The organism is Pseudomonas sp. HP_14 (assembly GCF_055283875.1).
This window is the reverse complement of sequence record NZ_JBTOQI010000003.1, coordinates 54832-170174: the sequence shown is the minus strand read 5'-3', so window position 1 is coordinate 170174 and position 115343 is coordinate 54832. Positions and strand designations below refer to the sequence as shown.

General features: G+C 57.1%; 96 protein-coding genes, 3 tRNA genes and 1 pseudogene (1 of these 100 running past the window's edge). 56 read left to right on the top strand and 44 right to left on the bottom strand.

Annotated elements, in window-relative coordinates:
• Positions 1–492: the 5' portion of a helix-turn-helix domain-containing protein gene (locus ACYASS_RS03945; protein WP_463585166.1), read on the bottom strand. The gene continues 72 nt to the left of window position 1, outside the view; the window shows 492 of its 564 coding nt (coding positions 1–492); the start codon lies at positions 490–492; its stop codon lies off the left edge, out of view.
• Between the two features lie 94 nt (positions 493–586).
• Between ACYASS_RS03945 and ACYASS_RS03940 the strand changes: the two genes are divergently transcribed.
• The 7 genes from ACYASS_RS03940 (at position 587) to ACYASS_RS03910 (ending at position 7753) form a co-directional block, all read left to right on the top strand.
• Positions 587–1510 (top strand): DMT family transporter, encoded by a 924-nt coding sequence (locus ACYASS_RS03940; RefSeq protein ID WP_463585165.1) that lies wholly within the window; start codon positions 587–589, stop codon positions 1508–1510.
• 140 nt (positions 1511–1650) lie between these two features.
• Positions 1651–4593, top strand: coding sequence for a monovalent cation/H+ antiporter subunit A (locus ACYASS_RS03935; RefSeq protein WP_463585164.1), 2943 nt, complete (start codon positions 1651–1653; stop codon positions 4591–4593).
• Positions 4593–4937: a Na+/H+ antiporter subunit C gene (locus ACYASS_RS03930; protein WP_463585163.1), complete on the top strand. Its 345-nt coding sequence runs from the start codon at positions 4593–4595 to the stop codon at positions 4935–4937. The genes ACYASS_RS03935 and ACYASS_RS03930 overlap by 1 nt, the downstream gene beginning before the upstream one ends.
• Positions 4934–6619, top strand: a complete 1686-nt coding sequence (locus ACYASS_RS03925) for a monovalent cation/H+ antiporter subunit D (RefSeq protein ID WP_463585162.1) — start codon at positions 4934–4936, stop codon at positions 6617–6619. The genes ACYASS_RS03930 and ACYASS_RS03925 overlap by 4 nt, the downstream gene beginning before the upstream one ends.
• Positions 6616–7104, top strand: coding sequence for a Na+/H+ antiporter subunit E (locus ACYASS_RS03920; RefSeq protein WP_463585161.1), 489 nt, complete (start codon positions 6616–6618; stop codon positions 7102–7104). The genes ACYASS_RS03925 and ACYASS_RS03920 overlap by 4 nt, the downstream gene beginning before the upstream one ends.
• A complete protein-coding gene (locus ACYASS_RS03915) occupies positions 7101–7379 on the top strand; it encodes a K+/H+ antiporter subunit F (RefSeq protein WP_122666357.1) in 279 nt (92 codons plus the stop codon). The genes ACYASS_RS03920 and ACYASS_RS03915 overlap by 4 nt, the downstream gene beginning before the upstream one ends.
• On the top strand, positions 7376–7753 hold the full coding sequence (locus tag ACYASS_RS03910) for a Na+/H+ antiporter subunit G (protein WP_463585160.1): 378 nt from the start codon (positions 7376–7378) through the stop codon (positions 7751–7753). Before ACYASS_RS03915 ends, ACYASS_RS03910 begins: the two co-directional genes overlap by 4 nt.
• 15 nt (positions 7754–7768) lie before the next feature.
• Here the strand turns inward: ACYASS_RS03910 and ACYASS_RS03905 are convergent, their stop codons facing one another.
• Positions 7769–8236, bottom strand: coding sequence for a hypothetical protein (locus ACYASS_RS03905; RefSeq protein ID WP_243245818.1), 468 nt, complete (start codon positions 8234–8236; stop codon positions 7769–7771).
• Positions 8237–8724: 488 nt separating this feature from the next.
• Between ACYASS_RS03905 and ACYASS_RS03900 the strand changes: the two genes are divergently transcribed.
• Positions 8725–8955, top strand: a complete 231-nt coding sequence (locus tag ACYASS_RS03900) for a hypothetical protein (RefSeq protein ID WP_243245820.1) — start codon at positions 8725–8727, stop codon at positions 8953–8955.
• A gap of 100 nt (positions 8956–9055) precedes the next feature.
• A complete protein-coding gene (locus ACYASS_RS03895; protein WP_463585159.1) occupies positions 9056–9295 on the top strand; it encodes a DUF2789 family protein in 240 nt (79 codons plus the stop codon).
• A 63-nt stretch (positions 9296–9358) separates the two neighbouring features.
• On the opposite strand, the gene ACYASS_RS03890 is transcribed toward ACYASS_RS03895, so the two are convergent.
• From ACYASS_RS03890 to ACYASS_RS03875, 4 genes are all read right to left on the bottom strand, one after another.
• Positions 9359–10831 carry a T6SS phospholipase effector Tle1-like catalytic domain-containing protein gene (locus tag ACYASS_RS03890; RefSeq protein ID WP_463585158.1) on the bottom strand — a complete coding sequence of 491 codons (1473 nt, stop codon included), beginning with the start codon at positions 10829–10831 and terminating at the stop codon, positions 9359–9361.
• A 246-nt stretch (positions 10832–11077) separates the two neighbouring features.
• Positions 11078–12694 carry a methyl-accepting chemotaxis protein gene (locus ACYASS_RS03885; protein ID WP_463585157.1) on the bottom strand — a complete coding sequence of 539 codons (1617 nt, stop codon included), beginning with the start codon at positions 12692–12694 and terminating at the stop codon, positions 11078–11080.
• 286 nt (positions 12695–12980) lie between these two features.
• Positions 12981–13385: a TraR/DksA family transcriptional regulator gene (locus ACYASS_RS03880; protein WP_122666351.1), complete on the bottom strand. Its 405-nt coding sequence runs from the start codon at positions 13383–13385 to the stop codon at positions 12981–12983.
• A 387-nt stretch (positions 13386–13772) separates the two neighbouring features.
• Positions 13773–14792, bottom strand: a complete 1020-nt coding sequence (locus ACYASS_RS03875) for a Gfo/Idh/MocA family protein (protein WP_463585156.1) — start codon at positions 14790–14792, stop codon at positions 13773–13775.
• A gap of 224 nt (positions 14793–15016) precedes the next feature.
• Here ACYASS_RS03875 and ACYASS_RS03870 point away from each other — a divergent pair.
• A pseudogene (locus ACYASS_RS03870) lies at positions 15017–15790 on the top strand (PAS domain-containing protein); the annotation flags it as partial.
• A 51-nt stretch (positions 15791–15841) separates the two neighbouring features.
• A complete protein-coding gene (locus ACYASS_RS03865) occupies positions 15842–16333 on the top strand; it encodes a methyl-accepting chemotaxis protein (RefSeq protein WP_463585199.1) in 492 nt (163 codons plus the stop codon).
• Positions 16334–16491: 158 nt separating this feature from the next.
• On the opposite strand, the gene ACYASS_RS03860 is transcribed toward ACYASS_RS03865, so the two are convergent.
• The 9 genes from ACYASS_RS03860 to ACYASS_RS03820 form a co-directional block, all read right to left on the bottom strand.
• Positions 16492–18363 (bottom strand): SurA N-terminal domain-containing protein, encoded by a 1872-nt coding sequence (locus ACYASS_RS03860; RefSeq protein ID WP_463585155.1) that lies wholly within the window; start codon positions 18361–18363, stop codon positions 16492–16494.
• A 222-nt stretch (positions 18364–18585) separates the two neighbouring features.
• Entirely contained in the window at positions 18586–18858 is a 273-nt protein-coding gene (locus ACYASS_RS03855) for an HU family DNA-binding protein (protein ID WP_002552737.1), read from the bottom strand.
• A gap of 140 nt (positions 18859–18998) precedes the next feature.
• Positions 18999–21395 (bottom strand): endopeptidase La, encoded by a 2397-nt coding sequence (lon, locus tag ACYASS_RS03850; RefSeq protein WP_087266288.1) that lies wholly within the window; start codon positions 21393–21395, stop codon positions 18999–19001.
• Positions 21396–21556: 161 nt separating this feature from the next.
• Positions 21557–22840, bottom strand: coding sequence for an ATP-dependent Clp protease ATP-binding subunit ClpX (clpX, locus tag ACYASS_RS03845; protein ID WP_243245835.1), 1284 nt, complete (start codon positions 22838–22840; stop codon positions 21557–21559).
• A gap of 111 nt (positions 22841–22951) precedes the next feature.
• A complete protein-coding gene (gene clpP, locus ACYASS_RS03840) occupies positions 22952–23587 on the bottom strand; it encodes an ATP-dependent Clp endopeptidase proteolytic subunit ClpP (RefSeq protein ID WP_027897813.1) in 636 nt (211 codons plus the stop codon).
• A 91-nt stretch (positions 23588–23678) separates the two neighbouring features.
• Entirely contained in the window at positions 23679–24989 is a 1311-nt protein-coding gene (tig, locus tag ACYASS_RS03835) for a trigger factor (RefSeq protein WP_463585154.1), read from the bottom strand.
• A 375-nt stretch (positions 24990–25364) separates the two neighbouring features.
• Positions 25365–25449: transfer RNA gene (locus ACYASS_RS03830), tRNA-Leu, on the bottom strand.
• A 55-nt stretch (positions 25450–25504) separates the two neighbouring features.
• A tRNA-His gene (locus ACYASS_RS03825) sits at positions 25505–25580 on the bottom strand.
• A gap of 53 nt (positions 25581–25633) precedes the next feature.
• A tRNA-Arg gene (locus ACYASS_RS03820) sits at positions 25634–25710 on the bottom strand.
• Between the two features lie 325 nt (positions 25711–26035).
• Here ACYASS_RS03820 and folD point away from each other — a divergent pair.
• Complete coding sequence (gene folD / locus ACYASS_RS03815; RefSeq protein WP_463585153.1) at positions 26036–26890, top strand: bifunctional methylenetetrahydrofolate dehydrogenase/methenyltetrahydrofolate cyclohydrolase FolD; 855 nt, start codon at positions 26036–26038, stop codon at positions 26888–26890.
• 67 nt (positions 26891–26957) lie between these two features.
• On the opposite strand, the gene ACYASS_RS03810 is transcribed toward folD, so the two are convergent.
• From ACYASS_RS03810 to ACYASS_RS03785, 6 genes are all read right to left on the bottom strand, one after another.
• Positions 26958–28730, bottom strand: coding sequence for an ABC transporter substrate-binding protein (locus ACYASS_RS03810; protein ID WP_463585152.1), 1773 nt, complete (start codon positions 28728–28730; stop codon positions 26958–26960).
• Between the two features lie 84 nt (positions 28731–28814).
• Positions 28815–29087, bottom strand: coding sequence for a DUF2160 domain-containing protein (locus ACYASS_RS03805; RefSeq protein ID WP_463585151.1), 273 nt, complete (start codon positions 29085–29087; stop codon positions 28815–28817).
• An 11-nt stretch (positions 29088–29098) separates the two neighbouring features.
• A complete protein-coding gene (locus tag ACYASS_RS03800; RefSeq protein WP_122666342.1) occupies positions 29099–29899 on the bottom strand; it encodes a carbohydrate ABC transporter permease in 801 nt (266 codons plus the stop codon).
• A 10-nt stretch (positions 29900–29909) separates the two neighbouring features.
• The gene (locus ACYASS_RS03795) at positions 29910–30776 is read right to left on the bottom strand and encodes a carbohydrate ABC transporter permease (RefSeq protein WP_463585150.1); all 867 of its coding nucleotides are present in this window, start codon (positions 30774–30776) and stop codon (positions 29910–29912) included.
• Positions 30769–31869 carry an ABC transporter ATP-binding protein gene (locus ACYASS_RS03790; RefSeq protein ID WP_463585149.1) on the bottom strand — a complete coding sequence of 367 codons (1101 nt, stop codon included), beginning with the start codon at positions 31867–31869 and terminating at the stop codon, positions 30769–30771. The genes ACYASS_RS03795 and ACYASS_RS03790 overlap by 8 nt, the downstream gene beginning before the upstream one ends.
• Positions 31869–32963, bottom strand: coding sequence for an ABC transporter ATP-binding protein (locus tag ACYASS_RS03785; protein WP_087266302.1), 1095 nt, complete (start codon positions 32961–32963; stop codon positions 31869–31871). The genes ACYASS_RS03790 and ACYASS_RS03785 overlap by 1 nt, the downstream gene beginning before the upstream one ends.
• A 292-nt stretch (positions 32964–33255) precedes the next feature.
• On the opposite strand from ACYASS_RS03785, the gene ACYASS_RS03780 reads away from it, so the two are divergent.
• A complete protein-coding gene (locus ACYASS_RS03780; RefSeq protein ID WP_463585148.1) occupies positions 33256–35100 on the top strand; it encodes a sigma-54-dependent Fis family transcriptional regulator in 1845 nt (614 codons plus the stop codon).
• Between the two features lie 188 nt (positions 35101–35288).
• Here the strand turns inward: ACYASS_RS03780 and cysS are convergent, their stop codons facing one another.
• Both cysS and ACYASS_RS03770 read right to left on the bottom strand, forming a co-directional pair.
• Positions 35289–36671, bottom strand: coding sequence for a cysteine--tRNA ligase (cysS, locus tag ACYASS_RS03775; RefSeq protein WP_463585147.1), 1383 nt, complete (start codon positions 36669–36671; stop codon positions 35289–35291).
• Between the two features lie 9 nt (positions 36672–36680).
• Positions 36681–38375, bottom strand: a complete 1695-nt coding sequence (locus ACYASS_RS03770; RefSeq protein ID WP_087266308.1) for a glutamine--tRNA ligase/YqeY domain fusion protein — start codon at positions 38373–38375, stop codon at positions 36681–36683.
• A 208-nt stretch (positions 38376–38583) separates the two neighbouring features.
• Here ACYASS_RS03770 and ACYASS_RS03765 point away from each other — a divergent pair, with 208 nt between their 5' ends.
• Complete coding sequence (locus tag ACYASS_RS03765; protein ID WP_027902101.1) at positions 38584–39087, top strand: peptidylprolyl isomerase; 504 nt, start codon at positions 38584–38586, stop codon at positions 39085–39087.
• Positions 39084–39842 carry a UDP-2,3-diacylglucosamine diphosphatase gene (lpxH, locus tag ACYASS_RS03760; RefSeq protein ID WP_463585146.1) on the top strand — a complete coding sequence of 253 codons (759 nt, stop codon included), beginning with the start codon at positions 39084–39086 and terminating at the stop codon, positions 39840–39842. The genes ACYASS_RS03765 and lpxH overlap by 4 nt, the downstream gene beginning before the upstream one ends.
• A 299-nt stretch (positions 39843–40141) precedes the next feature.
• On the opposite strand, the gene ACYASS_RS03755 is transcribed toward lpxH, so the two are convergent.
• From ACYASS_RS03755 to ACYASS_RS03735, 5 genes are all read right to left on the bottom strand, one after another.
• A complete protein-coding gene (locus ACYASS_RS03755) occupies positions 40142–41680 on the bottom strand; it encodes a DHA2 family efflux MFS transporter permease subunit (RefSeq protein ID WP_463585145.1) in 1539 nt (512 codons plus the stop codon).
• Positions 41681–41745: 65 nt separating this feature from the next.
• Positions 41746–42960: an HlyD family secretion protein gene (locus ACYASS_RS03750; RefSeq protein ID WP_463585144.1), complete on the bottom strand. Its 1215-nt coding sequence runs from the start codon at positions 42958–42960 to the stop codon at positions 41746–41748.
• Positions 42961–42965: 5 nt separating this feature from the next.
• Positions 42966–44441: an efflux transporter outer membrane subunit gene (locus ACYASS_RS03745; RefSeq protein ID WP_463585143.1), complete on the bottom strand. Its 1476-nt coding sequence runs from the start codon at positions 44439–44441 to the stop codon at positions 42966–42968.
• Positions 44438–44926: a MarR family winged helix-turn-helix transcriptional regulator gene (locus ACYASS_RS03740; RefSeq protein ID WP_463585142.1), complete on the bottom strand. Its 489-nt coding sequence runs from the start codon at positions 44924–44926 to the stop codon at positions 44438–44440. The genes ACYASS_RS03745 and ACYASS_RS03740 overlap by 4 nt, the downstream gene beginning before the upstream one ends.
• A gap of 403 nt (positions 44927–45329) precedes the next feature.
• A complete protein-coding gene (locus tag ACYASS_RS03735; RefSeq protein ID WP_463585141.1) occupies positions 45330–45941 on the bottom strand; it encodes a MiaE family protein in 612 nt (203 codons plus the stop codon).
• A 156-nt stretch (positions 45942–46097) separates the two neighbouring features.
• On the opposite strand from ACYASS_RS03735, the gene ACYASS_RS03730 reads away from it, so the two are divergent.
• On the top strand, positions 46098–46958 hold the full coding sequence (locus ACYASS_RS03730) for a universal stress protein (RefSeq protein ID WP_463585140.1): 861 nt from the start codon (positions 46098–46100) through the stop codon (positions 46956–46958).
• Between the two features lie 115 nt (positions 46959–47073).
• On the opposite strand, the gene rlmM is transcribed toward ACYASS_RS03730, so the two are convergent.
• Positions 47074–48141: a 23S rRNA (cytidine(2498)-2'-O)-methyltransferase RlmM gene (gene rlmM, locus ACYASS_RS03725; protein WP_463585139.1), complete on the bottom strand. Its 1068-nt coding sequence runs from the start codon at positions 48139–48141 to the stop codon at positions 47074–47076.
• A gap of 218 nt (positions 48142–48359) precedes the next feature.
• Here rlmM and acnA point away from each other — a divergent pair, with 218 nt between their 5' ends.
• Positions 48360–51104 (top strand): aconitate hydratase AcnA, encoded by a 2745-nt coding sequence (acnA, locus tag ACYASS_RS03720; protein WP_463585138.1) that lies wholly within the window; start codon positions 48360–48362, stop codon positions 51102–51104.
• A gap of 289 nt (positions 51105–51393) precedes the next feature.
• Positions 51394–52254, top strand: a complete 861-nt coding sequence (locus ACYASS_RS03715) for a shikimate dehydrogenase (protein WP_463585137.1) — start codon at positions 51394–51396, stop codon at positions 52252–52254.
• A 105-nt stretch (positions 52255–52359) separates the two neighbouring features.
• Here ACYASS_RS03715 and ACYASS_RS03710 read toward each other — a convergent pair whose 3' ends face one another.
• The gene (locus tag ACYASS_RS03710; protein WP_122666328.1) at positions 52360–53031 is read right to left on the bottom strand and encodes a TetR/AcrR family transcriptional regulator; all 672 of its coding nucleotides are present in this window, start codon (positions 53029–53031) and stop codon (positions 52360–52362) included.
• A 94-nt stretch (positions 53032–53125) separates the two neighbouring features.
• Entirely contained in the window at positions 53126–55033 is a 1908-nt protein-coding gene (gene quiC, locus ACYASS_RS03705; protein ID WP_463585136.1) for a 3-dehydroshikimate dehydratase QuiC, read from the bottom strand.
• Between the two features lie 577 nt (positions 55034–55610).
• On the opposite strand from quiC, the gene ACYASS_RS03700 reads away from it, so the two are divergent.
• The 5 genes from ACYASS_RS03700 to ACYASS_RS03680 all read left to right on the top strand — a co-directional run bounded on the left by ACYASS_RS03700 (position 55611) and on the right by ACYASS_RS03680 (position 61449).
• Complete coding sequence (locus tag ACYASS_RS03700; RefSeq protein WP_162873873.1) at positions 55611–56948, top strand: MFS transporter; 1338 nt, start codon at positions 55611–55613, stop codon at positions 56946–56948.
• Positions 56949–57148: 200 nt separating this feature from the next.
• The gene (locus ACYASS_RS03695) at positions 57149–57940 is read left to right on the top strand and encodes a lysostaphin resistance A-like protein (RefSeq protein WP_463585135.1); all 792 of its coding nucleotides are present in this window, start codon (positions 57149–57151) and stop codon (positions 57938–57940) included.
• A 104-nt stretch (positions 57941–58044) separates the two neighbouring features.
• Positions 58045–59610, top strand: a complete 1566-nt coding sequence (locus ACYASS_RS03690; protein WP_243245878.1) for a methyl-accepting chemotaxis protein — start codon at positions 58045–58047, stop codon at positions 59608–59610.
• A 325-nt stretch (positions 59611–59935) separates the two neighbouring features.
• Complete coding sequence (locus tag ACYASS_RS03685) at positions 59936–60601, top strand: ADP-ribosylation factor GTPase-activating family protein (RefSeq protein WP_463585134.1); 666 nt, start codon at positions 59936–59938, stop codon at positions 60599–60601.
• 425 nt (positions 60602–61026) lie between these two features.
• Complete coding sequence (locus ACYASS_RS03680; RefSeq protein WP_463585133.1) at positions 61027–61449, top strand: hypothetical protein; 423 nt, start codon at positions 61027–61029, stop codon at positions 61447–61449.
• Positions 61450–61562: 113 nt separating this feature from the next.
• Here ACYASS_RS03680 and ACYASS_RS03675 read toward each other — a convergent pair whose 3' ends face one another.
• Positions 61563–63020, bottom strand: a complete 1458-nt coding sequence (locus tag ACYASS_RS03675; protein WP_463585132.1) for an autotransporter outer membrane beta-barrel domain-containing protein — start codon at positions 63018–63020, stop codon at positions 61563–61565.
• Positions 63021–64135: 1115 nt separating this feature from the next.
• Between ACYASS_RS03675 and ACYASS_RS03670 the strand changes: the two genes are divergently transcribed.
• The 3 genes from ACYASS_RS03670 (at position 64136) to ACYASS_RS03660 (ending at position 69562) form a co-directional block, all read left to right on the top strand.
• The gene (locus ACYASS_RS03670; protein WP_463585131.1) at positions 64136–65971 is read left to right on the top strand and encodes a hypothetical protein; all 1836 of its coding nucleotides are present in this window, start codon (positions 64136–64138) and stop codon (positions 65969–65971) included.
• A gap of 68 nt (positions 65972–66039) precedes the next feature.
• Positions 66040–68988: a hypothetical protein gene (locus ACYASS_RS03665; protein ID WP_463585130.1), complete on the top strand. Its 2949-nt coding sequence runs from the start codon at positions 66040–66042 to the stop codon at positions 68986–68988.
• Positions 68989–69097: 109 nt separating this feature from the next.
• Positions 69098–69562 carry a hypothetical protein gene (locus ACYASS_RS03660; RefSeq protein ID WP_463585129.1) on the top strand — a complete coding sequence of 155 codons (465 nt, stop codon included), beginning with the start codon at positions 69098–69100 and terminating at the stop codon, positions 69560–69562.
• Here ACYASS_RS03660 and ACYASS_RS03655 read toward each other — a convergent pair.
• Positions 69559–70248, bottom strand: coding sequence for an alpha/beta family hydrolase (locus tag ACYASS_RS03655; protein WP_463585128.1), 690 nt, complete (start codon positions 70246–70248; stop codon positions 69559–69561). The genes ACYASS_RS03660 and ACYASS_RS03655 overlap by 4 nt on opposite strands.
• Positions 70249–70337: 89 nt before the next feature.
• Between ACYASS_RS03655 and ccoN (ACYASS_RS03650) the strand changes: the two genes are divergently transcribed.
• The 14 genes from ccoN (ACYASS_RS03650) to hemN all read left to right on the top strand — a co-directional run bounded on the left by ccoN (ACYASS_RS03650) (position 70338) and on the right by hemN (position 84697).
• Entirely contained in the window at positions 70338–71762 is a 1425-nt protein-coding gene (gene ccoN, locus ACYASS_RS03650) for a cytochrome-c oxidase, cbb3-type subunit I (RefSeq protein ID WP_463585127.1), read from the top strand.
• Positions 71763–71772: 10 nt separating this feature from the next.
• Positions 71773–72381 carry a cytochrome-c oxidase, cbb3-type subunit II gene (ccoO, locus tag ACYASS_RS03645; RefSeq protein ID WP_122666322.1) on the top strand — a complete coding sequence of 203 codons (609 nt, stop codon included), beginning with the start codon at positions 71773–71775 and terminating at the stop codon, positions 72379–72381.
• Positions 72382–72384: 3 nt separating this feature from the next.
• Positions 72385–72588, top strand: coding sequence for a cbb3-type cytochrome oxidase subunit 3 (locus tag ACYASS_RS03640; protein WP_243245890.1), 204 nt, complete (start codon positions 72385–72387; stop codon positions 72586–72588).
• Positions 72585–73535 carry a cytochrome-c oxidase, cbb3-type subunit III gene (gene ccoP, locus ACYASS_RS03635; protein ID WP_463585126.1) on the top strand — a complete coding sequence of 317 codons (951 nt, stop codon included), beginning with the start codon at positions 72585–72587 and terminating at the stop codon, positions 73533–73535. The genes ACYASS_RS03640 and ccoP (ACYASS_RS03635) overlap by 4 nt, the downstream gene beginning before the upstream one ends.
• Before the next feature lie 568 nt (positions 73536–74103).
• Positions 74104–75546: a cytochrome-c oxidase, cbb3-type subunit I gene (gene ccoN / locus ACYASS_RS03630; protein ID WP_243245893.1), complete on the top strand. Its 1443-nt coding sequence runs from the start codon at positions 74104–74106 to the stop codon at positions 75544–75546.
• Positions 75546–76154 carry a cytochrome-c oxidase, cbb3-type subunit II gene (ccoO, locus tag ACYASS_RS03625; RefSeq protein ID WP_463585125.1) on the top strand — a complete coding sequence of 203 codons (609 nt, stop codon included), beginning with the start codon at positions 75546–75548 and terminating at the stop codon, positions 76152–76154. The genes ccoN (ACYASS_RS03630) and ccoO (ACYASS_RS03625) overlap by 1 nt, the downstream gene beginning before the upstream one ends.
• Positions 76155–76159: 5 nt before the next feature.
• A complete protein-coding gene (locus ACYASS_RS03620; protein ID WP_463585124.1) occupies positions 76160–76348 on the top strand; it encodes a cbb3-type cytochrome oxidase subunit 3 in 189 nt (62 codons plus the stop codon).
• Positions 76345–77313: a cytochrome-c oxidase, cbb3-type subunit III gene (gene ccoP / locus ACYASS_RS03615; protein ID WP_463585123.1), complete on the top strand. Its 969-nt coding sequence runs from the start codon at positions 76345–76347 to the stop codon at positions 77311–77313. The genes ACYASS_RS03620 and ccoP (ACYASS_RS03615) overlap by 4 nt, the downstream gene beginning before the upstream one ends.
• A 358-nt stretch (positions 77314–77671) precedes the next feature.
• A complete protein-coding gene (ccoG, locus tag ACYASS_RS03610; protein WP_463585122.1) occupies positions 77672–79084 on the top strand; it encodes a cytochrome c oxidase accessory protein CcoG in 1413 nt (470 codons plus the stop codon).
• Positions 79085–79096: 12 nt separating this feature from the next.
• Positions 79097–79636, top strand: a complete 540-nt coding sequence (locus ACYASS_RS03605) for a FixH family protein (RefSeq protein WP_463585121.1) — start codon at positions 79097–79099, stop codon at positions 79634–79636.
• Between the two features lie 121 nt (positions 79637–79757).
• Positions 79758–82220: a heavy metal translocating P-type ATPase gene (locus tag ACYASS_RS03600; protein WP_463585120.1), complete on the top strand. Its 2463-nt coding sequence runs from the start codon at positions 79758–79760 to the stop codon at positions 82218–82220.
• Entirely contained in the window at positions 82199–82402 is a 204-nt protein-coding gene (ccoS, locus tag ACYASS_RS03595; RefSeq protein WP_243245902.1) for a cbb3-type cytochrome oxidase assembly protein CcoS, read from the top strand. Before ACYASS_RS03600 ends, ccoS begins: the two co-directional genes overlap by 22 nt.
• 155 nt (positions 82403–82557) lie before the next feature.
• Positions 82558–83241 carry a sulfite exporter TauE/SafE family protein gene (locus tag ACYASS_RS03590; protein ID WP_463585119.1) on the top strand — a complete coding sequence of 228 codons (684 nt, stop codon included), beginning with the start codon at positions 82558–82560 and terminating at the stop codon, positions 83239–83241.
• Between the two features lie 73 nt (positions 83242–83314).
• Positions 83315–84697, top strand: a complete 1383-nt coding sequence (hemN, locus tag ACYASS_RS03585; RefSeq protein ID WP_463585118.1) for an oxygen-independent coproporphyrinogen III oxidase — start codon at positions 83315–83317, stop codon at positions 84695–84697.
• A gap of 27 nt (positions 84698–84724) precedes the next feature.
• Here hemN and ACYASS_RS03580 read toward each other — a convergent pair whose 3' ends face one another.
• Complete coding sequence (locus tag ACYASS_RS03580; protein WP_463585117.1) at positions 84725–85201, bottom strand: chemotaxis protein; 477 nt, start codon at positions 85199–85201, stop codon at positions 84725–84727.
• 154 nt (positions 85202–85355) lie between these two features.
• Between ACYASS_RS03580 and fnr the strand changes: the two genes are divergently transcribed.
• Together fnr and ACYASS_RS03570 are read left to right on the top strand one after the other, a co-directional pair.
• The gene (gene fnr, locus ACYASS_RS03575) at positions 85356–86090 is read left to right on the top strand and encodes a fumarate/nitrate reduction transcriptional regulator Fnr (RefSeq protein WP_087266374.1); all 735 of its coding nucleotides are present in this window, start codon (positions 85356–85358) and stop codon (positions 86088–86090) included.
• A 68-nt stretch (positions 86091–86158) separates the two neighbouring features.
• Positions 86159–86704, top strand: a complete 546-nt coding sequence (locus tag ACYASS_RS03570; protein WP_027900957.1) for an adenine phosphoribosyltransferase — start codon at positions 86159–86161, stop codon at positions 86702–86704.
• A 260-nt stretch (positions 86705–86964) separates the two neighbouring features.
• Here ACYASS_RS03570 and recR read toward each other — a convergent pair whose 3' ends face one another.
• The 4 genes from recR to dnaX all read right to left on the bottom strand — a co-directional run bounded on the left by recR (position 86965) and on the right by dnaX (position 91727).
• Positions 86965–87567: a recombination mediator RecR gene (gene recR / locus ACYASS_RS03565; RefSeq protein WP_243245911.1), complete on the bottom strand. Its 603-nt coding sequence runs from the start codon at positions 87565–87567 to the stop codon at positions 86965–86967.
• Between the two features lie 74 nt (positions 87568–87641).
• Positions 87642–88676: an NADP-dependent oxidoreductase gene (locus ACYASS_RS03560; protein ID WP_243245912.1), complete on the bottom strand. Its 1035-nt coding sequence runs from the start codon at positions 88674–88676 to the stop codon at positions 87642–87644.
• A 367-nt stretch (positions 88677–89043) separates the two neighbouring features.
• Positions 89044–89370, bottom strand: coding sequence for a YbaB/EbfC family nucleoid-associated protein (locus ACYASS_RS03555; protein WP_027900954.1), 327 nt, complete (start codon positions 89368–89370; stop codon positions 89044–89046).
• Between the two features lie 212 nt (positions 89371–89582).
• Complete coding sequence (gene dnaX / locus ACYASS_RS03550; RefSeq protein ID WP_463585116.1) at positions 89583–91727, bottom strand: DNA polymerase III subunit gamma/tau; 2145 nt, start codon at positions 91725–91727, stop codon at positions 89583–89585.
• Positions 91728–91898: 171 nt separating this feature from the next.
• Between dnaX and ACYASS_RS03545 the strand changes: the two genes are divergently transcribed.
• Together ACYASS_RS03545 and acpA are read left to right on the top strand one after the other, a co-directional pair.
• On the top strand, positions 91899–92648 hold the full coding sequence (locus ACYASS_RS03545; protein ID WP_243245916.1) for a substrate-binding periplasmic protein: 750 nt from the start codon (positions 91899–91901) through the stop codon (positions 92646–92648).
• A gap of 106 nt (positions 92649–92754) precedes the next feature.
• Entirely contained in the window at positions 92755–94428 is a 1674-nt protein-coding gene (gene acpA / locus ACYASS_RS03540; RefSeq protein ID WP_463585115.1) for an acid phosphatase, read from the top strand.
• A gap of 436 nt (positions 94429–94864) precedes the next feature.
• Here acpA and ACYASS_RS03535 read toward each other — a convergent pair whose 3' ends face one another.
• From ACYASS_RS03535 to ACYASS_RS03525, 3 genes are all read right to left on the bottom strand, one after another.
• The gene (locus tag ACYASS_RS03535) at positions 94865–95911 is read right to left on the bottom strand and encodes a diguanylate cyclase domain-containing protein (RefSeq protein WP_463585114.1); all 1047 of its coding nucleotides are present in this window, start codon (positions 95909–95911) and stop codon (positions 94865–94867) included.
• A gap of 377 nt (positions 95912–96288) precedes the next feature.
• Positions 96289–96906, bottom strand: coding sequence for a hypothetical protein (locus ACYASS_RS03530; protein ID WP_463585113.1), 618 nt, complete (start codon positions 96904–96906; stop codon positions 96289–96291).
• Positions 96907–97039: 133 nt separating this feature from the next.
• Positions 97040–97576, bottom strand: coding sequence for a DinB family protein (locus ACYASS_RS03525; RefSeq protein ID WP_463585112.1), 537 nt, complete (start codon positions 97574–97576; stop codon positions 97040–97042).
• Positions 97577–97775: 199 nt separating this feature from the next.
• On the opposite strand from ACYASS_RS03525, the gene ACYASS_RS03520 reads away from it, so the two are divergent.
• From ACYASS_RS03520 to ACYASS_RS03510, 3 genes are all read left to right on the top strand, one after another.
• The gene (locus tag ACYASS_RS03520) at positions 97776–98654 is read left to right on the top strand and encodes an EthD domain-containing protein (protein ID WP_463585111.1); all 879 of its coding nucleotides are present in this window, start codon (positions 97776–97778) and stop codon (positions 98652–98654) included.
• A 112-nt stretch (positions 98655–98766) separates the two neighbouring features.
• The gene (locus ACYASS_RS03515) at positions 98767–99945 is read left to right on the top strand and encodes an MFS transporter (RefSeq protein ID WP_463585110.1); all 1179 of its coding nucleotides are present in this window, start codon (positions 98767–98769) and stop codon (positions 99943–99945) included.
• A gap of 99 nt (positions 99946–100044) precedes the next feature.
• A complete protein-coding gene (locus ACYASS_RS03510) occupies positions 100045–100719 on the top strand; it encodes an NADPH-dependent F420 reductase (RefSeq protein WP_463585109.1) in 675 nt (224 codons plus the stop codon).
• Positions 100720–100838: 119 nt separating this feature from the next.
• Here the strand turns inward: ACYASS_RS03510 and ACYASS_RS03505 are convergent, their stop codons facing one another.
• Positions 100839–101048 carry a hypervirulence associated TUDOR domain-containing protein gene (locus ACYASS_RS03505; protein WP_243245930.1) on the bottom strand — a complete coding sequence of 70 codons (210 nt, stop codon included), beginning with the start codon at positions 101046–101048 and terminating at the stop codon, positions 100839–100841.
• A gap of 220 nt (positions 101049–101268) precedes the next feature.
• On the opposite strand from ACYASS_RS03505, the gene ACYASS_RS03500 reads away from it, so the two are divergent.
• The 6 genes from ACYASS_RS03500 (at position 101269) to ACYASS_RS03475 (ending at position 110615) form a co-directional block, all read left to right on the top strand.
• Positions 101269–102447, top strand: a complete 1179-nt coding sequence (locus ACYASS_RS03500) for a GGDEF domain-containing protein (protein ID WP_463585108.1) — start codon at positions 101269–101271, stop codon at positions 102445–102447.
• A 157-nt stretch (positions 102448–102604) separates the two neighbouring features.
• The gene (locus ACYASS_RS03495; protein WP_122664785.1) at positions 102605–102940 is read left to right on the top strand and encodes a hypothetical protein; all 336 of its coding nucleotides are present in this window, start codon (positions 102605–102607) and stop codon (positions 102938–102940) included.
• A 373-nt stretch (positions 102941–103313) separates the two neighbouring features.
• The gene (locus ACYASS_RS03490; RefSeq protein WP_463585107.1) at positions 103314–106277 is read left to right on the top strand and encodes a PAS domain-containing hybrid sensor histidine kinase/response regulator; all 2964 of its coding nucleotides are present in this window, start codon (positions 103314–103316) and stop codon (positions 106275–106277) included.
• A gap of 100 nt (positions 106278–106377) precedes the next feature.
• Positions 106378–106875 carry an RNA polymerase sigma factor gene (locus ACYASS_RS03485; protein WP_463585106.1) on the top strand — a complete coding sequence of 166 codons (498 nt, stop codon included), beginning with the start codon at positions 106378–106380 and terminating at the stop codon, positions 106873–106875.
• A gap of 112 nt (positions 106876–106987) precedes the next feature.
• The gene (locus tag ACYASS_RS03480; protein ID WP_463585105.1) at positions 106988–107953 is read left to right on the top strand and encodes a FecR family protein; all 966 of its coding nucleotides are present in this window, start codon (positions 106988–106990) and stop codon (positions 107951–107953) included.
• A gap of 241 nt (positions 107954–108194) precedes the next feature.
• The gene (locus ACYASS_RS03475; protein WP_463585104.1) at positions 108195–110615 is read left to right on the top strand and encodes a TonB-dependent siderophore receptor; all 2421 of its coding nucleotides are present in this window, start codon (positions 108195–108197) and stop codon (positions 110613–110615) included.
• 263 nt (positions 110616–110878) lie between these two features.
• Here the strand turns inward: ACYASS_RS03475 and ACYASS_RS03470 are convergent, their stop codons facing one another.
• Positions 110879–112171, bottom strand: a complete 1293-nt coding sequence (locus ACYASS_RS03470) for a PQQ-dependent sugar dehydrogenase (RefSeq protein WP_463585103.1) — start codon at positions 112169–112171, stop codon at positions 110879–110881.
• Positions 112168–112596, bottom strand: a complete 429-nt coding sequence (locus ACYASS_RS03465; RefSeq protein ID WP_243245940.1) for a DUF2231 domain-containing protein — start codon at positions 112594–112596, stop codon at positions 112168–112170. The genes ACYASS_RS03470 and ACYASS_RS03465 overlap by 4 nt, the downstream gene beginning before the upstream one ends.
• Positions 112597–112982: 386 nt before the next feature.
• Between ACYASS_RS03465 and ACYASS_RS03460 the strand changes: the two genes are divergently transcribed.
• From ACYASS_RS03460 to ACYASS_RS03450, 3 genes are all read left to right on the top strand, one after another.
• The gene (locus tag ACYASS_RS03460; protein ID WP_243245943.1) at positions 112983–113675 is read left to right on the top strand and encodes a hypothetical protein; all 693 of its coding nucleotides are present in this window, start codon (positions 112983–112985) and stop codon (positions 113673–113675) included.
• Positions 113675–114580 carry a hypothetical protein gene (locus ACYASS_RS03455; protein ID WP_463585102.1) on the top strand — a complete coding sequence of 302 codons (906 nt, stop codon included), beginning with the start codon at positions 113675–113677 and terminating at the stop codon, positions 114578–114580. Before ACYASS_RS03460 ends, ACYASS_RS03455 begins: the two co-directional genes overlap by 1 nt.
• Positions 114581–114694: 114 nt before the next feature.
• Complete coding sequence (locus ACYASS_RS03450; protein ID WP_463585101.1) at positions 114695–115243, top strand: GNAT family N-acetyltransferase; 549 nt, start codon at positions 114695–114697, stop codon at positions 115241–115243.
• The last annotated feature ends 100 nt before the right edge of the window (positions 115244–115343 follow it).

Sequence of the window (115343 nt, the reverse complement as noted above, 5' to 3'; positions counted from 1 at the left end):
GGCAAACATGAAAAACTCGCCCGGCCCTACTGCTTGATTGTGTTCAAGCAGGCTGACCATTAGCTGGCCCTCAACAACATAAACCTGTTCGCTCCAGCCATCGGGATCGGCTTCAGACTGATAAGCCTCCCCCGGCTCCAGGCAAAACTCCCAGAGTTCCACCTCGCGCCTGGCGGTGGCCTTGGCCAACAGGATGGCCCGGCTACCGGGGATCGAACCCGCCCAGGCCACTTCGTTGATACGGCTGGGGTCACGGTGCTCAGGGGCCTGAATCAAATCGCTGAACGCCACATCCAACGCCTCCGCGACGCGATCCAGCGTCGCAAGGCTGACGTTTTTCTCGCCAGCCTCAATGGCCACCAGCATGCGGCGGCTGACCCCGGACTTCTCGGCCAGCGCGCTCTGACTCATATCCTGCCCCGTACGCAGCCGTCGAACGTTCTGGCTGACGTGCTGCAAGACGGGTGCACGTTGCGAATTATCGTTGCTCAATATTTTATTCTCTCGAAAGCATTGCGCAGTATACTGCCCAACTTTAAAGCTCAGGTCGATGTATCAAACAAGCCTGTCAACGCCAGTGAGAAGCATGAAGTCTACCTCCATCACGCCGCGCATCAGCAAAGCAGAAATCGTGCTGATCCTGATCACCCTGCTATGGGGCGGCACGTTTCTGATCGTACAGCACGCCATGACCGTCAGTGGCCCGATGTTTTTTGTGGGGCTGCGCTTTGCAGCTGCCGCGATCATCGTGGCGTTATTTTCATTAAACGTATTGCGCGGCCTGACCCTGCTTGAAGTAAAAGCAGGGGTCGCTATCGGCGCGGCGATCATGCTTGGCTATGGGTTGCAGACTATCGGTCTGCAAACCATTCCCAGCAGCCAGTCAGCTTTTATCACCGCGCTTTATGTACCTTTCGTACCGCTGTTGCAATGGTTAGTGCTGGGGCGTCGGCCGGGATTGATGCCCAGCGTAGGCATTGTGCTGGCATTTACTGGCCTGGTGCTTTTGTCCGGCCCCTCTGGCGCAACACTGCAATTCAGCCCGGGAGAAATTGCGACAATTATTTGCGCTATCGCCGTAGCCGCTGAGATCATCATGATCAGCGCTTACGGTGGCAAGGTTGATGTACGCCGTGTCACGGTCGTGCAACTGGCAACCGCCTCTCTGCTGTCGTTTCTGATGATCGTGCCGACTGGCGAAGTCTTGCCTGACTTCTCCTGGATGCTGATCATCAGCGCTGTGGGCCTGGGGGCGATGAGCGCGGTCATTCAGGTGGCGATGAATTGGGCACAGAAAACTGTTTCCCCCACCCGTGCCACTGTGATCTACGCCGGTGAGCCGGTGTGGGCCGGGATTTTCGGCCGTCTGGCCGGTGAGCGCCTGCCGGGTATCGCCCTGCTTGGCGCAGCCCTGATCGTTGCGGCCGTGATCGTCAGCGAAATGAAACGCCGAAATAAACCTGAGGAAGAGCAACAAGAGACCGCGCAGGTGTTTAAAGAAACAGATTGAACACCCGGCAAACCCGTCTATAAATAAAGCGAACTCAGCTTCTGCCTACAAGGTCTGTAGGATTCTGCGACACCTTGGCGTTTGGTGTTACACAGTCCAGCACGTATGATCCTTGACATTTCCCTGCAGATTAGAAGCCTATGTCCCTGATAGTTCTACTGCTTCTGCCTTTCATTGGCAGCTGTCTGGCGGCGCTTTTGCCGCATAACGCGCGTAACGCTGAATCCATTCTCGCCGGCCTTGTGGCCATTACCGGTGCGATTCAGGTTGCCTTGTGGTACCCGCAGATCGTCGACGGCGGGGTGATACGCGAAGAATATTTCTGGTTACCCAGCCTGGGATTGAATTTCGTCCTGCGTATGGACGGCTTCGCCTGGATGTTCTCGATGCTGGTCCTTGGCATTGGTACCCTGGTTTCCCTGTACGCCCGTTACTACATGTCACCGGATGATCCGGTACCGCGCTTTTTCGCGTTCTTCCTGGCCTTCATGGGCGCGATGCTCGGCCTGGTGATTTCCGGCAATCTCATTCAGATCGTATTTTTCTGGGAACTGACCAGCCTCTTCTCATTCCTGTTGATTGGTTACTGGCACCACCGGGCAGACGCGCGACGCGGTGCCTATATGGCATTGATGGTTACTGGCGCAGGCGGACTGGCTTTGCTGGTAGGCGTCATGCTGCTCGGCCACGTGGTCGGCAGTTATGATCTGGACCGAGTGCTGGCCTCCGGCGACGCCATTCGTGCCCACGCGCTGTATCCGGTGCTGCTCACGCTGATCCTGATTGGCGCGCTGAGCAAAAGTGCGCAGTTTCCGTTCCACTTCTGGTTACCCCACGCAATGGCCGCGCCGACGCCGGTCTCCGCTTACCTGCACTCGGCAACCATGGTCAAAGCCGGAGTATTTTTGCTGGCACGTTTCTGGCCCGCCCTTTCGGGGAGCGAGCAGTGGTTCTGGATAGTCAGCGGCGCTGGCGCGTGCACCTTGATCATTGGCGCCTACTCGGCAATTTTCCAGAATGACCTCAAAGGCCTGCTGGCGTATTCCACTATCAGCCATCTCGGGCTGATCACTCTGTTGCTGGGCCTTAACAGTCCTCTGGCGGCAGTTGCAGCGGTCTTCCATATCCTCAACCACGCCACGTTCAAAGCCTCGCTGTTCATGGCCGCAGGCATCATCGACCACGAAAGCGGTACGCGGGACATCCGCAAGCTGAGTGGCCTGATCACCCTGATTCCCTACACCGCCACGCTGGCGATGGTAGCCAGTGCCTCCATGGCAGGCGTACCGCTGCTGAACGGCTTCCTGTCCAAGGAAATGTTTTTCGCTGAAACGGTATTCGTCAGTTCCTCCGCCTGGGTGGAGATGGCCTTGCCGGTGATTGCAACCATCGCGGGGGCCTTCAGCGTCGCCTATTCACTACGCTTCACCGTGGATGTGTTCTTCGGCCCCAAAGCCACCGACCTGCCCCACACCCCCCATGAGCCACCCCGCTGGATGCGTGCGCCTGTAGAGTTTCTGGTAATCGCCTGCGTGATCGTCGGGATCTTCCCCGCTCAATCCGTAGCGCCATTACTGGCTGCCGCCGCAGAACCGGTGGTGGGCGGTACGCTGCCTGAGTACAGCCTGGCCATCTGGCACGGCTGGAACGCGCCGATGATCATGAGTCTGATCGCCATGGCTGGCGGCGTGCTCCTGTACCTGCTGCTGCGCAAGCCGTTCAAACAGAACCGATTCACCGGGCCGCCGCTCGTGCAACGCATGAACGGCAAGCGCTTCTTCGAGCGTTCGCTGGTGATCATGACCCGCTGGGCTCGGCGGTTCGAAAGCCGTATCAGCACACGCCGCCTGCAGCCTCAGCTGTTTCTGGTGGTACTTGCGGCGTTGATCGGTGGCTTTATCCCGATGTATTTCAGCGGTTTGACCTGGGGTGACCGACCGAAGATTCCCGGCTCAGGCGTCTTTGTCACGCTCTGGCTTATCGCGATTGCCTGTGCACTGGGCGCAGCCTGGCAAGGTAAATATCACCGTCTTGCAGCGGTCATCATGGTCAGCGTCTGCGGGCTGATGACCTGTGTCACCTTCGTCTGGTTCTCGGCTCCGGATCTGGCCCTGACCCAATTGGTAGTTGAAGTGGTCACGTCTGTGCTGATCCTGCTGGGCCTGCGCTGGCTGCCACGACGCAACGAAAACGTTGCACCGTCGGTCAGCAGCCGCGTCCGTGCACGGACACGTCGGGTTCGCGACCTGATTTTGTCGGTCCTGGTCGGCGGCGGCATGGCCTTGTTGTCTTACGCCATGTTGACCCGTGCAACGCCCAACACCATTTCCTCGTTTTACCTGAGCCGCGCCATTCCCGAGGGCGGCGGTAGTAACGTCGTCAACGTCATGCTGGTGGACTTCCGCGGCTTCGATACCTTCGGCGAAATTACCGTTCTGGCAGCGGTCGCGTTGACCGTATTTGCCTTGCTGCGGCGCTTCCGCCCCCCCAAGGAAAGTATTCCGCTACCTGCTCAGCAACGTTTGCTGGCGCCAGACGTGGCGACTGATCTGGTCAACCCGCGCAGTGCCAGTGATACCGCGCTAGGCTTCATGATGGTGCCAGCGGTGCTCGTACGCCTGCTGCTGCCGATTGCGGTATTGGTATCGATGTACCTGTTCATGAGAGGGCACAATCAGCCGGGCGGTGGTTTTGTCGCAGGGCTGGTGATGTCGGTGGCGTTCATCCTCCAATACATGGTCGCCGGTACACAGTGGGTCGAGGCGCAGATGAGCCTGCGTCCGTTACGCTGGATGGGCACCGGGCTGTTGTTCGCGATCTGCACCGGGCTGGGGTCGATGTTCTTCGGCTACCCGTTCATGACGACCCACACCGCGCATCTGGACCTGCCGTTGCTGGGCGACATCCACGTCGCCAGCGCGCTGTTTTTCGATGTCGGGGTCTACGCGGTCGTCGTCGGTTCGACCCTGCTGATTCTCACTGCACTGGCGCACCAATCGGTGCGTAGTCATCGTCCAACCTCATTGCCGAAACCTGTGCCAACCCCCATCGCCGATATCGTGGCTACACAAGGAGCGTCCTGATGGAAGAAGTCATCGCAGTTGCCATTGGTGTGCTGGCCGCCTCGGGCGTCTGGCTGATCCTGCGCCCGCGGACTTTTCAGGTCGTCATGGGCCTTTGCCTGCTGTCCTATGGCGTCAACCTGTTCATCTTCAGCATGGGCAGCCTGTTCATCGGGCGTGAGCCCATCATCAAGGATGGCGTGCCTCAGGACCTGCTGCATTACACCGACCCGCTGCCACAGGCACTGGTGCTCACTGCCATCGTGATCAGCTTCGCAATGACTGCTCTGTTCCTGGTGCTGTTGCTGGCGTCCAGAGGTTTGACCGGCACCGACCATGTAGACGGCCGGGAGCCCAAAGAATGACGTTGATGAATCAACTGATCGTTGCACCGATTCTGCTGCCCTTGCTGACTGCCGCGATCATGCTCTGGCTTGGCGAGAAGCACCACCCGCTCAAGGCACGTATCAATCTGTTTTCGAGCATGTTGGGCCTGGCCATTTCTGTAACCTTGTTCATGTGGGTACAGAAAACCGGCACCACAGGCTCCATTGGCGTCTATCTGCCCGGTAACTGGGAAGTGCCGTTCGGCATTGTGCTGGTAGTCGATCACCTGTCCGCAATGATGCTGGTACTGACCGGGATTGTCGGGGTTTGCGCCCTGCTCTTCGCCCTTGCGCGCTGGGATCGCGCAGGTGCCAGCTTCCACGCCCTGTTCCAGATTCAATTGATGGGCCTATACGGCGCGTTCCTCACCGCCGACCTGTTCAATCTCTTCGTGTTCTTTGAAGTCATGCTGGCGGCCTCCTACGGCTTGATGCTGCACGGCTCGGGCCGCGCCCGTGTCTCAGCAGGCCTGCACTACATCGCGATCAATCTGCTCGCCTCTTCGCTGTTCCTGATTGGCGCTGCATTGATCTATGGCGTCACCGGCACGCTGAACATGGCCGACCTGGCCATCAAGATCCCTCAGGTGCCAGAAGCCGATCTAGGGCTGCTGCACGCGGGTGCGGCGATTCTCGCGGTGGCGTTCCTGACCAAGGCAGGCATGTGGCCGCTGAACTTCTGGCTGGTGCCCGCCTACTCCTCCGCCAGCGCTCCCGTGGCGGCGATCTTCGCGATCATGACCAAAGTGGGCATTTACACACTGTTGCGGCTCTGGACCTTACTGTTTTCGGTGCAGGCGGGGCCTTCTGCATTCTTTGGCGGCGACTGGCTGATTTATGGCGGCATGGCGACGATCCTTACTGCAGCCGTTGCGATTATTGCCGCACAACGTCTTGAGCGCATGGCCGCACTGAGCATTCTCGTGTCGGCTGGAATTCTGCTGTCAGCCATTGGCTTCGCTCAACCCAGCCTGACCGCGGGTGCGCTGTTCTATATGGTCAGCTCGACCCTGGCACTGAGCGCGATGTTCCTGCTCGCTGAACTCATCGAACGCTCGCGCTCAGCCAATGAGCTGCCGCTGGAAGACGATGCCGATCAGCTGCCGCGCACCGTGGAGTCGTTGAACCCACCGCCTGGCACCAACCTTGATGACCAGCAAAAAGCCGTGGTCGGTCAGGTTATTCCAATGACCGTAGCCTTTATCGGTTTGAGTTTCATTGCGTGCGCTTTGCTAGTCATCGGCATGCCACCGCTTTCGGGGTTCATCGGTAAACTCACCCTGCTCAGCGCGCTGCTCAACCCTCTGGGGCTGGATGTCGCACAGGACGAGACAATCTCGAATCAAGGCTGGCTGCTAGTCAGCTTGCTGATTTTCTCTGGCCTTGCTTCGCTGTTGGCCTTTTCCCGGGTTGGCATTCAGCGCTTCTGGACACCTCAGGAGCGCCCGTCGCCACTGCTGCGCCGTTATGAGTGCCTGCCTATCGTGATCTTGCTGGGCTTGTGCATCACGCTGACCTTCCAGGCCGAACCGCTGCTGCGCTACACACAGGACACAGCAGCGGCGCTGCACGAGCCCAAGCAGTACATTCAATCGGTAATGGCCACGCGGCCGTTGCCAGGCCCCGTCAGCGATACCGGAATATCGGCGGTGCAGCCATGAAGCGCTACTTCCCTGCCCCGTGGTTTTCCCTGGCGCTGGCTATCCTGTGGCTGGTAATGAACTTGTCGATCAGCCCCGGCAATCTCATTCTCGCAGTGGTGCTGGGTTTCCTCGCGCCCTTGCTGATGTCCCCGCTTCGCCCGCTGCCGGTGAGCATCAAGCGGCCGGGCACTATCTTTAAGCTGTTTCTCTTGGTGGGACGCGATGTCATTGTCTCCAACCTCGCGGTCGGCTGGACCGTCTGGAATGCCCGTCGAAACCCACCACGCTCAGCCTTCGTAAAAGTCCCACTGGACCTGCATGACGCCAACGGGCTGGCCGCACTGGCCATGATCACCACTGTGGTCCCAGGGACAGTCTGGTCTGAACTCGCTCTGGATCGCAGTGTACTGCTCATGCATGTGTTCGATCTGGAGGATGAAGCGCAGTTTATCGAACACTTCAAAACCACTTACGAGCGCCCGTTGATGGAGATTTTCCAATGAGTGCCCTGCTCGGCAACGCCATTCTGGTGAGTTTGTTCATCTTTGCCCTGGCCATGGTCCTGACGCTCCTGCGCCTGTTCAAGGGCCCTTCGGCCCAGGACCGGGTGCTGGCGCTGGATTACCTGTACATCATTGCCATGTTGATGATGCTGGTGCTAGGCATTCGTTATGCCAGTGACACTTACTTCGAGGCCGCACTGCTGATTGCGCTGTTTGGCTTCGTCGGCTCGTTTGCCCTGGCCAAATTCCTGCTGCGTGGAGAAGTCATCGAATGAACTCGACAGTGGTATTGCCCTTCTGGGTCGAGATTCTTACCGCTCTGCTACTGATTGCCAGCAGCCTGTTCGCGCTGACCGGAGCAATGGGGTTGCTTCGCATGAAGGACTTCTTCCAGCGCATGCATCCCCCTGCGCTGGCTTCAACACTGGGCGCCTGGTGCGTAGCACTGGCCTCGATCGTGTACTTCTCGGCACTCAAATCAGAGCCGGTCATCCACGCCTGGCTGATCCCCGTGCTGCTGGCAATTACCGTTCCGGTCACCACCCTGCTGCTCGCCCGCACCGGCCTTTTTCGCAAGCGAATGGCAGGGGACGACGTGCCTCCGGAAGTCAGCAGCGGTGGTCGACACGGTGACTCCAGCGGCAGCTGAACAGCTGCCGGAGCTTTACTCGCTCGCTTTGAACGTCAGTTCGCCTTTACGCCACTTAGCGGCTTTGGTGGTTGCGGTCTTCAGCGTTTTGGTCAGACCACCCTGCAGCTGCTCATGGGCTGCAAAAACCATCATGACGCCCTGACCTTCCTTGAACACGATGCCGTGTCCTTCAGGGATATCGACATAGGCATACTCGCCCAGACCGTAGACCGTCATTTTGATTTCGCGGAACTTGATTTCCAACTTGCCGCCTTCGCGGCTGGGCAATACCGCTGCGCGAAAATGATCGCCGACTTTGAGTTCCAGACGAGGTTTGTCGTCAACCACCAATGCCGTCTCAGTATCGATTTCAGCAATGTAAATGCCTTCAGCCGACTGCTCACAGACATACACGAAACGGGACTGGAACTGTTTTACCAACTTCGCCCGCAGATCACCAAGCACGAACAGCGCGTGTGTCTCCAGATTGCTTACTGCCAAAGTTAAAACCCCCAACGTGGAAATGATTCCGCCCGGACATGCCCGGACGGTCAGAAAAAGCTACCGCTAGCTGTTTACAGCGCATCAGACGGGCAGTTCCCTTGCGTTCTCATGTGGCAATGGCAGCCACATTACACCGCCAACCCGAGGCGCGGGGTGCTTGTGCAGAGAACGTCGACGATACCGAAAGCGCAATCAGCGCCGGCAATGGAGTGATTCTACCGGGTGCTGACGCCTGCCGCCTATATCCGTTTTGTACATATCGGCATATGTAGTCAATTCAGACAACATGAGTCGCACGATATACCGTACGGACAACACCATTTCCTACTCTTGTCTTCTCGCCAGCTGACACTGGTCTCCCACTCCCCGCGACTAAATGCCGCCCGTGAGCGTCAACAAATGCCATACTCGGCCACATCAAGACATCTGGCCCGACATCTATGTGTCCAGTCAGAAGCGAGTCGTCATCCACGGGAAGGTAATAAGTGACTGAATTTGATATTGGCGAGTTTTTCATCTGGGGCGAATCCAGAGAAGTAGAAGGTGAGTTTCAAGCTGTGATTGTCATGCGTGCCAAGCAGGCTTCGAACGTTATCTCTTACCACCAGGTGGAAAAAGACCGCTGGTTCAAAACTGCAGACCTCGCGGCGACGGCAGCTCAAGAATCAGCCCAAGAGCTGAAAAACGCAGTCGATGCAGGCGCATTGAACGCCTAGCGCTATTAGTTCGAACTCTTGGGTCATGGAAGCGCTCAGATGCTTTACGCAGCATCAAGCGTGCAACCGTAGATCGGGTCAAGCCCGCCGAGGAGATGACATGGAACTGGATATACCTACGCTAGCCACCCTGTTTGAACAACTGGGACTGGATTCGGACCAGGAAAGCATCGACGCCTTTGTTGATGAGCATGGCCCACTGCCTGATGACGTAAAGGTGTCTGAAGCAGAGTTCTGGACACCTCAGCAAGGCAAGTTCCTCAAGGAAATATTGTTGCTGGATGACGATTGGGCTCCGATTGTGGATGAGCTGAACGCCCTGCTTCACACCGCTAAATAGCTTCCAGAACAGCAGCTCCGGGGATCCGGAGCCGCTGCACAAGCGAGGCTTTAATTCCTGTGACTAGCCTCGTCCCTCCTGATTTGGATAACGCACTCGACCACCGCTTTGGGGCGCATGCACGAAAAGCGCATCGTTGAACTTGTGACGGCTATCGATCAACGCATCCCAATGCGCAGAACGATGTATGTAGCGATGGCGCAACATTTGCTCCTCACTGGCATCAAGCGAATAAGCAGCCCCGCGCGCGTAAGCGATCAGCTTGTGTGCAATGCCTTGCAGCTCGGGAAGGATCATGAAATCCAGAGAAGCCGGAACCGGATTGAAGGGAACACCGTAATCGCAGGCCAGAGCATGCATGACACGCAGATGAACCCTGGCAAGATGTCCGAAAACCTGACGCTGCAAGCACACCGCGGCCATTACCGCTTTGCCTCCACCTTTGTTGTATCCGGCTTTGGTCAGCCGCTCCTTGCAGGTTATCGACAGCCCAGCCTCAGGGTCGCGGGGGTCGACCAATACAGCTTGATCCATACCTTTCATGTCTGCGTGCGCCTGCTGCCAGGCCTGAGTCGACTCCTTTGGAATGTCGCTACCAACGAAACTCCAGAGTGGACGTGTCAGCAGCACCCGCTCAAGCATTTGCGGATGATACCCCCCGCCAACATCCGAATGGGCACCCGGCAGCACAATTTCCATCGGCCAATCAGGCATGACGCTGTTAAGCGCAAAGTTACGCCTTTCTTCGTCGCGAGCCACCAGATGCAGTACCTGCTCGGCACAGCCAGGCGGTAGATAGAGGTTCACTTTGTCGTTACTTGCATCCGCCAGATTCCCCATATCCCGAATGCCGCCCACGGCGGCAACCGTGTCAAACAGCCCGATCATCTTTATTTTGATGCTACCGTTTTGCCAGGAAAAGCAAGGCGCCAACGGCACGCTACGACGCTTGAGCATCGGCTCCAGCGTACCTTTTTCCTGCTTGAGCACTTCGTTGGCAAAATGCCGGGCTGCGGCAGCCCCCCGACTGAAACCAAAAACATCCAGCTCCAGCCCGCTGATGGAGCAGCCGGGATTATGCTGCGAGAATGACGCCAAAAGCGCACCCAGCTTCTCCACACCTCGCTCCACTTTGGCAATAACGCCGGTCCTGCCGCGCCCAAAACTCTGACCTGGCCAAACCGAATCACGCCCGCCTGACAAGGTGCCTATACCACTTATATAAATCGGCCAATACACTTTCAAGCCGTCCCCTAGATTGCTCGCCACAGGACGACTGCTATAAAGGTCAGCCAACTTGGCAATGTTACTTAAATCATTACTGTAGCTACTGGCCGGATCACTGTGCCGTCCGCCGCATTCGGCAATATGTTTGCCCCCCGTGACTTCAGCCATTGATCGACAATCGGCGCCGATCTGGCTATTGCTTCGATTATTGCCCGTGCCGTCAAAGAACAGCCCGACACGCACCGTCACGCCTAATGTCGAGACACTGGACGCATCCTGCGCAGTTAATACATTCCTTGTATTTTTCATTCCCTATCCACCTGTTGGCGCAGCCAATACTCAAGCTGCGTTTAAATCAATTGAACAACTTGATATAAACAGCTTGCGCGCAGATAGAGCTTAGTCAACTCAGTTACATAACTTTCAGAAAAGCCCTACATCATTTAAGGCAGAAAACAATAAACCCTTACAATAATTCCTGAATCCGCATCCGATAGAGACTTCTTGTTCTTATCGGCCCGAGGACTTGGCTCTTCTTTATCAGGCACGCGTGGATCACACACCTTGCGGTTTGTATCCCAAACGCAGTCCACCCCAGTGACGGCCCTTGACCATGACCGGTACCGACAGATCATGCATCAGCTCGCCAGTGTCACGGGTGTAGGTCTGCAACAACACCGCCTGCTGGTGGCTGCCACAGCGGATGCCTGTGCGATCATCGAATTTGCGCTTACTGCGGCTGTGCACCGTGTCCACCAGTACATCACCGGTCATCGGCTGGCTGAAGGCCTTGTTATGAGTAGGCACGTAGCCCTGAGGCGTACAGGCGATGACAAATACCAGACCATCATGGCGGGCCAGTATGGGCTCCTGGATGCCAGGCAGAACCTGATCGGTGTACCGGTCGAAACGTGTTTGAAATTTCGCAGGCCGAGTATTGGGAACCGGTTGATAAGTGCGGTCGAACAAATCTTCCAGCGTGATCCGGTTTTCGTCGATATCAGCCTCGAACCTAGCCGCGATCTGACTCGCCCCCTCACGGGCCAGGTCATAGACACGCTGGTGATAATCATCCAGACCGACCTCAGCCAGCCTCTCACTGATAGTCTCGGCCTGCCCTTCCATCTGCACCGCTGCATCAGCCAGTTTTCGCGTCTGCTCGTCACTCACCGCCAGATCGCTACGCATCTGCTGCACCGCAACGAACAGGGCGGACAATTGCTGCTGATTGGTTTCTGCGCCCTGAGCAATCTCGCCCACCTGAGACTCGACTCCGGCGGCCAGCCGGGCGATGTTCTCCAGATGCTGCCCGGTGAGCTCGACCTGATCGACTCCGTCGTCCAGGTCAGATGACAACTGGCGAATCTGCTCAACGACCTGATCTGTACGCTGCTGAATATCGGCCACCATTTGCCCGACCTCCTCGGTCGCGCTCGCGGTTCGCCCGGCCAGCCCACGTACTTCATCAGCAACTACGGCGAACCCGCGGCCGTGCTCACCAGCCCGGGCCGCCTCAATGGCGGCGTTAAGCGCGAGCAGATTGGTCTGGCTGGCGATTGACTGAATAACCAGCGTAACGCGCTGAATGTCCTCACTGCGCTGGCTGAGTTCCTCGATCAACTGGCGGCTGCCCACCGCTCGCTTGCTGAGCGAGTGCATACGCGTAATGGAATCGCCCAGCACGCTTCGGCCAGCGTCGCTGCTCTGCCGGGTCTCAACGGACGCAGCAAGCGCCAACTGGCTGAGTTGAGCTGTCTGCTGTTCGGTCGCAATCATGACATCAGCGCTGGAAACAATCTTTTCCGCAGCGCCCAACTGTGACTGCAGCTTGCTGGCCAGTTGCTTGACAGAGAACGCAACGCCAGCGGCCGACAGCGCGTTATGACTGGTCGAGCGCGACAAATCACGAGTCAGACGGTTGATTTCAGCACGCGGGTCTTGCTCGACATCAGCCACAGAGACGCCGGAGAAAAAGCGCGGTAGCCAAATAAACACCAGGGCGAGAGGGACCGCCAGGTATACGGAAATCTCTACAAAACCCATGGCAATCAACAGGCATGCCAACGCAACACTCTGCAAGACAGGCACCCACCACGCAGATCGTGAGACGGCCTTCGCTTTCCCGGGCGGGATCTCACGCGTTGTAGTGACCACAGCTCCATTTGCGACCATGTGCGATACCCCGTCATGCTTATCATTATTTTGTTTGCATTAGACGCCAGATAAAGGCTTTTCGCCATGAATCGTTAGTTGTAATGCAACAGGAAAGCAGATGGCTATATCTCGGGGCCGGAGCAATCAAGACGGAGCATCAAACGGCTGCGAACAAAAGTGAACTGGCGAGACAGGGTTTAACGCAATGGATCCTGTGATTCCATGGCTGGCCAGGGAGGCCGTGAATCAGAGGAGGAGAAACAGGCGGCGGGACCCGATGTATGGTCCCGCCTGCCCTGTTTGATCAGGCTTGACGCTGATGCTTGTCGATCTGCTCGTGGCGCTCTTGCGCTTCGATGCAATACTTGGTGGTCGGGCTGATCAACAGACGCTTGAGACCGATAGGCTCACCGCTGTCGTCACACCAGCCAAAGCTGTCGTCGGCAATGCGCGTCAACGCCATTTCCAACTGAGGGAGCATACGTTGATCACGATCGATCACATTCACCAGCCAGTGACGCTCTTCTTCAACTGAAGCGGCATCGGCGGGATCGGCAGGCGTATCCAGGCTCTCGATAGCAATGCGGCTCTGCTCGATACGCTCGTGGATTTCAACCTTCATACCCTGCAACAGCTCGACGAAGAAAGCATGCTGTTCGGCATTCATGTAGTCATCGGCCGGCATGGCCAGCAACTTTTCCTTTGTCATTGATTTCTCTATAAAAAAAACGTGCATTAAGGCGAATTAAGGAGCGGCTCTGCGTTGCCGTAAAAGCGCCATAGTCTCCAAGCGCCACCTGGCACTCAATTTACGAGGGGCGGCAGTCTAAGGCCGCCTTGGGCAGTCGGCAACTCATTTGCTAAACAAGCGCCAATTAGCCGACAAATAAACGTCAGCGGTCACCGCCCATCATTAATCCGGCACAGCAAAAAGGGCCCGGATTGGCCCTTTGGCAGCGATTCGACAGCGTCGTACCCAGCTCGTGCGAACGGCGGCCACCGGAATGGAGGCCACTGCCCAGAAGATTTCCGAATATAAGCGCCAACGCCCCCAAAGGTAAAGCCATTCGCCATTAAGCAGGCATCAAGCTGAGAACTATAGCACCACGACCTGCCCCTCAAGGGCACTTAGGCGTGCAGCGTCAAGTACCCTCGCCGAATCAATCGCATCATGCGGGTTGACCGGATTATCGCCGTCACCCGCCAAGGCGGCCTGCAACTGGCGGTAAAACTCCGGCCAGTACCCACGCTCAGTGGGCACCTGCTGACGCAGCTCCCCCTGTGCCAACCAACCCCAGCGGTGCTTTTCCTCCACGCCCCACTGCTCGCCTTCCGACCTCGGCGTCAGCCCCGCAAGCGCGGCGTCCTCCTGACAATCCAGCCCTTTAACCGTATAACAACCCTTGGAGCCACTGACCCGGAACCGAGGCCCCGCAGCGTTCTGCAGACAACTGCCCCACAGATGCGAAACGACGCCATTTTCATGCGTCAAAGAAACAAAAAACTGATGATCGAAAGGCTGATCCGGGGCTGAAAAACTCAACTCGGCATAGACCCTTGCCACCGGCCCGAACAGCACCAGAGCCTGATCCACCAGATGACTGCCCAGGTCACGCAACATGCCTCCACCCGCAGCCTTGCCCACAGATTTAGGCGAATAGCGTTCAACGCGGGACTCGAAGCGGGAAACCTCGCCCAACACCCCGTCGCCGATTAACTTTCGCACCGTCAGGAAATCCGAATCCCAACGCCGGTTCTGATAAACGCTGAGCATGACCCCCTTGCGCTCCGCAGCCTCGACCAGGGCACAAGCCTGTGCAGCATCGGCGGCGAAGGGCTTGTCGCTGACCACCGCCACGCCCAACTCGATAGCCTCCCGAATCAGCGCAGGCCTGGAAGCCATGGGCGTAGAAATCGCCACCGCGTCGACACCCGCGGCGACCATATCGGCCAACGTGTCAAAGGCCTGCGCGTCGGGGTGATCCTGAGCGAGCTCTTGTCGACGCTCGGGGGAACGAGTGACGACACCCACGAAGGTTGCATCCGGCAGACTGGCGATAAACGGTGCATGAAAGTAACGGCCGCCCTTGCCATAACCCACCAAACCGATACGCATAAGACTCTCCTTCCAATTCCAGTGTGACCACACTAAAGGAATGAACTCCATGGTCAACCCGGGAAAATACCTATACAAGAATAATTTTTCGTACAATTTTTTGTACAAATATACTGAATGCCATTTATGATGATGCCGACGCAAATGGATAAGCACGATGGCACCGCCCTCTCCTGACCACGGATAAGGATCACCTATAGATTGTCCTTACCGAGACCGCTTCCATGCTATTCAATGCTGCCAAGAAAGATTTGTTAGCCCTTCAGCAAATCGTTGACCGCCAGGCAAGCCTGCTCAAGGCAATAGATCGCTCAATGGCAGTGATTGAATTTGATACCCATGGCGTGGTGCTGAGCGCCAACCCCAACTTTCTGAAGGCCATGCGCTGCAGAGCCGAAGATGCCATCGGTAAAGAACACAAACGGTTCTGTACTCCCGCCTACGCCCGCAGCGCTGAATACCATCAGTTATGGTCGCGCCTGCGCGCCGGTGAGTATGTCTCGGGCACGTTCCTGCGCTTGACGGGTGACGACCAGCAAGTCTGGCTGGAGGCCAGCTACAACCCGATCAAGGACGAAGCGGGCAACGTGATCAAAGTCGTTAAATACGCAATGGATGTCACTGCCAAAGTCGAGGCGGACAGTGAAGCAAGAAGCAAACTTGCGGCTCTGGACCGAGCCATGGCAGTGATCGAATTCGACCTCAACGGTCAGATCCTGTGTGCCAACGACAACCTGACGCGACTGCTGGGTTACGCAGAGGCCGATCTCATCGGTAAAAACCACCGCATTCTGTGCCCGCCTGAGCTGATCAATAGCAGTGAATACCGCGATTTCTGGCAGCAATTGAACCGGGGGGAGTTTTTCAACGGACAATTCAAACGGATGGGCCGCCAAGGCAATGTCATTTGGCTGGAGGCCAGCTATAACCCGGTCTATGACGCCAATGGCAAGCTCTTCAAAGTGGTCAAGTTTGCTTCAGACATTACCTCACGCGTTGAACAGCATGAGCGTGACGCCAGCAGCGCGGCGCAGGCGTACCACATCTCGGTGGAGACACAGACAGTCGCTGAACAAGGCACTCAAGTCATTCATCAGGCTGCCAGCGAAATGCGCCAGATATCATCAAGCATAGAAGCCTCCTCGCACATCATTTCCCAACTGGGAGAGCGCTCCGAGCAGATCACGACCATCGTTAATACGATCCGCAGCATTGCCGAGCAAACCAATCTGCTGGCGCTCAACGCAGCCATTGAGGCCGCTCGTGCCGGCGATCAGGGGCGCGGCTTCGCCGTGGTGGCAGATGAGGTCCGGCAACTTGCAGGACGCACCAGCCGCTCCACCACCGAGATTTCAGAAATGATCGGCATGATTCAAAGCGAAACCCGGCAGGCTATTACCAGCATGGACCACACCCGCAACAACGCGATCAAAGGTGTCGATCTGGCGAATCAGGCCGGCACGGTAATCGTCAAGATCAGTGAAGGCACCAGCAATGCGGTGGATGCGGTGAGGGCTTTTGCGCAGGATCCCAAGCGTTGATATCCCACTCCTCACAGTTAATAAGCGACAGCCCATATTTGATGCGCGTGAGCGCTGCATCAGGTAGCAAAGGCGATCTCATATAGAAATGCACCGTCGACAGGCAAATAAAAAAGGCCGCTCAATGAGCGGCCTTTTATTAGCACACGATCAAACCATCAGAAGCGTTCGATCTTGGCCTTGCTCTCCAGCTGTGCACGGTACGCAGCAAAGTCCTGCTGACCGGCACGAGAGGCCAGGAAGCGACGGTACTGGGATTTCTCCGCATCCGTCGCCGGAGTGGCCTCGTTGACGCCGTTGAGGCGCACAATCACGAAACTGCCATCTGCCAGCGAAAGGCTGGTGAACTCCGGCTTGTCCTTGCCTTGGGGCTTGGGCATGCGGAACAACGCTTGCAGCACGGTAGGATCAACCCCTTCCTGACCACGAGTGACTGCTTCCATCACTTTCCAGCTGTGACCATCCTGCTTGGCAGCCACAGGAGTCTTGCCGTCGCGCAGGCCAGCCAGAAGCGCTTCGCCTTTGGCCTTGACTGCTTCAGCGGCATGATCCCGGACCAGCTTGGCGCGGATCGCAGTTGCAACAGCTTCAAGAGGCAGTTGCTCTGGCATGCGATGCTCTTTGGAGCGAACCACCAGCACGGTTTCAGGATCCAGCTCCAGCGCGTTGCTGTTAGAGCCCTCTTCAAGCACCTCAGGACTGAAAGCCGCCTGAATCACTGCACGGTTGGCAGTCAGACCTTCACCGCCTTCACGACCAAATGGCGCAGTCGTCTGCACTTTCAGACCCAGATCCTGCGCTGGCTGAGCCAGATCGGAGGCTTCGAACGCCGAATCCTCGAGCTGCTTGGTAGCCTCGACGAAACGCTGCTCGACCTGCTGAGATTTCAGATCGTTGGTCAGCTTGCCCTTGAGACTGGCGAAGCTCGGCACCGAAGGAGCTTCAACACCCAGCAGCTTGATCAAATGCCAACCGAAATCACTGCGAACCGGTGCCGACACCTGGTCTTTGTTCAACGCATACAGCGCGTCTTCAAAAGCCGGGTCGTAGACGCCCTTGCCGGCATAACCCAGATCACCACCTTTGGATGCCGAACCCGGGTCCTGCGAGAACTCCTTGGCCAGCGCGGCGAAGTCCTCGCCTTTGGCCAGACGTTGTTGAATTTCTTCAATCTTCGCCTTGGCCTGCTCGTCGGTCATCTTGTCGTTCACATCAATAAGGATGTGCGCGCCACGACGCTGCTCGGCGAGATTGGCAATTTCTTTCTGATAAGCCGCCTGCAAATCTTCGTCCTTGACCTGCACCTTGTCGAAGAAGTCAGACTTCTTCAGCTCGATGTAATCAAGTACCACTTGCTCTGGGCTCATGAACTCTTTGGCGTGCTCGTCGTAGTGCGCCTTGACTTCGTCGTCAGTCACTTTGACAGCCGAGGTATCAGCAGTCAGCGTGATCGAAGCAAAATCACGGGTCTGTTTTTCAAGACGGGCGAATGCGTCAACCTGAGCATCGGTCACAAATGCACTACCGGCAACACCGGCACGCACCTGACCAATCAGCATTTCCTGGGCCAGCATCTGGCGGAACTGCAACCGGGTGAAGCCCAGCTGACGAATGACCTGGTCAAAACGGTCAGCGTTGAACTTGCCGTCGACCTGAAATTCAGGCGTCTGCAAAATCTGTTGATCCAGCGCAGCTTCCGAAAAAGAGAACTTCGCCTTGTCGGCACCTTGAAGCAACAGCTTGCGATCAACCAGACCTTTCAATGCCGAGTCATGAAGCATTTTATCGTCCAGCAGAGCAGGATCGAAATCCTTGCCCAATTGCTGTATCAACTGGCGACGTTGCATATCGATCGCCTGACTCAACTCAGTCTTGGTGATCTCGTCACCATTGACCTTTGCAGCGTCCTGAGCAGTGCTGGTTGCGGTAAAAATCGCATCGAATCCGGTCAACGCCATCAATGCGATGATGATTCCGATGATGGTCTTGGCAATCCAGCCTTGTGAATTGTCCCTGATGTTCTGCAGCATGCGTCCCCCAAAACGGTTGTACTGACTAACCAACCGCGGAGCGTGGGTAGAAAGCGGATAGAAGAAAGGCGCATCCGAGGATGCGCCTTCTCGTAACTGGCGAAGCGGACGGGGCTGAAACCCACGACCCGGGTGTGTCAGGCCGGATTCAGACCAGCCGCACTACCGCTTCGCTGCCGATACAGAGTGAATCCTGATCGGTTGGGCAAAGGCTTTGAGAACTTAGTTGACAGCTTCTTTCAGTGCTTTACCGGCTTTGAAACCTGGTTTTTTAGCAGCAGCGATTTCAAGCGTCTTACCCGTCTGAGGGTTACGACCGATACGTGCTGGACGATCAGTAACGGAGAAAGTGCCGAAACCAACCAGTACAACGGAGTCGCCAGCCTTCAGAGCGCCAGTGACGGATTCGATTACTGCGTCCAGCGCACGGCCAGCAGCAGCTTTCGGGATATCAGCGGATGCGGCGATAGCATCAATCAGTTCCGACTTGTTCACTCTAAGTCCCCTTATCTCTATTGAGTATGTTTCTAAGTTTTTTTGGTGTAGCAAAAACGAGCGCTGAATGGCCTACAGACGCTTAGAAGAGCCGCTTTATAACAAGGGCTCTAAAAAGCTGTCAAGAAAGGCCGCCCAGACTAATGCGTGCTAATTCTTTCCTTAGAGTCAGACTCGCGCTTTTCATCCTTCGCGACCATCTCCGGAGCCACATCCGGCAAGGGCTCCGGCGCGTATTGCAGCGCAATTTGCAGGACTTCGTCAATCCATTTAACCGGCTTGATTTGCAGGTCCTGCTTGATGTTGTCCGGAATCTCTTTCAGATCACGCACATTTTCCTCTGGAATGATCACCGTTTTGATCCCGCCACGGTGCGCAGCCAGCAGTTTTTCCTTGAGACCACCAATGGCCAGAACCTGCCCACGAAGGGTAATTTCACCGGTCATTGCCACATCAGCACGGACCGGAATCTGTGTCAGGGCTGAAACAAGGGCCGTGCACATACCTACGCCCGCGCTAGGGCCATCTTTAGGGGTGGCCCCTTCGGGCATGTGGATGTGCGTGTCACGCTTCTCGTGGAAGTCCAGAGGGATTCCCAGACTTTTCGCACGACTGCGTACAACCGTCAGCGCAGCGGTGATGGATTCGACCATCACATCGCCCAGCGAACCGGTTTTGATCAACTGCCCTTTACCTGGCACGACCGCCGCTTCGATAGTGAGCAACTCACCACCTACCTGGGTCCACGCCAGACCGGTCACCTGACCAATTTGATCCTGCTGTTCAGCCAGGCCGTAGCGGAATTTGCGCACACCCAGGAAATGCTCAAGCATGTCGGCAGTGACGCGGACTGCAAAACGCTTCTCCTGCGCGTGCTCTTTGACCGCCTTGCGGCAAACCTTGGCGATCTGTCGCTCAAGGCTACGCACGCCCGCTTCACGGGTGTAGTAACGCACGATGTCGCGAATCGCTTCCTCGTCGAACTCCACTTCGCCTTTCTTCAAGCCGTTGGCCTGCAGCTGTTTTGGCGAGAGATATTTAACGGCGATGTTGATTTTTTCGTCTTCGGTGTAACCAGGCAGGCGAATGACTTCCATACGGTCCAGCAACGCCGCAGGGATGTTCATCGAGTTGGCGGTACACAGGAACATTACGTCAGAAAGGTCGTAATCGACTTCCAGGTAATGGTCGTTGAAGTTGTGGTTTTGCTCCGGATCCAGCACTTCAAGCAATGCCGACGCCGGATCGCCACGCATATCACTGCCCATCTTGTCGATTTCATCGAGCAAGAACAGCGGATTGCGGACACCCACCTTTGTCATCTTTTGAATCAATCTTCCTGGCATCGAGCCGATGTAAGTCCGGCGGTGACCACGAATTTCAGCTTCATCACGCACACCACCCAAGGCCATGCGGACAAATTTACGGTTCGTCGCGCTGGCGATCGACTCGGCAAGGGAGGTTTTACCCACGCCAGGCGGTCCAACAAGGCAAAGAACCGGGCCGCGAATTTTCTTCACGCGCTTTTGCACGGCGAGATATTCGAGAATGCGTTCTTTAACTTCATCCAGGCCATAGTGGTCGGCATCAAGAATGTCTTCAGCGCGAGCCAGATCCAGACGAACCTTGCTCTGCGCTTTCCATGGCACCTGAACCAGCCAGTCGATGTAGGAACGAACGACGGTCGCTTCAGCAGACATCGGCGACATCTGTTTCAGCTTGTTCAGCTCAGCGGTGGCCTTGGCCAGAGCGTCTTTAGGCAGACCAGCAGCATCGATGCGCTTTTTCAGCTCTTCGATTTCGTTGTGGCCTTCTTCGCTGTCGCCGAGTTCTTTCTGAATAGCCTTCATCTGCTCATTCAGGTAGTACTCGCGCTGACTGCGCTCCATCTGCTTTTTGACGCGACCGCGAATACGCTTCTCAACCTGCAACAGGTCGATTTCTGCATCCAGCAATGCGAGCACATGCTCAACACGGGCAGGCAGATCGATAATTTCGAGGATTTCCTGCTTTTGCTCGATTTTCAGCGCCATGTGCGCGGCCATGGTGTCGACCAGACGACCAGGCTCATCAATGCTGTTGAGAGAAGACAGGACTTCAGCAGGGACTTTCTTGCCCAGCTGGACGTATTGCTCGAACTGAGCCAGAAGGCTGCGAACGAACACTTCAGACTCACGATCAGGCGCATCGACCTCATCGATCAGGGTAACTTCGGCCCGGCAATGGCCATCAACTTCGATAAAGCGATCAACCGAACCGCGCTGCTCGCCCTCGACCAGCACTTTAACGGTGCCATCAGGCAGCTTGAGCAATTGCAATACGGTTGCAATGGTGCCGACGTTATAAAGAGCCTCTTCACCAGGATCATCGTCAGCAGGATTTCTTTGTGCAAGCAGCAGGATCTGCTTGTCGCCTGTCATCGCAGCTTCAAGGGCCTCGATAGACTTCTCGCGCCCCACGAACAGCGGGATAACCATGTGCGGATAAACCACAACATCGCGCAATGGCAAGAGAGGCAATTCAATGGTCGTTTTCATGATTTCGCCTCTACGGCGGCCATGTGGCCGTGGACTGGAATGAGCTTGAGTCCAAGATGGGGGTAGACACCTGAAAAAACAAGCCTTGAAGCAGGAAATGCAAAAGGGGCCCGAAGGCCCCTCTCTATTTGTGCAGCATTTTATTCATGCAGCAGTATTACTCACGCGTCAGGTGCTGCCTTGGCAGGCGGCTCGCTGTTTTCGTAAATCAACAGCGGCTTGGACGTGCCTTCGATTACGCTTTCGTCGATCACCACCTTGCTCACCTCGGTCTGCGAGGGGATTTCGTACATGGTGTCGAGCAGGACGCCCTCGAGAATGGAACGCAACCCACGAGCACCAGTCTTGCGCTCCAGCGCGCGACGAGCGACAGACTTCAGTGCGTCGGTACGGAACTCGAGGTCCACACCTTCCATTTCAAACAGCTTGGCGTACTGCTTGGTCAGCGCATTCTTGGGCTCGGTGAGAATCTGCATCAATGCAGCCTCATCCAGCTCGTCCAGCGTTGCCAGAACCGGCAGACGGCCTACGAATTCCGGGATCAAACCGAACTTGACCAGATCGTCAGGCTCGACTTCACGCAGAGATTCGCCAACCTTCTTGCCTTCTTCCTTGCTGCGTACTTCTGCGTTGAAACCAATGCCGCCTTTGGTGGAACGGTTTTGAATAACCTTTTCCAGGCCAGAGAACGCACCGCCGCAGATGAACAGGATGTTGCGCGTGTCAACCTGAAGGAATTCCTGCTGCGGATGCTTACGACCACCTTGAGGCGGAACGGAAGCGACCGTGCCTTCGATCAACTTGAGCAGAGCCTGCTGTACGCCCTCACCGGAAACGTCCCGAGTGATGGAAGGGTTATCAGACTTGCGCGAGATCTTGTCGATCTCATCGATATAGACGATGCCCATCTGGGCTTTTTCTACATCGTAATCGCACTTCTGCAGCAATTTCTGAATGATGTTCTCGACATCCTCACCCACGTAACCCGCCTCTGTGAGGGTGGTTGCGTCAGCAATGGTGAACGGAACGTTCAGCAAGCGAGCCAGTGTCTCGGCAAGCAGGGTTTTACCCGAGCCTGTCGGACCGATCAGCAAGATGTTGCTCTTGCCGAGCTCGACGTCGTCATTCTTTTTGTCACGCTGGTTCAGGCGCTTGTAGTGGTTGTACACCGCTACGGCCAAAACCTTTTTGGCACGCTCCTGACCAATAACGTACTGGTCAAGGATGCCGCTGATTTCTTTAGGCGAAGGCAATTTATGCGCGCTGCTTTCGGCCTGAGCTTCTTGCACCTCCTCACGGATGATGTCGTTGCACAGGTCGACGCACTCGTCGCAGATAAAGACCGAGGGACCGGCAATCAATTTGCGTACTTCATGCTGGCTTTTGCCACAGAAGGAGCAATAGAGCAGCTTGCCGTTGTCCTCGCCGTTGCGGGTGTCAGTCATTCGTTCGATCCAAATCCGATAGGCTTGCAACACAAGATGAAGGCTATTGCGGGCTTTTTCAAGCCCGCAGCTGATTAGAGCAACCAACCAACCCTATTTTGAGCTGCTTATTTAAGCGGGACGCTGACTGATGACTTCGTCGATCAAGCCGTACTCACGAGCAGCTTCTGCACTCATGAAGTTATCGCGATTGGTATCACGCTCGATCTCTTCCAGAGTGTGCCCGCTGTGCTTGGCCATCAGCGTGTTGAGACGCTCACGAATAAAGAGGATTTCCTTGGCGTGGATTTCGATATCCGAAGCCTGACCCTGGAAACCACCCAATGGCTGGTGAATCATCACGCGGGAGTTCGGCAGGCAGAAACGCTTGCCAGGAGCACCCGCGGTCAACAGGAATGCGCCCATGCTGCACGCCTGACCGATACAGGTAGTCGACACATTAGGCTTGATGAACTGCATGGTGTCGTAGATCGACATACCAGCCGTCACCGAACCGCCCGGTGAGTTGATGTAAAGATGGATATCCTTGTCCGGGTTTTCCGCTTCAAGGAACAGCAGTTGCGCGCAAATCAGGTTGGCCATGTAGTCTTCTACCGGACCAACCAGAAAGATCACTCGCTCCTTGAGAAGGCGCGAATAGATGTCATAGGCGCGTTCGCCACGGGCGGACTGCTCGATAACCATCGGGACCAGACCGCCTGCGGCCTGGATGTCAGAGTGCTGCTGAATATAAGAATTGCGGGACATGTCTCGCATTCACTCCCAAATAGTCATTTCTTGAATACGCACAAGCCAGCGCGAAGGCTGGCTTGTAGGTGTTTTCGAACGAGAAAACAAATCAGTCGGCTTGTGGAGCTTCCACCGGCTTGACAGCTTCTTCGTAGGAGACCGACTTCTCGGTCACGCTAGCTTTCTGCAAAACAGTATCCACAACTTGCTCTTCAAGCACAACCGAACGAACTTCGTTCATTTGCTGGTCGTTCTTGTAGTACCAGGCCACGACCTGCTCTGGCTCTTGATAAGCAGAAGCCATTTCCTGAATCAGCTCGCGAACGCGGGTGTCATCAGGCTTGAGGTCGAATTGCTTGACCACTTCAGCAACGATCAGACCCAGCTCAACGCGACGCTTGGCTTGCTCTTCGAACAGCTCGGCTGGCAGTTGATCAGGCTTGATGTTGCCACCGAACTGCTGAACAGCCTGAACGCGCAGACGGTTCACTTCGTTTTCCAGTAGCGCTTTAGGCACTTCGATCGGGTTGGCGGCCAGCAAGCCGTCCATTACCTGATTCTTGACCTTGGACTTGATGGCCTGACGCAGCTCGCGCTCCATGTTCTTGCGAACTTCGGTGCGGAAGCCTTCGATACCGGTTTCCTTGATACCGAACTGTTTGAAGAACTCTTCGTTCAGCTCAGGCAGCTTAGGCTCGGAAACAGTGTTGACGGTTACGGTGAACTCGGCAGTTTTACCAGCCAGCTCAAGGTTCTGATAGTCTTCCGGGAAAGTCAGGTTCAGAACGCGCTCTTCGCCAGCTTTGGCGCCAACCAGACCGTCTTCGAAGCCAGGGATCATACGACCCGAACCCAGTACCAACTGAGTGCCAGTGGCGGAACCGCCAGCGAATGCTTCGCCGTCAACCTTGCCAACGAAATCGATGTTCAGTTGGTCTTCGTTCTGGGCGGCACGCTCAGCCACTTCGAAACGAACGTTCTGCTTGCGCAGAATTTCCAGCATGTTGTCCAGATCGGCATCAGCCACGTCTGCAGACAGACGCTCAACGGCGATGGACTCGAAACCGGCAACGGTAAACTCAGGGAATACTTCGAAAGTAGCGATGTATTCCAGATCCTTGCCTTTTTCAAAGGTCTTTGGCTCTACAGCAGGTGCGCCAGCCGGGTTCAGCTTTTGCTCAACCACAGCTTCGTAGAAAGTAGCCTGGATCAAATCACCCAGCGCTTCCTGACGCGCGCCGTCTTCATAACGCTGACGGATCACGCTCATAGGCACTTTGCCTGGACGGAAGCCAGGGATCTTGGCTTTACGTGCGGTCTGCTGCAGACGCTTGTTGACTTCAGTCTCGATGCGTTCGGCAGGCACGCCAATGGTCATGCGGCGCTCAAGAGCGGAAGTATTTTCAACAGAAACTTGCATGGATATTCCTCGTTGCACAGACGTTAGCCGGCGTTTCCGACCCCAGAATCAAGGGCATGCATTCTAGTGGGTCAAACTCAAGAAGTCACCCTACTGAAACAGGGCGCATATAAAGGAAGGAATCAGACGATCAGCGACTGGCAACCGCAGCTACTCCCAACTGACCGAAACGCGTCTGGCACGGCCTTGTACAGGGCATCACGCACCCGGCCTCAGCGTCGATTCCATTCCGCGAAGCACACCCCGCACGACCGACGGCAGCCAGGCTGGCCGATCAGCGAGACGAAAAACAATAATCCTGAAACAAAAAAAGCCGCACTAGGCGGCTTTTCTATAACGTCATGACCGCATAGCAGCTATGACGCGTTTTAATCTTGGTGCGGACGGAGAGACTCGAACTCTCACACCTTGCGGCGCTGGAACCTAAATCCAGTGTGTCTACCAATTCCACCACATCCGCGTACAAGCTTTTAAAGCAAAGGCGCCAGATTATAAGTCTGGCGCCTTCCTGAATATGGGGTGGACGAAGGGGATCGAACCCTCGACAACGGGAGTCACAATCCCGTGCTCTACCAACTGAGCTACGCCCACCATATTGCGCTGTAACCGTGACATCTTACTTGCACTTGCCAAAGCAGCCTTAATGGCGCACCCGGCAGGACTCGAACCTGCGACCATCCGCTTAGAAGGCGGATGCTCTATCCAGCTGAGCTACGGGCACTTATATAATCTGTACTCTTTAACGATTACAAATTAAAAGGCTTTTTAATCACACCGAGCCAAGTAACAGCTCTGCCTGATTTAACACCGAACCTCATCTAACATCGACTTGGTTATCAGCGCTAGCTTAACCAGTGCTGGGTTGTACCCGGCAAGTGCGACGAATCTTATAGACGAGCTTAAAGGTCGTCAACTCTTTTTTAGAAAAAAATTCAGTTAGATAAAGGAGTTAGGAGAATATGCAGACCAAGCGCCTTTGCCCACGCGCCACGACATGCGAGAATGCGCGCTCTTTTCCGATCCCTCTCGATGGTTAATCACGCGTAATGACTGCAAAACTAATCGACGGCAAAGCGATCGCAGCCAGCCTGCGCCAGCAGATCGCCAAACGGGTCGCCGAACGTCGCGAGCAAGGCCTGCGTACACCCGGCCTCGCAGTGATTCTGGTGGGCAGCGATCCCGCCTCTCAGGTCTATGTCTCGCACAAGCGTAAAGACTGTGAAGAAGTCGGCTTCGTCTCCCAGGCTTATGACCTGCCTGCGCAGACGTCCCAGGCAGAGCTCACCGAACTGATCGATCGTCTGAATGACGATGCGAATATCGACGGCGTGCTGCTGCAATTGCCACTGCCTGAACACCTCGATGCCTCGCTGCTGCTGGAGCGCATCCGCCCTGATAAAGACGTGGATGGTTTCCATCCTTATAACGTCGGCCGCCTGGCCCAGCGGATTCCCTTGCTGCGTCCCTGCACCCCTAAAGGCATCATGACCCTGCTGGAAAGCACCGGCGTCGATCTTTATGGGCTGGACGCCGTGGTTGTGGGCGCCTCCAACATCGTTGGCCGGCCTATGGCCATGGAACTGCTGCTGGCAGGCTGCACCGTGACTGTCACCCACCGCTTCACCAAGGATCTGGCGGGCCACGTTGGCCGTGCCGATCTGGTGGTAGTTGCCGCTGGCAAACCAGGCCTGGTCAAGGGTGAGTGGATCAAGGAAGGCGCGATCGTCATCGACGTTGGCATCAACCGTCAGGACGACGGCAAGCTGGTCGGCGATGTGGTGTACGAAACCGCCCTGCCCCGCGCTGGCTGGATCACGCCAGTACCGGGTGGCGTAGGCCCGATGACTCGCGCCTGCTTGCTTGAAAACACCCTGTACGCAGCAGAGACCCTGCACGGCTGATCGCCGCGGCACAGAGGTAAATGAAAACGGCACCCCGAGGGGTGCCGTTTTTCATTGCATAAAGGCCTTACTTCTTGGCCGCTTCCCAGCTCTTCAGCAAATCAGAGTAAGCGATTGTTTCGCCCTTCGGTTTTTCATTGGCCAGCTTGCGTTGTGGGGCCAGGAACTTGCCACCACTTTGCTCGGCTTTGGTGTACCACTCTTCCGCCGAGGTTTCCGGATTCATTTTAGGCGCGCACTTGCTGGCCTCCTGGACCTTGGAGCGCTCGATCCGCGTCATGATCGCATCCTGATCCTTGGCCAGACCGTCCAGTGCCTGCTGTGCGGTTTTTTCCCCGGTTACAGCCTCGGCGACGTGACTCCACCACAACTGAGCAAGTTTCGGGTAATCCGGCACGTTGGTCCCGGTAGGCGACCATTGCACACGGGCCGGGCTGCGGTAGAACTCTACGAGACCACCGAGTTTAGGTGCCAGTGCGGTCATTTCCTTGGAGTTGATGTCCGACTCACGAATCGGCGTCAGGCCCACGATGGTTTTTTTCAGGGAAACGCTTTTCGAGGTCACGAACTGCGCGTAGAGCCAGGCAGCCAGACGTTTTTTCTCGTCGGACGATTTGAGGAAGGTCCAGGAACCCACGTCCTGATAACCCAGCTTCATGCCTTCTTTCCAGTACGGGCCTTTTGGTGACGGCGCCATACGCCATTTTGGCGTGCCATCGGCGTTCATGACCGGCAGACCCGCTTTGGTCATGTCAGCGGTGAAAGCGGTGTACCAGAAAATCTGCTGAGCAACGTTACCTTGCGAAGGCACCGGCCCGGACTCGGAGAACGTCATGCCCGCCGCTTCAGGCGGCGCGTAGGCCTTGAGCCAGTCGATATATTTCTGGGTAGCAAACACCGCCGCCGGCCCGTTGGTGTCGCCGCCGCGAGTAATGCTGGAACCGACCGGGTGGCAGTCTTCTACGCGAATACCCCACTCATCCACCGGCAGACCGTTTGGCAAGCCCTTGTCGCCGCTGCCCGCCATGGAGAACCAGGCATCGGTGAAGCGCCAGCCCAGGGACGGATCTTTTTTGCCGTAGTCCATGTGGCCGTAGACTTTCTTGCCGTCGATTTCTTTCACGTCTTCGCTGAAGAACTTGGCGATGTCTTCATAAGCCGACCAGTTCACCGGGACGCCCAGCTCGTAGCCGTACTTGGCCTTGAACTTCTCTTTCAGGTCTGCGCGATCAAACCAGTCCGCGCGAAACCAGTACAGGTTGGCGAACTGTTGATCGGGCAGTTGATACAGCTTGCCGTCCGGGGCGGTGGTGAACGAGGTGCCGATGAAGTCTTTCAGATCCAGCGTCGGAGACGTCACCTTGCTGCCTTCGGGACTGGCCATCAGATCGGTCAGGGACATCGCTTTGCCGTAACGGAAATGGGTACCGATCAGGTCGGAGTCATTCACCCAGCCGTCATAAATGCTTTTGTCCGACTGCATGGCGGTCTGCAGCTTTTCAATCACGTCGCCTTCCTGCAGCAAGTCATGAGTGATCTTTATGCCGGTAATTTCGGTGAAAGCCTTGGCCAGGGTTTTCGATTCGTACTCGTGGGTGGTCAAGGTTTCGGAAACCACCTTGATGTCCATGCCGCGGAACGGCTCGGCAGCCTTGATGAACCACTCCAGCTCTTTCAACTGCTCGGCATCGGACAGCGTGCTCGGCTTGAACTCACTGGCTGCCCACTTCTTGGCCGCATCCTGGTACTGATCCGCCCATGCCGAAACGCTCAATCCGCTGAGCATCACCATTGTCGCCAGCGTCACGCTATGTCGTAGCTTGTTTTTCTTATTGAACATAGACACCTCCAGTGTTGTTTCTTATGTAGTCCCGCTTCGAATACTGCCTACCGGATCAGCCTGGTATTTGCGCCCATCCGCTCTCTAACCCCACCGCATTACTACCAGGAGCCACAACAGAGAAATCCCTGAAGCGACCCAGATACTCCAGTCAGTCGCGCCAATCACCAGCAGATGCAGATAAGCGCTACCCAACAGCCCAATGAACAGTCGGTCACCACGGGTGGTGGCAATCGGCAGAAAACCACGACGCTCAATACTGGCCGAGCGCAATTCCCACGCCGTCATCCCAGCCAACAGCAATGCAATGCTGCCGAAGAAGATCGCGGTGGGCAGTGTCCATGACATCCACTCCATTTTTCGACTCCTCAGACCCTGCCAAGAGCGAAGCCCTTGACCACGTGATTACGAACGAACCAGATCACCAGCATGCCGGGCAGGATGGTCAACACCCCCGCCGCCGCCAGGACACCCCAATCAATGCCCGAAGCCGAGACCGTGCGCGTCATCACCGCCGCAATCGGCTTGGCGTTGACCGACGTCAAGGTCCGGGCCAGCAGCAGTTCAACCCAGGAAAACATGAAGCAGAAGAAGGCCGTCACACCGATACCCGAGCCAATCAGTGGCACAAAGATTTTCGCGAAGAATTTCGGAAAGCTGTAACCATCGATATAGGCAGTTTCATCAATCTCCTTGGGCACCCCGGACATAAAACCCTCCAGAATCCACACCGCTAAAGGCACATTGAAAAGGCAATGAGCCAGCGCTACGGCGATGTGGGTATCGAACAGACCAATGGACGAATACAACTGGAAGAACGGCAGCAGGAAAACCGCAGGCGGTGCCATGCGATTGGTCAGCAGCCAGAAGAACAGGTGCTTGTCGCCCAGAAAACGATAACGGGAAAACGCATAAGCCGCTGGCAACGCCACGCTCAGCGAGATCACGGTATTGAGGCAAACGTAGTACAGGGAATTAATGTAGCCGCTGTACCAGCTCTCGTCGGTGAAAATCACTTTGTAATTGGCCAGGGTGAAATCCTGCGGCCACAGGGTCAGGCCGCCGAGGATTTCAGTGTTGGTCTTGAACGACATGTTCACCAGCCAGTAGATCGGCACCAGCAGAAACAGCAGGTAAATCCACAGCGGTATGACTTTGCGCAGGTTCATGTCCGCCTCCTCAGTTCTTTTCGCTATGGGTCATGGCGGTGTAGAACACCCACGACACCAGCAGGATGATCAGGAAATACACCAACGAGAATGCCGCCGCAGGGCCCAGGTCGAACTGGCCCAGCGCCATGGTGGTCAGGGTCTGACTGAGGAAGGTCGTTGAGTTGCCGGGACCGCCGCCGGTGAGCACAAACGGCTCGGTGTAGATCATGAAACTGTCCATAAAGCGCAACATCACCGCAATCAGCAACACACTCTTCATCTTTGGCAGCTGGATATGACGGAACACCGCCCAACTGGAAGCCCGGTCAATGCGCGCGGCCTGGTAGTAAACATCCGGGATAGCTCGCAATCCTGAGTAGGAAAGCAGTGCTACCAGCGACGTCCAGTGCCAGACATCAATGATCAACACCGTTACCCATGCATCCGAAGCATTGGCCGCATAGTTGTAGTTAACGTGCAGGATGTTGTTCAGCGTATAGCCCAGAAGCCCGATGTCTCCGCGGCCAAAGATCTGCCAGATGGTGCCGACGACGTTAAACGGGATCAGCAGTGGAATGGTCATTACGATCAGACAGACCGTGGACCAGCGCCCCTTGGTAGGCATGCACAGCGCGATGGCGATCCCCAGCGGGATTTCAATCAGCAATACACAGGCGGAATAGATGAACTGACGCAGTAACGAGTCGTGCAGGCGCGGGTCCTGCAAAACCTGCCTGAACCAGTCGGTGCCGACAAAGTAGCGGCTGGACTGGTCGAAGATGTCCTGCACCGAATAGTTGACCACGGTCATCATCGGAATGATGGCGCTGAACGCCACCAACAGGAAAACCGGCAATACCAACCACCACGCCTTATTGTTCTGAACCTTATTCATGGCCTGACTCCAGCAAGTAATCGTCGGCGTAGACCATCAGCCACTGGCTCGGGAAGCTGATCCAGGCCTTACCGACGGGCACCGGTTTATCTTCCTGCAGCCGCACTTTCAAGGCTTGCCCGGCCAGGCGCAGGGTCAGAATCTTGTAAGTGCCAAGGTCTTCAACATGGCTGACCTCGGCGCATAGTGCGTCGTCCACCGGACCGTCCCAGACGTGCACGAACTCGGGACGAATGCCGATCTTCAGGCTGCTCCACTTTTTCTCGGCGATAAGCTGCTGCATGGACTCGGACAGCGGCAAATGAGCATCGCCAAAGCCCACACCACCTGCTTGCGGCGTGACTTCAATGAGATTCATGCCGGGGCTGCCAATGAAATAACCGACGAAGGTGTGGCGTGGTTTTTCGAACAGCTCTCGTGGCGTACCGAACTGGACAATCGCACCGCCATACATGACTGCGATCTTGTCAGCGAAGGTCGAAGCTTCGAGCTGATCGTGGGTGACGTAAACCATGGTGATGTTGAATTGCTCGTGAATCTGCTTGAGCTTGCGCCGGAGCTTCCACTTCAAATGCGGGTCGATCACGGTCAGCGGCTCGTCAAACAGAATGGCCGACACGTCATCCCGCACCAGACCACGGCCCATGGAGACTTTCTGCTTTTCATCCGCGGTGAGGTTGCGGGCCTTTTTCTTCAGTAAGGGCTGCAGGTCCAGCACGTCGGCGATTTCATGAACCTTGGTTTGAATCCTTTTCTCGTCCATGCCCTGATTGCGCAGGGGGAAGGCAAGATTGTCGTACACCGTCATGGTGTCGTAGACCACCGGAAACTGAAAAACCTGAGCGATGTTGCGCTGCTCCGGCGACAGGTCGTTGACCACTTTGGAGTCAAACAACACCTGACCCTCCGAGGGGCTAAGCAGCCCGGAGATGACGTTCAGCAATGTCGACTTGCCGCACCCCGAAGGCCCTAGCAGGGCATACGCCCCGCCCTGCTCCCAGATATGACTCATCTCGCGAATTGCGTAGTCCTCCGGACCGGCCGGACGCTTGCTATAGCTGTGCGCAAGGTTTTGCAATCGGATCTCGGCCATCAGGCAACCCTCGCCATGCGCAAGCCGGGCGCCTGAATCAGGCGGCCTTGCTCATCAAACACAAATAATTTATGGGTCGGGATGTACACCCGAATGGACGCATCTACGTCGTAGGCATGCACCCCCGGCAAGTGCAGCACCAACGGGAAATGCTCGTTACGCACGTGCAGGAAGGTTTCGGAGCCGCTGATTTCCGCCAGCTCAACGGTCACTGCCAGCTCAAGGTCATCGTCGTTTGACGGCACCAGACTCAAGTGGCTGGGGCGCACGCCAAAGCGGTAATTGCCATCGCCGATCTTGCGCAGGTCAACGTTGAGGGGGAAATGCACGAAATTGGCAAAGCTGACTTCACTGCCCTGAATGCGCCCAGGCATCAAATTGATTGGCGGCTCGGAGAACAACTCCGCCGCCAGCACGGTTTGCGGTTGGTGATAGACCTCAGGTGTGCGACCACTCTGAATCACCCGCCCTTCATGCAGCACCGTGGTCGTGCCGCCTAGCGCCAGCGCCTCGTTAGGCTCGGTGGTGGCATAAATGGCGATGGTGTGACGGGCCTCGAACAGCTCGCGCATTTCCTGACGGAGCTCTTCGCGCAGCTTGTAGTCGAGGTTGACCAGCGGCTCATCGAACAGAATCAGGTCGGCATCCTTGACCAGCGCCCGGGCCATGGCCGTGCGCTGCTGCTGGCCACCGGACAACTCCAGTGGATAGCGGGTCAGAAACTTCTCAATGCGCAGCATCTTCGCGGTTTCCAGCACCTTGCTCTGGATCACGTCAGCGGCGACACCCGCCTGACGCAATGGCGAGGCAATGTTCTCGAAAACGGTCATGCTCGGGTAATTGATGAACTGCTGATAAACCATCGACACGTTGCGATGGCGAACGGCCGTCTGGGTGACGTCCTTACCGTTCATCAGGATGCGACCCCGATCAGGCTTGTCCAGCCCGGCCATCAGTCGCATCAGACTGGTCTTGCCGGACAGTGTACGGCCCAGCAAGACATTGAAAGAACCCGGTTCAAAGCTCAACGAAGCGTCGTCGATCCAGGTTTGGCCGTCGACCACACGGCTGACGTGCTCCAGCGTTAGAGACATGGCTTGCCCTTTTTTGTCAGTTCTTATTCAGGGGTGCGCGAATTCTTGTCAGGAGATAGCGACAATCGTGCCAGACCGGGCATTACTGCACACAGCCCCGAGATAGAGCCTCGGCCCGATATCACCCGCCTGCTGAGCGTTCAGTGCTGAACAAAAGTGAACAGCAAAAACTGAACACTTGAACAAACTGAACATTGACTTTGAACAATCCTGAGCGACACTGGACGCACGCACGGGATTGGACGCCCGTGCCAGATCAATAAGAAAAATAAAAATACATGCAGGATCCACCATGGCCATACACCGTGCATCCGTTGCTCATGACGCCATCATCCGAGATTCATGGTCCCGCTGTAGGGACTTTGGTCTGAGTCATCAGTCCAGACCCTCTTTCGGCCAATTGCCGACGGATCAGGTATCGCAGTTACTGGAGCGCCATCAGGCGCTGGTGCACACCACCCACCAGGAAGTCCTGCCGTTTTACGAAAACATCCTCAGTAACTCCAACTGCCTGATCATGCTGGCCGATGATCGCGGTCAGTTGCTGAAGTCATGGGGCACCCAGCGTTTTGTCGAACCCTCACACGCACATGGCTTCATGGCAGGAGCCAGCTGGATTGAAAGCGCCACGGGGACCAACGCTATCGGCACCGCACTGGTCTGTGAGCAGGCAGTGCACATCGAACACAACGAACACTTTCTCAAAGCCAACCGCTTCATGACCGGCTCGGCAGCACCGATCTACGATGCCGCACGCCGCATGATTGCGGTACTCGATGTCTCCAGCGACAGCTTCCTGCCGCCCTCCCATACGTTGGGCATGGTCAAGATGATGAGCCAGTCGGTGGAGAACCGACTGATCCTCGATCAGTTTCAGGACAGCCACTTCCAGTTGACCTTCAACACCGGGCTGAACAACCTCGACAGTCAGTGGGCCGGCTTGCTGATATTTGATGAAAACGGGCGGATCATCAGCGCCAACCGTCGCGCCGATAATCTGTTGGGGGGCAGCCCGATGCGGACGAGCATCGAGGCGCTGTTCAATAACCCGGTGGCTTTTCTGCTCAATCAACCTGAAGGCCTGCCCTTTTCGCTTCTGGCTTCTGGCAACAATCGCTTTCACGGCGTATTGAGACACCCCAAACGCAAACCGTTGCACCTGCATGCTCTCCAGCCCGCGCCGAAACCGGTATTGCCCGATAGTGTGCTCCTGTCGGCCGTCAGTCTGGGTGATGCCAGGGTCGACAAAGCCGTGCGCCAGGCTGAGCGGCTGCTTGAGAAGAACATTGCCCTGCTGATCCATGGCGAAACCGGTGTGGGTAAAGAGGTGTTCGTCAAAGCCTTGCACAACGCCAGTTCCCGATCCGCCAAGCCACTGATCGCAGTCAACTGTGCAGCCATCCCGGCCGAGTTGGTGGAGTCGGAGTTGTTTGGCTATGAGAAAGGCGCATTCACCGGCGCGCACCATAAAGGCAGCATCGGCCTGATTCGCAAGGCGGACAAGGGCACGCTGTTCCTCGACGAGATTGGCGACATGCCGCTGCCGGTTCAGGCTCGTCTGTTACGGGTTTTACAAGAACGTTGCGTGCAGCCGCTGGGCAGCAGCGAATTGCATCCGGTGGATGTGCGACTGATATCCGCGACGAACCGCAATTTGCGCGACGAAGTATTGGCCGGGCGCTTCCGCCAGGACTTGTACTACCGGATCAGCGGGCTAAATCTCGAACTACCGCCCCTGCGTGAACGTGCCGACAAGGCAGCGCTGGTTCAGCGACTCTGGGAGCAGCATCGCGAAGCGCAGCAGACTCGAGGCTTCGAACCGAAAGTGCTGGAGTTGTTTGATCGCCATCCGTGGCCGGGCAACTTGCGCCAGCTCAGCAATGTGATTCAGGTGGCGTTGGCGCTGGCCGAAAATGAACTGATCCGCACAGAACATTTGCCGGATGATTTCTTTGCGGATCTGGAGATGAGTTTGCAGGATGTGCCGTCAGTGTTCAGTGACAAAGCACAGCGGCAAGAAACAGAAGACCTGGATCAGCTATTGCGGGCTGCTGGCGGGAATATTTCCCAACTGGCCAAGCGCCTGGGGGTGAGCCGCAATACGCTTTACAAGCGGTTGCGGGAAAGGCAGCGTTGAGTCACGACCAACAGTTGAACTGGAATGCAATCCCTGTGGGAGCTGAGCTTGCTCGCGATACCGACACCTCGGTTTCAGATCAAACACCGAGGTGCCGGTATCGCGAGCAAGCTCAGCTCCCACAAAGTTTGGCATCCTCTGCGAGACCACGCTGTGCCAGGAGCACAGCGCAGATCAAAGTCAGCGAATCAATCCGCCAACCGCCAGGTCGTGCCGCCTTTACCGTCTTCCAGCACCACGCCCATGGCAGTGATCTGGTCGCGGATGCGGTCGGACTCAGCCCAGTCCTTGGCTGCGCGGGCAGCGAGACGCGCCTGGATCAGCGCTTCGACTTCTGCCGCATCAACCCGACCTTCAGCACCTGACTGCAAGAAGTCGTCGGCATCCAGCTGCAACACACCCAGTACGCTGGCCAGTTGCTTCAGACGAGCTGCCAGACCAGCGGCGGCCGCCAAGTCGGCTTCCCGCAGACGGTTGATTTCACGAACCATCTCGAACAAGACCGCACACGCTTCCGGCGTGCCGAAGTCGTCGTTCATGGCTGCCGAGAAACGCTCCACGAACGCATCGCCACCTGACGGTTCGGAAACCGGCAAGCCACGCAGGGCGTGATAGAAACGTTCAAGCGCGCTCTTGGATTCCCTGAGACTGTCTTCGGAATAGTTGATCGCGCTGCGGTAATGGCTGGAAACCAGCAGATACCGCACTACTTCCGGCGAGTACTTTTCCAGCACGTCGCGAATGGTGAAGAAGTTGTTCAAGGACTTGGACATCTTCTCGCCATTGATGCGAATCATGCCGCAGTGCAGCCAGGCATTGGCGTAGGTCTTGCCAGTGGCCGCTTCGCTCTGGGCGATTTCGTTCTCGTGGTGCGGGAATTCAAGGTCGCTGCCACCGCCATGAATATCGAACGTCTCACCCAGGCAGCAGGTGGACATCACCGAGCACTCGATGTGCCAGCCCGGACGCCCGGCGCCCCATGGCGATTCCCAGCTTGGCTCGCCGGGCTTGACGCCTTTCCAGAGTACGAAGTCCAGCGGATCGTCCTTGGACTCGTCTACTTCGATACGTGCGCCAATGCGCAGGTCTTCGATCTTCTTGCGCGACAGCTTGCCGTAACCGAGGAATTTACCGACGCGGTAATACACGTCGCCATTACCCGGCACATAGGCGTAGCCCTTGTCGATCAAGGTCTGAATCATGGCGTGCATGCCGTCGATGTAATCGGTGGCACGCGGCTCCATATCCGGTTTGAGGATATTCAGCCGTGCTTCGTCCTCATGCATCGCGTCGATCATGCGCGCGGTCAAGGCATCAAACGACTCACCGTTTTCACGGGCACGATTGATGATCTTGTCGTCAATGTCGGTGATGTTGCGCACATACGTCAGGTCGTAACCGCTGAACCGCAGCCAGCGGGTGACGAGGTCGAACGCCACCATGCTGCGGCCGTGGCCCAGGTGGCAGTAGTCGTAGACGGTCATCCCGCAGACGTACATGCGCACCTTGTTGCCATCCAGCGGCTTGAAGACTTCTTTGCTCTTGGTGAGCGTGTTGTAGATAGAAAGCACTGAGGCTCCTTAAGACCACGAATCTCGTAGCGTTACAGTCCGGTTGAATACCGGCTGACCTGGTTTCGAGTCCTTGATGTCCGCGCAGAAATAGCCTTCGCGTTCGAACTGGAAACGGTCTTCCGGTTGCGCTTGTCCCAATGAAGGTTCAGCACGACAACCGGTCAGCACTTGCAGGGAATCCGGATTGATGTTGTCCAGGAAGGTCGCACCGTCCTCAGCCTTTTCAGGATTTGGCGAACGGAATAGACGATCGTACAGACGAACTTCGCATTCAACGCTTTCAGCCGCAGGCACCCAGTGCACAACGCCTTTGACCTTGCGGCCTTCAGGATTCTTGCCCAGGGTGTCCGGATCATAGGAGCAACGCAGCTCGACGATGTTGCCGTCAGCATCCTTGATCGCTTCGTCGGCACGGATCACGTAGCTGCCGCGCAGGCGCACTTCGCCATTCGGCTCCAGACGCTTGTAGCCTTTTGGCGGCTCTTCCATGTAATCGTCGCGGTCGATGTAGATCTCGCGGGAGAACGGCAGCTCGCGTACGCCGAGGTCTTCTTTCGGGTGGCGCGGCAGCTCAAGCTTCTCGACCTGACCTTCCGGATAGTTGGTGATCACGACTTTCAGCGGACGCAGCACGCACATGGCACGCGGCGCGCTGTGGTCCAGGTCGTCACGGATGCTGAATTCCAGCATGCCGAAATCCACTACGCCGTCGGAGCGGTTGGTGCCGATCATTTCGCAGAAGTTACGAATCGATTTCGGCGTGTATCCACGACGACGGAAGCCCGACAGTGTCGACATGCGCGGGTCATCCCAACCGTGAACGTGCTTTTCATCGACCAGTTGCTTCAGCTTGCGCTTGCTGGTGATGGTGTAGTTCAGGTTCAGGCGCGAAAACTCGTACTGACGCGGTTTGCTTGGCACCGACAGGTTGTCGAGGAACCAGTCATACAGCGGACGATGGCTTTCGAATTCCAGGGTGCAGATCGAATGGGTAATACCTTCGATAGCGTCCGATTGGCCGTGGGTAAAGTCGTAGATCGGGTAGATGCACCACTTGTCGCCAGTCTGGTGGTGATGAGCATGGCGAATGCGATACAGGATCGGGTCGCGCAGGTTCATGTTCGGCGAAGCCATGTCGATTTTGGCGCGCAGAACACGGGCACCGTCTTCGAACTCACCGGCTTTCATGCGAGCGAACAGATCCAGGTTTTCCTCGACGCTGCGCTCACGGAACGGGCTGTTCTTGCCCGGTTCGGTCAGGGTGCCGCGGTATTCACGCGCCTGTTCCGGGGTCAGATCGTCCACATAAGCCTTGCCAGCCTTGATCAGCTCGACAGCCCAGTCGTGCAATTGATCGAAATACTGCGAGGCGTAGCGTACTTCGCCATCCCATTCGAAGCCCAGCCACTTCACGTCGCTTTCGATGGCGTCGATGTATTCCTGGTCTTCCTTGGCCGGGTTGGTGTCATCGAAACGCAGGTGCGTGACGCCACCGAATTCCTGAGCCAGACCGAAATTCACGCAGATCGACTTGGCGTGACCGATGTGCAGATAGCCGTTAGGCTCAGGCGGAAAGCGGGTCACGATCTTTGTGTGCTTACCTGAATCGAGGTCAGCCTGGACAATCGGGCGCAGGAAATTGGTAGGAATTGCAGGGCCTGCCTTTGAATTCGCAGCGGGGTCTTGAGTGGGCTTGCTCATAGGATCCTTGGACAATACAAGTGCGCGGCCAGGGTAGGCCGACTAAATCAAAGCGCTTATGATAGCCGAAGCTGTCAATAGGCTAACAGCGCCCTGTAAGAAAACCGTCGAGTTAAAAACTCGACCGAATTATGTAACCGCGTCTGTAAACTGCGCGTCAGGGTTATAACGCGTCCATTCACGAACTGCCAAAAGAGCGAATTCAGATATGTCCAAAGTAAAATTGACCACCAACCATGGCGACATCGTTCTGGAACTGAACGCTGAGAAAGCGCCGCTGACCGTTGCCAACTTCATCGAATACGTCAACGCCGGTCACTACGAAAACACCGTTTTTCACCGCGTCATCGGTAACTTCATGATCCAGGGCGGCGGTTTCGAGCCAGGCATGAAAGAAAAGAAAGACAAGCGCCCAAGCATCCAGAACGAAGCTGACAACGGTCTGCCGAACAAGAAGTACAGCGTTGCCATGGCCCGTACCATGGAACCGCATTCGGCCTCCGCGCAGTTCTTCATCAACGTCGCTGACAACAGCTTCCTCAACCACAGCGCCAAGACCACTCAGGGCTGGGGTTACGCGGTGTTTGCCGAAGTGATCGAAGGCACAGACGTTGTCGACAAGATCAAAGGCGTGTCCACCGGCAGCAAATCCGGCCACCAGGACGTACCGACTGAAGACGTGATCATCGAGAAAGCCGAGATCGTTGAGTGATATTGCTGATCTCCGATCTGCATTTGCAGGAAGAACGCCCGGACATTACCCGGGCGTTTCTGGATCTGATCGCGGGCCGTGCCCGCGATGCTCAGGCCCTGTATATCCTCGGTGATTTTTTCGAGGTCTGGATTGGCGACGATGCAATGTCGCCCTTCCAGCGCTCGATCTGCCAGGCGTTGCGAGAGCTGAGCGATAGCGGCACCCAAATATTTCTGATGCATGGCAATCGTGACTTCATGATTGGCCGTGCGTTCTGTAAAGCGGCTGGCTGCACACTGCTGCCAGACCCGAGCGTCGTCCAGTTGAACGGCGAGCCTGTTCTGCTGATGCACGGCGACAGCCTGTGTACGCGGGATGAAGGTTACATTCGTATGCGCCGTTACCTGCGCAACCCGTTGACATTGTTTGTACTGCGCAACCTGCCCAAGAGCACGCGCCACAAGCTCGCACGCAAGCTGCGCAATGAAAGCCGCTCGCAGACGCGTATGAAAGCCAACGACATCGTCGATGTTACGCCCGAAGAAGTGCCCAAAATCATGGAGCACTTTGGTGTGCGCACCCTGATCCACGGCCATACCCATCGCCCTGCCATCCATAAGCTACAGATCGGTGATCAGGCGGCGCGACGCATTGTGCTGGGTGACTGGGACAAGCAAGGCTGGGCGGTACAGGTGGACGAGCAAGGGTTTCAGCTGGCGGCGTTTGATTTTGTGCCGGAGCAGATGGCACTGCCCGATCCCTCGACACACTGACCTTGAGGGAGCGGTGCTTGCCCGCGATAAGAGCGCTGCAGATAGCAGGGCCATCAAGTCCAGCGTTATCGCGGGCAGTCCCGCTCTCATCAAACATAAAATAACCAACTGAATTTAAATGCTTTTTCTGTAGGAGTGAGCTTGCTCGCGATAGCGTCAGTTCATGCGATAAATTCGTTAACCATGAAATCGAATCGCGAGCAAGCTCACGCCTACAGGCCTGTGTTGCTGCGCGACAGCGCTGTGTCACTGACACCGGGCGACCTCCCACAAATCATGTATGAAGGCTCAAAACCGCATCAATGCCCGCCGCCAGCCGCAGGCCCGGCCTTGGCGGTAAATGGCGGTTTGGCCAGCCAGACCAGCAGAATCAGACCCATGAACACCCAGCCCAGCAGATAAAAGTAATCCACCGTCGACATCATGTAAGCCTGGCTGTTGAGGGTCTGCTCCAGTTGCGCATAAGCCGAAGGACTCGCACCACCCAGTGCATTCAGCGCATCCCGGGTAGCAGGTTCGTAAGTGCTGATGTTTTCACTCAAATAAGCATGATGCTGATCGGCGCGGCGGATCCAGATCCACGTGGTCAGCGATGCAGCGAAGCTACCGCCCAGCGTGCGCAGGAATGTCGCCAAACCAGAGCCGTCAGCAATCTGATTGGGCGGCAAGTCCGACAGCAGGATGCTCAGGGTCGGCATGAAGAACAACGCAACGCCCGCCCCCATGAACAACTGCACCAGCGCGATGTGTTCAAAGTCCACTTCGTTGGTGAAGCCCGCCCGCATGAAGCAACTGGTGCCAATCGCCAGAAATGCCAGCCCGGCCAACAAGCGTAGGTCGAATTTGTGCGCGTACTTGCCGACAAACGGCGACATCAATACCGGCAAGATACCGATGGGTGCCACGGCCAGCCCGGCCCACGTCGCGGTATAGCCCATTTGCGTCTGCAACCACTGCGGCAGCAGCAGGTTGATCCCGAAAAACCCGGCATAACCGCCGACCAAAACCATGGTGCCGATGCGGAAGTTACGGAAGGCAAACAAGCGCAGATTGACGATCGGATGTTTGTCAGTCATTTCCCAGATCACGAAAACCGACAACGCCACGGCTGAAATCAGCGCACCGATGACAATGAAGTTCGACTCGAACCAGTCCAGGTCGTTGCCCTTGTCGAGCACGATCTGCAACGCACCCACGCCGATGATCAGGGTGATAAGCCCGACATAGTCCATGGGCTGGTAACTGGTGACGACCGGGCGCTTGGCCATTTGCATGCGCACGACCAGCACCGCGAACAGGCCAATCGGAATATTGATGAAGAAGATCCACGGCCAACTGTAGCTGTCAGTGATCCAGCCGCCGAGGATCGGCCCCGCGATCGGCGCGACGACTGTCACCATCGCCAGCAGTGCCAGTGCCATCCCCCTTTTCGCAGGAGGGTACACGGCGATCAGCAAGGTTTGCGTCATCGGGTACAGCGGCCCCGCCACCACACCCTGCAACACGCGAAAGCCCACCAGCTCCGGCATTGACTGGGAGATCCCGCACAGGAACGACGCCAGAACAAACAGAATCGTTGCCCAGAGGAACAACTTCACTTCACCAAAGCGGCGGCTTAGCCATCCGGTCAATGGCAAGGCAATCGCGTTACTGACCGCAAACGAGGTGATGACCCAGGTGCCCTGCTCCGAACTGACGCCCAGGTTGCCGGAAATGGTCGGCAAGGCGACGTTGGCAATAGTCGTATCGAGAACCTGCATGAAGGTCGCCAGCGACAGGCCGATGGTACACAGCAGCAGGCTGGGCGGCGTAAATGATGCGGGTGCGTTGGCGCTCATCGCGAATCCCTGAAAACTTGACGCTGCCCTGACCTTTCACAGGTCAGGGCATGCGGATTGGCGGATCAGCGCTGAGCAGTCTTGCCGGTCAGTGCGCTGTTTTCATGAATCAGACGTTTGATCAAGGCGTCAGCCTCGGCCAGTTGCTGTTCATAAACGTTGGTGCTGAACGAGGCTTGCTTGGGTGGCTGTTGCGCCAACACCGGGCCGCTTTGATCGTGCAGATCGACGTTAACCGTCGTGGACAGACCGATGCGCAGCGGGTGCTTCGCCAGTTCCTCGGCGTTGATGTGGATGCGGACGGGAACGCGCTGGACGATCTTGATCCAGTTACCCGTGGCGTTTTGCGCAGGCAACAGCGCAAAGGCGCTGCCGGTACCGGCACCCAGGCTGTCAATCGTGCCGCTGTACTTCACATCACTGCCGTAAAGGTCCGACTCGATTTCCACCGGCTGACCAATACGCATGTTGCCCAGTTGCGTTTCCTTGAAGTTGGCATCAATCCACAGCTGATCCAGAGGGATCACTGCCATCAACGCCGTGCCTGGCTGAACGCGTTGGCCCAGTTGCACGGTGCGCTTGGCGACGTAACCGGTGACGGGTGCGATCAGCGTGCTGCGCGCATTGGCCAGGTAAGCCTGACGCAACTGCGCCGCGGCGGCTTTCACATCCGGATGTGACGACACTTCGGTGTCGTCCACCAACGCGACGCTGCTGGCCAGTTGCTGTTGAACATTGCTCAAGGCGCTTTGGGCACTGATCAAATCGTCATGGGCATGGGAGAGTTCTTCCTGAGAAATCGCCCCGCCCGCTGCCAGGCTTTTGCGTCGGGTGTAGTTGTCCTGAGCCTTCTTCACTTCAGCGCGCTGGGCTGCCAGTTGAGCTTTCATGCCGTCGACATTGCTGTACAGGCCACGCACTTGACGCACGGTCTTACCCAGATTGGCTTCGGCACTTTGCAGACCGACTTCGGCATCAGCAGGGTCGAATTGCAGCAACACCTGACCGGCGCGAACCAGATCACCATCATCCGCGCCAATGCTGGTGACGGTACCGGCTACCAGCGGAGTGATTTCCACGACGTTGCCATTCACATAAGCGTCGTCGGTGTTTTCATTCCAGCGGCCATACAGCTCATGCCAGGCCCAGACGCCCAGCCCGCCGAGAATGACGACCAGTGCCAAGCCGAACAGGAGCAGCTTGCGCTTGCGTGGATTGGTGTCTTTTTTACTGTTTTCCGGAGCGTTCCCGGGGGTGTTTTCGCTAGCGGCAGTGGCCATGACGATTACCTTGAGTTAGTCAGCGAAGCAGTTGATGAAGTGGCGTCGGTGGGACTTTCGCCCTCGAAACCACCGCCCAGGGCTTGCATCAACTGGATCGATAAATCGATTCGTTCGGCGTTGAGATCAGCCAGTTGGCGTTGTGACTGGAGTAATTGCTGCTCTGTAGTCAGCACGTCCAGGTAGTTGCCGATCCCCGAGCCATAGCGCTGGGTCACGGTATTGAATGATTGCTGGACCACGTCCGTGGCGTGCTGACGAGCCTGAATCTGGCCATCAATGGCACGCAGTTGACCGATGTTGTCGCTGACGTCGCCCAAAGCACGGATCAGGCTCTTGTTGTACTGCGCCACGGCAAGGTCGTAATCAGCATCGCGAGCGTCCAGATCAGCGCGCAAACGGCCGCCGTCGAACAACGGCAGGGAAATGGTTGGGGCAACATTGAAGAAGCGACTGGCAGAGCCAAACATCGCGTCACCCAGCAATGACTCTGCCCCGGCAGCGGCACTGAGGTTCAGGTTCGGATAGAAATTGGTCTTGCCTGCCACGATATTCTTGCTCGCTGCTTCAACACGCCAGCGGGCCGCGACGATGTCCGGACGACGTCCCAGCAACTCGGCGGGCAATGAAGACGGCAAGGCAACGACCGCAGGCTTGAGTACGTTGGGACGGGCGATTTCCTGACCGCGATCCGGGCCTTTACCGAGTAACACTGCCAAGGCGATTTTCGCGCTGCGCAGGCTTTTCTCCGCGGCGATCAGCGCCTCTTGGGAGTTGGCCTCCAGGCTTTCGGTCTGCTGATATTGATACTGACTGTCGATTCCGGACTGCAGACGTTGATTGCCCAGACTGAGCAATTGCTGCGTGCGCTTGAGGTCCTCAGTCGCCAGATCATGAACGATGTAAGCCTGACCCACATCGCTGTAGGCGCGGGCGACATCGGCAGCCAACGTCAGACGTGCAGCTTGCTCATCGACTTCAGCGGCACGCGCCTGGCCCAATGCAGCTTCCCAGGCTGCACGCTGGCCGCCCCACAAATCAAAGTTGTAATTGAAGTTCACCGCCAGGCTGCGCAGAGTGCTGTAGCGCCCGCCCATGCCGCTCGGGTCCTGATCCCGGGCCAGGCGTGAGCGACTGACACTGGCGTCGGCGTCGACCGTCGGCATACGTGCCGCATCGGCAGCGTAGGCCGACGCCATGGCTTGATGAGTGCGCGCATTGGCGACTTGCATGTCCGGGCTGTCGCGCAGGGCTTCGTTGATCAAGCCATCAAGCTGCGGATCGCCGAGGTTTTTCCACCAGTCACGTTTCGGCCAGGCTGCAGGTGAAAGGTTGATGCCTTGCAGGCTGCTCTCAGCTTGAAGCTTGTTTGCATCAAGGCTTTTGCCTTGGGTGGTCAGGCCGCTGTAGTTGGCACAACCGGCAACACTCAGGGCGATCAGCAACAGGCTATAACGCGCCCGCGACACAGAAAGGCTCATTCTGCACCTCGGTCTTTGAAACTCAGACGGGTGATGGCGATGTGATCGTTAGCGTCAATCAGCACCTTGCTGAGGATCCGCTCCAGACTTGCCACTTCTTCAGCATCCAGCACGCCAAGCAATTCATTCATGGCTTCAGCGCCAATCTGCGGCAATTGGTCGGTGATGATTCGCCCCTGCTCTGTCAGAACGAGCTGAACCTGACGCCGGTCAGTGGCCGAACGGGTGCGCTCCAGCAATTGTTTCTGTTCAAGCCGGTCTAGCATTCGAGTCATCGAGCCGCTGTCCAGCGACAGGTGCCGACACAATTCGGCGGGGGTATCCGCGCGAAACTGGGCGACGATGATCAACACCTTGAACTGCGAGAAAGTGATGCCATAGGGCACTAATTGCTTGTCGAGGATGCGATCTTTCAGCGAATTGGTGCGGCCGATCAGCATGCCCATGATCGTCGACTGCTGATTATCAGGAGTGAAATGTTTCATGAATCCACCAAATTAGCTGCCTAGGCAGAGAATAGGGCGATATTACTGCTTAGGCAGCAAATGGCCAAGCTTTTATTAGCTTGCTTACTATGTTTGCGAATCGAGAGGCTTGCGAACCGGTAGGAGCGAACTTGTTCGCGAGGGGGTCATGACTGAAAAACATCAGTCGCTGACACACCGCTTCGCGAACAAGTTCGCTCCTACCGGTTCAGTGCAGATTGAGGAAGGCCAGCGTTCGACAAGGTGGACATCATCGATTTTTCCGAGGTGAGAAGGCAGGTTGCTAAGTCGGTAGGAGCGAACTTGTTCGCGAGGGGATAAGGCTGAAAAACATCATCGGCTGACACAGCGCTTCACGAACATGTTCGCTCCTACCGGTTCGAGGCAGCCTGAGAAACTGGCCTCAACCGAACGCAGGCACACCGCTGTGAAACCGGAATTCTTCGTCCGGGCTTTCGATCAGCTCGCGTTCGGCGAGGCGGATTTCTTCGATTTTGGCGTCGACATCAGCCTTGTCGCCGTAGGTATAGGCCAGCTTCAGATAATCCTGGAAATGCCGCGCTTCGGACTTCAATAAACCGGCGTAGAACTTGCCCAGCTCTTCGTCCAGGTGCGGTACCAGACAGGCAAAACGCTCGCAGGAACGGGCCTCGACGATGGCGCCGACGATCAACGCATCGGTCAGTCTGTAGGGGTTGTGATTACGGACGAGCTTTCGCAACGCTCCGGCATAACGCGCCGAACTGACGTTGGCCATGGGGATTTCGCGTTTGCGGATGATGCTCAGCACTTGCTCGAAGTGCCGTAGCTCTTCGCGGGCCAGGCGCGACATCTTGCTCAGCAGATCAAACTTGTCGTTGTACTGGAACATGAACTGGAACGCCGCCCCGGCCGCCTTCTTTTCGTTGTTCGCGTGATCGATCAACAAAATGTCCAGATTACGCAATGCAGCCTGAACCCAGCTGTCGGGTGTGCGGCAAAGCAGGAAGGCTTCAATTTCGGGAATCGGGTACATAGGCTCACAGAAGGCCGAACGACAAGGCCGGGCATTATACGAGGGCGACCCGCGTCCGGCGATAGAAATGAGCTGACGTGCATCAAGACTACAACGCGAGCAGTGCAACTATAGTTGTGGAGTGCATCAGGGATAACGCATCCGGGAGACAACGTCATGCAATCGATACGCAGCATTCTGGTGGTCATAGAGCCCGAGCATCCAGACAGCCTGGCGCTCAGGCGAGCGCGGCTGATAGCCGGTATCACTGGCGCACACCTGCACTTGCTGATCTGCGACAAGGAAAAACACCCTCACACGGCGGTGCTCGCGGAGGTAAAGCGGCGCCTGCTTGATGAAGGGTTCTCAGCCACCACCGAACAAACCTGGGACAGCAGCCTGCATCACACGATTATTCAGGTGCAACAGGCCGAAGGCTGCGGGCTGGTGATAAAACAGCACTTCCCCGACAACCCACTGAAAAAAGCCTTGCTCACACCTGAGGACTGGAAGCTGCTGCGTTTATGCCCGAGCCCGGTTCTGATGGTGAAAACCGACAGGCCATGGACAGAAGGCGTGATTCTGGCGGCTGTTGATGTGGGTAATCATGACGGCGAGCACCGCGCCCTGCACTACTCCATCGTCGATCACGGCTATGACATTGCCGCGCTGGCCAAGGGCCGTTTGCACGTGATCGCGGCTCACCCTTCCCCCATGTTGTCGGCAGCCGATCCGGTATTTCAGCTCAAGGAAAGCATTGAAGCCCGCTATCGCGAGCAGTGTCAGGCATTCCAGACCGAATTCGATATCGATGATGCGCACCTGCACATTGCCGAAGGGCCGGCGGATGTTTTGATCCCTTTCACAGCTCGGCAACTGGATGCCGCAGTGACCATCATCGGTACCGTGGCGCGCACCGGCATTCCAGCGGCGCTGATCGGCAACACGGCCGAAGTGGTGCTCGATTCACTGGAGAGCGATGTGCTGGTATTGAAAACCGAGGAGATCATCAAGCATCTGGAACAGCTGCTGGTGTAGCCTGCCGAATACACCGTAGGAGTGAGCTTGCTCGCGATAGCGTCTGATCAGGCAACGCTTTTTTGATTGTCAGGTAGTTATCGCGAGCAAGCTCACTCCTACAGGGGCAAGATAATCAGCCCTTGCGCTTACCATCCAGCCGACGCAGATGACAGGTCACTTCTTCGCGGTCGTGGTACAGCTGCTTGCAGCCGATTTCGACACGAATGCCGCGTGCCTCGAAGCCTTCTTCAATACGTCGCAACAGACGGCTGACTTCGGCGTATCGCTGCTTCATCGGCAACTTGAGGTTGACCACAGCTTCGCGGCACAAGCCTTCGCCCAGCCAGGTTTCCAGCAAAGCGGCATTACGCGCAGGCTTTTCGACGATGTCGCAAACCATCCAGTCCACCGGCTGACGCGGCTTGTAAGTGAAGCCGTCGGCCATCAAGTGCTGAACCAGACCGGTGTCCATCAGGCTTTCGGCCATTGGCCCGTTATCGATTGCAGTCACTAGCATGCCACGGCGCACCAACTGGTAAGTCCAGCCACCCGGTGCTGCGCCAAGATCGACACCGGTCATATCCCCAGACAGACGCTCATCCCACTGATCTCGCGGAATGAAATGATGCCAGGCCTCTTCCAGCTTGAGGGTCGAACGGCTTGGCGCTTCACGGGGGAACTTCAGGCGCGGAATGCCCATGGGCCACATCGCCGAGTTGTCGGCGTCTGCAAGGCCAAGAAACACCTCGCGACCACTCTTGAATGTCAGCAGCAAACGCGGCTTGCGCGGGTCATCCACCAGCTTGCCAGCCTGGGTCAGCGCCTTGCGTAAAGGGGCTTCGAACTTGCGGCAAAAAGTCGACAGTTCCTTGCCATCATTGGTGTCCACCACTTCCAGCCACAAACTGCCGCACGTCACGAAATCGGCCATGTGTGACAGGATCACGCTGATACGGTCGGTTTCCGGCAACTCCAGAAACACACCTCTGGCCCATTGACGAGGGAAGATCAGTTTCGAGAAGCGTTGGCCGTTCATCAATCGCTCGGCGCCGTCATCTTCCGTGCAGATGAATTCCGCGCACGCCGTATTCGGCTTGGCTTTGGCATAGCCTGAGACATTGAGCCGCGCCGCATGCTCGGCAATTTCCGAACAGACTTCACCTTCGAAGCCCGGGCGACAGTGCATAAACAGGGTGTTCATGGGGTGCTCCTGAACACGTCGACCTATACGAGAGGGTTAATCTCAGCGACGCAAAAGGCGAGCATGATAGCTGAATCAGGAACCAGTGGAGCGACTGGCTGGTCCAGTACTACACACGCCATCAATAACAAGCGGCGCAAATACTGAAGCGACGCCAGCTTGCAAAGGATTTCAATCGTCCAGTCCGTACCGTGCGGACGCGTCAAAGGAGTTATTTCATGCCCTCCCTCGATAGCCTGAACAGCCTTAAAACGCTCGAAATCGACAACAAGACCTACCACTACTTCAGCCTGCCAGAGGCCGCCAAAACCCTGGGCGACCTGGACAAGCTGCCGATGTCTCTCAAGGTGTTACTGGAAAACCTGCTGCGCTGGGAGGACAACAAGACCGTCACCGGTACCGATCTCAAGTCGCTGGCTGCATGGCTGGGAGAGCGCCGCTCGGATCGCGAAATCCAGTACCGCCCTGCCCGGGTGCTGATGCAGGACTTCACGGGTGTTCCGGCGGTGGTCGATCTGGCAGCCATGCGCGCTGCAGTCGCCAAAGCGGGTGGCGATCCGCAGCGGATCAATCCGCTATCGCCAGTGGATCTGGTCATTGACCACTCGGTGATGGTCGACAAATTCGGCGATGCCGATTCTTTTTCGCAAAACGTCGACATCGAAATGGAGCGTAACGGCGAACGTTATGCCTTCCTGCGCTGGGGCCAGAGCGCCTTCGACAATTTCAGCGTAGTGCCGCCTGGCACCGGGATCTGCCATCAAGTGAATCTCGAGTACCTCGGCCGCACGGTCTGGACCAAGGACGAGGACGGCCGCACGTATGCGTTCCCGGACACACTGGTGGGCACCGATTCGCACACCACCATGATCAATGGCCTCGGCGTATTGGGCTGGGGCGTGGGCGGTATCGAAGCGGAAGCAGCGATGCTCGGTCAGCCCGTCTCAATGCTGATCCCGGAAGTGATCGGTTTCAAACTCAACGGCAAGCTCAAGGAAGGCATCACCGCTACCGACCTGGTACTGACCGTCACGCAAATGCTGCGTAAGAAAGGTGTGGTCGGCAAATTCGTCGAGTTTTACGGGGACGGTCTGGCACAGCTGCCGCTGGCGGATCGGGCAACTATCGCGAATATGGCACCGGAATACGGCGCCACCTGCGGTTTCTTCCCGGTTGACGAGGTCACGCTAGAGTACCTGCGCCTGTCCGGCAGACCTGAGCAGACGGTGAAGCTGGTCGAAGCCTATTGCAAAGCGCAGGGCCTGTGGCGGCTGCAAGGTCAGGAACCGGTGTTCACTGATAGCCTGGAACTCGACATGGGCACTGTCGAGGCGAGTCTCGCCGGGCCTAAACGGCCTCAGGATCGTGTCGCCCTGCCCAATGTCGCCCAAGCGTTCAGCGACTTCCTCGGACTGCAATTCAAACCGACGCAAAAAGATGAAGGTCGTCTGGAAAGTGAAGGCGGTGGTGGCGTCGCAGTCGGTAACGCCGACCAGGTGACCGGTGAGGCTGACTATGAATACGAAGGTCGCACGTATCGCCTGAAAAACGGCGCGGTCGTGATCGCGGCTATCACCTCCTGCACCAACACCTCCAACCCCAGCGTGATGATGGCGGCGGGGTTAGTGGCCAAAAAAGCCGTGGAAAAAGGCCTGACCACCAAGCCGTGGGTAAAAACCTCTCTGGCTCCCGGCTCCAAAGTGGTGACCGATTACTACAAGGCTGCGGGGCTGACTCAATACCTCGACGCATTGGGCTTTGATCTGGTGGGCTACGGCTGCACCACCTGCATCGGCAACTCCGGGCCGCTGCCCGAGCCGATTGAAAAAGCCATCCAGCAATCGGACCTGACAGTGGCTTCGGTTCTGTCCGGCAACCGTAATTTCGAAGGCCGCGTACATCCCTTGGTCAAGACCAACTGGCTGGCCTCGCCGCCGCTGGTCGTAGCCTATGCCCTGGCAGGCAGCGTGCGCGTCGACATCAGCAGCGAATCACTGGGCGAAGGCAAAGACGGGCAGCCGGTGTATCTGCGCGATATCTGGCCGAGCCAAAAGGAAATCGCCGAAGCCGTTGAGCAGGTCAATACCGGGATGTTCCACAAGGAGTACGCCGAGGTATTTGCCGGTGACGAGCAATGGCAGGCCATCGAAGTGCCGCAAGCCGCGACGTATGTCTGGCAGGACGACTCCACTTACATCCAGCATCCGCCCTTTTTCGAAGACATCGCCGGTCCGCTGCCGGTCATCGAAGACATCCACAGTGCACGGGTGCTGGCCATGCTCGGCGACTCGGTGACCACCGACCATATTTCCCCGGCGGGCAATATCAAAACCGACAGCCCGGCAGGCCGTTATCTGCGCCAACAAGGTGTCGATCCTCGGGATTTCAACTCCTACGGCTCACGTCGTGGCAACCATGAAGTGATGATGCGTGGCACCTTCGCCAATATTCGTATCCGCAACGAGATGCTCGGCGGTGAGGAAGGCGGCTATACCCTGCACGTGCCCACCGACGAGAAGCTGTCGATCTACGATGCAGCCATGCGTTATCAGGCTGAAAAAACGCCGTTGGTGGTCATTGCCGGGCAGGAGTATGGAACCGGCTCAAGCCGTGACTGGGCAGCGAAAGGCACCAATCTACTGGGCGTGAAAGCGGTTATCGCTGAAAGCTTCGAGCGTATTCACCGCTCCAACCTGGTGGGCATGGGCGTACTGCCGCTGCAGTTCAAGAATGGCCAGAGCCGCAAGACGCTGAACCTGACCGGTAAGGAGACGCTGGATATCAGTGGCCTGACCCAAGCCAACCTGCAGCCAGGCATGAACCTCACGCTGCGTATCACTCGCGAAGATGGCACTCAGGAAGTCCTCGATGTGCTGTGCCGCATCGACACCCTGAATGAGGTTGAGTACTTCAAGGCGGGCGGGATTCTGCATTATGTGTTGCGGCAGCTGATTGCTTCTTGAGTAGCTCAGTGACCTACTGACAGGACCCAATCCTGTGGGAGCAGTGCTTGCCTGCGATAAGCGATAACGCGGTATGTCTTCTAGCTGTGTCTCCTGCATCGCGAGCAAGCTCGGCTCCCACAGGATCTCATTCCAATTCAGGTTCTGGTTCATCAACAAGGGCGATAAACGAACAGATTTATCGCCTTGCCTTCATCCTGGCTCTTCCGCAAAATTAACCATCTGGTACATTTTGCTGAAACCGCATCCTTCGATCCCGGGATGCGGCATCTAATAAGAGCCGATCGCCATGACTGTAAACCGCAAACCGTCCATCCTCGCGGGCCTTATCGGCTCCGGTATCCAGGCTTCTCGCACCCCCGCACTGCACGAACATGAAGGTGATGCCCAAGGCATTCGCTATCTGTATCGACTGCTCGACCTTGATGCCCTCAAACTGGACATCACGGCCCTGCCCGACCTGCTCACCAGCGCTCAACGCATGGGCTATACCGGTCTGAATATCACCTTCCCCTGCAAGCAAGCGGTGATCCCGTTACTGGATGATCTGTCGCCTGAAGCCAGAGGCATCGGCGCGGTGAACACGGTGCTGTTCAAGGACGGTCAACGCATCGGCCATAACACCGACTGCCTGGGTTTTGCCGAAGGTTTCCGCCGCGGGCTCGATGACGTGCGCCGCAGGCGCGTGGTGCAGATGGGCGCTGGCGGTGCTGGCGCGGCGGTGGCTCATGCCTTGCTGGCTGAAGGTGTCGAGCAACTGAGTATTTTTGAAGTGGACCCGGCGCGAGCACAGGGTTTGGTGGACAACCTGAACAGCCACTTCGGGGAGAATCGGGCGCTGGTCGGGCGGGATTTGCGCGAAGCCATGGCCGCAGCTGACGGCCTGGTCAACACCACCCCGGTCGGCATGACCAAACTGCCCGGCACACCGTTGCCACCCGAACTGCTGCACAACGACCTGTGGGTCGCAGAAATCATTTATTTCCCGCTGGAAACCGAACTGCTCAGGCACGCACGCGCTCTGGGCTGCCGCACGCTGGATGGCGGCACCATGGCGGTGTTTCAGGCGGTCAAGGCGTTTGAGCTGTTCAGCGGTCAGACTGCGGATGCCGGGCGCATGCAGGAGCACTTCGCAGGTATGGGTGATTAAGAGCGACACACTTGTAGGAGCTGCCGCAGGCTGCGAATGGCGGCGTAACAGGTAATGCTTTCGCAGCCTTCGGCAGCTCCTACAGGATTCGGTGCACTAGGCGATTCAAGGCCGCAGGTATCGACTCACCGAGTCGCATAGCATGGCCTTGTGGCGCTGTTTGATCTCGTCGTTGACCAGTTCGATCTGAAATATCTCGGAAAAGGTGTGGCGGTTCGAAATCCGGTAAAAGCAGAACGAGCTGATCATCAGATGCAGGTCGATGGCGTTCACGCCTTGGCGAAACACGCCCTCGTGTTCCCCGCGGCGCAGGATTTTATCGAGGATGCTGACAATGTTCTGGCTTAGCTCGCGAATCGTCGGTGACTGTTTGACGTTCTCGCCGTTATGGATGTTCTCGATGCAGACGATCCGCACAAAGTCGACGTTGCGGTCGTGGTGATCAAACGTGAATTCCACCAGTCGTTCGATGGCCTGCATCGGCTCCAGTGCATCCAGATTGAGCCCGCTTTCAGTGCGCCGAATATCCCCATAAAGTTTCTCCAGAACCTCGGCGTATAACTGCTCCTTACTGTTGAAGTAGTAGTAGATCATTCGCTTGGACGTTTTGGTGCGCTCTGCGATGGCGTCGACCCGCGCCCCCGACAACCCCTGCGCGACAAATTCGGCGATGGCCGCCTGCAGGATGTCATCCCGGGTTTTTTCCGGATTATTCTTGCGCCCCGTCAGTGATACCCGCGAAGGTGAAATCACAGGGGTGTCGTCGATAGTTTTCATTCAGGTCGGTAACCACGGTCAGATCGGGGCGGGGCTATGTTTCCACATAGTCCTGGTTCCGCCCTCGAAGCTCAAGATGACTGCGCTACATGGATCAAAGCCGGGCCTGACGAGCGGCCCCGCTGCGTGTCTTGGCCATGGCGGCCAGACGTACTGCAACGTTGGCGGCGCCGTAACCCACATAGCCATTCTTGCGTTGCAGGATCTCGAAGAAGAAGCGATCGTCGAACGGCTCGGTATACACGTGAAACAGCTCGCCACCATTGGCGTCGCGGTCATAGAGCACATTGTAGTAAGCCAGTTCGCTGAGGAATTCGTCATCGAAATCAAAGCGCGCGGCCAGATCGTCGTAGTAATTGAGCGGGATGTCCAGCAGCTTCAAGCCAGCCTCTTTAGCCCGGCTGACTTCGGCGAAGATATCCTCGCAGGCAAAAGCAATGTGGTGTACGCCTGAGCCTCGGTAACTGGACAACGCGTGGGAGATCGCGGTGTTGCGGTTTTCCGAGATATTCAGCGGCAACCGCACAGTGCTGCAGCGACTGCGCAGCGCGCGGCTTTTCACCAGACCATAAGGGTCGGGCAGCACCACTTCGTCGTCGGCTTCGAAATCCAGCAGGCTTTTATAGAACAACACCCAGCTGTCGAGGCTGTCGGCAGGCAACGCCATGGCCATGTGATCGATACGCTGCAAGCCGCCACCGGCCTGGGCGTTCGGGTTAACGACGAAGTCGATGTCGTAGATCGACTCACCCGGCACAGCAGGCTCGACCAGGTAAATCAGACTGCCGTCCGGAGCACGTACCGACGGCACTTCCCGCTCATTAGGCCCCACCAGACCGCGATACGGCTGACCTTTGAACGCCTGGGCACGCTCCAGCGCTGCCGAGCCGTTCTCGACCCGCAATGCAGTTGCGCACAACGACGGGCCATGGGCCTCAAAGAAACTGTGAGCAAACGAATAGGGCTCAGCGTTGAGCACAATCTTGATATCGCCCTGCCCCATCAGGCTGACGGCCTTGGAGCGGTGCTGACCGAGTTTCGCAAAACCGAGATTACCCAGCCAACTGGCCAGACGTGCGCCTTGCGCATCGTCCACCGCAAACTCAAGAAACTCGACGCCATTGTAAGTACTCGCAGGCGGCGGGCTGAACAGCAGGTCTTTGGCTACCGGCTGATTCTGTTCTTCCAGCAGCAGGCGGGTTTTCTCCTCCAGATACAGCAAGGAGCGCAGGCCATCGGCCGCATTCGCGCGAGGTGGTGCGGCACGGAACCCGTCGTTGAAGATTTCCAGAGACAGCGGCCCGGTGTAGCCGCTCTTCAGAATCGGCGCAAGGAAGCCTGGCAGATCGAACTCGCCCTGGCCCGGGAAGCACCGGAAGTGACGGCTCCACTCCATGACATCCATAGCCAGAATAGGTGCGTCGGCCATTTGCACGAAGAAGATCTTGTCGCCGGGAATCTGTGCAATGGCACTCGGGTCGCCCTTGAGCGACAAGGTATGAAAGCTGTCGAGCAGAACGCCCAATGCCGGGTGATCAACCTGCCTGACCAGATTCCAGACCTGCTCCCAGGTATTCACATGACGGCCCCACGCAAGCGCCTCGTAACCCACCCGCAACTGACGGGCTCCAGCACGCTCGGCCAGCATCGCCAGATCGTCACGGAGAATACTTTCATCGCCCACCGAATCGGCGGCGGCATTGCTGCAGACCAACACCAGGTCAGTGCCCAGTTCCTGCATCAAATCAAACTTGCGCTCGGCGCGGTCAAGGTTGCGGGACAAGCGATCGCGGCGGCAGCCTTCAAAGTCACGGAACGGCTGAAACAAAGTAATGGCAATGCCCAGATCAGCGCAGATCTGCCGCACATGGCGGGGGCTACCGTCGTAGTAAAGGAGGTCGTTTTCGAAAATCTCGACACCGTCAAAGCCGGCAGCGGCGATGGCTTCGAGTTTTTCCGGCAGGGTTCCACTCAAGGAAACGGTGGCAATCGAACGTTGCATGGTTGACTCCTGTGAGGTGCGACCTCTGCGGATCGCATGTCTGGTGCTGCCCAGTACCCCCGGGCGGCACTGCACGGATTCTGGGTAACTGAATTATTCTCCCGGCCATCGGCCATCGCAATTCATAATGTACCAGACAGTTAGTTTATCGTTCGATAATCGCCCAAAAGCAGATTTGTCTGATTGACGCTTTAGTCGGGCATGCGCAACATCAGCTTCACTTTGTCGGACAAGGACAACCGCCCGAAGTTGATAACAACCTTGCAAGCACACCATAACAATTTCAAAAACAGGGTCATGCACATGCCTTCATATACTGTTTTCCCCCTCCTCCGTCCAAGCCCTGGTGGTTCCTGCGCCCGGAGTCGTGTGCCGATGAACGCCCTTCTATCAGCGGTATTGCTAGAAACGCGTATCGGATCGGCCTCAGCCTGATTAAAATCCAGCGCCCACGAAATCGGCTCCTGCGGCTTGCCTGTCGCTTTAGCGCACTGCGGCCCCTGATGGCCACGATTCGAGACGCTTTTACAGCTTGATTCGGGGTTTACCCCTGAGTCCTGGAACGGACGGCTTAACCATGATTCACACACACTCTGCTGCCAAGACGGCTAACGTCGTTCATCCGCATGCCAGCATGGGCGAAAAAATCCGCGGCGCCATGGCCGTCGGTAAAGTTCGCTGGGGCATGCTCGCGCTGGTATTTTTTGCCACCACCCTGAACTACATCGATCGCGCCGCTCTCGGCGTCATGCAGCCCATCCTGGCCAAGGAAATGGGCTGGACCGCGATGGATTACGCCAACATCAACTTCTGGTTCCAGGTCGGGTACGCGGCTGGCTTCCTGCTGCAAGGACGGTTTATTGACCGGGTCGGCGTGAAGCGTGCGTTCTTCCTCGCCGTCTTGCTCTGGAGCGTTGCTACCGGCGCCCACGGCCTGGCGACCTCTGCCACCGGCTTTATGATCTGCCGGTTCATTCTCGGCCTGACCGAAGCGGCCAACTACCCGGCCTGCGTGAAAACAACGCGGCTGTGGTTCCCTGCCGGTGAACGCGCCATCGCCACCGGCATCTTCAATGCCGGGACCAACGTGGGAGCGATGCTCACACCGGCACTGCTGCCGTTTATTCTGACCATCTGGGGCTGGCAAGCCGCGTTCGTCAGCATGGGTCTGCTCGGTCTGGTCTGGGTCGTGACCTGGCGGTTGAAGTACTACAACCCTGAAGAACACCCAAGCGTCAGCCAGACCGAACTGGACTACATCAACCAGAATCCGGAGCCGGAGCCGGTAAAAGTGCCGTTCTCGCATATTCTTAAAATGCGTGGCACCTGGGCTTTCGCCATTGCCTACTCGCTAACCGCGCCGGTGTTCTGGTTCTACCTGTACTGGTTACCGCCGTTTCTCAATCAGCAATACAACCTGGGCATCAGCGTGACCCAGATGGGCATCCCGTTGATCCTGATATGGCTGACCGCTGACTTCGGCAGCATCGGCGGCGGTATTCTCTCGTCCTGGCTGATTGGCCGAGGCATGCGCGCCACTACCGCAAGATTGCTGTCGATGCTGCTCTTCGCAATCACGATCTGCAGCGTGGTATTTGCCGCCAACGCCAGCGGACTCTGGGTAGCGGTGCTGGCGATCTCCCTTGCGGTCGGCGCGCATCAGGCCTGGACCGCAAACATCTGGAGCCTGGTGATGGACTACACCCCCAAGCATCTGATGAGCACCGTGTTTGGCTTCGGCGGCATGTGTGCAGCGATCGGCGGGATGTTCATGACCCAGATCGTCGGTGCGGTATTGACTGCAACCAATAACAATTACAGCGTGTTGTTCACGATGATCCCGGCGATGTACTTCATTGCCCTGACCTGGATGTACTTCATGGCACCGCGCAAAGTCGAATCACTCAAGGACTGAATCGTCCCGCGTCCCCGAAAGGCCGCTTCCTCGCAAGCGGCCTTTTTTGTCCCGTGGAAACATCCGACAAAACTTTCCCTCAGACAAAACTTACAAAAGAGCTGGAAATTCTCCTGCCCGATCAGTGAAGCTTGGCGCCCGCCTGGAACAGTCTGTTTCAGCGGCAAGAAGCTACGCGCGAACGGACTCCAGGAGCAATCATGCCGGCGATACGCTGGACCAGCCTGACCTTACTCACCCTCGGTTACTGCATTGCCCTGAGCTTTGGCTACCTCAGCCTGCCAGCAGCGGTGACGTTTGGCCTGCTGGTAATGGCGGGCGCGTGCGTGACGCAATTCAACCAGCGACCGGTGATCTGCCTCGGTCACGGGTTGTTCATCATCCTCGCGCTCGCGCTGGCTACGCACTGGTTACCCGGATTCTTCAGTGAACGGGTCATCGGTGCACAGCGCTTCTCCCCCGAAGCCGCGCCATTTTCGATGTACCTCAATCTGGATAAACCGCTGATCGGCTTCTGGATCGTGTTGGTCTGCCCGTGGCTGTTACCGGCGATCCCTGCAAGGCGAGCATTAAAAACTGCAGTGCTGACACTGCTCGGCACCTGTGTTGTGTGCATGACACTGGCTGTTTCACTGGGCGTTACCGGTTGGTCGGCCAAATGGCCAGCGCAAGGCTGGCTATGGCTGCTGAACAACCTGTTGCTGGTCACGCTGACTGAAGAGCTATTCTTTCGCGCCTATCTCCAAGGCGGCCTGCAGCGCATTTTGCATCGCCTGCCCCATGCACCGACGCTGGCACTCTGCGTAGCGTCTCTGTTGTTCGGGCTGGCTCATCTCGGCGGCGGATGGCAATGGGCGCTCCTCGCGGGAATCGCCGGTATAGGCTACGGTCTTGCCTACCGTTTCGGCGGTTTACAGGCAGCAGTGGTCACCCATTTCGGCCTCAATCTGGTGCACTTCAGCCTTTTCACGTACCCGATGTTCGACCGCTAAGCCAATGACTGGCGTCAATGACTTGCCGGTCATTTCGCAAATTTGCTCAATAAATGAGTATTTTTGTCGATAACGTCACAAAGCCCCAGCGGATCGGACAGCTCATGCGTAATAACCAGCCCATCACTCAACGCGAACGGACATTTCCTGCACAACAGCGTTTGATTTCCACCACCGACGCCCGTGGCGTGATCACTTACTGCAACGACGCCTTCGTCGAAATCAGTGGTTACTCCCGGGAAGAACTGCTCAACGCCCCACACAATACCGTTCGCCACCCCGACGTGCCGCCAGCGGTTTTCGAGCATATGTGGACCACGCTCAAGCAAGGCCTGCCGTGGATGGGCATCGTTAAAAATCGTAGCAAAAACGGCGATCACTACTGGGTAAACGCCTATGTGACGCCGATGTTCGAAAACCAGAAAGTAGTGGGTTTCGAATCCGTACGGGTCAAACCGACCGCTGAGCAAATCAAGCGCGCCGAGGCGCTGTACAACCGCCTGAACAATGGCAAATCAGCTATCCCGAGCCGCGACAAGTGGCTACCTGTGTTGCAGGATTGGCTGCCGTTCATTCTGGTCAGCCAACTGAGCTTTCTTATCGGCGTATGGCTGAACACCAGTTGGGGCTTTGCGCTGGCCGCAGGTTTGTCGGTGCCGCTGGGGCTGTTGGGCCTGTCGTGGCAGCAACGTGGCATCAAACGCTTGCTGCGCCTGGCGGAACAGACCACTTCCGACCCGTTGATCGCGCAGATGTACACCGACAGCCGCGGCCCACAAGCACGCCTGGAAATGTCGATCCTCAGCCAGGAAGCCCGTTTAAAAACTTGCCTGACCCGCTTGCAGGACACGGCAGAGCAACTCACCGGTCAGGCTCGTCAGTCCAATAGTCTGGCCAACGCCAGCTCCAGCGGCCTGGAGCGTCAGCGTGTCGAGACCGAGCAAGTCGCCACGGCTATCAACCAGATGGCCGCCACCACGCTGCAAGTCGCCAGCCACGTGCAGCGCACCGCTGACGCGACTCAGCAAGCCAACCAGTTGACCCGTCGCGGCCGCGATATCGCCGGGGAAACCCGCGAAGCCATTCAACGGCTGTCGAAAGCCGTTGGCGAAACTGGCCTGACGGTGACTCAACTGGCCCACGACAGCGATGAAATCGGCGGCGTGGTGGACGTGATCAAAGGCATTGCAGACCAGACCAACCTGCTCGCCCTCAACGCCGCCATCGAAGCGGCGCGTGCCGGGGAAATGGGCCGGGGCTTTGCCGTGGTTGCGGATGAGGTTCGTCAGCTGGCACAACGCACCACAGAATCCACCGGACAGATCCACAGCCTGATCGCCAAACTGCAGAGCACTGCCAACGCCGCCGTACAAACAATGAACAGCGGCCACCGTCAGGCGGAAGAAGGCGTCGCCAAAGTGCTGGAGGCCGACCAGGCATTGATCGGCATCAGCGAAGCGGTCGCCAACATCACCGACATGGCGACTCAGATAGCCGCCGCTACCGATGAACAAAGTTCGGTCGCCGAAGAGATCAGCCGCAACATCGCCACCATCGCCGATCTCGCCGACCAGACCTCCGACGAAGCACAACGCTCGGCTGTGCTGAGTGGCGAACTGACCGATACGGCCAACTCGCAGTACTCGCTGGTGGAGCGTTTTAACCGCTGATTGTCCCGCGAAATCGAAACCCCGTCAGACATTTTCTGCCGGGGTTTTTTTATTGGCTATTGAAGCGTAAAGCGCCCCCTAGGACTACACAGTTAATGAAGTAGATTGTAGGCAACTTCTGAAAGTAATTAGACAGGGTGTGCCTGGTTGCTTTTTAGTGTGCGAAGCGTTGACAGATTGAACGGGTTCCGATTAGTTGATTTTCAGAGATCACCTCACATAAATAACTACTGCACAAGTGGATATTTTCAGGGGCGGACTCTGAATACTTTAATTAATTGATGGTTGTGCTGAATTAGAGGCGTGATCTGGAGAATCAAAAAAAATGAGCAAACACATTACCAAAACCGGACTTCCAACCCCGTTCGTACCCGCCGCCGATCCAGTTGACGGACTGCTACGGGTGAGCACTTTAAACAACCCTATTGATGTAGAGTTCCGCCTCTGGGAATTTATGCACCCAGGTTATTACGTACAGCTGATGCTAAATGGTGAGTTGGTCGGCGTAATCTGGACCATGTCCGATAGCGACACCTCAGGGGATATTATTTCAATGGTTCTCGATCCCGAACATTTGCTGAATGACGGTATTTACAGGTTGGGCCTTAGAGCCACCAACAACGAAAATGGCGTGAGTAGTGATTCTGCAACCACCTCGCTGATCGTTGATCGAACCATCCCAGGCGCTGCTCTGCTGGCGCCTGCCATGTTCGCAAGCGTCAGCTTTGGGGACTTCCTGAATGCAAAAATCCCAAGCTACGCAGGCATGGAGACCGGCGACCTGATCCAGACGGTCTGCAATGGCACCCTGGGCCCCATTCATCGTGTACTGCCTGAAAACCTCATCACCACACCCGTTGAAATTTCATTCACCCAGGAATTTCTTGAAGGTCTGTTCAGCGACAGGGTAAATATTACTTACCACGTAACTGACAGAGCGGGTAACCGGTCTATTCTGGCGCAGTCAGTTGAACTGACCCTGCAACGCTAGCAGCAAGTACTATTCATTTGAGTGACAAGTAAAAAAACCTGCATGCATTTGCGTGCAGGATTTTTATTGTTAATCCGCATGAAATTTCCGCAAGTTTGCCGCGCCTCACAAAACAAAAAACATCACCACTACTACGAACGGTATTAGCTATTAATCAGAATCGTCCGACTTGACCTTGCAAACACAACACACTCTAATACGCCCCATGAATGCCATGGAGGCACCGCCACAGCCGGATAACAACTCAACCCCATCTATAATTCAGGACGAAAAAGATGAATGACGTACCCACTATTAATGCACCGTTTAATATAAACACCCGTATGGACCCGGCCGACCTCCACCCCTCGTCATCCGAACCGGGGCACCTCTTAAAACTAAAAATCGTGCCCATCAATCCACTTCCACAAGTTACGGACGACACTGTGTCAATACAGCATCCCGAACTGAACATCTCCAGACACTTGAAAGCCCCCAAGCTGTCACACGTCAAGCCTAATACCGTGACCTACGAACAGGCTCATGCCGGAGTCAATGTCAATATTCCTGGCTCAGAGAAAATGCGTCTGGGCGATACCCTGGTGTTTTATTGGGGGCAGAACAAATCCTCGACCCAGATTCATTTACGCACCATCGATAAGGACAGCACAGTACGCGTCCTGTGCATCAGCTACGATTTCATCGCTCATCTGCACTACGGTCTGGTGGATGTCTACTATGAGGTCCATCGCGATCAGCAGTTGATTGGCACCTCTCCCGCCGTACGCGTCACCGTCAGCAGCGACCCTGCGCCGCCCAAGCAGAGACGTACGGGTCGCGGCCCAGGCAGTCCGATAGATGCTGCCTGACGGGCTATAAAAACACCCCCCCCCCCGACGATGGTTCGCCGGGGGTCATACAGACGTGTAATGGGCTTGGAGGACTTAGGTTCTATCAAGCCATCTCCATCCGCCTTTTTAGATTAGAACGCTAACTTCAACCCCACATTCGCGCCCCATGGCTGCTCGACATGCTGACCTCTCATGTATTCAAAGTCGGCATGCAACTGCAAACGTTCAGACAGAGACACAGAAACCCCGGCGCCCACTTCGGCGCGGGAGCCGAACAACTCGTTGTCGAAACGCGTCGAGTTGACCTTGACCTCGTTGTCGCGGGCAAACTCCTGAGCGGCTGCCAGTCGCACGTAAGGTCGCACCACTGCGCCATCCTTGAGGATGATGCTACGGCCAGCCGACGCTCCGACCTTGGCCAACACCGATTGAGTCTGGTCATTGCGCGCCTGCATACCGTTATCCAGCGCGTAGCTGTCACCCTTGATCCACACGCTGGAAAACTGTGCATACGGCTCAAGGAAATAGCCGTCGGCAAAGGAGATGTTTCTACCAAATTCCAGCGAACCACCAAGGCCAGTGCTCTGGTAATTCCCCTTCGCCCTGTCCCCGTCACTCATGGCCACTTTGGACTCGTTGCGGAAGCGGTTGAGCTTGAGCACCGCGTCCAGATAGTAACCATCGTCCAGCAACCAGGTGCCGTAACCACCGACGTAGTAGCTGCCGATCTTGCCGCTGGTGCCCTGCCCGATCGCCAGATCGTTTTTGCTGTATCCGGCCATCAAGCCCAATGACAACTGCCCGACGCTTACCGGCAGCGGAGCATCCGCACCCAGGGTCATGCCGCTCTGGTTGTTTCGATAGTCAACACCATCACCGGTGCTGGCATTGAAACGGCTGCCATAAGCGCGCATCCAGCCGCCGACCTGTTCATGGCCACGCACCTCACCGATACGGCTCCGCAATGTGTTCAACTCACTGTTCCAGATGTTCGGGGCCGCGTTGAACAGCGCCAGTACACTTTGGGTCGACGGGCTGATGCCTCGGCCCGAGCCGACGATAAACCAGTCATCGCCCTGCTGCTCCAGCTCGTAGGAATAAACACCCAGATCCGCACGCCCGCCCACCAGACTGAACTGCGCATCACCCCCATCGGTGTCCACCAGCAGCAAGCGCTGCATATCAGGGTCGACCACCTCAACACCAGTATTTTTCACCCGCAGGCCATGATTACCGGTAGCCAGCCCCTCGACTCGCAGCAAATCACCCTGACGCTCATCCAGATTAACCCGCATATCAAAAGCCCCACGACCGGAAAGCTCGCCCAGCGTCAGAGTTTTGTACGCCCCCTCACCAAAACTTACCCGTCCGCCCCTCATGGCCAGCGAGTTCACCTGATTGCTGTCCGCCAGTGTCCAGCTCGCCCCGGAGTTGATCGCCAACTTATCACTGTTGATGATATTGCCGGTCAGTTGGGCATTGCGTTGCAGGGTAACGTTCAGGGTGCTGGTGGTGTCGGCGACGAGGTTGCCGTTGAGGGTGCTGTTGTCGACGCTGAAGTTGGCAGTACTGTGATCTATAACTTCCATTAAATTACCATTGCCGCCGACAATAGTAGAGTTACCAAGAACGTCGATACTAACGACTACACCTAGCCCATAAAGGCCCGCAACCTTTATAGCCGACTCAGTATCGGACTCAACATGCGAATCACTAATCGATAAATAGCTTGTAACATAGTCAACTTCACCCGCCGCAGGCAAGGACACATGAATACCGTTTGCGAGTCCTTCTATCCGGCTCCCGGCAGAAACTTCCACTTTCGACCCAAAAACCCCAAGCCCCCAACCAGTATGAAGGCCTACAGCGCCGTCCGCTTCGACGGTTGTATTTACGATAGCCAACTCACTCCCTTTATTAACACTCAGAGCCAACCCTACCCCCACGACTTTACTGTCGGAGATTATGCCCTTAGACCCCTCTCCCACATACAGAGCAATACTAGAACCCGAATAAGTTACAAGGCTTCCGCTGACCTCAAGCGTACTGCCATGCTCAAGCCTGAGCGGCCCTTGCACCTGAGTTCCATTCCTCAGCGACACCCTCGAATCTTTGGAGCGAAGGCTCTTTAGCGTGGCATTATCAGAAACCAAAATTGAGCGATTTTTAAGAGAATAATGATCAGGGAGAATGGTCGAATTTATAAAAACATATCCATTATCAATCTCCTGCCTTTGTATCTCTGTGTTAGCTCCAGCAGAGCATGGAAATGAACATGCAAATGCTCCCCAACCGGCACAACGTAGGACCCTCGACTTCCACATAACATTCACCGCCATTCCCTTTCAATAAAGAACGGCAATTATTGGCAGAGAATCCTCTTACGTCAGAAACGGAAACATGGATAACTGTAGGAAATTTCTTAATAAAATATAAAAGAAATCCTACAACTGAAGAACCTCCTTCCTCATTTACCCAGTCCCACATCGAACCTCAAATCCTCACCACAAACAGGCGAGGCACAGGTAAAAAACATTTACCTACAAACCATTGACCCGAAGCGAAATTTACTATTAGTTAAAACTCAGGTAGATCGAGAGGTCTGTCTATAGAACCCAAAATTTTTCTTGGATAAGCCGAGACATGACCGCTTGGTTCATGCGTCGCGACGCTTATCGACTTTCAATAATATATGGAGATTATCATGCGTAATAGATTACATTCCTTGACCACTCGTCGTCCAAGACAGGATGACTTACTCCGCGAGCCTGAAGTACCCGTTGCAGCCCCAGAGGATGGCCTAATCAAAACAGAGGACCTGACCTCTAATATTTCCGTTAGTTTTCCTATTTGGGACGATCCCAAGGTTAACGATACCTACCAACTCAGGCTCGGTGATAAAGAAATTGGAGAGCTCGGACAACTAACTTCCCTCCCTCCCGCTGGATCCGTTTTAACGCTGGAGATTCCAACAGATAACGAACTGAGAGAAGATGGTCCGTATCTCCTCACCTACCGTGTCACGGCAAAACCTGGAGGAGGTACACGTGACTCTGCGATTACGCCGCTCATTGTGGACCGCACCCCGCCGGGTGCTCATCAACTTGGCTATATGGAGTTTCCTGACGAAGCTAAAGATGGTCTGACTGCGGCAGAGCTTAGTGAAATGGGTGATGTGCTGACAGGAAAAATTTTCGGCTATACCGGACTTAGTAGAGGAGACGTCATCAAGACCTACTGGGGGACTGTGGCTGGTCCTGAAGTTACCCTGACCGGCGACGAAGAGGAGGACACCCCTATCGAGGTGAAGTTTGAAAAAATATTTCTGACATCCTTGGGTAACTCCGCCGGCGCTACTTTTTATATTGTGACAGATCGAGCAGGCAATGCCTCCCCAGACTCACGGAAGGTGACGATCCCCCTCTTCCTGACGGACATTACACCAGACCTACTACCGCCGGTCATCGAAAATTATGACGGGATTATCGATTACAGCGATGCCAAGGAGAGTGTTGAAGTCAAAATCCCATCGTCCACTGTAATCGTGGAGCGTGATGAAATAGTACTTCATTGGGGTAATCAGTCGTTAGGCCCTTATCCAGTGGCTCCGGAAGATCTCGAGGAACCTTTTGTTCTACTTTTTTACGTGCCTTACGAGACAATCGAAAGAGCAGGAAATGGTCCTCGTGAACTTAAATATGATGTTATCCGTGACAGCCATCTCGTTGCGTTCTCACAAACTCTTGAGGTAGTTGTGAACGTGGAGCTACCCGTTCCAGGGACATTGGATAAAGCAACCGTCCGAGGCGGGAGCAGCACACCCAACGATGAAGACAACCTGATTGACGTCAATGACTTTGAACTGAATGCGACTGTCATCATTAACTGGAATGATAGGTTTCAGGCTTCCCAGATGATAGATATTTACTGGGGAGGGCGAGAAGTCCTGCAGCAGTCCTATCGAATTACCAATACCGATGTAGCTGCTGGTCGTCCACTATTGCTGACGGCGCTAAACAGCAAATTCACGCCTATCGGCACCGGTAATGACATCCGGGTTTACTACACGGTCAAGACTTTGGGGAACCCCAACACTTCCATCGCTCCAGAACAGGGAATTATCGTTCAGTCCAAAGACGAACTGCCGGGGGGCGCGGATGGACCGGACGCGCCGCAATTCACGGCGCTTAACGAAAATGGTGCGATTAACGAAGAGCTTGCAGCCAACGGTGCACCTGTCTATATCAAGCCGTACACGAATATCGAAGAAGGACAAACAATTGTTTTCACTTATGAAGCCTACGATGACTTGGTAGGCGGTGAACAAAAATTTGTATGGACGCACACCTCGCCGCCGCTCACTGGGGTGGAGGTTGAAAATGGCTACAACATTTTGGTTCCCCGTGAACGACTAATCAGACACTGCTACGGTCATGCCGAAGCCTATTTCCATGTGCAAAGCGACCAAGGCCAAGGCAACTCGCGCCGAACCAGCGCTTATGTGGATATGCGACGCGGCAACACCTGTAATTATCGTTAACCCTATATTTCCGAACCAGTAACTGAGAGGCAGGGGAACCCCTTGCCTCCTCCTAAACGGACTTTATTATGAATACAAATAAAATTTTAAAAGCACTGCCGCCCCCCACGATCCTTAGTCACAATGAAGGCGGGATTGGTGACGTTGACATTGCGGACCCCACCAAGTCATTAGAAGTATTAATAGGCCCCATTGATATGCATCCAAAAGATCGTATCGATCTGTATTGGGGGACCCACAACGGTCCCGTAGACCATTACACTCACTCCCCCGACACGCCAGACACTAATGGTATCTTTTCTTTATATGTAGGCACGCAATTTATTGATCAAGGTACCGTAAGCGTGCAATACACCTATACCCCATTCCCCTCTAATACTGCTGAAACGTCCTTACCCACGGACGTTATTATTAAGCTAGCTATTCCAGGCGGAAGAGACCCTGACCCTAGTACACCCTATGAAAACGATACACTACTGAAACCCGCTATTCTTCCTCCGGGAATCATTACGTCTCCGGAAGGCGTGAGTGTGACAGTCTCCCCCTATCTAAACATGGCAGTGGGTGACAACATTACTTTGTCATGGAGCGGAGAGCTGATTTCGCATCGACTGACATCTGAAGGTAACATCGGAAAGCCTGTTGTTATTCCCGTACCCGAGCGCGTTATCGAAGCTGCTGGCGACTCTGATATGCTAGATGTACGTTACGAAATTCGCGACGTGGTGAACAACTGGTCACGCTGGTCCCAACCGGCCTATACCGAAGTTGAAGCGGGTAACTCTAGTCTTCCTGCGCCAGTGGCTCCCCAGGCAGCAAATTTGATACTTGATCTCGACAAACTAGGAGGAGCATCCGTTCAAGCGCTTGTGGTCCCTGACCCGCAAATCGCTCTCGGAGACGAAGTGACACTTGTCATCCAGCGTAACACGGCTGAAGGCATTGAACTGGAGCCTTACACCTCCACCGAGCTGGTAGAAAATCCGTCAGCTTTTGTTGAGTTCTTACTGCCTTTTGAACAGTTTATCCCTATTACTCAAGGTCGAGCGCGCCTTAAGTACACGGTTAAAAAAGCAACGGGGGTAATGCTTCGTTCCAAAAGCTTGTCCCTGACGATTATTGGTGAACCTCAGCAATTACAACCGCCAACTATACCCGCGGCTAATGAGAACGTCCTCGACCCCGCATCGCGAAATGTCTCTGCGCTAATTCCACCCTACTACTTCATGGCTGACGGTAATGACGTCACACTCGTATGGGCAGGTAAAACTGCCGGCGGCGCTAATGTAATGCACGAAGAGCTCAGGACTCTAAACCGTGATGATATTGGTAAGGTGCTGGCGTTTCGAATACCCCAGGATAAAATTAGCGTGTTGGCCGGTGGCTCAGTGCAGGTGTATTACACAGTCAATACGTTCATGAGAGCTTTTTTCAAATCACCGGTGCTGGACCTGAGTGTGAGCCATGACACCAGTGCTCCGTTGCCTGCTCCTGCTGTTGATCACGTAGACGCTGAAGGTATACTTGATCCCACGGATCTGGTATTGGAGGCTAAAGTTCGTATCCAACCCTACAACGGAATGGAGGCCGGCGATAAAGTTGTCGTTCACTGGATTGGCCGTTCTCCAGAGGGAGACTTCAGTACCTACACGACCATAAATAGCGGAACGGTAAATCGTGAGATTGTTTTCAGGGTCTTGAAGAGCGTCGTTTTGGCCAGCATCAATACTCAGGTCAGGGTGTGGTACGAGGTAGAGCGCCGCAATCAAAAATATACATCACGCGAACGCTCATTCATCGTTAAGGAAACGGTAATGGGGCCACTGCCAAAGCCACGAATTAAAGAAGCCAAGGGTGAAACTCTGGCGCCAGTTGATGTTGTCAACGGCGCAACATTCGTGGTTGCCGCCAGCGCAAATTTAAAACTAAACGATTACGTTCTGCTTAGCATTACAGGTCCCAAGGCGCGAGATACTAAAGAAAAGGTAGTCACAACTGCTGATGAGGAAAAAGAGCTGTCGGTTGTATTTTCAAAAGTGATCGTTGAAGCCAATGCAGGGAGTCATATCGAAGCAACCTACACCGTTCGCCGAGCGTCAGGCATCGTACAGAACTCCGTTCCACTTAGATTAAACGTATTGGGAACCCCCACCCGCCTCCCCGCCCCAACCATGGACACCGTCGGCCCCGATGGGCTTCTCACCCCGTCGAATATCCCCGAATCAGGCGCGACAGTGCGGCTCAGTTACTCCGACATGAGCAGCGGCGACAGTGTGTTTGTTCGTTGGGAAGGGACCAGCCGCTACGACACGCCAGCGCAAGTGATCGGTGCTGACGCGCAGTTGCAGTTCAATATCCCCAAGGCCTATATCGTCCAGAGCATCGGCGGGTCCGCGAGTGCGACTTATACCGTGACGCGAGCGGGCACTGCGGTGGTGTCGGCCCCTTTGTGGATGCAAGTCCAGCAAGGCATTCAGTTCGATACCTCGCCGGTAACCCTGAACGGCAAGGTTTATCTGATCCCCGCCTCGCCGGAGCTTCTTCCTTCGTTCCCGCCTCATACCACGGTGCGGCGAACGGCCAGTGGCGGGCTGGAGCCCTATACCTATCGGTCGAGCGATAGCCAGGTGGCACAGGTCGATGCAACCGGTATGACATCTGTACGCGGCAAAGGCACCGCGACGATTTCGGTGACGGATGCTCGCGGTCAGACCGCCAGTTATCAGGTATCGGTGACCGGGGTGATTCACTGTCTGGGCCTCGGCAGCGGAAGCTTTGCTCAGATGAATGACGCGGCGGCGGCCAAAGGTGCACGGCTCCCATCCAGTGACGAGTTGAATCAGATTTTCAATACCTTCGGCAGTCAGTGGCCGCTAGGCAATGGCAATTACTGGTCATCGACGGTTGCAGCGCAAAATCTGGTCGGCATGAAGTGGTATTTCGTGAAAAACCTGGTGACGGGCTCCAACTACAAGCTCAAGTACCACAACACCTCGCTGGGGGTAGCGATCCGCTGAAGCCGGGCACTGGCTGTTCAGTGGACCCCATTTCACTTTTCGGGCGTCGTCGAGATGGCGGCGCTCTTTTCCCTTTGCGACATCCCTTGAACCTGCGCAGAGCACACTCATGAACACGTCCGGTTTTTCCGAACCGTCTATCGCGTCAATGCGATTCAGCCCCGGCGAATTCCGGGCTACGGTCAATCATCAGCCTCTGGTTGTAAGGTCGGTGCTGGCCGGGTCGACTTTACGTCCGGAACTGGGAACCAGACCCAACCACTGGATCTGGAAGGTCATCGCTGATGGCAAGGTCGGTGGCAAGCGCGTCAGCATCGGGTTGTTTTTCGACCGCGACCTACTGCCTGGCACCTATGACATTGTCGGTAACTCGCGAATCAACTTCGTTTACAACCAGACGCCGCACTTCAAAAGCCTGATCTATCACTCAGCGCATTTTCAGGACGGCCATTTGACGCTGCTGGAAGTCGACCGCTGCGCCCCACGTTTGCGGGGTGAGTTCAGTTTCAGCATTTCGGCAATCAATTTTTCAGTCACTGATGGCGCCTTCGACCTGGACTGCAAGACGTTCTAGCTCAGCACCTGGGCAATACGCTGAGCCGTTTCAGCCAGGCACTCGTCATAGCTGACGGCCGCCGACTTCAATGGCTTGAGGTCGTGATTGCCGGTAGGGATCCACAGCAATTCAATCGCCGCGGACAAGGCATAACCCTCGACAGTTTCTTTATTACCCAATGCATCTCGTTCGCCCTGGACGATGAGCGTTCTGGCTTTCAACTCAGCGAGATGGGCGACCCGGGGTTTTTCCGGTTTGCCCGCTGCGTAGAACGGATAGCCCAGACAGACCAGTGCATCCACTTCCAGTTCATCGGCAATCAGGCTGGCCATGCGTCCCCCCATGGACTTGCCACCAATGGCCAGGCATCCAGTGACATGAGGTCGCACGCTGGCGTACACCTGCCGCCAGCATTCGAGCAGCTGTGCCTGCGGATTAGGCGGCCGACGACGTCCGTCGACCCGCCGCTGGGCCATGTACGGAAACTCGAAGCGCAATACGTTGACGCCTTGCCCGGCAAGGCGCTCAGCCATGTCGTCCATGAAATCGCTGTCCATCGGTGCGCCTGCCCCGTGAGCCAGGATCAGCGTCGCCAAAGGCTCGCTTCGTGTGGCTGTAACCGCCTGATTCCATAACCAGCCGTGGTCTTTTGCCAGTTGCGCGCATTGATCTTCGTCAATACCGGCACTTTGCCCAATGCTCATGCTTGCCTCGCTTTTGATGAGTCTGCCAATAACCGGCGCTAAACCTGCGCGTAACGCCCCGACCTAGCCTGGATGGGAAATATAACTAAATGAACACAACTAACAGTACCGCCTACAACTATCAGGTGGTCCGCCAGTTCGTCATTATGACGGTGATCTGGGGAATTGTCGGGATGGGCCTCGGCGTCTTTCTCGCCGCCCAACTGGTCTGGCCTGAATTGAACTTCGATCTTCCCTGGACGAGCTTCGGTCGTTTGCGTCCACTGCACACCAACGCGGTAATTTTCGCGTTCGGCGGCTGCGCGCTGTTCGCCAGTTCCTATTACTCGGTACAACGGACCTGCCAGACCCGGCTGTTCCTGCCGAAGCTGGCAGCGTTCACCTTCTGGGGGTGGCAATTGGTGATCCTGCTGGCGGCCATCAGCCTGCCGCTGGGTTACACCAGTTCCAAGGAATACGCCGAGCTGGAATGGCCCATCGACATCCTGATCACAATTGTCTGGGTGGCTTATGCCATCGTGTTTTTCGGCACCGTGGCCACGCGCACAACCAAACATATTTATGTCGGTAACTGGTTCTTCGGTGCGTTCATCCTCACTGTTGCTGTGCTGCACATCGTCAACAATCTGGAACTGCCGGTCAGCCTGACCAAGTCCTACTCGCTTTACTCCGGTGCAACCGATGCCATGGTGCAATGGTGGTACGGGCACAACGCAGTGGGCTTTTTCCTGACGGCGGGTTTTCTGGGGATGATGTACTACTTCGTGCCGAAACAGGCCGAACGTCCTGTTTACTCCTATCGCCTGTCCATCGTGCATTTCTGGGCGCTGATCACCCTGTACATCTGGGCCGGGCCACACCACTTGCACTACACCGCCCTGCCAGACTGGGCACAGTCACTGGGTATGGTGATGTCGCTGATCCTGCTTGCGCCCAGCTGGGGCGGCATGATCAACGGCATGATGACCCTCTCTGGTGCCTGGCATAAGTTGCGCAGCGATCCGGTGCTGCGCTTTCTGGTGGTGTCGCTGGCGTTCTACGGCATGTCGACCTTTGAAGGTCCGATGATGGCGATCAAGACCGTCAACGCCCTCTCCCACTACACCGACTGGACCATCGGCCACGTACACGCCGGTGCTCTGGGCTGGGTGGCGATGATCTCCATCGGCGCGCTGTACCACATGATCCCGAAAGTCTTCGGCCGCCCGCAGATGCACAGCATCGGCCTGATCAACGCGCACTTCTGGCTCGCCACGATTGGCACCGTGCTCTACATCGCGTCGATGTGGGTCAACGGGATCACCCAAGGCCTGATGTGGCGTGCGGTTAACGAAGACGGCACCTTGACCTACTCCTTCGTCGAAGCACTGGTGGCCAGCCATCCCGGATTCATCGTGCGCCTGGCAGGCGGCACGATCTTCCTGCTGGGCATGCTGCTGATGGCTTACAACACCTGGCGCACCGTGCGGGCCTCCAACCCTGTCGAAGCTGCCGCCGCTGCGCAGATGGCCTGAGGAGCTCGCCATGAAACATGAAACTATCGAGAAAAACGTTGGCCTGCTGATGATTCTGATGGTGCTGGCCGTCAGCATTGGCGGCTTGACGCAAATCGTCCCGCTGTTCTTTCAGGACGTCACCAACAAACCGGTTGAAGGCATGAAGCCTTATACCGCGCTGCAACTGGAAGGCCGCGACATCTATATCCGTGAAGGCTGCGTGGGCTGTCATTCGCAGATGATCCGTCCGTTCCGCGCCGAGACAGAACGCTACGGCCATTATTCGGTGGCGGGCGAAAGCGTCTGGGATCATCCGTTCCTGTGGGGCTCCAAGCGCACCGGCCCGGACCTGGCACGAGTCGGCGCACGCTACTCGGATGACTGGCACCGTGCGCATTTATACAACCCGCGCAATGTCGTGCCGGAATCGAAAATGCCTGCGTATCCGTGGCTGGTCACACAGCAAGTCGATAGCAGCCACACCGAAGCCAAGATCAAGGCCATGCGCACTCTGGGCGTGCCTTACACCGATGACGATGTCAGCGGTGCGGTTGCCTCCCTCAAGGGCAAGACCGAGATGGATGCGCTGGTTTCCTACCTGCAAGTGCTCGGCACTGCGATCAAGAGCAAGAGGTGAGCCATGGATATTCAAGATCTACGCGGCCTCGGCACTCTGGTCGTGGCCATTGCATTCATTGGTCTGTCGCTCTGGGTGTTCAGCAGTCGACGCAACGCTGAATTCGCCGAAGCCCGCCTCGCACCGTTCGCCGACGAGCCTTTGCCGAAACCCGTTATCGAGCAACTTTCAAAAGAGCAGCCTGTTGTGCGGAGTAAACAGCCATGACCACCTTCTGGAGCACCTACATTTGCGTGCTGACCATTGGCAGCCTGATCGGCCTGACCTGGCTGTTGATTGGCACGCGCAAGGGCGAAACCAAAGGCAGTACCGACCAGACCATGGGGCACAGCTTCGATGGCATCGAGGAATATGACAACCCGCTGCCCAAATGGTGGTTCATGCTGTTCGCCGGTACGCTGGTGTTCGCGGTCGGTTACCTGATCCTGTATCCGGGCCTGGGTAACTGGAAAGGCATCGCGCCCGGCTATAAAGACGGCTGGACCGGCGTCAACGAATGGCAGAAGGAAATGGACAAGGCCGATGCCCGCTTCGGGCCGATCTTTGCCCGATTTGCGGCCATGCCAGTGGAGGAAGTCGCCAAAGATCCGCAAGCGCTGCAAATGGGTGGCCGTCTGTTTGCTTCCAATTGCTCGGTTTGCCACGGCTCGGACGCCAAAGGCGCTTACGGCTTCCCGAACCTGACGGATAACGACTGGCGCTGGGGCGGCTCTGCCGACACGATCAAGACCACCATCATGGCGGGTCGGGTCGCGGCCATGCCAGCCTGGGGACTGGTCATCGGCGAGGAAGGCGTAAAGAACGTTGCAGCTTACGTGCGCCACTCACTGGCGGGGCTGCCACTGCCCGCCGATGACAAGGCGGATCTGGCCGCCGGACAGCAAGTGTTCAGCTCTACCTGTGTAGCCTGTCATGGCGCAACGGGTAAAGGCACCGAAGTCATGGGCGCTCCAAACCTCACACAGCCGGGCGGTTTCATCTACGGCACCAGCCTGGCGCAGTTGCAGCAGACCATTCGTCTTGGTCGCCAAGGTCATATGCCTGCTCAGGCCGATTTATTGGGCAATGACAAAGTACAGCTGCTGGCCGCTTATGTTTACAGCCTGTCGAAGGGTCCTGATCAACCCGTCGACAAGGTTAAAGCAGCGCAGTAGCACATAGAGCAACATTGTGGACCCCTTCAACGCCGCACCCTGCAACAGGGTGCGGTGGTCCCTTTACTGAGCAGTCTTTCCCTTATTCAGCAGTACACAGATCTTGAACTGGAATGCTATCCCTGTGGGAGCGGTGCTTGCCCGCGATAAGAGCAACTCGGTTCACCTGCAAAATCGCGGTGTCTGCATCGCGGGCAAGCACCCACAGGGGATAGCATTCCAGCTAAGCGACCTCCACCCTTTCCTCTCCCGTCTTTCGGGACTAAGCTTGCCTGTTAGTGGACTGGCGATGGCTGGCCACAGGCCAAGTGAAAGGAACGTGTCCGACATCGTGCTCTGCAGACGCTGAACGGCCAGACGAACCAGGGCTGTTCTTAGTGCCCGGCATGCCGCAAATGTCCGTCACTCACGCAGTCAATTTCACCCGCCCTGTACCCTCCAGTAACTTTCTGTCCACCGGGACAGGTTTTTCCTTTACGCTTCGCGTCGGAATTTGCCTGAAACGGCCGCAGAGCATGTCTGCGTCGGTTTTCATACTAATAAATAGTCAAAACCGTGGAACCTGATAATGAGCACAGCAATCAGTCCGACCGCTTATAACTATAAGGTGGTCCGCCAGTTCGCCGTCATGACGGTGGTCTGGGGCATCCTGGGCATGGGGCTTGGCGTTTTCATTGCCGCGCAGTTGGTCTGGCCAGAGCTGAACCTGGGCCTGGAGTGGACCAGTTTCGGACGTCTGCGACCGCTGCACACCAATCTGGTAATTTTCGCGTTCGGCGGCTGCGCTCTTTTCGGCACCTCTTATTACGTCGTGCAACGCACGTGTCAGACCCGGCTGATTTCCGATGGCATGGCCGCGTTTTCATTCTGGGGCTGGCAGGCAGTCATCCTCAGCGCCATCATCACCTTGCCGATGGGCTACACCACCACCAAGGAATACGCAGAACTGGAATGGCCGATCGCTATTTTGCTGGCGATTGTCTGGATCGTTTATGGCGCTGTGTTCTTCGGCACCATCGTCAAGCGCAAGACCAAACATATCTATGTCGGCAACTGGTTTTACGGTGCATTCATCGTCGTCACCGCCATGCTGCATATCGTCAATCACATCTCGCTACCGGTCAGCCTGTTCAAGTCCTACTCAGCCTACGCGGGTGCCACCGACGCCATGATTCAGTGGTGGTACGGCCACAATGCGGTGGGGTTTTTCCTGACCACCGGCTTCCTCGGCATGATGTATTACTTCGTGCCCAAGCAGGCTGAGCGTCCGATCTACTCGTATCGTCTGTCCATCGTGCACTTCTGGGCGCTAATAACCTTGTACATCTGGGCAGGTCCGCATCACTTGCACTACACCGCCCTGCCAGATTGGGCACAATCACTGGGCATGGTGATGTCGATCATTTTGCTCGCGCCAAGCTGGGGCGGGATGATCAACGGCATGATGACGCTCTCCGGCGCCTGGCATAAATTGCGCACCGACCCGATCCTGCGCTTTCTGGTGGTGTCCCTGGCGTTCTACGGCATGTCGACGTTTGAAGGCCCGATGATGGCCATCAAAACGGTCAATGCCCTCTCCCATTACACCGACTGGACCATCGGCCACGTTCACGCGGGTGCATTGGGCTGGGTGGCAATGATCTCCATCGGCGCGACCTACCACATGATTCCCAAAGTCTTCGGTCGACCGCAGATGCACAGCATCGGCCTGATCAATGCGCACTTCTGGCTCGCCACGATTGGCACAGTGCTGTACATCGCGTCCATGTGGGTCAACGGCATCACCCAAGGGCTGATGTGGCGTGCCATCAACGATGATGGCACGCTGACCTATTCTTTCGTCGAGGCCCTGCAGGCGAGTCATCCGGGCTACATCGTGCGCATGGTCGGCGGCGCGTTCTTTGCCAGCGGCATGCTGTTCATGGCCTACAACGTCTGGCGTACCGTACGTGCTTCGGACCCCACCGAGGCTGAAGCTGCGGCACAGATCGCCGTTGTGGGAGCTCACTGATGAAGCACGAAGTTCTCGAAAAGAACATTGGCCTGCTGGCCTTCTTCATGGTTATCGCCGTCAGCATCGGCGGGCTGACGCAAATCGTCCCGCTGTTTTTCCAGGACGTGACCAACCTGCCGGTGGAAGGCATGAAGCCGCGCACCGCGCTGGAGATCGAGGGCCGCGACGTGTATATCGCCAACGGCTGCGTGGGCTGCCACTCGCAGATGATCCGTCCTTTCCGTGCCGAAACCGAGCGCTACGGCCATTACTCGGTCGCGGGCGAAAGCGTCTGGGATCACCCTTTCCTGTGGGGCTCCAAACGCACCGGACCCGACCTGGCGCGGGTCGGCGGACGTTACTCCGATGACTGGCACCGGGCGCACTTGTATAACCCGCGCAACGTGGTACCGGAATCGAAAATGCCTGCCTACCCGTGGCTGGTAGAGAAGCGCCTGGACGGCAAGGAAACCGCAAAAAAAATGCAAGTCTTGCGCACTCTCGGCACGCCATATACCGACGAAGACATCGCCGGCGCGCAGGACGCCGTGAAAGGCAAAACCGAAATGGATGCACTGGTGGCCTATCTGCAAGGCCTCGGCACCATCATCAAAAGCAAACGGTGATCTTGATGGATATCGGGATGATTCGTGGCCTGGGCACCGTGGTGGTGATGGTGGCCTTTATCGGTCTGGCGCTCTGGGTGTTCAGCCCCCGACGCAAGTCAGAGTTTGACGACGCAACCTTGCTGCCCTTCGCGGACGACCCCGAAGCGATCAAAAAGGTCGAACAGGAAAAAGCTTCCGGGAGCAAGCAATGAGTACCTTTTGGAGTCTCTACGTCAGCGTTCTGACCCTCGGCACCATCTTCGCCCTGACCTGGTTATTGCTGTCGACCCGCAAGGGCCAGCGCGACGAAGCCACGGAAGAAACCGTCGGCCATTCCTTCGATGGAATCGAGGAGTACGACAACCCGCTGCCCAAATGGTGGTTCATGCTGTTCATCGGCACGATCATTTTTGCCTTGGGCTATCTGGTGCTATATCCCGGGTTGGGTAACTGGAAAGGCCTCTGGCCGGGCTACGGTTACGTGAACACCGAGAAGCAAATCGAATTCTCCGACGGCCAGACCGGCTGGACCGGCGTGCACGAGTGGGAAAAGGAAATGGCACGCTCCGAGGCGCGATTTGGCCCGATCTTCGCCAGGTTTGCTTCAATGCCCATCGAAGAAGTCGCCAAGGATCCGCAGGCCCTGAAAATGGGTGGCCGCCTCTTCGCCTCCAACTGTTCGGTGTGTCACGGCTCCGACGCCAAAGGCGCTTATGGCTTTCCCAATCTGACCGACGCCGACTGGCGCTGGGGCGGTGAGCCGCAAACCATCAAAGCCACGATCATGGGCGGCCGACATGCGGTGATGCCTGCTTGGGGCGAGGCAATCAAGGAACAAGGCGTACGTGACGTTTCGGCCTATGTATTGACCGTACTGGGCGGTCGAAAATTACCGGAAGACGCCAAAGCTGATCCGGTCGCTGGTCAGAAAATCTATGCAACCACCTGCGTAGCCTGCCACGGCCCGGAAGGCAAAGGCACACAAGCACTGGGTGCACCAGACCTGACTCATCCAGGCGCGTTCATCTACGGCTCAAGCTACGCGCAATTGCAGCAGACCATCCGTTACGGTCGCCAGGGGCAGATGCCTGCTCAGGAAGCGATTCAGGGCAATGACAAAGTGCATATCCTAGCGGCGTATGTTTACAGCTTGTCGCAGGGGGAGAAGGCTGAGTAGCGTCAATGCATGTTGCAGACATGTGATTCAGAATTGAAATGCACTTTGTGTGGTAGCCGGGCTTGCCCGCGATAGGGCCGGATGCGATCTAAAGTGAACCGCGTCCATCCCTATCGCGGGCAAGCACCGCTCCCACAGGAGATCGTATACCACACAAAATATGCTCTTAACTTACAAGTCAATTGACCCGGATCATCACGCTCTACACTTGTTTGCACCAAGATCCGTCGCGATCCGGCACACCTGATACGCACCACCGCCGGACTGCTGGCGTATCATTGCCGCTATGAACGGCACGCTACTGACCCGGTCGGCATGCACTGGCTGAGGCATTTTTCCACTGCCGTGGGACACTCTGATGAGCAACAACATTCCTGTCGTCAACGTCACCCCGCCGTCCAATAAAGACAATCAGACGGTCGACCTTTACGCCTCGCGAGAAAAAATCTACACCCGCGCCTTCACCGGTCTGTTCCGCAATCTGCGCATGCTCGGCGGCGCTCTGCTGTTTCTGATTTACTTCGGCACCGTCTGGTTGAACTGGGGCGGACATCAGGCAGTGTGGTGGAACCTGCCGGAGCGCAAGTTCTACATTTTTGGCGCAACCTTCTGGCCGCAGGACTTCATCCTCCTGTCGGGCATCCTCATCGTCAGCGCCTTCGGCCTGTTTTTCATCACTGTCTACGCGGGCCGGGTGTGGTGCGGCTACACGTGCCCGCAAAGCGTCTGGACGTGGATTTTCATGTGGTGCGAAAAGGTCACCGAGGGCGATCGCAACCAGCGTATCAAGCTCGACAAGGCCCCCATGAGCGCCAACAAGTTCGTGCGCAAACTGTCCAAGCACAGCCTGTGGATGCTGATCGGTTTCGCCACCGGGCTGACGTTTGTCGGCTACTTTTCGCCGATTCGCGATCTGGTCACTGAGCTGTTCACCGGGCAGGCGGATGGCTGGGCGTATTTCTGGATTGGCTTCTTCACCCTGGCAACTTACGGCAACGCCGGCTGGCTGCGTGAGCAAGTGTGCATTTACATGTGCCCCTATGCGCGCTTCCAGAGTGTGATGTTCGACAAGGACACCCTGATCGTGTCCTACGACCCACGCCGTGGAGAGAAACGAGGCCCACGCAAAAAAGAACAGGACTACAAGGCACAAGGTCTGGGCGACTGCATCGACTGCACGATGTGCGTGCAGGTCTGCCCCACCGGCATCGACATACGTGACGGCCTACAAGTCGAATGCATCGGTTGCGCCGCCTGCATCGATGCCTGCGACAGCATCATGGACAAGATGAACTACCCGCGCGGCCTGATCAGCTACACCACCGAGCATAATCTTTCCGGTCAGGTCACCCACACGTTACGACCGCGGCTGATCGGCTATGCGGCGGTGCTGCTGGTAATGATCGGGTTGCTGGCTTCGGCGTTCTTCATGCGCTCGCTGGTCGGCTTTGACGTCAGCAAGGACCGCGTCCTGTACCGGGAAAACGCCGAAGGCCGAATCGAGAACGTCTACAGCCTGAAAGTGATGAATAAGGACCAGGTGGATCACACCTACGTGCTGGATGCCACCGGCTTGCCTGACCTGAAACTGCAGGGTCGTCGTGAATTCAGAGTGCCTGCCGGAGAAATTTTCAGCATGCCGGTCGAGCTGTCCATCGCGCCCGAAAAACTGCCATCGAGCACCAACGAGGTGATCTTCATCCTCAAGGATGCAGACGGCGACGCTCACGCAGAAACCAAGAGCCGGTTTATCGGCCCGCAAGTTCGTTAGAGAGAGCAACCCATGTCCGTCGCAACTGCGCAAAGCCCTTGGTACAAGCACATCTGGCCATGGATCCTGATTGGTATTCTGACCTGCTCGGTGACGCTGTCGCTGACCATGGTGACGATCGCGGTAAATAACCCGGATAACCTGGTCAACGACAATTATTACGAAGCTGGCAAAGGCATCAATCGCTCACTGGACCGCGAACTGCTGGCCCAGACCTTGAAGCTCAAAGCCCGTGTGCGTCTGGACGAGTTGACGGGTGAAGCCGATCTGCGCCTGGGCGGTAACAGCAAACCGAAGACCCTGGAGCTGAACCTGATCTCCCCGACCCAGCCGCAGAAAGACCGCAGAGTTTTCCTGACCCAAAGCGCTACCGAGCCGGATCGCTACATCGGCCAGTTGACCGATAAAGTCGAGGGTCGGCGTTTTGTTGAGTTGCTGGGCAGCGAAAACGGCCAGACCTGGCGGTTGTTCGAAGAAGAACTGATCAGCCACGACAAAGACCTTGCACTGGGCGATGAAGCGATTCAGGGTGCGGAAGATTTGAGAAAGTGAGCGCACCGCACAATTCCGGTAGGAGCGAACTTGTTCGCGAGAGGGCTACCCTGACACTCCGCGTAACGCCTCCTCGCCAACAAGTTGGCTCCTACCTTTGTTTTGCTGCGACCCAAAGACCATGACCACACCCATCCCCTGCTACCACTGCGCTCTGCCCGTCCCGACTGGCAGTGGCTTTCATGCCGTCGTGCTCGGGGAAACCCGGGCGATGTGTTGTCCGGGGTGTCAGGCGGTGGCTGAATCGATCGTTGCCGGTGGCCTGGAAAGTTATTACAGCCATCGTAGCCAGGCGTCCGCCAATCCGGAAACACTGCCTGCGCAGTTGCTGGACGAACTGGCGTTGTACGACCGCGCTGAGGTGCAGGCACCGTTCGTGCGGCATCAAGGCGATCTGGCAGAAGCGACGCTGTTGATAGAGGGCATCAGCTGTGCGGCGTGTGGCTGGCTCATCGAACGCCACCTGCGCACCCTGCCCGCCGTCGGTGAAGCACGCCTGAATCTGTCCAACCACAGGCTCCACGTCAGTTGGTCCGACGGCCAAATGCCGTTGAGCCAGCTATTGAGCCAATTGCGCAATATCGGCTACGTCGCGCACCCTTATCAGGCTGACCGGGCTGCGGCCAAACTGGCTGATGAAAATCGTCAGGCCCTGCGCCAGCTCGGTGTGGCCGGGCTGCTGTGGTTCCAGGCGATGATGGCGACCATGGCCACCTGGCCGGAATTCAACATCGACCTCAGCCCGGAGATGCACACCATCCTGCGTTGGGTGGCGATGTTTCTGACGACGCCCATCGTCTTTTACAGCTGCGCGCCATTCTTTCGCGGGGCCATGCGTGACCTGCGCACCCGCCATCTGACCATGGACGTTTCCGTATCCCTGGCGATTGGCGGTGCCTATGTCGCGGGTATCTGGACCGCCATCACTGGCAACGGCGAGTTGTACTTCGATGCGGTGGGCATGTTCGCCCTGTTCCTGCTGGCCGGACGCTATCTGGAACGCCGCGCTCGCGAGCGCACTGCGGCGGCCACCGCGCAACTGGTCAATCTGCTGCCCGCGTCCTGCCTGCGCCTGGATAAACAGGGCCAGAGCGAACGCATCCTGCTCAGCGAACTGAAGCTAGGTGATCAGATACTGGTGCAGCCCGGTGCTGTACTGCCCGCCGACGGCAAAATCCTCGAGGGTCTATCGAGCATCGACGAATCGTTGCTGACCGGTGAGTACCTGCCTCAGCCGCGCAACCCTGGCGATGCGGTCACGGCGGGCACCTTGAACGTTGAAAGTACGCTCACCGTGGAAGTACTCGCGCTGGGGCATGAAACCCGCCTGTCAGCCATCGTCCGATTGCTGGAGCGCGCACAGGCGGAAAAACCCCGATTGGCGGAAATCGCTGATCGGGCAGCTCAGTGGTTCCTGTTGTTTTCATTGATTGCCGCTGCAATTATCGGCGTTGTCTGGTGGCAGATCGATTCGTCGCGGGCGTTCTGGATCGTACTGGCGATGCTGGTCGCGACGTGCCCTTGCGCCCTGTCGCTGGCCACCCCGACAGCGCTGACAGCCGCTACCGGAACCTTGCACACACAGGGATTGTTGCTGACCCGGGGCCATGTGCTGGAAGGCTTGAATCAGATCGACACGGTGATTTTCGACAAAACCGGAACCCTGACCGAAGGACTGCTGGCGCTGCGCAGTATCAAGCCGCTGGGCAAACTGGATGCAGACAGCTGCCTGCGCCTCGCAGCCGCGCTGGAGAATCGTTCGGAGCACCCCATCGCAAAAGCCTTCGGCCGCGCACCTGCGGCTGCCGAGGAGGTACTCAGCCGACCGGGGCTGGGGCTTGAAGGTGTCGTCAACGGACAAACACTACGGATTGGCCAACCGGAGTTTGTCTGCGGCTTGAGCGCCTGCGACATCCCACCAGCGCCCGATCAGACCGGCCAGCACCTGCTACTCGGCGACCGCGAAGGGCCTTTGGCCTGGTTCGTACTTGATGACCGACTGCGTGAAGATGCACACGCACTGCTGCAGGACTGCAAGGCGCGCGGCTGGCAAACCTTGCTGCTGTCAGGCGACAGCTCGCCGATGGTTGCTCTGGTCGCTGCCGAACTGGGTATCGACGAAGCCCGTGGCGGCCTGCATCCCGATGCCAAACTGGCCGTCCTGCAACAGCTTCAGCAGCAAGGGCGCAAAGTCTTGATGCTCGGAGACGGCGTCAATGATGTACCAATCCTGGCGGCTGCCGACATCAGTATCGCCATGGGCTCGGCGACTGACCTGGCAAAAACCAGTGCCGACGCGGTCCTGCTGTCCAACCGGTTGCAAGCACTGATTCAAGCCTTTGGTCTGGCGCGCCGGACACGCCGGGTGATCACTGAGAATCTGCTCTGGGCCGGGCTGTACAATGGCCTCATGCTGCCTTTTGCGGCCCTCGGCTGGATCACCCCCATCTGGGCTGCGGTGGGCATGTCCATCAGTTCATTGGCGGTGGTGCTCAATGCGTTGCGCCTGACCCGCATGCCGTCCACCTCAGAACCTCATCGGCAGCCTGCTTCGGAGGCTTTATGCCAGCGCTCTACATCATGATCCCGGCGGCGTTGCTGCTGGTTGGCGTGGCTATCTATATTTTCTTCTGGGCAGTGGACAGCGGCCAATACGACGACATGGAAGGCCCGGCGCACAGCATTCTTTTTGATGACCAGGACCCGAAACATCAGGCGGCAGTTGATGAGGTTGCGGGAAGGAAGAAAGATGAGTCTGATGTTTAGGTCTGGCCGACATTCTTGCAGGAGCTCACGAGCAACGCGAGGCAGCGATGGCGGTGTGTCAGGCAGAATGCTATCGCTGCCTCGCGTTGCTCGTGAGCGCCTACAAAGAAAGCATTTCAGTTCGGAAAGTCATTTTATCTGTGATGAGCGGACTCATGGCTGACTTGGCCCCCCTCCTGATTTCAGCCCTGATCCTCGGCCTGCTCGGCGGAGGGCATTGCCTGGGCATGTGCGGCGGACTGATGGGCGCGCTGACACTGGCCATTCCCAATGAGCAACGCAGCCGACGTTTCAGGCTGCTGTTGGCCTATAACCTCGGGCGAATTTGCAGCTACGCCTGCGCCGGGTTATTGACCGGTCTGGCGGGCTGGGCAGTCGCCAATAGCCCCGGCGCATTGGCATTGCGCGTGGTGGCCGCGTTGCTGCTGATCGCCATGGGCTTTTATCTGGCCGGGTGGTGGAGCGGCCTGACCCGTATCGAAGGCCTTGGCCGCTGGTTGTGGCGTTACATTCAACCTGTCGCCAATCGACTGCTGCCGGTGTCGAGCTTGCCGCGCGCGTTGCTGCTGGGCGGACTGTGGGGCTGGTTACCTTGCGGTCTGGTGTACAGCACCCTGCTCTGGGCGGCGAGCCAGGGTAATGCCATCAACAGCGCTTTGCTGATGCTGGCCTTCGGCATCGGTACCTGCCCGGTATTACTGGCAACCGGCCTTGCGGCGCAACGGACTACCGCGGTGTTGCGCAAGCGTGGCGTCCGGATGGCGGGCGGCCTGCTAGTGATCATGTTCGGACTCTGGACACTGCCTGGCCCGCATCAGCACTGGTTGATGGGCCATTGACCCATATCAAAAGAACTGCAAGCGCGTTTCCTTAGACTGACCGTTACTGCCAGCCGCCCCAGGGAACGCCAACATGCTCGACGCCATCCGTTGGGATTCTGATCTGATTCGCCGCTACGATCTGGCGGGACCACGCTACACCTCCTACCCCACAGCAGTGCAATTTCATACGCAGGTCGGTGCCTTCGACCTGCTGCATGCACTGCGCGACAGCCGCAAGGCCGTCCGCCCGCTGTCGCTTTACGTGCATATCCCGTTCTGCGCCAACATTTGCTACTACTGCGCCTGCAACAAAGTCATTACCAAGGATCGCGGTCGCGCCCAGGCCTATCTGCAGCGGCTCGAGCATGAAATGCGGATGATTGCCTGCCACCTTGATCCTGGCCAGGTCGTCGAACAGCTGCATTTTGGCGGCGGCACGCCGACCTTTCTGAGCCCCGATGAGTTACGCCAATTAATGGGTTTCCTGCGCCAGCACTTCAACCTGCTGGACGACGATTCCGGCGACTATGGCATCGAGATTGATCCGCGCGAAGCTGACTGGTCGACCATGGGGCTGTTGCGCGAACTGGGCTTCAACCGGGTCAGCCTCGGCGTGCAGGATCTGGACCCTCAGGTTCAGCGCGCGGTGAATCGCCTGCAAAGCCTGGAAGAAACCCAGGCGATCATCGATGCCGCACGTACCCTGCAATTCCGCTCAGTCAACATCGATCTGATTTACGGGCTGCCCAAACAGACGCCGCAGGCTTTTGCGCGGACGGTAGAAGAAATCATCGCCCTGCAACCCGACCGGCTGTCAGTGTTCAACTACGCTCATCTGCCGGAGCGCTTCATGCCGCAGCGGCGTATCGACAGCAATGACCTGCCCTCACCCGAAACCAAATTACAGATGCTCGAACACACGATCGAGCAATTGACCGCAGCCGGTTACCGCTACATCGGTATGGATCACTTCGCCCTGCCGGATGATGAACTGGCGATCGCTCAGGAAGAACTGACCCTGCGACGTAATTTTCAGGGCTACACCACTCACGGCCACTGCGACCTGATTGGTCTGGGCGTTTCAGCGATCAGCCAGATCGGCAATCTGTACAGCCAGAACAGCAACGACCTGGCTGACTACCAAAGCCTGCTGGCCAGCGACCAATTGGCGACCAAACGCGGCCTGGTGTGCAATCAGGACGACCGTATTCGCCGAGCGGTGATTCAACAACTGGTCTGTCATTTCACGTTGCGGTTTGCCGACATTGAAACGGAATTCGATATCGACTTCCGGGCTTATTTCCGCGAGTTATGGCCGCAGCTCACAACCATGGCCAGCGACGGGCTGATCGCTCTTGAGGCAACGGGCATCGCGATACTGCCCGCCGGTCGGCTATTGGCTCGCTCGGTATGCATGGTCTTCGACGCGTACCTGACCGAACAGAATCGCCAGCGTTTTTCCCGGGTGATATGAGCAGCTCCTGCAGGATGGGCCGCTCGCTTACATTTTGGCCAGCATCAGCATGCTTGCCTTGGCTTTGTCGGCCGATTTCAGTTGCAGTGCGTTCATGACAGAAGACAGGTCACTGGCCGAAGTACTGATCTGACGCTGATAAATGGCAGAAACGGTCTGCAGTGCAGCCGCCTTCGCCTGGCGCATATCGGGATTGAGCGACTTGTCGTTGAGGGTCGCCTGTAACTCGCTGTTCGATTGGGCCAGCCTTTTCTGAGAGTCACGCACAGAAGTCAGGATTTTCTGCACCGAGTCTGGCAAGCCACTCTGCTTGATATCAGTATTGGTCGAGCCGGATAACGCCGCCCTCGCCAGACCGGCCGCAGAAAGACTGACCTCTGCGCTCTGGGAGGTCGGTATGGTAGCGGCACTCTGTGGCGCGGCCTTTTCAGCGGCGCTTTTCTGTGCAGCCGCATTGGCCGTCAGGAAAGCACGGCTGATGGCGGTAAGAGCGGATGACCACATGAGCGGGGACCTGTTTGAGAAGGCGGGTGATGCCAAAACTATCGACCGCTGCATGCAAAGCTTGATAGCCCTGCGGCAGTTCGGCGCTGGCCTGAGTAGTCACTGGTGAGTTACCCTTATGACTTATGTGTGATTACCACAAGGAAATAAAGTGATGCCCGAGCCAGTCAAAGTACGCGCTCATACCCAGGCCCATTGCAAGGATTGCAGTCTGGCTCCGCTGTGCTTGCCGCTCTCCTTGAATCTCGAAGACATGGATGCTCTGGACCAGATCGTCAAACGCGGTCGACCGCTGAAAAAGGGCGAGTTCCTGTTCCGTCAGGGTGACACTTTCGGCTCGGTATACGCGGTACGTTCGGGCGCACTGAAGACCTTCAATATCAGTGACGGTGGCGAAGAGCAACTGACCGGTTTCCATTTGCCCAGCGAGCTTGTGGGCATGTCGGGCATGGACGCTGAAGCCTATCCGGTTTCGGCTCAGGCGCTGGAAACCACCTCGGTGTGTGAAATCCCGTTTGAGCGTCTGGACGAACTCTCCGTGCAGCTGCCACAACTGCGCCGCCAGTTGATGCGCGTCATGAGCCGGGAAATCCGTGACGATCAGCAAATGATGTTGCTGCTGTCGAAAAAAACCGCAGACGAGCGCATCGCGACGTTTCTGGTCAACCTGTCGGCGCGCTTCCGTGCCCGGGGCTTTTCGGCCAATCAGTTCCGCCTGAGCATGTCGCGCAACGAGATTGGTAATCACCTGGGGCTCGCGGTGGAGACAGTGTCGCGGGTCTTCACTCGCTTCCAGCAGAACGAACTGATTGCTGCAGAAGGCAAAGAGATCAGGATCCTTGATCCGATCCAGCTGTGCGCACTGGCGGGTGGCGCTATCGAAAGCTGAGGGTGCGATCCGGAGCTGGCGCCTTTAGACTAGGCAATCGATTCAAACCTCCAGCCTTGGACCACCTGATGATTTTCGACGAAGCCAGCTTCAAATCCCTGATTCGCCCGGTCGTGGACTTTCCCAAGCCGGGCGTTATCTTTCGCGACATCACCCCACTGTTCCAATCCCCTAAAGCCACTCGACTGGTGATGGACAGTTTCGTGCAACGTTACATCGAGGCGGATTTCAGTCACATCGGTGTGATGGATGCCAGGGGCTTTCTGATCGGTTCGATTGTGGCTTATGAACTCAACAAGCCGCTGATCCTGTTTCGCAAGCAGGGTAAATTGCCTGCGGACGTGCTGTCAGAGGGTTATCAGACTGAATACGGCGAAGCATTTCTTGAAGTGCACGCCGACAGCTTGTGCGACGGCGACTCGGTGGTGATGTTCGATGACCTGATCGCCACAGGCGGAACGCTGATTGCCGCCGCCAATCTGATCCGCCGTATGGGCGCGAAGATTCACGAAGCAGCGGCCATTATTGATTTGCCGGAACTGGGCGGCTCAAAGCGCCTGCAAGACCTGCAAATCCCTACGTTCTGCCTGACCAGCTTTGGTTTGACGGAGTAAGCCCACCGCCCCCCCCTGTGGGAGCGATCGGGTGGCGCTCCACTTTATTCGCGAATGCGGTGTGTCAGCCCAAAACTGTTAAGGGCCGCCCATTCGCTCATCAAACAACATACAAACTACTGGATTGAAATGCATTTTCTGTAGGAGCTGCCGAAGGCTGCGATGCATTTATCCTGACAGACCGCGATCGCAGCCTTCGGCAGCTCCTACAGGTCCTGTGCTTGCCACGAGACAGCGCGGCCTGATTAAGCGTCAGGCATTTACAACGCGATCGGTTTGCGCCCTGCAAACGAGTGCGCCAACGTGCCGCCGTCCACCAGCTCCAACTCGCCACCCAGCGGTACACCGTGGGCGATGCGTGAAGTGATCAGGCCTTTGTTGGTCAGCAGTTGCGCGATGTAGTGCGCGGTGGCTTCGCCTTCGACAGTCGGATTGGTGGCCAGAATGACTTCAGTAAAAGTCCCCTGTTCGTTGATACGCGCCAGCAGTTGCGGAATGCCGATGGCCTCCGGACCAAGCCCGTCCAGCGGCGACAAGTGCCCCTTGAGTACGAAGTAGCGACCACGATAACCAGTCTGTTCTACCGCGTAGACATCCATCGGACCCTCCACCACGCACAGCAGGGTGTCATCCCGACGGGTGTCCGAGCACTGCGGACACAGATCGTCTTCAGTCAAGGTTCGGCACTGCCGACAATGCCCTACCCCTTCCATCGCCTGGCTTAATGCCAACGCCAGCCGCGAACCGCCACTGCGATCACGCTCAAGCAGTTGCAGCGCCATGCGTTGCGCAGTTTTTTGACCGACCCCTGGCAGGGTGCGCAGGGCATCGATCAGTTGGCGAATCAGTGGGCTGAAGCTCATGGAGAAAGGTCCGACAAAAACACAAGACGCGGTTTATACCCGCGCCCTGCCAGCAGCGTCAATCAAGGGTTACGTCATGCGTCTGAGACGTGAACCACCAATTTGCCAAAGTTGCGCCCTTCCAGCAGGCCAATAAAGGCTTCTGGCGCTTGCTCAAGGCCCTGCACCACGTCTTCACGGAATTTGATCTTGCCTTCGGTGACCAGTGGCGTCATCTCGCGGAAGAACTCTTCGTGACGATGGCCGTATTCCTCGAACACGATAAAACCCTGCATACGGGCGCGCTTGGTCAGTATCGTGCGCAACAGCAGTGGCAAGTCGTTCGGACCTTCAGGCACGCCCTGAGCGTTGTACTGAGCAATCACGCCACACACTGGAATCCGCGCCTTGGGATTGAGTAGCGGCAACACGGCATCGAAGACTTTGCCGCCAACCAGTTCGAAGTAGATGTCGATGCCTTTACCGCAAGCCTGCTTCAATTCTTCGGCGAAATTGTCGCCCTTGTGGTCGATACAGGCGTCGAAGCCCAGTTCATCAACCACATAACGGCACTTGTCCGCACCACCTGCTACGCCGACAACTCGCAAGCCGTTCAATTTAGCGACCTGCCCCACCACTGAGCCCACCGCACCCGACGCCGCCGCGACCACCAGCGTTTCGCCTTCCTGCGGTTTGCCGATGTCCATCAGGCCCATGTAGGCCGTCATACCCGGCATACCTAGCACGCCGACAGCCATGGAGTCGCTTGGCAAGTCTTTCGGGATGAGCTGCAGCGCCGCTCCATCATTGATGCTATGAGTCTGCCAGCCCGTCTGGCCAACCACGCGGTCACCAACCTTGTACTTTGGGTTACGCGACTGCTCAACAATGCTGACAGCACCGCCTTCCATCACGTCGTCTATCTCGACCGGATCGGCATAGGACGGCGCGTCACTCATACGCCCGCGCATATAGGGGTCAAGAGACAGGTAAAGGGTGCGCAACTGCACTTGCCCTTCCTGCAGGTCCGGCAGTGCTTCACGTTCCAGACGGAAGTTTTCCGGGGTCGGCGCACCGGTCGGACGGGAGGCCAGGACAATTCGCTGGTTAAGAATCAATTCTTGGGTCATCAAAGCGGCTCCTTGGAAATGAATTCTATGGGGTATGCAGAAGCAGACCTTCTGAAGCCAGCGACGTTCGGTTGGATGCTGATGAGCATTATCTGTGGGAGCCGAGCTTGCTCGCGAAGAAATCAATCAGATTCATCTGCGAGACTGCAGCGTCTGCATCGCGGGCAAGCCCGGCTCCCACAGGTGAAACGCGCTTTATCTGTGTGAGCGGTACTTGCCCGCGATAAGTCTGGACGCGATTGACCTGATATCTGCGGTGCTTTTATCGCGGGCAAGCACCGCTCCCACAGGCTCAGGACGACCCGAACCTTTTTGCAAAAACAAAATGCCAGGCACAAGGCCTGGCATTTTGGGGTACAACCTGCAATCAGAACGGCAGCTTCATGCCTGGAGGCAGTTGCATGCCAGCGGTCATGCTGGAGGTCTTTTCCTGGCTGGCCTGTTCAATCTTGCGTACTGCGTCGTTGACGGCAGCAGCGATCAGGTCTTCCAGCACTTCCTTGTCTTCCTGCATCAGGCTGTCATCCAGATTGATGCGCTTGACGTCATGGCGACCGGTCATCACTACGCTGACCAGGCCTGCGCCCGATTGGCCGGTGACTTCGGCATTGGCCAGTTCTTCCTGCATCTTGGCCATTTTTTCCTGCATTTGCTGCGCCTGCTTCATCAGACCAGCCATGCCACCTTTCATCATGGGATATCTCCTCGAAAATTGATTGTGTTAGCGGGTGGGGAAACCGTTCGGTATCCCACCGTCAGTTAATGAGTCTGAGCCACCCAGACTGGGTGATAACTACTGCGCTCGGTAATACTGCGTTAAAAACAGGCGAAAAATGCTCATTTAGAACACCTAGACTCCGCTTTTTCGCCTGTTTTTGCCTTGTCTTACCTTCGCTCGCTACGTTTTCACACAGTCTGGACCGGGGCATCCACGGGTTTAATCGTATCCTCCCGGATCACCGCGCCAAACTGTTCAAGCATCTGCTGGATGAACGGATCAGCATGGATCGACGCTTCCGCCTGCCGCTGACGCTCGACACGCAACCGCGAAGCCGCCTGGGCCGGGGTTTCCTGTTCGGGTTTGATCAACTCGATCTTGAGGTTGATCGTGCGCCCGGCAAATTGATTGAGGCCATCGTTAATACGGCGCAACTGGGTCGCGTTGAACAAGGCGCTGTGCCCAGGATCCAGGTGCAGCAACCAGTTATCGCCGTCCATCGAGACCAGTGTGCAGTTGGATGCGATGCTGCTGGTCATGCCGGAAATCGGTAACTTGTTAAACATGTCCAGCCATTCAGCTGCCAGGCCCGTCGCCGGTTTTGACGCCGGGGCCGGTTCAGCTTCGACCTCTTCGGTCACGGTTTCGTGCGCGAGTTCATCCAGATAACTGTAGGACGCCGGATCGATATCCACATCCGGCTCGACATAATCGTCGTCCGGTGGCGGTTCGTCTTCACGGTCCATCGGCGCAGGAACGTAAGCATCGGGAATGGCTTCAAGCATTGCGGGAGTCACGGCCTGCTCGGCGAAGGCCTCAGGCTGTGGAGCTTCAACCTCCGGCGCATCCGGCACCGGACTGGCTGGCGCAGGACTTGGCATCGGCGTGAGTTCAGGCTGCTCGGCGACAGTGTCGAGTACCGGCTCGGCAACTAGTTCCTGAGCAGGCATAGCAACCGGCTGGGGTTCGGGTTGCTCCTCGGCTACCGGCGGCAACGCCTTGGGCTCGTTCCATGGCAAGTCGACTTCTGCTACTGGCTCAGATTCTGGCGCAGCTGCAACGGGAGTCGGCGCGACCGGCTCGACAATCGGAGCAGCAACTGGCTCAGCAACAACCGGAGCGGCAGCCTGCACAGGAGCAACTGCTACCGGCGCGACAGCGGTCGCACCGGCCACTGGTTGTGCGGAATCAACTGTGGCCGGGTTGATTCCCACTGTCTTTAGTGGCTGCCTCGGGGCATCGCTGCTGTCTGCGGGGCGAAACGCCAACATCCGCAGCAGGACCATTTCGAAGCCGCCACGAGGATCGGGCGCCAACGGCAGATCGCGTCGACCGATCAAGCCCATCTGGTAGTAAAACTGTACGTCTTCGGCAGGCAATGCCTGCGCCAGAGCAAGCACACGCTCACGGTCGCCATGGCCGTTGTCGACACCCTCAGGCAACGCCTGGGCTATCGCCACGCGATGCAATACGTTGAGAATCTCCGACAACACGCCGTTCCAGTCAGGGCCCTGCTCGGCCAGGTGGCGGACGGCTTCCAGCAGACTGCGGGCATCACCGTCGATCAAAGCGGTCAGTACATCGAACACTTGACCGTGATCCAGCGTACCGAGCATGGCCCGCACATCGGCGGCCATTACCTTGCCTTCGCCAAAGGCGATGGCCTGATCGGTAAGGCTCATGGCATCGCGCATCGAGCCGTCGGCGGCACGCCCCAGCAACCACAGTGCATCGTCTTCGAACGGGACGTTTTCGACGCCCAGCACATGGGTCAAATGCTCGACCACGCGCTCCGGCGTCATATTTTTCAGTGAGAACTGCAGACAGCGCGACAGTATCGTCGCTGGCAGCTTTTGCGGGTCGGTGGTCGCGAGGATGAATTTGACGTACGGCGGAGGCTCTTCAAGGGTCTTGAGCAACGCGTTGAACGAGTGGCTGGAGAGCATGTGCACTTCGTCGATCAGGTAGACCTTGAAGCGTCCGCGGCTCGGCGCGTATTGCACATTATCCAGCAGCTCACGGGTGTCCTCGACCTTGGTGCGGCTCGCGGCGTCGATTTCGATCAGGTCGACAAACCGACCTTCATCGATCTCCCGGCACACCGAGCAGGTGCCGCAAGGCGTCGACGTAATGCCGGTTTCACAGTTGAGGCACTTGGCGATAATCCGCGCAATCGTGGTTTTACCTACGCCCCGGGTGCCGGTGAATAAATAGGCGTGGTGCAGCCGCTGGCTGTCCAGCGCATTGATCAGGGCCTTCAGCACATGGGTCTGGCCGACCATTTCGCGGAACGAGCGCGGACGCCATTTACGTGCAAGAACCTGATAACTCATGGAAAACCGTCGCAACTGGGAAGCGGAAGACCGCTAATGCTAGCGGAGCAGGGGCAAAATTGCATCTGGTGTCCTCGTCTAATCTGACTAAGCTGTGCAAATGGATGTAAGGCCACGCAGTAGTCGGGTCTTTAAGAGCCTCATTCGCGGCTCGCACTTGAGGGACCTCCCATGCGTAGAAGTCGGCTCATACCGAGCGTACTGTTGCTATTTACCCTGAACGCCGGAGCTGCCGAGCCCCCACTGCGATTTTCCGTGGCTGAAAGCTGGTCGATGCCACTGGTTCAACTGGAGGACTATCAACCCACAGCCGGGATTCTGTTCGACATCATGCAAAGCCTGGCCAGCCAGGTGGGTCGCGAAGCCGAGTATCACGTGCTGCCGCGCCTGCGCGTGCAGGCAGCACTGGAGCGCGGCGAAGTCGACATCCGTTGCTACGCGGCGCAAGCCTGGGTGCCCCACCTGTCAGGCGATTACTTCTGGAGCCTGCCGATCCTGTATCAACGTGATTTGCTGATTGCCTCTGCCGAGACCGCCGCAGGGCCTTACCCGGGCCAATTCGACAACGAAACCATTGGCACCGTGCTGGGCTACAACTATCCGGATCTGCAGTACCTGTTCGACAATCACCAGTTGGTGCGTGAGGATGCCCGCAATCAGGAGCAGACCCTCAGAAAACTGGCCGCGGGCCGCTATAACTACGCGGTGTCGAGCCAACTGGTATTGGATTGGCTCAATCGCGATCTGCCTGCCAGCAAACAGTTGAAAGCCATCTCGTTAATCAGCGAACAGCCCGCCGGTTGCATCGTGCGCAATGACCCTGATCTGCCGACGCAAAAAATCCTGCGCACACTGGTACGCATGAGAGTCTCCGGTGAAATCCAGCGGATTATCGATCGCTACACAGCCCCGCGTATCTGAACCCTGCGAGAAGCCTGCAACAGGCCTGCTGTAGTAATACCGTCACATAGCGTCGATACGCTCGCCTGAAATATTTAGCAACACTTAGCCCAGGCAGGTAGTTCACATGAGCGATAAACCCGACGATGCCTCGCAAAACAACCCCAGTCGCCGTCGTTTTCTGGGAGGGATGGCAGCTTTAGGAGCCGGTATCGCCTTGAGCGGCTGCGATACCGCTCAGAAATCCTCGTCAGCTCCAGTCGCCCCCCTCACAGGTGCGGCACTGGACAAGGCGCTGCGCGAGCATGTCAAAACCGTCGTGGTGATTTACGCCGAGAACCGCAGTTTCAATAACCTGTTCGGTAATTTCCCCGGGGTCCAAAAGCCCCTGTCGGCGCTCAAGCCAGGCGATTATCAACAACGTGACCGCGACGGCTCGATGCTGAAAACCCTGCCACCGGCCTGGGGCGGCGTTCTGCAAGTGGGCCCGCAAACGGTTGACGGCGTGAGCTACCCTGCTGGCGGTCAGTTTCAGGAAAACCTGCCCAATGCGCCCTTCCCGCTCAAAGGTATCAATGGCGAAGATTTGCCGCTGAGCCTCGTCACCCGGGACCTGTGGCATGTGTTTTATCAGAATCAGATGCAAATCAACGGCGGCAAGAATGACCGTTTCGTTGCCTGGGCTGATGCGGGTGGCCTGCCGATGGGTTACTACGCACAAAGCCAGTACTCGCTGCGCCTGTGGGATGTCGCCAAGGAGTTTGTACTCTGTGACAACTTCTTCCAGGGAGCCTTTGGCGGCTCGTTTCTCAACCACCAGTATCTGATTGCCGCCACCGCCCCCACGTACCCGAACGCTGCGAACTCGGTGGCGAAATCACAAATTGCCCGCCTGGAAAGCGACAACCCGAAGGACCCGCGCCTCAAGCCACTGGAGCAGTCTCCGGCCAGTGCCATGACCGGTCCACCGCAATTCGGCCCCAGCGCGCTGACGCCCGATGGCTATGCGGTCAATACCCTCGCCCCACCGTTCTGGCCAACCTGGCTACGTGATCCGGCAAAGCCGGACTATTCCATGCCGGATTTGCCCAACGTGCTGGTGCCACAGACTCACGAACACATTGGCGACAAGCTGTCGAAGAAGAACATCGACTGGGCGTGGTATGCAGGTGCCTGGCAAGTCACGCTTGATGAGTTCAAGGATTCCACAGGGATCCCGAAAATACCTAACTTCCAGTACCACCATCAGCCGTTCAATTACTTCGTGCAGCAAGGCCCGCAGAACCCGGTTGAACGGAAAAAACGGCTGCGCGATGGCGGGTTGGGCGATGAGGCCAGCAGCAACAGGTTCCTTGCCGATGCTGAGGCGGGCAAGCTGCCTGCGGTGACGTTCTATAAGCCTCAAGGCAATCTGAATATGCACGCAGGTTACGCGGATGTCGCCGCAGGTGATCGGCATATCGACCGCGTTATCAAGGTGCTGCGCAACAGCCCGCAATGGGCGAACATGGTGGTTGTCATTACTGTCGACGAAAATGGCGGCTGGTGGGATCACGTAGCGCCACCCCAGGGCGATCGTTGGGGGCCGGGTACGCGGATTCCTGCGCTGGTGGTTTCGCCTTTCGCGCGTAAGGGCACGGTCGATCATACGGTCTACGATACGGCCTCGATTCTGCGTCTGATCACTCGGGTTCACGGGCTGGAAAAGCTCAACGGTCTCAAGGAGCGAGACAGCGCGATGGTTGCTCGCGGGCAATCGCCGATGGGTGACTTGACCAATGCGCTGCAGTTTCCCACGTGATCAGTTGAGTGTTCTGTCGGCCACTGCCTGGTGACGCGGGAGATTCTGTGTTCGCCCGTAACCGCTCACCTGTTGGAGCGTGGCTTGCCCGCGAAGAACGATTACTCGGTAAACCTGATACACCATGGCAACTGATTCGTCGGATTGCTGCTCAGGCCAGGTCCAGGTCCAGGTTGAACAGAAAAGCGCGATCTCATGTGGGAGATTCTATGTTTGCCTGCAAGCGTTGATCCCGGTAGGAGCGAATTCATTCGCGAAGAGGCCGGTACATTCGCCGCCTTTGTGCAGCCTGAAATACCGTCTTCCCGAATGAATTCTGCCCCACGGGGGCGATCCTGAACTTAAGATCAGCGCCAACCTGCGAGGCACACCCGCCCGCAGATCCTGAACCGTGGGCCGCCGCAGGTTCAACCGATCCGATCAGCTCTCAGCACACTCAACCCGCCATGACCAGTTGGTTACGCCCCTGTTGCTTGCCTTGATACAGGGCCTGATCGGCGCGGTTAAGGGCGCTCTCGAAGCTTTCTGCCGGGCGGATTTCGCTGACGGCCAGGGTCGCAGTGACCACCAGCGGCCCATGGTCCACTTGTCCCACCCATTCGCGAATACACCGCAGGATGCGCTCTGCCACTGCCTGGGCAGCCTGCGCCGAGGTGTCGGGCATGAGCACCAGAAATTCTTCGCCGCCCCAACGGGAAGCAACGTCGGTGGTGCGCACGTTGCTGTTGATGGCCTCTGCGACACGCTGAAGGATCAGGTCGCCCTGCTCGTGTCCCAGGCGGTCGTTGATCTGTTTGAAGTGGTCGATGTCCAGCAGGATGATCGCTGACGGTACCGAGTCGGCCAGTTGCCGCACCCCGAGCATCACTCTGCGCCGGGTATAGAGGTTGGTCAGGCTGTCGCGGTTGGCAGTGTGAAACAGGTTCAGTTGCATAGACCGCGTAAAGCGCACAGACAACGCGGTGCCGTGCAATAGCACGCCAATGGCGGTCAGGACATTGACGATACCGAACACCTCGAGCAACTGCGGCGCCACACCAGAATCGATGCCCATCTGCCCACGCAGCGCGAAGCCACCTACCGAGACGACGAGAATGGCCAGGTTCAGCAGTAACCGTGGGCGGCGCGCACTTTGAAAACTGAACGCGATAATCGGAATCACGCAGTAAAGATAGAAGTAAAAGTTGCTGTTCCACCCCAGCACCCATGTCGCCAACAACGCGTGCAGGATGATTTCCACGCTCATCACCATCCCGGCAAAGCTGTAGCGCCCCGCACGGATGGCCTTGAGACAGACCACATAAGCCAGAATGCTCAGACCGTTACCCACAGCTAGGGAAGGTACTTTCAGTGCACAGAACAGTACGAACAATATGAGGTGAATACAGAAAGCGATTTGCACAATAGGCACGATGTGCTGCCAGAACTGCGCGGTGGTTTCACGCAACAGTTGCGCACGATCACTCGCCGATAGGGTATTCATCAAGCAGCCTCATTAGTGCGATGCATCCAAGCGAGCAGTGCGAATCAAATTGGGTTTATGTTCAAGCTATCGACTGACTTCGAGTGGCCTTGATGTCGGTGACAAGGCCAGTCTTGGTTAATCCGGTTACTACGAGCGTCTGTCGAGGCACCGAGTTCCCTGTCGTAGAGCGCCGCATGCAGCTCGCGCTGCTGTAGGGTGCTCCGTGTGTTTTTTATTCTGCGGTGGGTGTTTACAGCGTTCATGCATTGCTGAACAAAGGTAAGAGTAGTGGAGATGTTCAAACAACCGCTCAGAAGCGGAAATTCAAGATGGCTCAGTTGATCATCAAGCCGCCACCTGAACCTGCATGACGGCCTGCCAGACATCAGGTGATTTTAAAGCAGATCTGGACGGCTCGACTTCAACGCCGCTTCGCTGACTTTTCCCTGGATAGAACACGTCAACATGCCCTTGCTGTCCCCGGTCAGGTCGGCAGACGCAGGCTCGACTATCAGGACCCGCTCGGAGGTGTCGGTGACCAGCTTGCCAGCGGTGTCACCTGAGGTCTCGGGGAGCCATTTCGACTGTTTCTCGGACCAGATTTCCGGACGGGCAAAAACACCATTGGTCGACAACAGCTCCAGAGAGTGCTTTTTCTTCAGAGACGCTACGACTTGCTCAGGCGACTGCTGAACATAGAACCCCCAACTGATGATGCGCGAGCCCATAAGATCCATGTCCTCGGCGTAGAAGCCGGTCAAGGACAGATCGCCAACCACCACCGGCTTATCGAAGATCCAGCGCTGGCCCATCTCGGTCTTGATGCCGCCCTGCAGGGTGATATGGCCGTTTTCCTGCTTGCTGGCAACCAGCGACTTGAACGGTGCTTGCGTAACCACCGGGAACGACTGGGTGCCGCAGCTCAAGAAATCAGCCAGCGAGTCTGTGGCGGCTGAAGCATTGGCAGCTGTAAACAGCGCGATGGCAGGAAGAATCAAAGCAGAGAGTTTCATTGGCAGGTTTCAGTCCTTTAATAATGAGGGTCGTGGATCCGTCGCACCACAACGGTGCCTTATTGACGACCGCGCAAAATTAGCTGAATGGCCTTATGCCGTCCACCGACAACGTACTCGGCGAGCCAGCGTGTCAGCCAATATCCGGAATCAGCCCCAACAGATCGGTAGAACCGACATCAACGCCCGCCTGCGTCAGCAGTGTCGTCGCCTGCCCGCGGTGGTGGGTCTGATGATTGAAGAAGTGAATCAACAATCCATAAAAATCACGTGCTGCCGGAATGCCCGCAGTATTGGTGTAGCCCAGCACCGCATCAAGATCGGCCTCCCGCAACCCGGCGGCCCACTCGATGATTGCCTGATCAACCCGTGTGCGCTGCACCGCCAGTTCAGCCAGGTTGCTATAGACCTGCTCATTCAAGGCTTTGGGATCAGGCAGAGCACGCACTACATCCAGCGCCGGAAACCCTGCCGGATGCCGTGCGAAGCGTTTGAGCCAAACGGTATCGCCCACCAGCAGATGGTTCAGCGTGCCCATGATTGAACCGAAGAATGCATTGCGGTCCGCGCTCAACGCCTCTTCGGGCAGGCTGGCAGCAGCGACAGACAGCTTGTCGTTCATCCACTGGTTATAAGCGGCCATGAGCTGGATATGATCGAGACGATTCAAGGTAGGGTTTCCCGGCAATACGCCATAAAAGGAAGCGCAAAAGCGGACTTTGCGAGATTCAGTAACGGCCTGCAAGTACGTCTGCCAACCGACACACCGCTGGGAGGACCGGGGCGTCACTTACCTGAAGATAAACCGAACGACTGAAAACAGGCCCACTCTCACCTTCATGCGAATATTTTCCTGCTTGAGGTGAATCATGATCGAGATCAACAGCTATACCACCGTGAAACGACGCGAGCGCGTGCCACATGAAATCTTCGCCACCTACTGGCGCGATGTGCATGGCCCGCTCTGCTCCCGACTGCCCGGGCTCGGTTTGTATATCCAGCACCACTTTTCCCGAAATCAGGACGCTCACCTTTGGCCGTTGGCCGATGACGTTGAGGAAATAGCCGATTACGAACTGGATGGCGGAGTCGAGATCGGCTTCGCTTCAGCCCAGGACCAGAAGCAGTTTCAGCAAGCCAGCTCGATACTCTTCTCTGACGAACAGAACATGTTCGAGGAAACCCTCGCCTACGATTTGCCGAAAGGTTCGACGACTCTGGTTAACCGCCTGAACGATGACAGGTTCAACGGTCGGGATTGCCTGGATCGCATCCATGTACACTTCAGTCCTCGCACCAGTCTCGCGCAATTGCACGACTACTTGAGCAACGATCTGGCCAAGGCATTGGCTCGTGCCGATGAGGTGCTGAAACTAACCATGCACCTGTGCCAACCGTTCAACAACGACGGCATGCACCCACCTGCACCCAACGTCGCTCATCACGCGGTGCCCGCGCGGGCGGAGCTTGCAATCATGGAGATAGCGTTCGAAAGCCCGCTGGCCCGACGCCGTTTTTTCGACAGCCCGTTATTCACGGCCACACTGCAAGCCCAAGGCAAACACATTGCCCAACTGAAAGCCTTCGCCGTGTCCGGGCTCTACACCTATGTACGTGACGGCAACCTCACGACGGCAGGCTTGCGCGGCAGCCGGGCGGCAGAACTGATCGATTATCTGGGAGCCATCAACCAGCGCACGCCAGAGGTTGAGCACTTGCTATTAAAGGGAACCCTGGCAGACGTCTAACAAGGGCCACGCTCTATCTGGACGCCAAAGCATGAGCCTATGCCCAACGGTTATTTGACCATTTGATCAACAATCCCTAGGGTAGCGGCCTTTGTGAATACCTGAGACGCCCATGACCGCCCACGCCAAACTGCCCTCCACCGTCTACCTGCTGGGGTTGACGATTTTCTCTCTGGTAACTGCCGAATTCATGGTTGCCGGGATGATGCCAGCCTTGGCCGATGCCTTTTCGGTCAGTCTGGCGCAAGTGGGTAATCTCATTGCGTTCTATGCCTTGGGCATGGCATTGGGTGGGCCTCCGGTCACGGTGTTATTGCTGAGCCGAGGCATCAGCAACAAGCGCGCATTGGTGGGGCTACTGGCGGTCTATGTGGCTGCCGGTATTCTGGCCGCCATGGCGGCGAGCTACACGGTGCTGGCCCTGGCGCGAATTCTCATGGGTGTGTCCAGCGCCGCCTGTATCGGGCTGTGCATGACCGTCTGTGCCGGATTGGTTGCGCCGCAGTTCCGCGGCAGAGCGGTTTCAGTGGTGCTGGCAGGATTGATGCTTTCGCCGGTTGCCGGCGTGCCATTGACCGCTTGGGTCGAGCAGCATTTTGGCTGGCGAGCCAGTTCGTGGCTGGTCGTGTTGCTGGCGCTGATCTGCAGCGTATTGGCCGCAGTACGTTTGCCCGTCAGCGAAGCCGGCAGCGAACCGGCACTGAGCCGTCAATGGGACGCCTTGAAAAACCGCAGCCTGTGGGCCGCCTATATCACCAGCGGGCTGATTATCGGCGCCACCTTTGCCGCATTCAGTTATTGCACCCCGATCCTGATTGAAGAAGTCGGCATCGCGCCAGGCCACGTGGCGCCCTTACTGGCCTTGTATGGCGTCGCTAACTTGCTGGGGAACATGGTTGTGGGCCGCATTGCGGATCGCTACACCCTTCCCGCACTGGGCTGGGGCCTGCTTTTGCTGGTACTGGCGTTAAGCGGCTTTGCGTTGGCGGGCGATCACCTCTGGTTGAACCTGACCTGCTTTATCACACTGGGCCTGACGGGCGTGGCGCTGAATCCGGCGATGGTCGCGCGAGTGATGAAAGCCGCAGAGCCCGGTGCATTGGTGAACACCCTGCATACGTCGGTGATCACGGCTGGCCTGGCATTGGGCAGTTGGGGCGGCGGCACCGCCATCGATGCCGGTTATGGCCTGCGAGCCCCATTGTGGGTAGGCGCGGGACTGGCATTACTGGGGTTGCTGAGCCTGGCGCGGCCGATGGCTGCACGTGAAGTGGCAAGGCCCTGCGCGTAAAGCTCGGCTGCACAACGGCGCTGGACTCATGTGAGCTTTCGTTTGGCGGCTGCCTCTACTAGGGTGGATAAATGACTTTTCCAAACCGGAGTAGAGAACATGTTCAGACACCTTTTGTCAGCGTTTGCAGGTCTTGTCCTGTTCAGTAGCCAGGTGCTGGCCGAGCCCCTCAAGATCAGCGTGATCGGTGCAGGTAACGTCGGTGGAACGCTGGGCACGCTGTGGGCCAAAGCAGGCCATTCGGTAATGTTTTCCTCACGGCACCCCACAGAACTTACCGACCTGGTGAAGACCGCAGGCCCCAACACACGAGCGGGTTCGGTCAGTGATGCTGCCGCATGGGGTGATGTGATCGTCTTGACGGTTCCGTATGGAGCAATGCCGACGCTTTCAGAACAACTGAAGGACAAACTGAACGGCAAAGTCGTGCTCAGCGCCAGCAACCCCTTCAGCGGCCGCGATGGAGACACAGGACGCAAAGCGCTTGACCAAGGTGTGGCATCAGCCGACCGGGAGTATCTGCCGAACGTGCATCTGGTTCGGGCCTTCAACGCCATCGGTTACGCGGCCATGGAGAGCCAGTCGGGCAAGAACAAGGCGATCCCGACCTTTGCCGATGACGCCAAGGCCCGCGAGGTGGGTGCCAGACTGGTGCGCGACGCAGGGTTCACTCCAGTGATGCTGCCGCTGGCCCGAGCCAACGAAGGTCTGCCAGGAGGACCGGCCAGCGGCGTCTGGAATGAGGCCGAACTCAAGCAACGGCTCGGCCTCTAGTCGCAGCGTCAAGGTCAGGTCATTCCCGGCATCAACCACTTCAGTCAGACAAAACATAACCTGCTGGATAATGGGCTTTCGTGGGACTGGCCGCCTGATACTGGATCTGACATCTCACCTCACCGACGGCTAAGCGCGCTGCCGTGATGCATTGCCAGATGGCCAGTCTTGTCGCTTTTGACCTCATATTGCGGATGCTCTTTCGACGCGGGCCGATGTTTGCCCATGAATTCAACATCCTTGACGTGGACCTTGGTCACCTTGCCATGGATTTCACCCGCCTCTGAGTTCCAGCTGACGGCATCGCCGCTCTTGAAAGTGGTGGTCATCAAGCTCTCCCGGTCTGATTCCATAAGGTGCGCACGGCCATTGGGGCAGCGTCCAGCCTTACCGACGCCTTTCCTGTAGAGACCTGTAGGCCCCGGAAATTCACGATGATGGCACCACTGGTCCAGCAACCGCCCAATACCCGACAGTAGCGCTCTGAAAAATCCGTCCGAACGCTTACAATCCCGCCCTTTATCGCTCACCAGAAAGGCCAGTCAGTCCATGGCGCTCGACCCACCCACGCTGCTCATCCTTACCATCGCCCTTGCGGCGGCCGCTGCCTTGTACCTAGCGGTCGAATGGCGCAGCGTTCGTGAATCCTCGCTGCTCTACTGGAGCGCCGGTTTTGCGACGATCAGCATCGGTTCCACCCTCGCCCTGCTGCGCATGAGCGGTTTTTTGTTGATCGGCATCTGGTTTGCCAACGGCTTGCTGGTGGCGGCGCACTGGCTTTTTCTGGCGGGTGTGGCGCGTTTTACCGAAGTACGCCTGTCGCGCGCCTGGTTGTTGATCCCCGTCGCCTGGCTAGCCCTGCTTTTGTTACCAAGCGATCCGGCGTGGTCGAAAGTCATGCTGGTGGCCAACTCACTGCTGGTGGCCCTGCTCACGCTAAGAGCCAGCTTGCTCCTGCGCCCCCACGGCAGATCACTCAGTGTCGGGGCGGTACAACTGCGTTATGTGCTGCTCATTCATGGCCTGTTCTATGTGGCCAAGGCGATACCGCCTCTGGTACCAGGCACGTTGATCGACCTTGCGGCGTTTCGCGGCGAGATCATTCAGATATCACTGGTTGAAGGGGCGATGGCGATCATGCTTATTGCACTCTCCATGACCGGGACTGAGCGCTATCGCCGGGAAATGCGCATCGCCCGGCTGGCCGCCCGCGACCCTTTGACCGCCCTGTACAACCGCCGCGCCCTTGAAGTACGGGCACAGCGGCTGCTGGATCAAGTTACAAGCACTCGACCCGGCGCTTTGCTGCTGATCGATATCGATAACTTCAAACTGGTTAACGACCTGTTCGGCCACACCGCTGGCGACCGCTTGCTCATTACGCTGAGTGAGATGATCCGCTCAAACCTGCCCCAAGGCTCCCTGGCAGCACGACTGGGCGGTGACGAGTTCGTCATTCTGCTCAATAACGCTTCTCGTGACCGCATTCTTGAACTGGGCAATGCGCTGCGCAGCCAGTTTCATAACGCTACTTCACAAACGTTCAACACGCCCCAGGCGGTGACGTTAAGCATCGGCGCGAACCTGTTTGACCAACCGCCCGTCAGCCTCGCGGCGTTGATCGAACAAGGCGATGCTGCGCTGTACACCTCAAAACGTGAAGGGCGCGACAGTGTTCGGCTGGTCGATCAAACCGCAGGGATTCGCGAGTCCCTCCAGGCAAATTAGCGGCAGCCCGGGGCGACCAGGTCGCCCCCATGAAGAGCTGTAAATGTTTACATGGCCTCGCTCTCTGTAGGAAGGATCGTTCCAATCTGTAAGAGGTGCGGTTAGAGTGTCGCCCCCGCGAAATTGGATCCCGGGATTCTAGGCTATGGAGTTTTCAATGAAGTACATCAGTAAAGTTGCCGCATCTGCCGTTCTCGGTCTCGCCCTGGCAGGTTGCACCGGTACCGCCATCAAATCCCCGCACTATGACAGCAACCAATACACCGTACTGGGTCACAGTGAGGCAAGCGCCACCGGCCTGATGTTGTTCGGCATTATCCCTATTCGCCAGAACAGCCGCTTCGTACGCGCCCAGACTTCCGCGATCAACGCTAAAGGCGGCGATGCGATGATCAACACCCAAGTCCAGGAAAACTGGTTCTGGGCCTGGATCCTGAGCGGTTACACCACCACTATCTCCGGTGACGTGATCAAGCTGAAAAACGCACAATAAAAAGTGCGCAGGTTTGTTCAGCATTGAGTAGACGAATCATGCAGCACTGCTTATTCGTCTAAAGAAAACGCCGCTTTTCTCGATACAGAGAAAGCGGCGTTTTTTCGTTCTACGGTCCCTCTCCCGGATCGCGCGTAAGACGCACTCTATTGCGGCCCGATATCACAGGTTTCAGTCATTCATGGCAGGCCTGGAACCGACCGAAGGGTGTACCGGTCATAAACGGATTCGCGGCCTTATCCATGCAGTCCTTCCAGTGAACGCAGGCGCAGGGCCAAGAGTGGCAGCGCTGCGGGTTTGGCCGTGCAAACGGCCAATGCTTCTGCATCTGATACGGTGACCTGGGAACAACAATGCGAAAGTGGATAAACCGTTGAAAGACCTGACTCGAGAACAGCTTGAGGCTGAAGTCGTGCGCTTGCGCAAAGCCCTTGAAGACGCAGGCATCGACCCACCGCAGCAGGCTGAACCGAGCACCACTCATGCCGCATCAGGCAATTCATCCCCTGAGCCAGAGGCCGACCAGGCAACGGTTGCCAACAGCGAAACGCGCCAGCAAGCAATCTTCGAAAGCGCTATCGATATCGCCATGATCGTGACCAATCCTGCCGGTGTTATTACCGACTGGAACCCCGGTGCCGAGTTGGTCCTGGGCTGGGCCAGCGAAGAAATGCTTGGCCAGACGGCCGAACGGTTCTTCACCGAAACGGACCGGGTCAGCGGCCAGATCGAACGGGAGATGCGCCACGCCCTTCAGGAAGGTCGTGCGCTGGATGAACGCTGGCATCTGCGCAAAGGTCATCAACGTTTCTGGGCATCTGGTGAGATGATGCCGCTCTATGACGACGACAACGTTCACCTTGGCTTCGTCAAAATACTGCGTGATCGCACCAGCGAGCACCTCGCAGGCGTCGCCATCGAAGAAACCCAGGAGCGCTATCGCCTGGCAGCGAAAGCCACCAACGATGCGATCTGGGACTGGGACTTGCAAGCCAACCATGTGCTTTGGAACGAAGCGCTGGAGGAAGCCTACGGGCATCCACTGGGGTCAATCGACACCTCGGGTGAGTGGTGGATTGCCCAGATTCATCCCGACGACCAGCCGCGCATCTATAACTCGATCCATGCCTTGATCGACAGCACTGGCAGCGGCTGGACAGAAGAATACCGTTTTCAGCGTCGGGACGGCTCCTACGCCGATGTTCTGGACCGTGGGCACGTGATCCGCAACGCCGAGGGCCAGGCAGTGCGCATGATCGGTGCCATGCTTGACCTGTCACGGATGCGCACTGCAGAAACCGCCTTGCGCCAGAGCGAGGAACGCTTCCGCAAGATCCTCGAGACGGTCGAGTCGGCCTTTGCCATTGTTCAGGTGAAGTTCGATGCCGACGACCAACCTGTCGATTACCGGTTTGTCGAAGCAAACCCCGCTTTCGAACGCCAGGCCGGGGTCAACCTGCGCGGCAAGTGGGTGACCGAGTTTGCCCCGGATCTAGAACGCTTCTGGTTTGAAACCTACGGGCATGTCGCAAAAACCGGCGAACCCGCCACGTTCGAAAACTATGCCGAAGCGTTCAAGCGCTGGTTTGACGTTCGCGCCGTTAGCGTCGGCAATCTGGCCGATCGACAGATCGCGATCATCTTCAGTGACGTCACCGAACGGCGCAATGCGCAGGAACGTCTACGCATCAGCGAGGCCGTAGCGCGGCAAAACGTGGAGCGCGTGCAACTGGCGCTCGCGGCGGGTGCAATTATCGGTACGTGGCACTGGAGCATTCCCGACGACCGTTTCACCATCGACGAAGCTTTCTCTCGGGCCTTTGGCATTGATCCTGAGCTGGGCCTTGAAGGGTTGAGTATGGAACAGGTCGTCGCGACCGTTCACCCTGAAGACAAGGAAGCACTGGAGCAGGCAATCAAGGAGGCCACCATCAGGGGTGGGGCTTATGCCCACCAATACCGCGTGCGTCGCGCAGATGGTCGGTACTACTGGATCGAGGCGAACGGACGGGTTGATCTGGCCGAAGACGGCAGCCCGCTCAGCCTGCCAGGCGTGGTGATCGACGTGGAACGACGACGCTCCATAGAGGCCGAACGCGACCGCGCAACCGCAGCCCTGCGTGCGCTCAACGAAACACTGGAACAACGTGTGGCAGAACGCACCGTCGAACTGATGCAGGCGGAAGAGAAACTGCGGCAGTCGCAGAAGATGGAGGCTGTCGGCCAGTTGACGGGCGGCCTGGCGCACGATTTCAACAATTTGCTGGCCGGTATTTCCGGGGCTCTGGAGTTGATGGGTACCCGAATCGCTCAGGGTCGCTGGACGGAAACAGAGAAGTACATCACGACTGCGCAGGGTGCAGCAAAACGCGCAGCAGCGTTGACTCACCGCCTTCTTGCGTTTTCCCGCAGGCAAACCCTCGATCCGCGACCGACCGATGTAAACAGGCTGATGGAAGGCATGGGCGAACTCATCAAACGTACTGTCGGCCCGGGCATCGCCCTGGAAACCGTCGGTGCAGCGAGCGTATGGCCCACCCTGGTGGACGCCAGTCAGCTTGAAAATGCCCTTCTCAATCTGTGCATCAATGCCCGTGATGCGATGCCGGACGGCGGATGCATCAGAATCGAAACAGCCAATATGACGATGGACCATGACACGGCCCGCGCGAACGAAATGCCTGAGGGTCAGTATCTGGCACTGACTGTCACAGACACCGGGACCGGCATGCCGCCAGAAGTCATCGCCAAAGCGTTCGACCCCTTCTTCACCACCAAACCGATTGGTCAAGGCACCGGCCTGGGCCTGTCAATGATCTATGGATTCGCCAAGCAGTCAGGTGGCCAGGTGCGTATCCACTCGCAGGTGGGTGTGGGTACGACTATTGGCATTTACCTGCCGCGTTACGATGGCGAGGCCGCCGAGGATGCTAGCGAAGCAGACAAGACTTCAATACCGTCAGCAGATTTCGGCGAGACCATTCTGATCGTCGATGACGAACCAACGGTTCGTATGTTGCTCATGGACGTGCTGAGCGAGCTCAACTATCGAATCATTGAGGCAGGTGACAGCGTCGCCGGGCTCAAAGTACTGCGCTCCGATGTCCACATCGACCTGCTGATAACCGATGTCGGGCTACCGGGGGGCATGAACGGCAGGCAGATGGCCGATGCAGGGCGCGAGGTCAGGCCTGCGCTGAAAACCCTGTTCATCACCGGATACGCAGAAAACGCGGCCATTGGCGACGAGCAGTTAGGCCCCGGCATGCAGGTGCTGACCAAACCCTTTGCGATTGACACCCTCACTTTACGCGTGCGGGAGCTCATCAGTTCGTAGCTAAGCCTGGCCGTACCTGACGATACTTGCCAACTAGAGCAAATGATTCTCATTTGTGATATTTTGCCGCGCTTGCTCCCATGCCAGTTAAGGTGGCTTCATGTCCGGCTCAGATCTCAAGGCGTTATATCTCGCCCATCGCGGAGAAATTCAGGCTTACCTGGATCGTCGCTTGCGCTGCAAAGAGACTGCTGCCGACCTGACTCAGGACACCTTCATCCGGCTGTCCGAACAGATGAGCCGTACGCGCATAGAAAACTTCCGCGCTTACCTGTTCTCCAGTGCTCGCAATCTGTTTATCGACCACACCCGACGCCAGGAGCATCGAAAGGTCGAGCCGCTCGAACAGCAGGAGATGAACGACGCCGAACCGCAAACGCCGACACTTGAACAAGCCGCCATCGCAAATCAGCAACTGTCAGCCTTGAACGACGTGATTCAGAACATGCCTGAGCCTTGTCGTGAGGTATTTTTGATGGTGCGGGTTGAAGGCCTGACCTACGTCGAGATCGGTGAACGCCTCGGGATTTCTTCGAAAACCGCTTTCAGCCGCATGGTCAGAGCCCTGGACTTGTTGAAGTTAGGGATGTCCGAGTGATCGCCTTCAATGGCTTGAACCCGAGTGAGCAGACGACCGGGCAGCGGACTTACGCCCTCATGCTGGATTACAATCTGGCGCCAGCACAGTCCTGCCTTGAATTGATTGACCTATGAGCGTTGAACCTCCGATTCTTCACCCGTCCGCTGCGCAGCCTGATGACGTCAGCCATCAGGCCAGCACGTGGTTTGCGTTGATGCATGGCGGATCACCCACAGCCGCCGAGCGAAAGGCGTTGGCAAAGTGGCTTGAGGCTGATCCCCTGCATGCACAGGCGTATGCGCAACTGGAAAGTTTATGGGCCGCCTCTGCCCTTCTCATCCAACCGAATCCGCCTGCAGTCAGCGCCCGGTTATCCCGGCGCCGCTTTGTCGGTTTGGGCGTCGCAGCCTGTGCGGCGGCGGTCAGCACGAGCGCAACGACGTTCTGGCTCAAAGGCGCAGCATCACCTTTTGCAGACGTGCGAACCGCGGTAGGTGAGCGGCGAACGGTGCGTCTGGCTGACGGGTCCACCGTTGAACTCGCGGGCAACACCGCGCTGAATCTGAACATTTCCCCAACACAGCGTGCCGTGGAATTGCTGCAAGGCGAGGCATTTTTCAACGTCGTGCCCAGTACTGCGGGTGAACTCTCGATCAGAACCGATGCGGGCCAGATTCTGACTAACGACAGCGAGCTCTGCGTGTCATGCGACAGCACAACAACGATGCTGACGGTGAGTCGGCATACGGTACGCGTGGTCACATCGAGCCAGCAAACAGATCTGGGAGAGGGCCTGTCATTACGGTTCAGCGCCAATCAAACGGGCGCTATTCAGCGCGCGGAACTGGACCAGGTCCTCGCCTGGCGTAGCGGTCGGCTGGTGTTCTTCGACAAGCCGTTAAGCGCGGTCGTCAGTGAGCTTCAACGATGGCGCGAAGGCAAAATATTCATCGCTGACCAGCAGCTTGCAGCACGACGAGTCAGCCTGATCCTCAATCTGAATCGGCCTGAGCAAATGCTTGATGTTCTTTCCAAGGCCCTCTCAGTACGCATGACGACGTACACCGATCTGGTGACCGTCATTCATGCGGCCTGACGAGGGACCGGCTTCAGCCGGGAAGAGGTCGGCACAGTTACCGAAAACAGGTCGGTAGAAATACCGCCCTCACGGTGGCAGCCGGCCCCCAAAATACTTTTCCAATCATCAATCTCTGCCCCCGGCAGAAACCTGCGATAAATTTTTCAAAACACCTTCAGGTATTGCCAAAGGTCATCCGTCTTAGATGTGACTGATAGCTGTTCGCATATCCGTGCGCATCTCATAGGGAACAACCTGAATGGCAAAGCACCACAATCCTGAACGCAAAAACGGCGCGCAATGGCGACTGGGCGCCCATGGCGCAGTACTCGCCTGCACGCTGCTCGTAGGGGCCGTTCAGGCGCATGCTGCGCCAGGCAACAGCGCTGGCAGCACCATGGACAAGCTGTCACTCAACATTCCGGCGCAACAGTTGCGTCAGGCCCTGTTGGTGTTTAGCCAGCAAACCGGGCAAAACGTCCTGCTCGATGGCAACCTCGATGCCAGTTTGCGCAGCAGTGCAGTGGTTGGCAGCTACTCGGCCGAAGAGGGATTGGCGAGCCTGCTGCAAGGCAGCGGTTATAGTTTCGCCCGTACCGACGCGGTAACGGTATACCTGGTGCCCGTTGCCCGCCCTGACGTCGCCAACGAAATGAACCTGCCCGCCACGCAGATTCAGTCGCGCAGCACACAAGACTCTCTCCAGAGTGTGGGCTATCAGGGCAAGCCGGTTTCCAGCACCACACGGCTGGGCCTGAGCGACAAGGAAACGCCGCAAGCGGTGACTGTTGTGACCCGCGAGCAAATGGACGACTTCCAGCTCAACAGCGTCAAAGAAGCCTTGCGCAGCGCGCCGTCAGTCACCGTCGAACAATTCGAGACTGACCGCACGGCCTTTACCTCTCGCGGTTTCACGATCGATAACTTCGAATATGACGGCATGGGCATGCCGTTCTCCGGCGGCGTGCTGCTCGGCGATCAGGACATGACCGAGTTCGAACAGATCGATGTATTGCACGGTGCCAACGGGCTCATGAGTGGTGCAGGCAACCCGTCGGCAACAGTGAATTTCGTCCGCAAGCGCCCTACCGATACATTTCAGGCGAAAATCGACGCCAGTGCCGGTTCCTGGGACAACCGTCGCCTGGGCCTGGATGTCTCCGGCCCGCTGACAGATAGCGGCAATGTGCGCGGCCGCTTCATCACGGCACACGACAAAGGCAATTCCTATCTCGACCAATACAGCCACGAGGTCAATGTGGCGGCAGGTCTGCTGGCATTCGACCTGTCGGACGCCGACACGCTGACCGTAGGCTTTTCCCAGCAAGACAGCTATTCGAACGGCAGCACCTGGGGCGCCCTGCCCATCGCCGATTTCGCGGGCAATCGCATTCATTACAGCAGCCGCAGCTCCAGCATCGGTCAACCCTGGACCTACTGGGACATCCACACCAAACGCGCCTTCGCCGAGCTGACCCACGAATTCGATAACGGCTGGCACAGCAAGATCACCCTGACCGGCGTTAGCCAGCATCAGGACACAAAGATGCTGTACGCCATCCCGGCGACGGCGACTGACGTTTTTGCCTACGTCAACCGCACCACCAGTACCGAACACCAGGTTATCGGCGAGGCTCAGTTGTCCGGGCCATTCAATTTTCTGGGGCGCGAACATGAGTTGACGGTCGGTGCCAACTACGGCCGCACTCGTCATAAGGAGCGCGGCCACTATCGGGATGCGGCTGGCTTTATCAACGCCAGCCTTGCGGACGCCCTGGCGGGCACCGTGGTGCAACCGGCCTTTGACTTTACCAACGACCTGAACACCCAGCTCTTCAGCGACCGTCAGAAAAGCCTGTTCGCCGGTGCACGGTTCAGCCTCGCCGATGATCTGCACTGGATTGCCGGAGCCCGCATGCTCAGTGCCGATGGCGAAGGTGCTGGCTATGGAGCGCCGCACGATACCCGGGTGCACGGCAAAGTGACGCCTTACACCGGTCTGGTGTATGACCTCACCCCGCAATGGAGTCTCTATACCAGCTGGACCGAGATCTTCAAGCCACAATACGTGCGCAGCACCAGTGGCGGAGTTATCGAGCCTCTAGAGGGTAAAAGCACTGAAGTCGGCGTGAAAGGACGCCTGCTCGAAGAGCGACTGACCGTCACCGCAGCGGTGTTCAAAACCGATCAGCAAAACGTTGCTGAACTCACCGGTCAGATCGTGAATGGCCAATACGTTTATCGAGGTGCCGACTTCAAAAGCCGTGGTGTCGAGCTGCAAGCTTCCGGCGAGGCATTGCCAGGCCTGGAACTGGCTGCGGGCTATACCTTTGTACGGATCGAAGACGCGGATGGTGATGAAGCACGCAAGTACATCCCTGACCACGTCTTGCGCGGCAGCCTGACCTACCGGCTACCCGGCATGCCCCAGGCCAGGGTCGGGACTCGCATCCAGTGGCAAAGCGGGACTGAAGTCGACACCAACAGCAGGGTCAAGCAAGAGGCCTACGCGCTGGTCGACCTGATGGGCAGCTACGACTTCGATGAACACTGGAGCACGTCATTGAACCTGAATAACGTCACCGATCAGAAGTACCTGCTTTCGCTGTATCAATCGGCGGGCTCCACTAACTATGGTGCACCAAGGAACCTGACGGCTTCGGTGACCTGGAAGTATTGAGTTGATGGCGACTTCTTCGAGAATTGCATAGCAGTGTCGCGCAGCAAACTCGAATCGGCGGCTCTCATCAAACATAAAATAACTATCTGAATTAAATAATTTTTTCTGTAGGAGTGAGCTTGGTCGCGATAGCGATAGATAGGTTACGACGATAGCGTCTCACCGGACGCCCGCGCGAGCACGCTCACTCCTACAGATCAATTATTTGCTGGGTGACCGTGCAGAAACGCCCCGAGGCGATCATCCACCTCGGGGCACCAGGCTCAACGGTTACGCGTCACTCGCCAGACCGTATTGGCGAGGTCGTCAGCAATGATCAGCGCACCTTTCGGGTCCACCGTGACCCCGACAGGTCGACCGCGGGTTTTGCCGTCAGCGCCACGGAAGCCCGTCGCGAAATCAACCGGCTCACCTGCAGGACGACCGTCGTTGAACGGCACGAAAATCACCTTGTAACCCACCGGATTGGGACGGTTCCAGCTGCCATGCTCGCCAACAAATACGCCGTTGGCGAATTTATCACCCATGGCCGGGATGGAAAAGTCGACACCCAGTGCGGCCACGTGCGAACCCAGGCTGTAATCAGGTTTGATCGCCGAGGCAACCTTGTCCGGATTCTGCGGCTGCGCGCGAGAGTCAACATTCTGGCCCCAATAGCTGTAAGGCCAGCCGTAGAAACCGCCCTCCTTCACCGAAGTCAGATAATCCGGAACCAGATCAGGCCCCAGCTCGTCACGCTCATTGACCACCGTCCACAACTGCCCGGTTTCGGGCTGAATGGTCAACGCTGTCGGGTTCCGCAGGCCCGTTGCATATGGCTTGTGCGCGCCTGTCTCGGCATCGATTTGCCAGACCATCGCCCGATCAATCTCGACTTCCATGCCACGCTCGGTGACGTTGCTGTTCGAGCCGATGCCCACATACAGGGTGCGCCCGTCCTCGCTGACCGTCAGTGCTTTGGTCCAGTGATGGTTGATCTGCGAAGGCAGCTCAGTGATCGTGGTCGGCGCGCCACTGGCTTTGGTCTGGCCGTCCTGATAATCGAAGCGGACCAGTGCATCCTGATTGGCCACGTACAGCTTGCCATCGGCAAACGCCAGGCCATACGGCGCGTTGAGGTTTTCAGCAAAGACCGTCTTCAACTCATAAGCGCCGTCGCCATCGGCATCCCGCAACAAGGTCAGACGGTTGCCGCCTTTAACCTGCGTGTTGCCCTTTGCCTTGATCACGCTGGCGATCACATCCTTGGGCTTGAGCTTGGCTGCACTGCCGCCACGCCCTTCTGCAACCAGAATATCGCCGTTGGGCAGGACCAGCGTCTGCCGCGGAATCCTCAGGTCAGTCGCAATTGCGCTGATGCTGAAGCCCTCGGGAACGGTGGGCTTCTGATCACCCCATGCCACAGGCTCAGCGATCTTCATGCTGGGCAAAAGCGTGCGTTGCGGCTCGGGCAACTTCGGATCCGGACCACGTGCCTGAGTGCTTTCTCCGTCGCCACCACAAGCACTCAACAACAATGCCACGCTGATAAGAGTCAGTGCGCCTGAATGCTTCATTCCGCACCTCCTGAACGCAGATTGGTGAGGCCGGTCCATGCAGCAATAACGGACAACAGTGTCACGACGACCGACAAAATCAGACCCGTGGGCATCATCGCCCAAGCGTCTTTCGCATGCTCAAACGCGTTCAGCAGACCCAACGCCCAAGTGGCGAGCAGTAGCAGGAAATACGCAACAGGACGCCCTGCCTTATGGTCCGCACGGATCAGATTGACCAGCGCAAACAACAACGCCAGGCCACAGAACAGCAGACCTCCGGCGATCAGCCACGAGGCAAAGTTGGCCCATTGAATCTGGTAGGTCTGGGCGTAAGCAATGTCACTCAGCAAAGCACCGAGAAACAGCGGGACGGTACCGCCTAGCAAGATCGCATGAAGCGGACTTGGAGTGGTCCGGTATAAGGGTTGAGTGGTAACGGTCACGGCGGCTCCTTATCGTTGAACGATCCGGCCTGATACTCAGCGCAGATGCACTGGCAGACAGGATCGCGCTGACTGCGCAAAGAAAAGGATCGTCTTGCAAGAGCGTTAGTTCACTGAAGTTCGTGACGAAATATTTTGAAAAAGTAATTGAAAGAAAGCTTCTCTCGCTTTCACGTCGAGACTGTCAGGGATACCGTTTTCCCGCTAAAGCAGAACGTCGCCCGGCCGGACCCACGACGTCGCCACAATCGCGGGTCACACCTTACCCGTGGGAGCTGAGAGGGTCAGCAATCACCATCACGCAAAAAAATATCAAAGTGCCACTACTGTTATCAACACTGCTGCCGACACAGACAGCATCGTTTTTAATCATAGGGACTTGATTCATGTCTTTTTACACGCTTCGCACCTGGGCAGCCCTGACGTTGCTTGCCTGCCTGACACTCACCGGTTGCGCCCACGTTCAACCACCGGTAGCGCTTGATAAGCAATTCTGGGATGCCAAAGAGCCGGTTATCGGCGTGGCGATCAACGTAGTGCCTGAGCCTGCTCTGGTCTTGACCGGCAATCAGGGGCTTCTGGATTTGGCCATTAACACCGGCATGAACAGCAAGCTCAGCGGGAATGTCGAAAAATGGCAGGTGCGTGACCTCAATACACTGCCGGATGCCATCGTTGCCAAGTTGCAGGCCAAGGGCTACAAAGCCAAGCGCATCAACGAACCAGTGGACCTGAAGACCTACAAGGAAATCAGTTTCCGCGAGGGCTATACCATCCGCGACCTGAGCCCGATCAAGGCAGCTTATGGCGTAGATCGTTTGCTATTGATCAACATCCAGGGCACTGGAGCCACCCGAAGCTATTACAGCATCGTGCCTACCAGCGTACCGATGGCTCAGGTGGGCGGCCAAGGCATGGTGGTCGACCTGGCTGACAATAAACTGCTGTGGTTCAAGCCGTTTGCCGTTGTACAGGCCGCTCAGGGCGAGTGGGACGAGCCCACGTATACCAATCTGACCAACGCGTTCTATCAGGCGATGGACACGAGCCGTCAGCACATGATCACCCCGTTCGAATGATGAAAGGTTTACTGATCGCGGCCACCGCACTGGCCCTGCTGATGCTCGGCGGTTGTGCGCAGAAACCGGCGCCTGAGACTGGCTTCAAGTCTCAGAGCGCGGCGTCCTACGTGCAGACACACGGCGTCAAAGTCGACATGCAACTGCCGCAGGCATTTGTCGGGGCCAGCACCGTGGTCGACGCCGAAGCCGCGAAAAAAGCCGCGTCCTCCAGCCATAACCTGGTCGCAGGTTCGGGCGCTGTCGGGTTGCCGGGCTTGCTCGTTGCCAGTCTGATCAACACTCAGATGGGCAGCGGTAGCCTGCAGCGGGACGCGGAAAAGGCCGCAGCCAATGAGTCGCGGCCTCTGGCCGAGCTACTCGCCGGCATACCGTTGCAGGAGCGGTTGCAGCAGCGTTTTCAAAAAGCGTCGCTGGACGCCGGTCTCAAACAAGGGGCAGGCAATGTCAGCGCACGTTTGGTAATCGAGCCGAAGCTGATGCTCACGCCTGATCGCGGCAGTTTTGTGCTGATCAATCAGGTGCAGGTGCAAGACATTGCCGGTTCGGCGTTGTACCGCATGCGTATCGAAGTCACCAGCCAGCCCATTCGACGCTGCGGCAAACGCTGCGTTGATGATGGCTCGCTGGATCTGGCGCAAGTCACTGCGGTCCTCGACGAATGCATCGATGAATCGATGCGTGTGCTGAACGCCGACCTGATGCTGCCAGCACCACCTGAAGCTGCTCAAGAAACCTTGCGTTATGTGCTGGATGGCCAGCGTGTGGTCGAGCGTGGTTATCAACTGGCCAACAACGGCAGTTACTGGCGTTATCGCAACCTTTACGGTTCGGTAAAATCAGTGCCCGTACCGTTTGAAGATGCGTTGACTGCGGCCCAGTTGAAGACGGTGTACGGGCACTAGCACACGTCCTTCGCTATGTATGCATGCGTAAGAAACTGACATTCGACAGGCGCGCTGCGGTTCTGCGAAAGTGTTCAGGAGATACCTGATACCGATCGCTAAGGACCCCGCGCCATGGAATGCCCTCCTGCCCTTCACACCCCCCGCCTGATACTCACGCCTCTGCAACTGAGTGATGCGCATGCAATCCAGCAGTTGTTCCCGCACTGGGAAGTGGTCCGTTACCTCGACAGCCGTGTGCCGTGGCCTTATCCGGCTGACGGTGCGCTGACCTATGTACGTGACGTTGTGCTTCCTGCGATCGCGTCCGGGCGTGAGTGGCACTGGATGATCCGCTTGAGTGCGGAACCGACCCAGAGCATCGGCAGCATCAGCCTGTACGATCAGCCGGGTAACAACCGTGGCTTCTGGCTCGCGCCCCAATGGCAGGGGCAAGGCTACATACACGAAGCGTGTCAGGTCATTAACGCCTATTGGTTTGAGACGTTGGCCCGCCCGCTTATGCAGGTCCCCAAAGCGCTGGGCAACCAAGCGTCGCGTAAAGTTTCACAGCGCGAAGGCATGCGGCTGGTGGACACGCAGGAAGGGCATTTCGTCTCCGGGCCTATGCTCAAGGAGATTTGGGAAATGACACGCTCCGAGTGGCTACAAAACAACGCGTGAGGCCCTGTCCCTGCAATACGCCTGTGCACTTGAAGGCGTCGAGGCGTCCCGCGCCAAATTGTTGGCTGGCTTTGTTACAACCCCGCCTGAGCAGGCCATG

What these genes read in the sequence shown, in the direction of transcription:
- ACYASS_RS03940 (WP_463585165.1), top strand. Translation starts at nt 587, where the DNA reads ATGAAGTCTACCTCCATCACGCCGCGCATCAGCAAAGCAGAAATCGTG.
- ACYASS_RS03935 (WP_463585164.1), top strand. Translation starts at nt 1,651, where the DNA reads ATGTCCCTGATAGTTCTACTGCTTCTGCCTTTCATTGGCAGCTGTCTG.
- ACYASS_RS03930 (WP_463585163.1), top strand. Translation starts at nt 4,593, where the DNA reads ATGGAAGAAGTCATCGCAGTTGCCATTGGTGTGCTGGCCGCCTCGGGC.
- ACYASS_RS03925 (WP_463585162.1), top strand. Translation starts at nt 4,934, where the DNA reads ATGACGTTGATGAATCAACTGATCGTTGCACCGATTCTGCTGCCCTTG.
- ACYASS_RS03920 (WP_463585161.1), top strand. Translation starts at nt 6,616, where the DNA reads ATGAAGCGCTACTTCCCTGCCCCGTGGTTTTCCCTGGCGCTGGCTATC.
- ACYASS_RS03915 (WP_122666357.1), top strand. Translation starts at nt 7,101, where the DNA reads ATGAGTGCCCTGCTCGGCAACGCCATTCTGGTGAGTTTGTTCATCTTT.
- ACYASS_RS03910 (WP_463585160.1), top strand. Translation starts at nt 7,376, where the DNA reads ATGAACTCGACAGTGGTATTGCCCTTCTGGGTCGAGATTCTTACCGCT.
- ACYASS_RS03895 (WP_463585159.1), top strand. Translation starts at nt 9,056, where the DNA reads ATGGAACTGGATATACCTACGCTAGCCACCCTGTTTGAACAACTGGGA.
- ACYASS_RS03890 (WP_463585158.1), bottom strand. Translation starts at nt 10,831, where the DNA reads ATGAAAAATACAAGGAATGTATTAACTGCGCAGGATGCGTCCAGTGTC.
- ACYASS_RS03885 (WP_463585157.1), bottom strand. Translation starts at nt 12,694, where the DNA reads ATGGTCGCAAATGGAGCTGTGGTCACTACAACGCGTGAGATCCCGCCC.
- ACYASS_RS03880 (WP_122666351.1), bottom strand. Translation starts at nt 13,385, where the DNA reads ATGACAAAGGAAAAGTTGCTGGCCATGCCGGCCGATGACTACATGAAT.
- ACYASS_RS03875 (WP_463585156.1), bottom strand. Translation starts at nt 14,792, where the DNA reads ATGCGTATCGGTTTGGTGGGTTATGGCAAGGGCGGCCGTTACTTTCAT.
- ACYASS_RS03860 (WP_463585155.1), bottom strand. Translation starts at nt 18,363, where the DNA reads ATGCTGCAGAACATCAGGGACAATTCACAAGGCTGGATTGCCAAGACC.
- lon (WP_087266288.1), bottom strand. Translation starts at nt 21,395, where the DNA reads ATGAAAACGACCATTGAATTGCCTCTCTTGCCATTGCGCGATGTTGTG.
- clpX (WP_243245835.1), bottom strand. Translation starts at nt 22,840, where the DNA reads ATGACTGACACCCGCAACGGCGAGGACAACGGCAAGCTGCTCTATTGC.
- clpP (WP_027897813.1), bottom strand. Translation starts at nt 23,587, where the DNA reads ATGTCCCGCAATTCTTATATTCAGCAGCACTCTGACATCCAGGCCGCA.
- tig (WP_463585154.1), bottom strand. Translation starts at nt 24,989, where the DNA reads ATGCAAGTTTCTGTTGAAAATACTTCCGCTCTTGAGCGCCGCATGACC.
- folD (WP_463585153.1), top strand. Translation starts at nt 26,036, where the DNA reads ATGACTGCAAAACTAATCGACGGCAAAGCGATCGCAGCCAGCCTGCGC.
- ACYASS_RS03810 (WP_463585152.1), bottom strand. Translation starts at nt 28,730, where the DNA reads ATGTTCAATAAGAAAAACAAGCTACGACATAGCGTGACGCTGGCGACA.
- ACYASS_RS03805 (WP_463585151.1), bottom strand. Translation starts at nt 29,087, where the DNA reads ATGGAGTGGATGTCATGGACACTGCCCACCGCGATCTTCTTCGGCAGC.
- ACYASS_RS03800 (WP_122666342.1), bottom strand. Translation starts at nt 29,899, where the DNA reads ATGAACCTGCGCAAAGTCATACCGCTGTGGATTTACCTGCTGTTTCTG.
- ACYASS_RS03795 (WP_463585150.1), bottom strand. Translation starts at nt 30,776, where the DNA reads ATGAATAAGGTTCAGAACAATAAGGCGTGGTGGTTGGTATTGCCGGTT.
- ACYASS_RS03790 (WP_463585149.1), bottom strand. Translation starts at nt 31,869, where the DNA reads ATGGCCGAGATCCGATTGCAAAACCTTGCGCACAGCTATAGCAAGCGT.
- ACYASS_RS03785 (WP_087266302.1), bottom strand. Translation starts at nt 32,963, where the DNA reads ATGTCTCTAACGCTGGAGCACGTCAGCCGTGTGGTCGACGGCCAAACC.
- ACYASS_RS03780 (WP_463585148.1), top strand. Translation starts at nt 33,256, where the DNA reads ATGGCCATACACCGTGCATCCGTTGCTCATGACGCCATCATCCGAGAT.
- ACYASS_RS03770 (WP_087266308.1), bottom strand. Translation starts at nt 38,375, where the DNA reads ATGAGCAAGCCCACTCAAGACCCCGCTGCGAATTCAAAGGCAGGCCCT.
- ACYASS_RS03765 (WP_027902101.1), top strand. Translation starts at nt 38,584, where the DNA reads ATGTCCAAAGTAAAATTGACCACCAACCATGGCGACATCGTTCTGGAA.
- ACYASS_RS03755 (WP_463585145.1), bottom strand. Translation starts at nt 41,680, where the DNA reads ATGAGCGCCAACGCACCCGCATCATTTACGCCGCCCAGCCTGCTGCTG.
- ACYASS_RS03750 (WP_463585144.1), bottom strand. Translation starts at nt 42,960, where the DNA reads ATGGCCACTGCCGCTAGCGAAAACACCCCCGGGAACGCTCCGGAAAAC.
- ACYASS_RS03745 (WP_463585143.1), bottom strand. Translation starts at nt 44,441, where the DNA reads ATGAGCCTTTCTGTGTCGCGGGCGCGTTATAGCCTGTTGCTGATCGCC.
- ACYASS_RS03740 (WP_463585142.1), bottom strand. Translation starts at nt 44,926, where the DNA reads ATGAAACATTTCACTCCTGATAATCAGCAGTCGACGATCATGGGCATG.
- ACYASS_RS03735 (WP_463585141.1), bottom strand. Translation starts at nt 45,941, where the DNA reads ATGTACCCGATTCCCGAAATTGAAGCCTTCCTGCTTTGCCGCACACCC.
- ACYASS_RS03730 (WP_463585140.1), top strand. Translation starts at nt 46,098, where the DNA reads ATGCAATCGATACGCAGCATTCTGGTGGTCATAGAGCCCGAGCATCCA.
- rlmM (WP_463585139.1), bottom strand. Translation starts at nt 48,141, where the DNA reads ATGAACACCCTGTTTATGCACTGTCGCCCGGGCTTCGAAGGTGAAGTC.
- acnA (WP_463585138.1), top strand. Translation starts at nt 48,360, where the DNA reads ATGCCCTCCCTCGATAGCCTGAACAGCCTTAAAACGCTCGAAATCGAC.
- ACYASS_RS03715 (WP_463585137.1), top strand. Translation starts at nt 51,394, where the DNA reads ATGACTGTAAACCGCAAACCGTCCATCCTCGCGGGCCTTATCGGCTCC.
- ACYASS_RS03710 (WP_122666328.1), bottom strand. Translation starts at nt 53,031, where the DNA reads ATGAAAACTATCGACGACACCCCTGTGATTTCACCTTCGCGGGTATCA.
- quiC (WP_463585136.1), bottom strand. Translation starts at nt 55,033, where the DNA reads ATGCAACGTTCGATTGCCACCGTTTCCTTGAGTGGAACCCTGCCGGAA.
- ACYASS_RS03700 (WP_162873873.1), top strand. Translation starts at nt 55,611, where the DNA reads ATGATTCACACACACTCTGCTGCCAAGACGGCTAACGTCGTTCATCCG.
- ACYASS_RS03695 (WP_463585135.1), top strand. Translation starts at nt 57,149, where the DNA reads ATGCCGGCGATACGCTGGACCAGCCTGACCTTACTCACCCTCGGTTAC.
- ACYASS_RS03690 (WP_243245878.1), top strand. Translation starts at nt 58,045, where the DNA reads ATGCGTAATAACCAGCCCATCACTCAACGCGAACGGACATTTCCTGCA.
- ACYASS_RS03685 (WP_463585134.1), top strand. Translation starts at nt 59,936, where the DNA reads ATGAGCAAACACATTACCAAAACCGGACTTCCAACCCCGTTCGTACCC.
- ACYASS_RS03675 (WP_463585132.1), bottom strand. Translation starts at nt 63,020, where the DNA reads ATGGAAGTTATAGATCACAGTACTGCCAACTTCAGCGTCGACAACAGC.
- ACYASS_RS03670 (WP_463585131.1), top strand. Translation starts at nt 64,136, where the DNA reads ATGCGTAATAGATTACATTCCTTGACCACTCGTCGTCCAAGACAGGAT.
- ACYASS_RS03665 (WP_463585130.1), top strand. Translation starts at nt 66,040, where the DNA reads ATGAATACAAATAAAATTTTAAAAGCACTGCCGCCCCCCACGATCCTT.
- ACYASS_RS03660 (WP_463585129.1), top strand. Translation starts at nt 69,098, where the DNA reads ATGAACACGTCCGGTTTTTCCGAACCGTCTATCGCGTCAATGCGATTC.
- ACYASS_RS03655 (WP_463585128.1), bottom strand. Translation starts at nt 70,248, where the DNA reads ATGAGCATTGGGCAAAGTGCCGGTATTGACGAAGATCAATGCGCGCAA.
- ccoN (WP_463585127.1), top strand. Translation starts at nt 70,338, where the DNA reads ATGAACACAACTAACAGTACCGCCTACAACTATCAGGTGGTCCGCCAG.
- ccoO (WP_122666322.1), top strand. Translation starts at nt 71,773, where the DNA reads ATGAAACATGAAACTATCGAGAAAAACGTTGGCCTGCTGATGATTCTG.
- ACYASS_RS03640 (WP_243245890.1), top strand. Translation starts at nt 72,385, where the DNA reads ATGGATATTCAAGATCTACGCGGCCTCGGCACTCTGGTCGTGGCCATT.
- ccoP (WP_463585126.1), top strand. Translation starts at nt 72,585, where the DNA reads ATGACCACCTTCTGGAGCACCTACATTTGCGTGCTGACCATTGGCAGC.
- ccoN (WP_243245893.1), top strand. Translation starts at nt 74,104, where the DNA reads ATGAGCACAGCAATCAGTCCGACCGCTTATAACTATAAGGTGGTCCGC.
- ccoO (WP_463585125.1), top strand. Translation starts at nt 75,546, where the DNA reads ATGAAGCACGAAGTTCTCGAAAAGAACATTGGCCTGCTGGCCTTCTTC.
- ACYASS_RS03620 (WP_463585124.1), top strand. Translation starts at nt 76,160, where the DNA reads ATGGATATCGGGATGATTCGTGGCCTGGGCACCGTGGTGGTGATGGTG.
- ccoP (WP_463585123.1), top strand. Translation starts at nt 76,345, where the DNA reads ATGAGTACCTTTTGGAGTCTCTACGTCAGCGTTCTGACCCTCGGCACC.
- ccoG (WP_463585122.1), top strand. Translation starts at nt 77,672, where the DNA reads ATGAGCAACAACATTCCTGTCGTCAACGTCACCCCGCCGTCCAATAAA.
- ACYASS_RS03605 (WP_463585121.1), top strand. Translation starts at nt 79,097, where the DNA reads ATGTCCGTCGCAACTGCGCAAAGCCCTTGGTACAAGCACATCTGGCCA.
- ACYASS_RS03600 (WP_463585120.1), top strand. Translation starts at nt 79,758, where the DNA reads ATGACCACACCCATCCCCTGCTACCACTGCGCTCTGCCCGTCCCGACT.
- ccoS (WP_243245902.1), top strand. Translation starts at nt 82,199, where the DNA reads ATGCCAGCGCTCTACATCATGATCCCGGCGGCGTTGCTGCTGGTTGGC.
- ACYASS_RS03590 (WP_463585119.1), top strand. Translation starts at nt 82,558, where the DNA reads ATGGCTGACTTGGCCCCCCTCCTGATTTCAGCCCTGATCCTCGGCCTG.
- hemN (WP_463585118.1), top strand. Translation starts at nt 83,315, where the DNA reads ATGCTCGACGCCATCCGTTGGGATTCTGATCTGATTCGCCGCTACGAT.
- ACYASS_RS03580 (WP_463585117.1), bottom strand. Translation starts at nt 85,201, where the DNA reads ATGTGGTCATCCGCTCTTACCGCCATCAGCCGTGCTTTCCTGACGGCC.
- fnr (WP_087266374.1), top strand. Translation starts at nt 85,356, where the DNA reads ATGCCCGAGCCAGTCAAAGTACGCGCTCATACCCAGGCCCATTGCAAG.
- ACYASS_RS03570 (WP_027900957.1), top strand. Translation starts at nt 86,159, where the DNA reads ATGATTTTCGACGAAGCCAGCTTCAAATCCCTGATTCGCCCGGTCGTG.
- recR (WP_243245911.1), bottom strand. Translation starts at nt 87,567, where the DNA reads ATGAGCTTCAGCCCACTGATTCGCCAACTGATCGATGCCCTGCGCACC.
- ACYASS_RS03560 (WP_243245912.1), bottom strand. Translation starts at nt 88,676, where the DNA reads ATGACCCAAGAATTGATTCTTAACCAGCGAATTGTCCTGGCCTCCCGT.
- ACYASS_RS03555 (WP_027900954.1), bottom strand. Translation starts at nt 89,370, where the DNA reads ATGATGAAAGGTGGCATGGCTGGTCTGATGAAGCAGGCGCAGCAAATG.
- dnaX (WP_463585116.1), bottom strand. Translation starts at nt 91,727, where the DNA reads ATGAGTTATCAGGTTCTTGCACGTAAATGGCGTCCGCGCTCGTTCCGC.
- ACYASS_RS03545 (WP_243245916.1), top strand. Translation starts at nt 91,899, where the DNA reads ATGCGTAGAAGTCGGCTCATACCGAGCGTACTGTTGCTATTTACCCTG.
- acpA (WP_463585115.1), top strand. Translation starts at nt 92,755, where the DNA reads ATGAGCGATAAACCCGACGATGCCTCGCAAAACAACCCCAGTCGCCGT.
- ACYASS_RS03535 (WP_463585114.1), bottom strand. Translation starts at nt 95,911, where the DNA reads ATGAATACCCTATCGGCGAGTGATCGTGCGCAACTGTTGCGTGAAACC.
- ACYASS_RS03530 (WP_463585113.1), bottom strand. Translation starts at nt 96,906, where the DNA reads ATGAAACTCTCTGCTTTGATTCTTCCTGCCATCGCGCTGTTTACAGCT.
- ACYASS_RS03520 (WP_463585111.1), top strand. Translation starts at nt 97,776, where the DNA reads ATGATCGAGATCAACAGCTATACCACCGTGAAACGACGCGAGCGCGTG.
- ACYASS_RS03515 (WP_463585110.1), top strand. Translation starts at nt 98,767, where the DNA reads ATGACCGCCCACGCCAAACTGCCCTCCACCGTCTACCTGCTGGGGTTG.
- ACYASS_RS03510 (WP_463585109.1), top strand. Translation starts at nt 100,045, where the DNA reads ATGTTCAGACACCTTTTGTCAGCGTTTGCAGGTCTTGTCCTGTTCAGT.
- ACYASS_RS03505 (WP_243245930.1), bottom strand. Translation starts at nt 101,048, where the DNA reads ATGACCACCACTTTCAAGAGCGGCGATGCCGTCAGCTGGAACTCAGAG.
- ACYASS_RS03500 (WP_463585108.1), top strand. Translation starts at nt 101,269, where the DNA reads ATGGCGCTCGACCCACCCACGCTGCTCATCCTTACCATCGCCCTTGCG.
- ACYASS_RS03495 (WP_122664785.1), top strand. Translation starts at nt 102,605, where the DNA reads ATGAAGTACATCAGTAAAGTTGCCGCATCTGCCGTTCTCGGTCTCGCC.
- ACYASS_RS03485 (WP_463585106.1), top strand. Translation starts at nt 106,378, where the DNA reads ATGTCCGGCTCAGATCTCAAGGCGTTATATCTCGCCCATCGCGGAGAA.
- ACYASS_RS03480 (WP_463585105.1), top strand. Translation starts at nt 106,988, where the DNA reads ATGAGCGTTGAACCTCCGATTCTTCACCCGTCCGCTGCGCAGCCTGAT.
- ACYASS_RS03475 (WP_463585104.1), top strand. Translation starts at nt 108,195, where the DNA reads ATGGCAAAGCACCACAATCCTGAACGCAAAAACGGCGCGCAATGGCGA.
- ACYASS_RS03470 (WP_463585103.1), bottom strand. Translation starts at nt 112,171, where the DNA reads ATGAAGCATTCAGGCGCACTGACTCTTATCAGCGTGGCATTGTTGTTG.
- ACYASS_RS03460 (WP_243245943.1), top strand. Translation starts at nt 112,983, where the DNA reads ATGTCTTTTTACACGCTTCGCACCTGGGCAGCCCTGACGTTGCTTGCC.
- ACYASS_RS03455 (WP_463585102.1), top strand. Translation starts at nt 113,675, where the DNA reads ATGAAAGGTTTACTGATCGCGGCCACCGCACTGGCCCTGCTGATGCTC.
- ACYASS_RS03450 (WP_463585101.1), top strand. Translation starts at nt 114,695, where the DNA reads ATGGAATGCCCTCCTGCCCTTCACACCCCCCGCCTGATACTCACGCCT.